At 51.5% G+C, this 115,343-nt stretch carries 93 protein-coding genes and 1 other annotated feature (2 of these 94 running past the window's edge); of the genes, 46 read left to right on the plus strand and 47 right to left on the minus strand.

The features are described from left to right. A protein-coding gene (locus M2371_RS16710; protein WP_259268216.1) for an alkyl/aryl-sulfatase crosses the window boundary here: on the minus strand, nt 1-1,367 show its 5' portion. It extends 610 nt beyond the left edge of the window; 1,367 of the gene's 1,977 nt are visible here — the first part of the coding sequence; the start codon lies at nt 1,365-1,367; the stop codon falls past the left edge of the window. A 260-nt stretch (nt 1,368-1,627) separates the two neighbouring features. Between M2371_RS16710 and M2371_RS16715 the strand changes: the two genes are divergently transcribed. Next, nucleotides 1,628-2,266 (plus strand): helix-turn-helix domain-containing protein, encoded by a 639-nt coding sequence (locus M2371_RS16715; RefSeq protein ID WP_259268217.1) that lies wholly within the window; start codon nt 1,628-1,630, stop codon nt 2,264-2,266. 42 nt (nt 2,267-2,308) lie between these two features. Here the strand turns inward: M2371_RS16715 and M2371_RS16720 are convergent, their stop codons facing one another. Next, a complete protein-coding gene (locus M2371_RS16720) occupies nt 2,309-3,739 on the minus strand; it encodes a PLP-dependent aminotransferase family protein (protein WP_259268218.1) in 1,431 nt (476 codons plus the stop codon). Nucleotides 3,740-3,829: 90 nt separating this feature from the next. Between M2371_RS16720 and M2371_RS16725 the strand changes: the two genes are divergently transcribed. The 3 genes from M2371_RS16725 (at nt 3,830) to M2371_RS16735 (ending at nt 5,763) form a co-directional block, all read left to right on the plus strand. Then, on the plus strand, nt 3,830-4,444 hold the full coding sequence (locus M2371_RS16725) for a YitT family protein (RefSeq protein ID WP_259268293.1): 615 nt from the start codon (nt 3,830-3,832) through the stop codon (nt 4,442-4,444). A gap of 35 nt (nt 4,445-4,479) precedes the next feature. Next, nucleotides 4,480-5,301 (plus strand): GNAT family N-acetyltransferase, encoded by an 822-nt coding sequence (locus tag M2371_RS16730; RefSeq protein ID WP_259268219.1) that lies wholly within the window; start codon nt 4,480-4,482, stop codon nt 5,299-5,301. A gap of 108 nt (nt 5,302-5,409) precedes the next feature. Then, on the plus strand, nt 5,410-5,763 hold the full coding sequence (locus M2371_RS16735) for a DUF1428 domain-containing protein (RefSeq protein WP_115630498.1): 354 nt from the start codon (nt 5,410-5,412) through the stop codon (nt 5,761-5,763). Nucleotides 5,764-5,845: 82 nt separating this feature from the next. Here the strand turns inward: M2371_RS16735 and norW are convergent, their stop codons facing one another. Together norW and norV are read right to left on the minus strand one after the other, a co-directional pair. Next, nucleotides 5,846-6,979, minus strand: a complete 1,134-nt coding sequence (gene norW / locus M2371_RS16740; protein WP_259268220.1) for an NADH:flavorubredoxin reductase NorW — start codon at nt 6,977-6,979, stop codon at nt 5,846-5,848. Beyond that, nucleotides 6,976-8,415, minus strand: coding sequence for an anaerobic nitric oxide reductase flavorubredoxin (norV, locus tag M2371_RS16745; RefSeq protein ID WP_259268221.1), 1,440 nt, complete (start codon nt 8,413-8,415; stop codon nt 6,976-6,978). The genes norW and norV overlap by 4 nt, the downstream gene beginning before the upstream one ends. A 218-nt stretch (nt 8,416-8,633) precedes the next feature. Here norV and norR point away from each other — a divergent pair, with 218 nt between their 5' ends. Continuing rightward, nucleotides 8,634-10,148 (plus strand): nitric oxide reductase transcriptional regulator NorR, encoded by a 1,515-nt coding sequence (gene norR / locus M2371_RS16750; protein ID WP_259268222.1) that lies wholly within the window; start codon nt 8,634-8,636, stop codon nt 10,146-10,148. A 5-nt stretch (nt 10,149-10,153) separates the two neighbouring features. Here norR and M2371_RS16755 read toward each other — a convergent pair whose 3' ends face one another. Next, nucleotides 10,154-11,719, minus strand: a complete 1,566-nt coding sequence (locus M2371_RS16755; RefSeq protein ID WP_259268223.1) for an EAL domain-containing protein — start codon at nt 11,717-11,719, stop codon at nt 10,154-10,156. Between the two features lie 143 nt (nt 11,720-11,862). Between M2371_RS16755 and M2371_RS16760 the strand changes: the two genes are divergently transcribed. Further along, on the plus strand, nt 11,863-12,585 hold the full coding sequence (locus tag M2371_RS16760; RefSeq protein ID WP_034493736.1) for a GntR family transcriptional regulator: 723 nt from the start codon (nt 11,863-11,865) through the stop codon (nt 12,583-12,585). Here the strand turns inward: M2371_RS16760 and M2371_RS16765 are convergent. Then, nucleotides 12,573-13,772: an enolase C-terminal domain-like protein gene (locus tag M2371_RS16765; protein WP_259268224.1), complete on the minus strand. Its 1,200-nt coding sequence runs from the start codon at nt 13,770-13,772 to the stop codon at nt 12,573-12,575. The genes M2371_RS16760 and M2371_RS16765 overlap by 13 nt on opposite strands. 304 nt (nt 13,773-14,076) lie before the next feature. On the opposite strand from M2371_RS16765, the gene M2371_RS16770 reads away from it, so the two are divergent. Continuing rightward, the gene (locus M2371_RS16770; protein WP_259268225.1) at nt 14,077-15,447 is read left to right on the plus strand and encodes a PTS transporter subunit EIIC; all 1,371 of its coding nucleotides are present in this window, start codon (nt 14,077-14,079) and stop codon (nt 15,445-15,447) included. A 68-nt stretch (nt 15,448-15,515) separates the two neighbouring features. Here M2371_RS16770 and M2371_RS16775 read toward each other — a convergent pair whose 3' ends face one another. The 4 genes from M2371_RS16775 to M2371_RS16790 are packed head-to-tail and all read right to left on the minus strand — an operon-like array spanning nt 15,516 to nt 18,825. Then, entirely contained in the window at nt 15,516-16,187 is a 672-nt protein-coding gene (locus M2371_RS16775) for a methionine ABC transporter permease (RefSeq protein WP_172895373.1), read from the minus strand. Further along, nucleotides 16,172-16,963 (minus strand): methionine ABC transporter ATP-binding protein, encoded by a 792-nt coding sequence (locus M2371_RS16780; protein WP_172895372.1) that lies wholly within the window; start codon nt 16,961-16,963, stop codon nt 16,172-16,174. The genes M2371_RS16775 and M2371_RS16780 overlap by 16 nt, the downstream gene beginning before the upstream one ends. After that, the gene (locus tag M2371_RS16785) at nt 16,960-17,769 is read right to left on the minus strand and encodes a MetQ/NlpA family ABC transporter substrate-binding protein (RefSeq protein ID WP_259268226.1); all 810 of its coding nucleotides are present in this window, start codon (nt 17,767-17,769) and stop codon (nt 16,960-16,962) included. The genes M2371_RS16780 and M2371_RS16785 overlap by 4 nt, the downstream gene beginning before the upstream one ends. An 18-nt stretch (nt 17,770-17,787) precedes the next feature. Further along, a complete protein-coding gene (locus M2371_RS16790; RefSeq protein ID WP_259268227.1) occupies nt 17,788-18,825 on the minus strand; it encodes an isopenicillin N synthase family oxygenase in 1,038 nt (345 codons plus the stop codon). Between the two features lie 297 nt (nt 18,826-19,122). On the opposite strand from M2371_RS16790, the gene ykgO reads away from it, so the two are divergent. Beyond that, nucleotides 19,123-19,263 (plus strand): type B 50S ribosomal protein L36, encoded by a 141-nt coding sequence (ykgO, locus tag M2371_RS16795; RefSeq protein WP_072011136.1) that lies wholly within the window; start codon nt 19,123-19,125, stop codon nt 19,261-19,263. A gap of 25 nt (nt 19,264-19,288) precedes the next feature. On the opposite strand, the gene M2371_RS16800 is transcribed toward ykgO, so the two are convergent. The 6 genes from M2371_RS16800 to acrA all read right to left on the minus strand — a co-directional run bounded on the left by M2371_RS16800 (nt 19,289) and on the right by acrA (nt 26,280). Further along, complete coding sequence (locus M2371_RS16800) at nt 19,289-19,747, minus strand: YlaC family protein (RefSeq protein WP_172895370.1); 459 nt, start codon at nt 19,745-19,747, stop codon at nt 19,289-19,291. 102 nt (nt 19,748-19,849) lie between these two features. Continuing rightward, on the minus strand, nt 19,850-20,404 hold the full coding sequence (gene maa / locus M2371_RS16805; RefSeq protein WP_259268228.1) for a maltose O-acetyltransferase: 555 nt from the start codon (nt 20,402-20,404) through the stop codon (nt 19,850-19,852). Nucleotides 20,405-20,733: 329 nt separating this feature from the next. Further along, nucleotides 20,734-20,952 (minus strand): HHA domain-containing protein, encoded by a 219-nt coding sequence (locus tag M2371_RS16810; RefSeq protein WP_034493744.1) that lies wholly within the window; start codon nt 20,950-20,952, stop codon nt 20,734-20,736. 28 nt (nt 20,953-20,980) lie between these two features. Then, on the minus strand, nt 20,981-21,355 hold the full coding sequence (gene tomB, locus M2371_RS16815; protein ID WP_034493745.1) for an Hha toxicity modulator TomB: 375 nt from the start codon (nt 21,353-21,355) through the stop codon (nt 20,981-20,983). Between the two features lie 553 nt (nt 21,356-21,908). Next, entirely contained in the window at nt 21,909-25,058 is a 3,150-nt protein-coding gene (gene acrB, locus M2371_RS16820) for a multidrug efflux RND transporter permease subunit AcrB (protein ID WP_259268229.1), read from the minus strand. A 22-nt stretch (nt 25,059-25,080) separates the two neighbouring features. Further along, nucleotides 25,081-26,280: a multidrug efflux RND transporter periplasmic adaptor subunit AcrA gene (acrA, locus tag M2371_RS16825; protein WP_034493747.1), complete on the minus strand. Its 1,200-nt coding sequence runs from the start codon at nt 26,278-26,280 to the stop codon at nt 25,081-25,083. Nucleotides 26,281-26,423: 143 nt separating this feature from the next. Here acrA and acrR point away from each other — a divergent pair, with 143 nt between their 5' ends. Both acrR and mscK read left to right on the plus strand, forming a co-directional pair. Continuing rightward, entirely contained in the window at nt 26,424-27,065 is a 642-nt protein-coding gene (acrR, locus tag M2371_RS16830; RefSeq protein WP_259268230.1) for a multidrug efflux transporter transcriptional repressor AcrR, read from the plus strand. A gap of 143 nt (nt 27,066-27,208) precedes the next feature. Next, nucleotides 27,209-30,577, plus strand: coding sequence for a mechanosensitive channel MscK (gene mscK, locus M2371_RS16835; protein ID WP_259268231.1), 3,369 nt, complete (start codon nt 27,209-27,211; stop codon nt 30,575-30,577). 3 nt (nt 30,578-30,580) lie between these two features. On the opposite strand, the gene rsmS is transcribed toward mscK, so the two are convergent. Together rsmS and M2371_RS16845 are read right to left on the minus strand one after the other, a co-directional pair. After that, entirely contained in the window at nt 30,581-30,736 is a 156-nt protein-coding gene (gene rsmS / locus M2371_RS16840) for a pleiotropic regulatory protein RsmS (RefSeq protein WP_120063965.1), read from the minus strand. Between the two features lie 32 nt (nt 30,737-30,768). Beyond that, nucleotides 30,769-31,305, minus strand: coding sequence for a primosomal replication protein (locus tag M2371_RS16845; protein WP_259268232.1), 537 nt, complete (start codon nt 31,303-31,305; stop codon nt 30,769-30,771). A 57-nt stretch (nt 31,306-31,362) separates the two neighbouring features. On the opposite strand from M2371_RS16845, the gene M2371_RS16850 reads away from it, so the two are divergent. The 4 genes from M2371_RS16850 (at nt 31,363) to M2371_RS16865 (ending at nt 34,852) form a co-directional block, all read left to right on the plus strand. Then, nucleotides 31,363-31,740, plus strand: a complete 378-nt coding sequence (locus tag M2371_RS16850) for a DUF454 family protein (RefSeq protein ID WP_034493752.1) — start codon at nt 31,363-31,365, stop codon at nt 31,738-31,740. A 126-nt stretch (nt 31,741-31,866) separates the two neighbouring features. Then, complete coding sequence (gene apt, locus M2371_RS16855; protein WP_259268233.1) at nt 31,867-32,418, plus strand: adenine phosphoribosyltransferase; 552 nt, start codon at nt 31,867-31,869, stop codon at nt 32,416-32,418. Between the two features lie 100 nt (nt 32,419-32,518). Next, nucleotides 32,519-34,435: a DNA polymerase III subunit gamma/tau gene (gene dnaX, locus M2371_RS16860; protein WP_259268234.1), complete on the plus strand. Its 1,917-nt coding sequence runs from the start codon at nt 32,519-32,521 to the stop codon at nt 34,433-34,435. Beyond that, nucleotides 33,771-33,835, plus strand: a sequence feature (DnaX frameshifting element). It overlaps the preceding gene by 65 nt. A gap of 87 nt (nt 34,436-34,522) precedes the next feature. Next, the gene (locus M2371_RS16865) at nt 34,523-34,852 is read left to right on the plus strand and encodes a YbaB/EbfC family nucleoid-associated protein (protein ID WP_034458087.1); all 330 of its coding nucleotides are present in this window, start codon (nt 34,523-34,525) and stop codon (nt 34,850-34,852) included. A gap of 185 nt (nt 34,853-35,037) precedes the next feature. Here M2371_RS16865 and M2371_RS16870 read toward each other — a convergent pair whose 3' ends face one another. Further along, nucleotides 35,038-35,943, minus strand: a complete 906-nt coding sequence (locus tag M2371_RS16870; protein ID WP_259268235.1) for a LysR family transcriptional regulator — start codon at nt 35,941-35,943, stop codon at nt 35,038-35,040. 110 nt (nt 35,944-36,053) lie between these two features. On the opposite strand from M2371_RS16870, the gene M2371_RS16875 reads away from it, so the two are divergent. The 7 genes from M2371_RS16875 (at nt 36,054) to M2371_RS16905 (ending at nt 43,663) form a co-directional block, all read left to right on the plus strand. Next, entirely contained in the window at nt 36,054-36,920 is an 867-nt protein-coding gene (locus tag M2371_RS16875) for a pirin family protein (RefSeq protein WP_172895364.1), read from the plus strand. Nucleotides 36,921-36,991: 71 nt separating this feature from the next. Further along, entirely contained in the window at nt 36,992-37,669 is a 678-nt protein-coding gene (locus M2371_RS16880; protein WP_115630456.1) for an isochorismatase family protein, read from the plus strand. A 108-nt stretch (nt 37,670-37,777) separates the two neighbouring features. After that, entirely contained in the window at nt 37,778-38,383 is a 606-nt protein-coding gene (gene recR, locus M2371_RS16885) for a recombination mediator RecR (RefSeq protein ID WP_259268236.1), read from the plus strand. A gap of 115 nt (nt 38,384-38,498) precedes the next feature. Next, entirely contained in the window at nt 38,499-40,373 is a 1,875-nt protein-coding gene (htpG, locus tag M2371_RS16890) for a molecular chaperone HtpG (RefSeq protein WP_259268237.1), read from the plus strand. Nucleotides 40,374-40,553: 180 nt separating this feature from the next. Continuing rightward, entirely contained in the window at nt 40,554-41,198 is a 645-nt protein-coding gene (gene adk, locus M2371_RS16895; protein ID WP_034458097.1) for an adenylate kinase, read from the plus strand. A 134-nt stretch (nt 41,199-41,332) separates the two neighbouring features. After that, nucleotides 41,333-42,295 carry a ferrochelatase gene (hemH, locus tag M2371_RS16900; RefSeq protein ID WP_259268238.1) on the plus strand — a complete coding sequence of 321 codons (963 nt, stop codon included), beginning with the start codon at nt 41,333-41,335 and terminating at the stop codon, nt 42,293-42,295. Between the two features lie 63 nt (nt 42,296-42,358). Then, complete coding sequence (locus M2371_RS16905) at nt 42,359-43,663, plus strand: inosine/guanosine kinase (RefSeq protein WP_172895361.1); 1,305 nt, start codon at nt 42,359-42,361, stop codon at nt 43,661-43,663. Nucleotides 43,664-43,792: 129 nt separating this feature from the next. Here the strand turns inward: M2371_RS16905 and ybaL are convergent, their stop codons facing one another. Both ybaL and M2371_RS16915 read right to left on the minus strand, forming a co-directional pair. Then, nucleotides 43,793-45,451: a YbaL family putative K(+) efflux transporter gene (ybaL, locus tag M2371_RS16910; RefSeq protein WP_259268239.1), complete on the minus strand. Its 1,659-nt coding sequence runs from the start codon at nt 45,449-45,451 to the stop codon at nt 43,793-43,795. A gap of 223 nt (nt 45,452-45,674) precedes the next feature. Continuing rightward, on the minus strand, nt 45,675-46,883 hold the full coding sequence (locus M2371_RS16915; RefSeq protein ID WP_034493762.1) for an MFS transporter: 1,209 nt from the start codon (nt 46,881-46,883) through the stop codon (nt 45,675-45,677). Between the two features lie 189 nt (nt 46,884-47,072). Between M2371_RS16915 and ushA the strand changes: the two genes are divergently transcribed. Further along, nucleotides 47,073-48,725 (plus strand): bifunctional UDP-sugar hydrolase/5'-nucleotidase UshA, encoded by a 1,653-nt coding sequence (ushA, locus tag M2371_RS16920; protein WP_259268240.1) that lies wholly within the window; start codon nt 47,073-47,075, stop codon nt 48,723-48,725. 81 nt (nt 48,726-48,806) lie between these two features. Here ushA and M2371_RS16925 read toward each other — a convergent pair whose 3' ends face one another. The 4 genes from M2371_RS16925 to copA all read right to left on the minus strand — a co-directional run bounded on the left by M2371_RS16925 (nt 48,807) and on the right by copA (nt 54,030). Then, nucleotides 48,807-49,694: a GyrI-like domain-containing protein gene (locus M2371_RS16925; protein WP_259268241.1), complete on the minus strand. Its 888-nt coding sequence runs from the start codon at nt 49,692-49,694 to the stop codon at nt 48,807-48,809. A 208-nt stretch (nt 49,695-49,902) separates the two neighbouring features. Beyond that, on the minus strand, nt 49,903-50,382 hold the full coding sequence (gene ybaK / locus M2371_RS16930) for a Cys-tRNA(Pro)/Cys-tRNA(Cys) deacylase YbaK (protein WP_034493765.1): 480 nt from the start codon (nt 50,380-50,382) through the stop codon (nt 49,903-49,905). 208 nt (nt 50,383-50,590) lie between these two features. Beyond that, nucleotides 50,591-51,391 carry a TraB/GumN family protein gene (locus M2371_RS16935; RefSeq protein WP_034493766.1) on the minus strand — a complete coding sequence of 267 codons (801 nt, stop codon included), beginning with the start codon at nt 51,389-51,391 and terminating at the stop codon, nt 50,591-50,593. Nucleotides 51,392-51,522: 131 nt separating this feature from the next. Further along, complete coding sequence (gene copA / locus M2371_RS16940) at nt 51,523-54,030, minus strand: copper-exporting P-type ATPase CopA (RefSeq protein ID WP_172895355.1); 2,508 nt, start codon at nt 54,028-54,030, stop codon at nt 51,523-51,525. Between the two features lie 316 nt (nt 54,031-54,346). Between copA and M2371_RS16945 the strand changes: the two genes are divergently transcribed. Together M2371_RS16945 and cueR are read left to right on the plus strand one after the other, a co-directional pair. Then, complete coding sequence (locus M2371_RS16945) at nt 54,347-63,835, plus strand: autotransporter outer membrane beta-barrel domain-containing protein (protein WP_259268242.1); 9,489 nt, start codon at nt 54,347-54,349, stop codon at nt 63,833-63,835. Between the two features lie 66 nt (nt 63,836-63,901). After that, nucleotides 63,902-64,303 carry a Cu(I)-responsive transcriptional regulator gene (cueR, locus tag M2371_RS16950; RefSeq protein ID WP_034493769.1) on the plus strand — a complete coding sequence of 134 codons (402 nt, stop codon included), beginning with the start codon at nt 63,902-63,904 and terminating at the stop codon, nt 64,301-64,303. A gap of 79 nt (nt 64,304-64,382) precedes the next feature. Here the strand turns inward: cueR and M2371_RS16955 are convergent, their stop codons facing one another. The 8 genes from M2371_RS16955 to tesA form a co-directional block, all read right to left on the minus strand. Continuing rightward, on the minus strand, nt 64,383-64,916 hold the full coding sequence (locus tag M2371_RS16955; protein WP_259268243.1) for a hypothetical protein: 534 nt from the start codon (nt 64,914-64,916) through the stop codon (nt 64,383-64,385). A 13-nt stretch (nt 64,917-64,929) separates the two neighbouring features. Then, nucleotides 64,930-66,561, minus strand: coding sequence for a LysM domain-containing protein (locus M2371_RS16960; protein WP_259268244.1), 1,632 nt, complete (start codon nt 66,559-66,561; stop codon nt 64,930-64,932). After that, a complete protein-coding gene (gene tssI / locus M2371_RS16965) occupies nt 66,558-68,807 on the minus strand; it encodes a type VI secretion system tip protein TssI/VgrG (RefSeq protein ID WP_259268245.1) in 2,250 nt (749 codons plus the stop codon). Before tssI ends, M2371_RS16960 begins: the two co-directional genes overlap by 4 nt. A 260-nt stretch (nt 68,808-69,067) precedes the next feature. After that, nucleotides 69,068-69,514: an NfeD family protein gene (locus tag M2371_RS16970; protein WP_259268246.1), complete on the minus strand. Its 447-nt coding sequence runs from the start codon at nt 69,512-69,514 to the stop codon at nt 69,068-69,070. Continuing rightward, on the minus strand, nt 69,511-70,425 hold the full coding sequence (locus M2371_RS16975) for an SPFH domain-containing protein (protein ID WP_034493771.1): 915 nt from the start codon (nt 70,423-70,425) through the stop codon (nt 69,511-69,513). Before M2371_RS16975 ends, M2371_RS16970 begins: the two co-directional genes overlap by 4 nt. Nucleotides 70,426-70,536: 111 nt before the next feature. After that, nucleotides 70,537-71,385 carry a co-chaperone YbbN gene (locus M2371_RS16980; RefSeq protein ID WP_115630419.1) on the minus strand — a complete coding sequence of 283 codons (849 nt, stop codon included), beginning with the start codon at nt 71,383-71,385 and terminating at the stop codon, nt 70,537-70,539. A gap of 57 nt (nt 71,386-71,442) precedes the next feature. Next, nucleotides 71,443-72,213, minus strand: a complete 771-nt coding sequence (locus M2371_RS16985) for an SDR family oxidoreductase (protein ID WP_034493773.1) — start codon at nt 72,211-72,213, stop codon at nt 71,443-71,445. A gap of 28 nt (nt 72,214-72,241) precedes the next feature. After that, nucleotides 72,242-72,871 carry a multifunctional acyl-CoA thioesterase I/protease I/lysophospholipase L1 gene (gene tesA / locus M2371_RS16990; protein WP_259268247.1) on the minus strand — a complete coding sequence of 210 codons (630 nt, stop codon included), beginning with the start codon at nt 72,869-72,871 and terminating at the stop codon, nt 72,242-72,244. On the opposite strand from tesA, the gene ybbA reads away from it, so the two are divergent. Together ybbA and ybbP are read left to right on the plus strand one after the other, a co-directional pair. Further along, nucleotides 72,839-73,525 carry a putative ABC transporter ATP-binding protein YbbA gene (gene ybbA / locus M2371_RS16995; RefSeq protein WP_115630415.1) on the plus strand — a complete coding sequence of 229 codons (687 nt, stop codon included), beginning with the start codon at nt 72,839-72,841 and terminating at the stop codon, nt 73,523-73,525. The two genes, tesA and ybbA, sit on opposite strands and share 33 nt — an antisense overlap. After that, nucleotides 73,522-75,936: a putative ABC transporter permease subunit YbbP gene (gene ybbP / locus M2371_RS17000; protein WP_259268248.1), complete on the plus strand. Its 2,415-nt coding sequence runs from the start codon at nt 73,522-73,524 to the stop codon at nt 75,934-75,936. Before ybbA ends, ybbP begins: the two co-directional genes overlap by 4 nt. On the opposite strand, the gene allS is transcribed toward ybbP, so the two are convergent. After that, the gene (gene allS / locus M2371_RS17005) at nt 75,913-76,848 is read right to left on the minus strand and encodes an HTH-type transcriptional activator AllS (protein WP_259268249.1); all 936 of its coding nucleotides are present in this window, start codon (nt 76,846-76,848) and stop codon (nt 75,913-75,915) included. The genes ybbP and allS overlap by 24 nt on opposite strands. Nucleotides 76,849-77,045: 197 nt before the next feature. Here allS and allA point away from each other — a divergent pair, with 197 nt between their 5' ends. The 9 genes from allA to glxK all read left to right on the plus strand — a co-directional run bounded on the left by allA (nt 77,046) and on the right by glxK (nt 87,663). Further along, a complete protein-coding gene (allA, locus tag M2371_RS17010) occupies nt 77,046-77,528 on the plus strand; it encodes an ureidoglycolate lyase (protein ID WP_172895345.1) in 483 nt (160 codons plus the stop codon). 125 nt (nt 77,529-77,653) lie between these two features. Further along, nucleotides 77,654-78,472: an HTH-type transcriptional repressor AllR gene (gene allR, locus M2371_RS17015; RefSeq protein ID WP_034493779.1), complete on the plus strand. Its 819-nt coding sequence runs from the start codon at nt 77,654-77,656 to the stop codon at nt 78,470-78,472. A 96-nt stretch (nt 78,473-78,568) separates the two neighbouring features. Beyond that, a complete protein-coding gene (gene gcl / locus M2371_RS17020) occupies nt 78,569-80,350 on the plus strand; it encodes a glyoxylate carboligase (protein ID WP_034493780.1) in 1,782 nt (593 codons plus the stop codon). A gap of 11 nt (nt 80,351-80,361) precedes the next feature. After that, a complete protein-coding gene (gene hyi, locus M2371_RS17025; protein WP_259268250.1) occupies nt 80,362-81,138 on the plus strand; it encodes a hydroxypyruvate isomerase in 777 nt (258 codons plus the stop codon). An 88-nt stretch (nt 81,139-81,226) separates the two neighbouring features. Continuing rightward, on the plus strand, nt 81,227-82,105 hold the full coding sequence (gene glxR / locus M2371_RS17030; protein WP_259268251.1) for a 2-hydroxy-3-oxopropionate reductase: 879 nt from the start codon (nt 81,227-81,229) through the stop codon (nt 82,103-82,105). Nucleotides 82,106-82,236: 131 nt separating this feature from the next. Next, on the plus strand, nt 82,237-83,700 hold the full coding sequence (locus tag M2371_RS17035; RefSeq protein WP_172895341.1) for an allantoin transporter: 1,464 nt from the start codon (nt 82,237-82,239) through the stop codon (nt 83,698-83,700). 61 nt (nt 83,701-83,761) lie between these two features. Beyond that, nucleotides 83,762-85,123 carry an allantoinase AllB gene (allB, locus tag M2371_RS17040; RefSeq protein ID WP_172895340.1) on the plus strand — a complete coding sequence of 454 codons (1,362 nt, stop codon included), beginning with the start codon at nt 83,762-83,764 and terminating at the stop codon, nt 85,121-85,123. A 66-nt stretch (nt 85,124-85,189) separates the two neighbouring features. Beyond that, nucleotides 85,190-86,491 (plus strand): uracil/xanthine transporter, encoded by a 1,302-nt coding sequence (locus M2371_RS17045; protein WP_259268252.1) that lies wholly within the window; start codon nt 85,190-85,192, stop codon nt 86,489-86,491. 26 nt (nt 86,492-86,517) lie between these two features. Continuing rightward, the gene (glxK, locus tag M2371_RS17050; RefSeq protein ID WP_259268253.1) at nt 86,518-87,663 is read left to right on the plus strand and encodes a glycerate 3-kinase; all 1,146 of its coding nucleotides are present in this window, start codon (nt 86,518-86,520) and stop codon (nt 87,661-87,663) included. 119 nt (nt 87,664-87,782) lie between these two features. On the opposite strand, the gene allE is transcribed toward glxK, so the two are convergent. The 3 genes from allE to allD are packed head-to-tail and all read right to left on the minus strand — an operon-like array spanning nt 87,783 to nt 90,879. After that, nucleotides 87,783-88,568, minus strand: coding sequence for a (S)-ureidoglycine aminohydrolase (gene allE / locus M2371_RS17055; protein WP_259268254.1), 786 nt, complete (start codon nt 88,566-88,568; stop codon nt 87,783-87,785). A 13-nt stretch (nt 88,569-88,581) separates the two neighbouring features. Further along, nucleotides 88,582-89,814, minus strand: a complete 1,233-nt coding sequence (gene allC / locus M2371_RS17060; RefSeq protein ID WP_404979403.1) for an allantoate deiminase — start codon at nt 89,812-89,814, stop codon at nt 88,582-88,584. 15 nt (nt 89,815-89,829) lie between these two features. Then, a complete protein-coding gene (gene allD, locus M2371_RS17065; RefSeq protein WP_172895336.1) occupies nt 89,830-90,879 on the minus strand; it encodes an ureidoglycolate dehydrogenase in 1,050 nt (349 codons plus the stop codon). Between the two features lie 296 nt (nt 90,880-91,175). On the opposite strand from allD, the gene M2371_RS17070 reads away from it, so the two are divergent. From M2371_RS17070 to M2371_RS17085, 4 genes are read left to right on the plus strand one after another with little or no spacing between them, the layout of a single operon-like run. Then, a complete protein-coding gene (locus tag M2371_RS17070; protein WP_259268255.1) occupies nt 91,176-92,837 on the plus strand; it encodes an acyl-CoA synthetase FdrA in 1,662 nt (553 codons plus the stop codon). Between the two features lie 9 nt (nt 92,838-92,846). Beyond that, nucleotides 92,847-94,106 carry a DUF1116 domain-containing protein gene (locus M2371_RS17075; protein ID WP_259268256.1) on the plus strand — a complete coding sequence of 420 codons (1,260 nt, stop codon included), beginning with the start codon at nt 92,847-92,849 and terminating at the stop codon, nt 94,104-94,106. A gap of 2 nt (nt 94,107-94,108) precedes the next feature. After that, nucleotides 94,109-94,918 (plus strand): DUF2877 domain-containing protein, encoded by an 810-nt coding sequence (locus M2371_RS17080; protein ID WP_259268257.1) that lies wholly within the window; start codon nt 94,109-94,111, stop codon nt 94,916-94,918. Nucleotides 94,919-94,936: 18 nt separating this feature from the next. After that, a complete protein-coding gene (locus tag M2371_RS17085) occupies nt 94,937-95,839 on the plus strand; it encodes a carbamate kinase (protein WP_259268258.1) in 903 nt (300 codons plus the stop codon). Between the two features lie 31 nt (nt 95,840-95,870). On the opposite strand, the gene mnmH is transcribed toward M2371_RS17085, so the two are convergent. The 5 genes from mnmH to ppiB all read right to left on the minus strand — a co-directional run bounded on the left by mnmH (nt 95,871) and on the right by ppiB (nt 100,029). Then, nucleotides 95,871-96,968, minus strand: coding sequence for a tRNA 2-selenouridine(34) synthase MnmH (gene mnmH, locus M2371_RS17090; protein WP_259268259.1), 1,098 nt, complete (start codon nt 96,966-96,968; stop codon nt 95,871-95,873). Between the two features lie 123 nt (nt 96,969-97,091). Further along, complete coding sequence (gene purK / locus M2371_RS17095) at nt 97,092-98,156, minus strand: 5-(carboxyamino)imidazole ribonucleotide synthase (protein WP_259268260.1); 1,065 nt, start codon at nt 98,154-98,156, stop codon at nt 97,092-97,094. Continuing rightward, nucleotides 98,153-98,662: a 5-(carboxyamino)imidazole ribonucleotide mutase gene (gene purE / locus M2371_RS17100; protein WP_172895329.1), complete on the minus strand. Its 510-nt coding sequence runs from the start codon at nt 98,660-98,662 to the stop codon at nt 98,153-98,155. Before purE ends, purK begins: the two co-directional genes overlap by 4 nt. Nucleotides 98,663-98,800: 138 nt before the next feature. Beyond that, nucleotides 98,801-99,520: a UDP-2,3-diacylglucosamine diphosphatase gene (gene lpxH / locus M2371_RS17105; protein ID WP_172896167.1), complete on the minus strand. Its 720-nt coding sequence runs from the start codon at nt 99,518-99,520 to the stop codon at nt 98,801-98,803. Nucleotides 99,521-99,534: 14 nt separating this feature from the next. After that, nucleotides 99,535-100,029, minus strand: coding sequence for a peptidylprolyl isomerase B (ppiB, locus tag M2371_RS17110; RefSeq protein ID WP_034493843.1), 495 nt, complete (start codon nt 100,027-100,029; stop codon nt 99,535-99,537). Nucleotides 100,030-100,218: 189 nt separating this feature from the next. Between ppiB and cysS the strand changes: the two genes are divergently transcribed. The 3 genes from cysS to M2371_RS17125 all read left to right on the plus strand — a co-directional run bounded on the left by cysS (nt 100,219) and on the right by M2371_RS17125 (nt 103,929). Further along, complete coding sequence (gene cysS / locus M2371_RS17115; protein WP_259268261.1) at nt 100,219-101,607, plus strand: cysteine--tRNA ligase; 1,389 nt, start codon at nt 100,219-100,221, stop codon at nt 101,605-101,607. Nucleotides 101,608-101,697: 90 nt separating this feature from the next. After that, entirely contained in the window at nt 101,698-102,360 is a 663-nt protein-coding gene (locus tag M2371_RS17120; protein WP_259268262.1) for a helix-turn-helix domain-containing protein, read from the plus strand. A 291-nt stretch (nt 102,361-102,651) separates the two neighbouring features. Then, the gene (locus M2371_RS17125) at nt 102,652-103,929 is read left to right on the plus strand and encodes a PTS ascorbate transporter subunit IIC (protein WP_259268263.1); all 1,278 of its coding nucleotides are present in this window, start codon (nt 102,652-102,654) and stop codon (nt 103,927-103,929) included. Between the two features lie 77 nt (nt 103,930-104,006). Here the strand turns inward: M2371_RS17125 and ahpF are convergent, their stop codons facing one another. Both ahpF and ahpC read right to left on the minus strand, forming a co-directional pair. Beyond that, complete coding sequence (ahpF, locus tag M2371_RS17130) at nt 104,007-105,566, minus strand: alkyl hydroperoxide reductase subunit F (RefSeq protein WP_259268264.1); 1,560 nt, start codon at nt 105,564-105,566, stop codon at nt 104,007-104,009. A 103-nt stretch (nt 105,567-105,669) separates the two neighbouring features. Then, complete coding sequence (ahpC, locus tag M2371_RS17135; RefSeq protein ID WP_034493804.1) at nt 105,670-106,233, minus strand: alkyl hydroperoxide reductase subunit C; 564 nt, start codon at nt 106,231-106,233, stop codon at nt 105,670-105,672. A gap of 435 nt (nt 106,234-106,668) precedes the next feature. Between ahpC and opgB the strand changes: the two genes are divergently transcribed. Further along, complete coding sequence (gene opgB, locus M2371_RS17140; protein ID WP_172895324.1) at nt 106,669-108,957, plus strand: phosphatidylglycerol--membrane-oligosaccharide glycerophosphotransferase; 2,289 nt, start codon at nt 106,669-106,671, stop codon at nt 108,955-108,957. An 87-nt stretch (nt 108,958-109,044) separates the two neighbouring features. Here opgB and gdhA read toward each other — a convergent pair whose 3' ends face one another. From gdhA to M2371_RS17155, 3 genes are all read right to left on the minus strand, one after another. Continuing rightward, entirely contained in the window at nt 109,045-110,379 is a 1,335-nt protein-coding gene (gdhA, locus tag M2371_RS17145; protein ID WP_172895323.1) for an NADP-specific glutamate dehydrogenase, read from the minus strand. Nucleotides 110,380-110,473: 94 nt separating this feature from the next. Next, nucleotides 110,474-111,157: an enterobactin synthase subunit EntD gene (entD, locus tag M2371_RS17150; protein ID WP_259268265.1), complete on the minus strand. Its 684-nt coding sequence runs from the start codon at nt 111,155-111,157 to the stop codon at nt 110,474-110,476. Nucleotides 111,158-111,219: 62 nt separating this feature from the next. Next, nucleotides 111,220-113,496: a TonB-dependent siderophore receptor gene (locus tag M2371_RS17155; protein WP_259268266.1), complete on the minus strand. Its 2,277-nt coding sequence runs from the start codon at nt 113,494-113,496 to the stop codon at nt 111,220-111,222. A gap of 280 nt (nt 113,497-113,776) precedes the next feature. On the opposite strand from M2371_RS17155, the gene fes reads away from it, so the two are divergent. The 3 genes in view from fes to M2371_RS17170 are tightly spaced (at most 17 nt apart) and all read left to right on the plus strand, a layout consistent with a single transcriptional unit that may run on beyond the window. Next, a complete protein-coding gene (fes, locus tag M2371_RS17160) occupies nt 113,777-114,994 on the plus strand; it encodes an enterochelin esterase (RefSeq protein WP_259268267.1) in 1,218 nt (405 codons plus the stop codon). Between the two features lie 17 nt (nt 114,995-115,011). Further along, nucleotides 115,012-115,233: an MbtH family NRPS accessory protein gene (locus tag M2371_RS17165; protein WP_115630361.1), complete on the plus strand. Its 222-nt coding sequence runs from the start codon at nt 115,012-115,014 to the stop codon at nt 115,231-115,233. A gap of 7 nt (nt 115,234-115,240) precedes the next feature. Then, nucleotides 115,241-115,343 carry the 5' end (the start) of an enterobactin synthase subunit F gene (locus tag M2371_RS17170; protein WP_259268295.1) on the plus strand. It continues 3,827 nt past the right edge of the window, so only the first 103 of its 3,930 coding nucleotides appear in the window; it begins with the start codon at nt 115,241-115,243; its stop codon lies off the right edge, out of view.

Consider the following 115,343-nt stretch of genomic DNA (forward strand, 5'->3'; position numbering starts at 1 on the left):
GCTCCGCCCATATATTCCACGAATTTCTTCGCTGATTGCTCTGGCGGCAGTTCATCAAGTGTTGCCGGGTTGCCATCGAACCAGCCGAGGTAGAACACATAGGTGGCTTTCACATCGTGGCTGACGGAACCGTAATAGCCACGGCTAGCCCAGGTTTTCTCGAGGCTCGGTGGGAGTTTGAAGTTGGCTGCAATTTCATCGCGGGTCAGGCCTTCGTTCGCCATACGCAACGTCTGGTCATTGATGTAGCGATACATATCGCGCTGGCCTTTCATCAGGTTGACGACATTTTCCTGACCCCAGGTTGGCCAGTGGTGCTGAGCGATAATGATTTCAGCATCGCTGCCCCAACGATCTATCGCTGCATTAATATATTTAGACCATGCCAGCGGATCGCGGATTTTCGCCCCGCGCAGAGAATACGTGTTGTGCAGCGTATGGGTGACATCTTCCGCTGCTTCTATCATCTTCTTCTCTTTGACATACCACAGCATTTCTGACGGCGCTTCCGAACCAGGCGCCATCATAAAGTCGTAGGTCAAACCATCGATCACTTCTTCCTGACCGGTGTGAGTGATGTAGTTTGTTGGCGCCAGTAACGTCACAGTACCGGCAGAAGTGGTGGTACCCAGGCCCGCACCGACCTGGCCTTTTGCATCGGCAGGCAAAAGATTGCCATACATATAGCTCGCACGGCGGCTCATGGCATTACCCGCCATAATGTTCTCGTCAACTGCGGCACCCATAAAGCCTTGCGGAGCATAAAGTTTCACTTTACCCGCTTTGACATCAGCTTCATCTACCACACCCCGCACGCCACCGTAGTGGTCAACGTGGCTGTGGGTGAAAATAACCGCGACAACGGGTTTTTTGCCGCGATTTTTATAATACAGATCCATTGCCGTTTTAGCGGTTTCGGCAGAAACCAGCGGGTCGATAACGGTAATCCCGGTTTTACCTTCAATAATGGTCATATTGGAAAGGTCGAGGTTACGGATCTGGTAAACACCATCGGTCACTTGAAATAGACCGCTAATATTAATTAGCTGGGACTGACGCCACAGGCTCGGGTTAACCGTCGCTGGTGCTTTATCGCCCTCTTTAATAAAAGCGTACTGCTGCGGGTTCCAGATAACATTGCCTTTCTCGCCCTTTATAGCCTCTTGCGGGAGGGCGGCGATAAAGCCTTTATGAGCATTGGCAAAATCAGTTTTATCAGCAAAAGGCAGCTGATTGTAAAGTGCTTCATTCGCTTGCTGAGTTGCAGCTGTTGCATCTTTTGTTGGCGCTGGCGTTGCAGCGCTGACTGACAGTGATGTCAGTAAACCTGCAGCAATCAGGCTTGTGGCTATTAGATTCAGTCTCATTAATTCAACCTCTAAACTTAATAAAGTCTAAAAGATAAGAAATATTTTTTAGACTTCACTTTATTTTGAATAAACTGGTTTGAAAAACCTGTATGTTTACCACTTCGTCAACTTTAATCGATTACATAATGATGAAGTAGTACCATATGGGACTACAGTTTATTTTGCTATTTAGATGGAATTACGTCTTTCATTTTGTACAGACATTTTGATTTGATGGCGCTATACTATAATTACTGATGATATATATTGGATATGTTATGGCGGCTAGCTTCGAAAATATTCATCGTTATTATAAATCGCTGGACATGGAGCGTCAGGTTAATGATATCTGCAAAAGTGGAGAGCCATTGACTTTTGCCGTAACTAAAAAATTAGATCTGACGCCAGGTTTTATTTATGTTCCGGTTGAAGGTTCTGTTGCTATTCTACATGCAGAAAGTGAACTCACTATTGGCAATGCGATTGACTTTATGCCCATTGGTTTGATGGAGCGCTATTGTCCGCTACTGAGTTTTGAATATAAATGCATGACACCAGTGAAAATCGTTAAAATTTCTTATGAGAACTTTGATAATATTTTCTTTCAAAGCACTGAAAATATGCAGGTATTATCAAATATTTTGATTTTTATGACCATTTTCTCACTTGAATTACACGCTGAGAGAAAGCAACTCACCAGCTATCAAACAATCAAACCCATGTTGTACCGTTATCTCTACAGAGCTAAAACCTACCCCAAAGAAAGTGAAGGTCTGGCGAATTTTATTATACGTCGCACCAAATTATCTCGTACTCATGTATTCAGAGTGCTGGCTGATTTAAAAGAGGGTGGATATATTACGATGAAGAATGGAAAGCTGGTATCAATAAACAAAGTTTTGCCGGATGGATACTAATGATTGTAATAAATCACATGAGTATCGGTATTATCTGGACGCTCAAACCACCACTCTTCTTATATATTCATTCCCAGTTTGCGCCAGGTTATCCCAAAGCGGTTTTAATCGTTCCAGGGCTGCACGCATTTGCGTCGGTTCAAGCGTAAACGGCAAACGTAAATATCGCTCAAATGCGCCGTCAGTTCCAAAGCGAGGCCCTGCGCCAATGCGTATCCCGATTGACTCTGCACTTGCCGCGAATACCGTTGCCAGCGGTTTGGGTAATTCAATCCACCAGGACAGACCGCCTTGCGGCACGACGGTAATTTTCCACTCCGGGAACAGCTCTTTGATGGTTTGCGCGCAGGCATCTCGGCGCTCTCGCAATAATGCGCGGCGTTGAGGCAGGAAGGTTTCGGCTTCACTGAACAAGTGAATGGCGGCAAGTTGCTCAAGAACCGGTGAGCCTAAATCTAATGAATCGCGGATTTGAATCAGAGACGCAATGGTTCGCGTGCTGGCGCGTATCCAGCCCAGGCGCAAACCGCCCCAGAAACTTTTACCGGCAGAACCCAACGTGATCACCCGGTCTGCATCGTCGAAAGCGGCGAGCGGTGGCGGCGGAGGGGCGTCGTACCACAGATCGACCATGGTTTCATCGGCCACAATGGTGGTGCGCGTTCGGGCGGCAATCTCAGCGATAGCGGCACGCGTGGCAGCATCCATACAACGCCCGCTCGGGTTATGGAAATCGGCCAGCAAATAGGCCAGGCGCGGCGATGTTTGTGCGATGGTTGCCGCCAGCCCATCCGTATCCCAACCGTCTTCGGTCAGGCTAACGGGAACGGCCCGGCACGATGCGCCCTTAATGGCTGAAAGCGCCATCGGGTATGTGGGATTATCGATCACTACACGGTCACCAGGCCCGGTCAGCAAGCGCAGAATCAGGCCAAAACCACTTAGCGCACCGTTGACGATCATAATCTGATCGGCATTTGTCGGTAGCCCGCGTGCAGCGTAGCGTTGCGCGATAACTTCGCGTAGTTCAGGCAGGCCTTGCTGATTGTAACCGGTGCTGCCGAGATGTTCTGGCAGTGCAATCAGGGCATTAGCATAGGCCTGATGAATCTCCGGCCCGGCGCTGAGTGCGGCGGTCGATAAATCCAGTGTGGCGGCCCGTCCTGGCAGCGGTGAAACAGTTTGCCCGCTTTCTGGCAGCATCGTGATCGAACCCGAACCCTGGCGGCTTGCCAGATAACCTTCATCACGCAGTTGCGCCAGAGCCGTTGCTACCGTCGTGCGGCTAATCCCCAGCGCTGTAGCCAGCTCGCGCTCCCCTGGCAGGCGGCTATCCAACGGCAGGCGACCATCCAGAATCAACAGCCGTAGCCCGTCCGCCAGTTGCCGATAAACGGGCGTACGCGGTAAATCCTGATGCCAGTTCCCCAGCAATTTTACCAGTGATGACGATCCCGTTCTGCGCTGTGCCATAGCAATCCACTTTTTGATAACTGGACCTTAATTTCATATCCATTTTGTATAAAAGTAAAGCCATAACAGATTTCTGAGGTAAAGATCATGATCGCTCGTCGCTTGCTGCAACTGTATACCGGACTGGTGTTGTACGGAGTTTCCACGGCTATGTTCGTGCGGGCAAATTTGGGGGCCGATCCCTGGAACGTATTCCACCTTGGCGTGGCGCGGATCTTTTCTTTAAATATTGGCATGGTGATGATTCTGGTTGGGGCGCTGGTGTTGCTGCTGTGGATCCCGCTGCGCCAGAAACCGGGCCTGGGGACAGTCAGCAACGTGATCGTTCTCGGTCTTGCTGCGGATGCAGCGTTAGCACTGATGCCACCGGTTGAATCGTTAATGGCACGCAGTGTTTTGCTGCTGGCGGCCATTTTGGTCAATGCGATAGCGACCGGTATGTACATTGGCGCCGGGTTTGGTTCCGGCCCACGTGATGGCTTGATGACCGGGATTAACGCCCGTACCGGCTGGTCGGTGCGCAGTGTGCGAACGGCGATTGAGTTAACGGTTTTACTGGCGGGATGGCTGATGGGTGGCACATTTGGCGTCGGCACCGTGTTATATGCGCTGGCCATTGGCCCGCTTATTCAACTCTGTTTGCCGTGGTTTCGCATTCATATTCAAAGGGAAAAAAGCCTGGTCGAACCGACTGTTGTGCCCTAATGTGGATGAAAAACACACCATCGGATGAGGTAGCAATGCACAACAAGGTCATGAGTAACGCGGCGGCGAACTGGAATAGCTATCAATTGGCTGAAATTCTTTCTCATTGTTTTGAAGGATATTTAGTCCCTTTTACCATCGATGGTGAAACCTTCGCGTCGCGTTTTAGTGCCGAAGATATCAGTTTTAACGACAGCAGAGTCTGGACACAAGACGGTGAACCGAAAGCGCTGGCAATCATCACTCGCCGTGGGCAAACCAGCCGCCTGGCGGCATTTGCACTTCGCCCTGAATTACGCGGTCAGGGCTTTGGCAAACAGTTCATGCAGCAATTAATCGATGAAGCGCGTGCGCGTGGCGATAAAAAGATGTGGCTGGAGGTGATTGTCGGTAACGACAGCGGGCTGGCGCTGTATGAACGCATGGGGTTTGTGCGCCAGCAGACACTCGTGGGGTTCAATGCGGTGAATTCGACGCTGTTTACCGAAACGGGCGAGCTACAAGAAATCGACCCGATGGTCATGGCGAGAAAAATGATGACGGATTCCGGTCAGCGTTTGCCGTGGCTGACCGCACCCGAGACGCTCTATAAATTACCCGGCAAGGCCTATGTGCTGAACGACGTGGCTTACGCGATGGTCGCGACTTCTCCCCAGCCGCCGCGAGTGCGTATGCTTTATGTTGAGCCAACAGCACGTGGTCAGGGGCAGGCCAAAAAATTGCTGACGCTTTTACGTGAGCGTTTCCCGGGGATTTTTACCGCCACGGCCATCCCGGAATCTTTCGCCCCACTTTTCGAAAGCAGCGGTTTCCGTCAGGATCCCTGTACGCAATATGAAATGCTGCTCAATCTTTAAGCAGGAAGCATTCATTCTTAACGACTAAACTTATCAATCGTAATCATCACGGGTAGAAATTATCTACCCGTATGGTCTGCCGTACTTCCCACACCGTGGAGGTTCACAATGAGTTATGTTGATGGTTTCGTAGTTGCTGTACCCGCAGCAAAGAAGGATGAATACAAGCAGTTAGCCGCAAAAGCCGCACCGTTATTTAAAGAATTTGGTGCATTACGCGTTGTTGAATGCTGGGCGGACGATGTGCCCGATGGCAAGCTCACTGATTTTCGTATGGCAGTGAAAGCCGAAGAGAGCGAAGAAGTGGTGTTTAGCTGGATTGAGTACCCTTCCAAAGAAGTACGTGATGCCGCGAATGCGAAAATGATGTCTGACCCACGGATGAAAGAGTTTGGTGAGTCGATGCCGTTTGATGGCAAGCGTATGATTTATGGTGGCTTTGCGCCAATTCTTGACGAGTAGACTTTTCAATAAGTCAGGCAAGGGGTGACGCAGATATTATCCGCTTCACGCAGGAAGCCTGCGTCACCCGTATGATTACCCGCTAAATCTGTAATTCCCGCAATAATCCAAACGCCAGTTTCATATGCGCTTCGCTGACAATAAACGCCCGTAATTGCTGTGCCTCATCGTAACCTTTGGCGATAAGTCCCTGTGGCTCGGCGGTGATTTGCCAGGTCAAATCATTGCGTTGCGTTTCCCCTGCCAGATGTAAAGGTAGCTCAGGCGTTTTCACCTTCACCAGCATTGCAGGAAGGGCCAGACCGTCTGCGGCTCCCAGTAGATTTTTGGCAAGGGTCATCGAACTAAACTGAATCGGTTGCAGGAATGGCAGCACTTTGCCATCAATTTCCGCGCAATCACCCAGAGCGTAAATATTCTCATCTGACGTCTGCAACTGGCGGTTTACCTCAATCCCCCGGTTCACCGCCAGTCCGGCGTGCTGCGCCAGCCCAACGTTTGGACGCAGGCCGATCGCGGCCACAACGGCATCCACGCAGATAGTCCGCCCGTTGCTCAATGCCGCATTGATTCCCTGTGATGTTTGATTCAGCGACTCAAGGCGCTGATTTAACAGCAGTTCGACGCCCATCTGGTTCAGTCGCTGCTGCAAACGGCTACTGACTTCCGCAGGTATCAGCGAGGCGAGCAGGTTGGAGGCGTTATCCAGCAAAATAACCTGCTTCCCGGCGCGGCAAAAATCCATCGCCAGTTCTGTGCCAATCAAACCGCCGCCCAGAATCATCACGCGCTTCGCCTCGCGTAATGACGATTCGCAGGCCAGATATTCTTGTTGGCTATTGAGCGTGAGCATCAGCTCTTTGCCTACAATCGGCGGGAGCAGGGCGCTCGAGCCAGTTGCCAGCACCAGTTTGTCGTACGGCCATTGGTGGTCGCCACATTTTACCAGGCGCTCGCGAGTATTAATTTCGGACACCCAACTGTTGGCATTGAGCGTTAAATTAAACTGCTCGGCAAACTCCCCGGCACGCTGCCGGGTGAGGTCGTCTGCACGTTGATTCAGGCTGATGACATGGCTGAGGTCGGGTTTGTTGTACTCGTCCATGCTGTCGGCGGCAATCATGCGCACAGGAATCTGCGCGTCATGCTTACGGATATTTTTGACCAGTTGACGGGCTGCAAAGCCCGAACCGACGATCACGATGCCATGTTTCATTTTGCCTCCGTTGCCAGCACATCAAAGACGTCTTTCCCCAATGAACATTCCGGGCACAGGAAGCTGTCTGGTACATCGGTCCACGGCGTTCCCGGTGCTACATCCTGCATCGGCTCGCCGGTTTGCGGACAGTAAATCCACTGGCAGACACTGCATTGCATTCGTGGGCCTGAATCAGCGCAGGTGGTCGCTTCAACCACGCTTTCTTGCGGTACAGAAGCGGGGGCAGAAACAAGCGGAGTTAACGCCCACTGACGGGCGATTTCACGGCCATGCTCGCGGCAGATTTCCAGCGCATCAATATCCGGACGCCATTTCGCTTTCAAACTGAGCGACATTTCAAAACCGGCATCCTGCAAACGGGTGGAAAGACGGTCTACCGCGCCGCCGCTCCAGCCGTGGGAGCCGAAGGCGCTGCCGCGTTTATTGCGAAAACGCAGCCCGGTCATCTCCTCTACCAGACCGGCAATTTTTGGCATCATCACGTTATTCATCGTGGATGTTCCGGCCAGCACGCCTTTGGAGCGGAACACGTTCGTCAGAACTTCGTTTTTATCATGGCGGGCGACATTGAAAATTTTCACCGCTACACGTGGGTCAACTTCAGTAATGCCTTGCGCAATCGCATCAGCCATCATGCGGGTGTTGTTGGACATGGTGTCATAGAAAATCGTGATGCGATCTTCCTGATAATCGGCCGCCCACTTCAAATAGAGTTCCACAATTTGCGTTGGGTTGTCGCGCCACACCACGCCATGGGATGTCGCAATCATATCCACAGGCAGATTGAAGCCGAGGATTTCAGTGATTTTCGGCGTCACCAGGCGGCTGAACGGGGTAAGAATGTTGGCGTAATAACGTTGGCATTGTTCGAACAATTCACCCTGATCAACTTCATCATTAAACAGATGTTCATCACAGTAATGCTGACCAAAGGCATCGTTACTGAATAGCACCGCATCGCCCGTCATGTAGGTCATCATGCTGTCTGGCCAATGCAACATGGGGGTTTCAACGAAGATGAGTTGCTTGCCGTTGCCGATATCCAGACTGTCACCGGTTTTTACCACATTGAAATTCCATTCAGGATGATGGTGATGCCCGTTGATAGAGTCCACGCCGTTAGCAGTACAGTAAATTGGCGTGTTCGGTATCCGCGACATCAGCTCAGTCAGTGCGCCTGCGTGGTCTTCTTCCGCATGGTTAATGATGATGTAATCAAGCGTATTCAGGTCAATTTCAGCCGCCAGATTTTGCACAAATTCGCGGCTGAACTTGTGGTCAACGGTATCAATCAGCACGGTTTTTTCTTCACGAATCAGGTAGCTGTTATAGCTGCTGCCTTTCAGTGTTTTATATTCGGTACCATGAAAATCACGCACTTCCCAGTCACGTTGACCTACCCATTGGATGTTGTTTTTAACCTGAATCGCCATTGAAAATACCCTCAAAAAGAATTAAAAAATGATGCTCGTATTTGATGTATTACAATCGGCGTGCCAACTTTTTAATTGTTTGATTTTTATTATTATTTATAAACACCTTTAAAATTTCATTGTCATAAAGACAGTCATTAAAATTGTCTTTATGACAATAGCTTTGTCATTTTGACCATTACGCGGTAACTTTAATCTTTCCCAATCTGGAGCCGCTAATGAGCTTGTCTATTACTTCCCTTGCCAATATCGCCATCGACCTGCAAAGCGGCATTTCTCACCAGGATCGTTTTGCCCGTTTGATTCGCACTTTGCGCCAGCTTTTAGAGGGTGATGCCACGGCATTATTGCGTTACGAAGCGCGGCAGTTTCGCCCGCTGGCGATTGATGGACTGGCGCAGGATGTGCTCGGCCGGCGTTTTGATTTGGACGCACATCCGCGCCTTGAGGCGATTGCTCGCGCGGGTGATGTGGTGCGTTTTCCGGCGGATAGCGAATTACCTGACCCTTACGATGGGCTGATTCCCGACCATACAGATTTAAAAGTGCATGCTTGCCTTGGGCTGCCGCTGTTTGCCGATCAAAATTTGATTGGTGCGTTAACGGTTGACGGTATGGACCCGCTGCAATTCGACCATTTCAGTGATGAAGAGTTACGGTTAATTAGCGTGCTCGCTGCGGGAGCACTGAATAACGCGTTGCTGATGGAACAACTTGAAAATCAAACTCCTGCTGCGACGAGCGCCCCCATCAGCACGAAAAGCAGCAGCGCTGAAATGGTTGGTTTATCTGCGGGAATGTTGCAACTCAAGAAAGAGATCGAAATCGTTGCTGGCTCTGATTTGAATGTGCTGATCACCGGGGAAACTGGCGTTGGGAAAGAGCTGGTGGCGCGTGCTATTCACAGTGGCTCGGCGCGTGCGGCGAATCCACTGGTGTATCTCAACTGTGCGGCACTACCGGAAAGCGTGGCGGAAAGTGAATTATTCGGTCATGTAAAAGGGGCGTTTACCGGAGCCATTCATCATCGAACCGGCAAGTTTGAAATGGCAGACAACGGCACGCTGTTCCTGGATGAAATCGGCGAGTTGCCATTAACGCTACAGGCGAAATTGCTGCGGGTATTACAATATGGCGATATTCAGCGCGTGGGCGATGACAGCAGCCAAAGAGTGAACGTGCGAGTGTTGGCGGCGACCAATCGTGACCTTAAACAGCATGTTCTGGCAGGAGCATTTCGGGCCGATTTATTCCACCGTTTAAGTGTGTTTCCGCTGCATGTGCCGCCACTGCGCGAGCGTGGCGATGACATCACTTTGCTGGCGGGGTTTTTCTGCGAGCAAAGCCGCGTGAAAATGGGACTCAAGCAGGTGGCTTTGAGCGATGCTGCCCGTGAACTGCTCCGTCGATATGACTGGCCGGGGAATATTCGCGAACTGGAACATGCGCTTTATCGAGCAACGGTACTGGCGCGTTCAGGTAAGCCGGACGGTGAAATTTGGCTGCAACCGCAGCATTTCCAGTTAGCCGATAGTGAACCCAAATCCGTGAGTCAGCCTGCTGTTTCAGCGCCGTTGGTGGATAATTTGCGCACCGCAATGGATGATTTCCAGCGTCAGATTATTATCAGCACTCTGGCGTCCTGCGCGGGGAATTGGGCGGCATGTGCCCGCCAGTTACAGTTGGACGTGGCGAATTTACACCGACTGGCTAAACGCCTGGGGGTTAAATAATCGGCTTATTTCGCCACTTTGGCACGATAACTCTCAACCCATTGGATAAATTCATCTTTTGCCAGGGCTTTACTGAACAGCCAGCCCTGGCCGTACTGCACGCCTTGCTCGCGTAACCAGGTGGCCTGGCGCGGGGTTTCAATCCCTTCGGCTACCATCAAAATACCCAATGCATTGGCCATTTCAATAATATGCGGTGTGACGTTTTTATATTCGAGGGCATCAACAAATGACTTGTCGATTTTAAGAATATCGACGTCAAGATCCTGCAAGTAACTCAGGCTTGAGTATCCCGTCCCGAAATCATCAATGTAGATGGCGTGTCCGGCTTGACGATATTGCGCAACGATCGGGGCAGTTATTTTGGGATCAGAAAAACCACGCTCGGTAATTTCAAATGCGATTTGTCCCGGCTTGACCGAATATCGAACCAAATAAGGCTGAATAACCTCCAGAATATGCAGGCTACGAATATCGCGTACACCTAAATTAACCGAAATATGGTGGTCAGGATGCTGGCAAAGCCACTCCCCCAGCTCGATAAATATTAACTCAATGACTTGTTCGGTTAATTGCGTCACTAACCCAGTCTGCTCTGCCAGGGGAATAAACGCATCCGGATTAAGCATCGAACCATCTTGTTGCTGCCAGCGAATCAGCGCTTCAGCGCCAACACTTTCACCACTTTGCAGGTGGACAATAGGCTGATACACCACACTGATTTCATGATTTTTAATGGCATCCATCAGGCGATTGCGCGGCGATAATAAACGCCGCAGGATGCTAATCAGGAATATCCCCGCAGCAAGACTAATGACCAGACCAATAGGGAGCCAGATGAAAAGCTGTTCATACCAGACGCCGTTCATCGGCTCTCGCGATGCCCAGGTAATCATTGCCAGCCCCAGATCGTTATCCCGGCGGATAATGTAAAAATCGTCGTCAGTCTGAAACTCATCGAGGCCCTGGGCAAGCGGAATGCGCCATTCATCAGGCACATAGTGGCTATTGCTGGCAATAAGTAGGTTTTGACCCAAACCCACCATGGCGATATTTAAGGTATATTTTCCGAACGGCAGGATATCAATAAACGACATCGGATCGATAAGCGCCAGATGTGGCAGTTTCCCGATATACACCATTTTCCGTTTAAAACCCGGAGCGGGTGGGGTGGTGTACCAGGCATTAAAACCATTGGGGCCAATACGATCCGGTTTGCCAATTAAAGTGCTATCACCGTAAGGCACCAGCGACGTGCAGAGAATATGGTTATTATCCTGAAACATGACTTCTTGCACGTAGCGATATTTCAGCGCGATGCGATGCATGGCATCTGTATGGGCTTTTGAACACGTATTATCATTGACCTGGTTGATTTCATCTACGGCGGCAACTGCCTGATCGATGACTTTGCCGGTGCGATACATGGCGTGATCGGAAAATTCGGCTAATTCCTCGTGGAAAACCTCTTCAGCATTACGATGTGCGAAATAGACGCTGAGAAGAATAGGGGACAGAACTGTCAGAATCAGTACACCGCTTACCAGGCTTATGAGCTTGCGAGATGTCATTCTTTTAGATCCGTTAAGAGGTTAGTTTTTATAATGGTTTCCATAGACGAGGTTAGTCTATCTCAGCTCAATACGGGATGTTATGTTTTACTTCAAACTGGGCTATTTAAACATCATGCAAATCAGTGGCTGGTGAATCGGACATGAAGAAAAAAGAGTTTGTTATCCAGGATCTGTTAAGCAAAATTTACCAGCACAACGACAATCAGCGACGCAAATTACCACCCGAGCGCCAGCTTGCCGCGGAATATGATGTTTCGCGTTTCACTATTCGCAAAGCGCTGGAAAAACTGGTCAGCATTGGCGTCGTCGAAATTATTCAGGGTTCCGGTATCTGGATTAATCCACAGGCACGTAATAATCCGCTGGTTTATAACTCTATCACTGAAAAGCGTTTCGACCAGATGGCTTTTCGGATGGTGAATCTGCATAAAAAATTACCCGGTCTTGAGGAGCAGCAGGTATTTGGCCTGGGTGCCGATGAGTATATCTGGCAGTTTTGCCGTCTGCGCTATGTCGATAACCAGAAAGTACAAATTGAAATATCCCGCATGCCGGTCAAGGATTTTCCTGATTTGAATCAGAAAGTTATTGAACGGTCGATTCAACAATATGTGCTGAGTAAAGGTTTTCGGATCTCTCATTTATTAACCAGTTATCAGGCTGTGGCAATTAACAAAGAACAGTCAGCATTACTGGAGTGTAAAAAGGGCAGCCCGGCGATGCGTATCATCAACCGGGGAATTCTTGAAGGGGGACGCGTGTTCGAAATTAGCGATATCGTTGATATCAATTATTCTTGCACCTACGTCACCCCCTATAACCACGATAATTTAGCTTATCGCCAGGGAACTCAAGGCGTGTGAATCGCGCCATTGGGTAAGCGGCTTTGCGTCCACTCGTGCGGGCGATATTCCACCGGGAAGGCTTCTGCTTTTTGCTGGTCGAATCCGACACCAATACCCGGTTTTTCCAACGGATAAATATACCCTTGCTCCACAACGGGGGCGCCCGGGAACACGGATTCAGTATTTGGCTTGTTCGGAATGAATTCCTGAATAGCGGCATTATGCAGATGAATATTTAAATGGGTATTCACGGCAACCCCAATCGGCGTCATGTCTGACGGACCATGCCAGGCGAGGCGCACGCCAAATGCCTGGCAAAGAACCGCCAGCTTCAGCGCAGGCGTAATCCCACCAATTTGCGAAACGTGGCAGCGAATAAAATCGATGCGTCGATTCACAATCAAATCATGCCATTCAGCCGGGTTATTGAATAACTCGCCCATCGCCAGCGGAACAGAGGAATGCGCACGAACCTGTTCTAACCAGGCACTTTGCTGAGGCGGCAGAATATCTTCGATAAACCACGGCTGATAGGGTTCCAGCGCTTTTGCCAGTTGCACCGCTTGTTGTGGGAACAGGCGTTCATGCACATCATGAAGAATATGGAATTGGTTGCCGTATTTCTCACGCAGCGCTTTAAACATCGCCACCGTGTTGGCCATGTATTCATCCTGGTCATAATAGGCGCCCGGCGTCGGGGATTTCGTGGCATGTAAACCCTGCGGTGTGCCGCCATAAAACCCAAGCTGGCAGCGGATGTAGCGATAACCTTGCGCCAGCAGTTTGTCCACTTCGAGATATAAACCTTCCAGCGTTTCACTCGCGGCGTGGCTATAAACTGCAATAGCGTCCTTCGATTTTCCACCAAATAGCTGATACAGCGGCATATTGGCAAGCTGGCCCTTGATATCCCACAGGGCCATATCAACACCTGCCATTGCGTTGTTGATGACCGGGCCATTGCGCCAGTAGGCGTTGACCGCCATCATTTGCCACAGGTCTTCGATGTTATTGGCATCGCGGCCGATGAGCAGCGGTTTGAGGTACTCATCAACCATGGTTTTTACCGCAAGTGGGCGCTGCTGGAAGGTGGCGCAACCCAGGCCGGTGACGCCTTTATTGGTCGTCACGCGCACAGTCACCAGGTTATGACGATCGGGGCGGGTAATAAAGCATTCGATATTTTCAATAATGGTTGGTAGCACGAGATTACTCCAAACGCGTTTTAATAACGGTCAATTGCTTATCAGATTTAAGGTTTCTGTTTATTACTATCACCTTATTTTTGAGTGCCGGTAAATCATTTTTTTTGCTTATTTTTATTGGTCAGGAAAAGGGGCGTGATGTGTGATAAAACCATACCAATTTGTTCCTCAATGCCATTTTATGTCTTTCGTAACGGCTAAGTGTGACAGTGGTCAAAGTTTATTGGTTTGTTTTCATGGTTGTGATTCCCTAACATCAATGGCATTCAACACATAACAATAAGCAATTCTTTGGGAGTGACAGATGGGGACTCGTGATGCCATTAATAATATTATTCACCTGATTGGCGGTGCGGATAATATTAGTAAGGCCTGGCACTGTATGACGCGCTTGCGCTTCTCTCTGGTCGATGAAAATAAAATTGATCAGTCAGCAATTAAAAAAATACCGGGTGTTCTGGGAGCGCAAATCCAGAGCGACCAATTTCAGATAATCATTGGCCCGCAGGTCAATACCTGGTACGAACAACTGACCACGGCGCTCGGTTCATCGCCTGAACAAACCGTTCAGGCGGGCGAGAAGAGAACGCGCAAAAGCCTGGTGTCGATGTTTATGGATACCGTGTCGGGCGTGTTTGGCCCGATTGTCCCCGCTATCGCTGGCGCCGGGATGATCAAAGGCCTGCTGGCAGGATTGATAGCGCTTAAAATGGTTTCGGCAAAAAGCGATACGGTTATCGTCATCGATTTGATTGCCAGCGGGGTGTTCTATTTTTTACCGTTCTTCCTCGCCATTTCCGCCGCGCGTATTTTCAAAACCAACGAGTACCTGGCCGCTGCGGTAGCCGCCTGTTTGATGTATCCGTCGCTGATTGAAGCGGCCAAATCGCTGGCAAGCCATGCGCCAAATGCCGTTGATGCGTTCTACTTTTTGAACGTGGTGCCTATTTCGGTCTTTAACTACGCATCGAGTGTGATTCCGGTAATTTTCTCAGTGCTGGCATTGAGTTACATCCACCGTTGGGTGGATAAATTTATGCCGGACGTGCTAAAAACCGTCTTTACGCCAACGCTCACGTTGTTCCTGGCCGCCTTGGTTGCGCTGGTGGTGATCGGGCCGATGGGGATTTATCTGGGTAAAGCACTCGCGTGGTTTATTGAAGGGCTGTTTGGGGTTTCGGCAAGTTTCGCCGGACTGGTGGTGGGGGCTATTCGCCCGGTGGCGATTTTAACCGGTATGCATCACGCGATGACGCCTATTGCGCTGCAAAACTTCACCGACCGTGGTTATGACATGCTGATGCCGATGATGTTTATGGCAAATATGGCGATTGCCGGGTCGACGTTTGCTATCTGGATGCAAAGTAAATCACGTGAAGAGCGGGCCGTTGTGTTACCTGCGGCGATTTCTGCCCTGCTGGGGATTACCGAACCGGCGTTATTTGGCGTGCTGACACGCTATAAGAAAGCGTTTATTGCCGCCACTGTGGCAAGCTCCATCGCCTCGGCATTCATTGCTTTCTTCGGTGTTCGTTTGTACGGCTATATTTTATCGAGCATTTTTAGTCTGCCCGCGTATATCGGCCCCTATTTTATCTTTGCTTTAATGGGCGTGGCGCTGGCATTGGGATTATCGTTTACGTTGACCACCTTGCTGGTGCGCGAGAAAGCCTGAAAAACTGGCGGATGACGCTTGCGCTTATCCGCCCTACGAAACATTGCTCATCCATCCTACTGGACGCTTTAACGCCGGTGCGCGAGTTGGCGCACCAGGCGGTCACCAATACTTTGCACAAGCTGAACCATTATCACCAGAATCACCACGGTGCCAATCATCACCTGGTCATTAAAGCGCTGATAACCGTAACGAATCGCAAGGTCGCCCAGGCCGCCCCCGCCAATAACGCCCGCCATAGAAGAAAAACCAATCAGCATCACAACGGTGAGTGTGATACCGGCCAACAATGCGGGCAATGCTTCGGGCAACAGCACTTTGCCGATGATATGCCACACATTGCCACCCATCGATAAAATGGCTTCGATGCGGCCTTTATCGACTTCATCTAAGGCGTTTTCAACCACACGCGCAAAGAAAGGGAATGCGCCAATGGTAATCGGAACCACCGCTGCGGTGCTGCCCAGAGTGGTGCCGACTATTAATCGCGTGAAGGGGATCAGGGCAATCAGCAGCACAATAAAGGGCAGCGAACGCCCGACGTTCACCACGCTACCGATAACCTGATTCAGTTTTGGTGCGGGTAATACGCCATCGCGACGAGTGAGAAATAACAGTACGCCCAACGGCAAACCGATAATCACCGTAAACAGAGCCGCTAGTCCCACCATGTAAAGCGTGTCGAGTGTGCCGTCGAGCAGCAATGGCCATAAATCTTCCCAGGCTAGGCGACTTCGCATAACACTCTCCCTGAAACGCCGAGTCGGCGTAAAAATGCTTTTTCTGCCGCGTCGCCAGGGAGCAATGCCTGGCGCAGGCGGGAATAGGGGCTAACCAGTAAATCAGACAGCGAGCCGCTTTCGACTAGCTTGCCGTTCTCAAGTAATGCCGCGTGATCGCAAATTGCCTTCACCACCTCAAGTTGATGGGTAATCAGCACGATGGTGACGCCCAGTTTGCGATTAATGTCCATCAGCAGCGCCAGTACAGACGCGGTAGTTTCGCTATCTAACGCGCTGGTTGCCTCATCGCAAAGCAGCACGTCGGGGTGAGCGGCAAGGGCACGGGCAATTCCCACGCGCTGTTTTTGCCCGCCAGACAGTTGCGACGGGAAAGCGTGGGCTTTATCACTCAGACCCACTAATTCGAGCAACTCATGAACCCGTTGCTGGCGTATTTCACGCGGCTGCCCGGCGATTTCCAGCGGAACGGAAATATTGTCCGCCACGTTTCGGGCATGAATTAAATTAAAATGCTGGAACACCATTCCTGTGCGTTGGCGATGAGCGCGCAGTTCGCGATTATTCAGCGTAGTGATATCCACATCGTGCATCAGAATGCGGCCCGACGTGGGCCGCTCCAGCAAGTTCAAACAGCGAATCAAGGTGCTTTTCCCGGCGCCACTACGCCCGAGAATGCCGTAGATTGCGCCATCTGGCACAGTCAGTGAGACATCATCCAGTGCCGGTTGGCCTCCTCCGGCATACACTTTGCTCAGCCGTTCAAGCGTAATCATGACTGTGGCGTGGCAACCGGAATAACAGAACCGTTGAACTGCGTACGAATAAATTCAGCAACCTGCGGTGATTGCAGATCTTTCGCCAGTTCTTTGATGCGCGGATCGTTGGCCAAATTCGGGTTCGTCACCAGGATATTGGCATACGGATTATGCGTCGCACTTTCCAGCCCCAACGCTTCTTTTGACGGTGTTAAACCGGCTTCCAGCGCGTAGTTACCATTGATCACCGCCAGATCCACATCATCAAGTGAACGTGGTAATTGCGGCGCTTCGATTTCAACAATCTTCAGGTGTTTTGGGTTACTGGCGATGTCACGCGGCGTGGCCTGGTTTTGCGCAGCATCTTTAAATTCCGGCTTCAGGGTGATTAACCCTTTGTCTTGCAACAAATAAAGAGCGCGGCTCAGGTTGGTGACATTATTAGGCAGCGCGAGGGTGGCGTTATCCGGCACGGATTTCAGGTCTTTGTATTTGTGCGAATAAATCCCCAGCGGTTCAATATGAACGGTAGCGGCAACGGCGAATTTTTTACCCAGCGCTTTTTCCTGGTCGCGTAAGTACGGAACATGCTGGAAGTAGTTAGCATCGACATCGCCATTCGCCAGCAATTCGTTGGCATTCACGCCATTACTCAGCTCCACCACTTTGAGCTTTAAATTAGGATCGAGTTTTTGCACGAAGGCCAGAATTTCTGCATGTGGCACAGCATCTGCGGCAATGCGTAAGGTTTCTGCGGCGTGAGCGCTGAAAGCCAGAGTCAAAGACAGCGCGACCCCTGCCAGTTTAAAAGCGGCATTTTTCATGGTGTTTTCCTTTATTGTTTAAGCGATGAGTTCAGTGCTGTTACGCAAGACATCCGGGTAATAACGTTCTGCCACGTCAGGGTGCGAACGCAGGCGGCCTTTTAAATAATTCCAGCCGACGTCACGGAGCAATGGATTATGTGGATCGCTCTCCGGCCCTAAAGCCTGTTGCGCCAGTTCAGGCGGCAGGGCGTAAACCGGCACGACGGCGTCGAGTTGAGCGCCGAGGAAAAAGGCAATGGACTGGCGTTCTTGTCCCGGTGGTGGCGAAATCACACGGTGAACCGTGGCACGTAAATAGCCGTTGGTCGCAAGTTCCAACAACTCACCAATATTCACCACAAAACTACCGGGCAGTGGCGCGGCATCTACCCAGTTATCAGGCGTGACTTCTACCTGCAAACCTTGCTGTTGGTCTTGCAGTAAAAAGCTCAGGAAACCAGAATCTTTATGCGCCCCCACACCCTGATTGCTATCGGTTGCGGATTTGCCTGGATAGCGAATCAGCTTGATGTGTTCGTTGGGCTTGTTGCCATAGAGGTTATCGAAGCTGTCAGCCGGTAACTTCAGCGCCAGGGCAAAAGTGCGCAACAGTTTGAGCGCGACGGCAGTCATCTCGCGTTGAAACTGCAGAAGGGTAGGTTTCAGGCTTGGTTGCGATTCCGGCCACAGGTTTGGCCCTTGTAGCCGCAGCCAGCCGGGTTGAGATTCATTGATGGAAAGTGCCGGGCGCTCAGCGCCGATATCAAACTGTTCGCGCCAGTCAGGTTTGCCACGTGTTAATTCACTGGCGGCGCGGTTATAACCGCGAAAGTGAGGAGAGTGGATCATCGCCACTTTCTGCTTTTCAGCTTCTGGCAAAGTGAAAAACTGTTGTGCTTCATCCTGAACGGCCTGTTGCAGTTCGGGGCTAATGCCGTGGTTAATTAAATAGAAGAAACCGATATCACGAGCCGCCAGGCGCAGTTGTTCAAGAAAAGCAGCGCGGTCAGTGGCTGTACCCTCAAGGGCTAAGAGATCGAGTATTGGCAATGCCTGGATCGTTGTTTTGCTCATCATGGACTCCGCTTATTTCAGATGTTTTCTTGATACGTTCTGATTTTCTCGCCCGACAACAACAATACTGATTCATGATTTATCCCTTCTGAAACGATGTGGTGTTCATGGAAGTTACATTGCCGCAAGCGTGTCACGCCGCCCAATATTGTTATCTTCTAAGATATTGTCGCGCGGGGTTCTAAGCATTTGCGGGATTTAGCTATGGCGGGTTTTGCAGACAAACTGGCTTGCGTTTTGGTCGCTCATCTTTTATCTTATTGTTATGTTATAAAGTAACAATAAAAAGGTGTAGACATGAAGGTTTTAAATTCGTTACGCAGTGCTAAGCAGCGCCATCCGGATTGCCAGATAGTGAAGCGCAAAGGGCGGTTGTATGTGATTTGCAAAAGTAATCCGCGTTTTAAAGCGGTGCAGGGCAGGAAGAAACGGCGTTAAGAGAAGGGGCTTTGGCCCCTTGTTTTCAGGAACGGGCGAGCGAAAAGATATCGTAAAAAGAGAGTTCGCCTTTGGTGGAAACCATTTTATGCAGCAGCGATTTTTTCTGTTCGTCAACACCAGGGGATTGCAGGATTTTATCAATCAACGTTGGCGGCACATTGCGCGTGTTATACCACTCGCCGTTGTAGCAAACGCGAAGGTCCAGCACATCAATATCGTCGTACCGATAGCGCGGATTCACATCAAAAAAGAAAAAGCCGTTTAGCAGCGCAAACAACGCCACCAATAACCAGACCGATCCCGCCAGAGTGTCCGATTCCAGCATCACCCAAAGTGTGGCAAACCAACCTATCCACATGCCGATAAACAAACCTGGATGTTTGCGAATAAAGCTAATGCTAAAACGTGGGCGATTATCGCGTTTTTCATCGGTATTGAGTTGCTCAATGGTGTCGGTGAGCAGGCGCTGAATTTCAGTCATGATGGGCCTTTTGAACAGAAACGCTACAGGCAGAGAACTGTTATTCTAAGAATCCCACCAGGGGTAAAAAAGTAACAGTTCTGCCAAAAAAAAGCATAACAGTTAGTCGACCATTTTAATTACCCGCGCTGGGTTCCCGGCGACGACTGCGTTTGCTGGAATATCTTTCGTTACCACGGAGCCTGAGCCAACCACCACGTTATCGCCAATGGTCACGCCAGGGTTGATCACTGCGCGTCCGCCAATCCAGACATTATGCCCAATGGTGACGGGTTTACCGAATTCAACACCGCTGTTGCGGGTTTCGGCATCCAGTGGATGCGTGGCGGTGTATATATGGACGCCAGGGGCCAGCATGCAATTGTCGCCAATGTGAACCGGACAAACGTCGAGGATTACGCAGTCGAAATTAGCGTAGAAGTTTTTGCCGAGGAAAATATTGTAACCATAATCACATCGAAACGACGGTTCAATATAAGCATCGAGGCTTTGACCAAGCAATTGACCCAGTAATTCGGCGCGAACAGCTTGCTCATCAGGGGCAGTATGATTAAAGCGGTAAATCAAGTGACGAGCATTAACACGATCGGCACGAAGTTGCGTGTCAGCAGGGCGATAAAGCTCGCCTGCTATCATTTTCTGTTTTTCTTCACTCACGGAGATGCCTTTAATAAATAGTTGGGACACCGGTTAACGTAAGCGATTAGTTTGTTAATTATGAGAGCGCTCTTTCATTTTGTGACTGTAATCACACAGTTAAATGTGAATCGTAACAATCAAAGATAAAGGAAAGCTGCAGACGCATTGCTCCAGCAGGCCTTACAGGTAAAGCGAGGAATATCGAGCCTCGAGCATAACGATACTGTCCAGAATAATATTGCTACTTAGCCACGCCAGGCGTTGCTAACCAGGATATAACTTCTGCTGGCCGATGGTGTAACAGCATGTCAATCTAAATGCCTAAACGTAATAACGATTCAGAAGTATTAACGAATAAATGACCATACAGAAGGCGGTATTTTATCGTACAGCTTATTCATGGTCAGCTCTGCCAGACGGTGGTCTGCGGCTGAATAAAATACTGCCAATTCATTATCTGATAATTCGTATTTATTCTTTTCAATCACTCGTTCTAATGTATCAATTGTTTGGCAGCGTCGCAGGCGCATCAAATAATCGGTCTTTGTTAATGGTTTTGTAGTCATGAAGTCACCTTGTACATCTTGTAATAGTTTAAAAGGAGAGGCTTACAGGGTTTGCGCGGCTCTCAGTAACGAAGCATCGGAATAATCGATTTCCAGACTTTCTCCATTTCTGAAGATCCTGGGCATTGATACCGTAGTTACTGAACAGCATAAATGTATCGTCCAAATATTCGTCAATTTGTTCAATCAATTTACTCTCATCATCGTACTTAATTTTGTAATTAAGTGCGAATGCCGCAATGTGCTCAATCAATTCATTCAACTGCAAGTTAATGGCCGAAGTAGGATCATTAACCCAACCATGATTACTCTCGCCAAGGTTGGTAAGGCAGTCATGATACATGTTTTCGCAGAGAAACTTAAGCTGCGCGATATCATGCCGTTTTGGTGAGTATTCGTCCATAATGCAGCCCCTTTTATCGAACAAAAATTTGATAAACATAACGCGTTGGGGTGGACACACCTGGATGAGGTGGGGATCAATTACAACGATTATTCCATATACTTTTACTATAAATCAATCTGTACCAGATTTCCTTTCGGTATTACGAAAAATTACATTTGCTGAAAAGCCGTTTACCCTAACGCAATGTTTATTAAGACTTTCACGTTTTTTAAAAGCTTTTCCCTATAAATTAACCAAAAAGACCACTTCAAGAAATAGTTTATTTTCAAGAGGTTAATTTTATGTTGCTCGATGTGAATCTTAAGCGATGTATATTAGCCATCGCTTAAGATTTATCCTAATAAATAAGTATGATTCGATTTTGCGGGTTTTGCAGAAAAATTAAGTAATATCTTGCCACAGACTCAGGATTTGCAGGGTTTATATTGCAACATTTTGAAACTTATCGTCGGAAAAACCGACGACGCTAATTATTAATTAATATGACAAATAAGACTCAAGATAAATAAAAAAGGCCGCTTGCGCGGCCTTTGAGATGCAGAACTTAGTCTTACTTGTGATGCTCAACTGCGTGAGTGTGTTCAACATCTTCAGACTTGCTGCTGAAGCGGCGGCGTACCACCACGAAGAACACCGGCACGAAGAAGATAGCCAGGACAGTTGCTGTCACCATCCCGCCCATTACACCCGTACCTACCGCGTTCTGTGCGCCGGAGCCAGCACCGGAGCTGATTACCAGCGGCATTACACCGAGGATAAACGCCAGTGAGGTCATCAGAATCGGACGCAGACGCATACGTACAGCTTCGAGTGTCGCTTCAATCAGGCCTTTACCTTCTTTTTCCATCAAGTCTTTGGCGAATTCCACGATAAGTATCGCGTTCTTCGCCGACAAGCCAATGGTTGTCAGCAGGCCTACCTGGAAGTACACGTCGTTAGTCAGACCACGTAAGGTTGCGGCAAGTAATGCCCCCACAACACCCAGCGGAACAACCAGCATAACCGAGAATGGAATCGACCAACTCTCGTACAATGCAGCCAGACACAGGAATACCACAATCAGGGAAATCGCATACAGGGCAGGGGCCTGGTTACCAGACAAACGCTCCTGATAAGACATACCCGTCCAGTCGTAGCCGATACCGGTTGGCAACTTGCTCGCCAGTTCCTGCATCAGATCCATCGCTTCACCGGTACTTTTACCCGGTGCTGCCTGACCCAGGATTTCCATGGATGGCAAACCGTTGTAACGTTCCAGACGCGGTGAACCGTATTCCCAGTGCGCGGTTGAGAACGCAGAGAATGGCACCATCTGGCCGGTAGAACCGCGAACATACCAGCTGTTGATATCGCTTGGCAGCATACGGAATGGCGCATCAGCCATCAGATAAACTTTCTTCACACGACCACGGTCGATGAAGTCGTTCACGTAGCTACCACCCCATGCTGCACCCAGCGTGGTGTTGATATCACTGATAGAAACGCCCAATGCCTGTGCCTTTTCCTGGTCGATATCGACTTTGAACTGCGGCGTATCTTCCAGACCGTTTGGACGCACGCCCACTAACAGGTCAGGATGTTTTGCCACTTCGCCAAACAACTGGTTACGCGCCTGAGTCAGTTTTTCGTGTCCAAGGTTTGCCTGGTCAATCAACTGGAAGTCGAAGCCCGTTGCAGTACCCAGTTCTACGATAGCTGGCAGGTTAAATGCGAACACGATGGCATCTTTGATTTTCGAGAATTCGGCGCTTGCGCGACCAGCAATCGCTGGAACCTTATTCTCTTCACCTGGACGCTCATCCCAGTCTTTCAAGGATACGAATGCCAGTCCGGTGTTCTGCCCTTGTCCTGAGAAGCCAAAGCCGTTAACGGTAAATACAGAGTTAACGTTGTCTTTCTCTTTTTCAAGGTAGTACTTGGACACTTCATCAAGAACGGCCTGAGTACGTTCTTGCGTTGCACCCGCAGGCAACTGCGCCATGGTCAGGAACACGCCCTGGTCTTCGTCTGGCAAGAAGGAACTTGGCAGGCGAATAAACAGGAAGGCCATGCCAACCACAATCAGCAGATACAACACCAGGTAACGACCGGTGCTACGCAAGATGTTACCGACGCTGTCGGTATAGTGATGCGTGCTCTTGTCGAACATGTTGTTAAACCAGCCGAAGAAGCCTTTCTTCTCGTGGTGTTCGCCTTTCGCAATCGGCTTGAGCAGAGTGGCGCAAAGTGCTGGTGTCAGGATCATTGCTACCAGTACAGAAAGCACCATTGCCGATACGATGGTAATAGAGAACTGACGATAGATTGCACCAGTGGAACCGCCGAAGAACGCCATCGGTATAAATACCGCTGACAGAACCATCGCGATGCCGACCAGAGCGCCCTGAATCTGTTCCATTGATTTGCGCGTGGCTTCTTTTGGTGGCAATCCTTCTTCCACCATCACACGCTCAACGTTTTCTACTACGACGATGGCGTCATCTACCAACAGGCCTATCGCAAGCACCATCCCGAACATCGTTAGGGTGTTTATCGAATAGCCAAAGACCGCAAGGATAGCGAACGTCCCCAGCAGTACCACCGGCACTGCAATCGTTGGAATCAATGTGGCGCGGAAGTTCTGCAAGAACAGATACATTACCAGGAACACCAGCACGATTGCTTCAACGAGGGTTTTGACTACCTCTTTGATGGAGATTTTAACGAATGGCGTGGTGTCGTATGGATAGACGACTTTCAAGCCTGCCGGGAAGAACGGTTGCAGTTTTTCTACGGTGGCACGTACCGCATTGGCAGTATCCAGGGCGTTAGCACCGGTTGCCAGTTTGATACCTAAACCAGACGCAGGTTGACCGTTGAAACGCGCGACAACGTTATAGTTCTCGCCGCCCAACTCAACTTTTGCCACATCTCTGAGCAGAACACGTGAGCCATCTTGATTCACTTTCAGCAAAATTTTGCTGAACTCATCGGCAGATTTCAAACGGGTCTGAGCAATGATTGAGGCGTTAAGTTGCTGGCCTTTAACCGGCGGAGTACCGCCTAACTGACCTGCTGCTACCTGGGCGTTCTGCGCTTTGATAGCGTTAATAATATCTACCGGCGTGAGCTGGTAATTGTTCAGTTTGTTCGGGTCCATCCAGATACGCATCGCGTACTGTGCACCAAACAGCTGAACGTCACCCACACCACGAGTACGGCTGATTGGGTCTTTAATGGTTGCGCCAACGTAGTCCGAAATATCTTCCTGTGTCATGGAACCGTCGGTATTGATCATACCCAGAACCATCAGGAAGCTACTTGAGGACTTCTCAACGCTTACACCTTGCTGCTGTACTTCTTGTGGAAGCAGTGGCATTGCCAGTTGCAATTTGTTCTGCACCTGAACCTGCGCGATATCGGCATCAGTGCCGGAATCGAAGGTAATAGTGATGGTGACAGAACCCGAGGAATCACTGGAAGAGGACATGTACAACAGGTTATCGATACCGTTCATGTTCTGTTCGATAACCTGAGTGACAGTATCCTGTACCGTTTTCGCATCAGCACCTGGATAGTTTGCAGAGATAGAAATTGCCGGTGGCGCAATGGTTGGATATTGCGCGATAGGCAATTTCATGATCGCAAGCCCACCCGCCAACATAATAATGATGGCGATTACCCAGGCGAAAATAGGGCGATCGATAAAAAACTTAGCCATGTCTTAACGGCTCCTGTTTAAGTTAAGACTTCGTTTGTTCAGACTGTGCGCCAGCGGCTGCTTGATCCTGGCCTTTATTCTCTGCCGCCACTTCCTGCGCCTTCACCTGAACACCGGGTTTCACTTTTTGCAAACCGGTTACAATAACGCGATCGCCATCCTTCAACCCTTCAGTAACCAGCCATTTGTCGCCGATAGCCTGAGATGCAGTGATATTGCGCACTTCCACTTTGTCATCTTTACCAATAACCATTGCTGAAGCATCGCCACGCGGTGTACGAGTCACACCTTGTTGCGGAACTAACAGTGCATTTGGATTGGTACCTTCTTCCAGTTGCGCGCGAACAAACATGCCCGGCAGTAACGTTTTATCTGGATTCGGGAAGATGGCGCGCAAAGTGATAGAACCGGTGGTTTGGTCAACCGTCACGTCAGAAAACTCTAAAGAGCCTTCCTGCGGGAAAGTGATACCGTCGTTGGTGACTAATTTGACTTTAGCTTTACCGTTTTCTTGTTTCAGTTTGCCGTCAGCTAACTCTTGCTTAAGGCGCAAGAAATCGTTGCTGGATTGGGTCACATCAACATAGATAGGGTCGAGCTGTTGTACGGTTGCTAACGCAGCAGATTGTCCGCTGGTAACCAGTGCGCCTTCTGTTACAGAAGATTTGCCAATGCGACCACTAATAGGTGAAGTCACTTTGGTGTAAGCAAGGTTGATACGAGCAGATTCAACGGCGGCTTTAGCCGCAACGACGGATGCATTTGCCTGTTGAGAATCGGCAAGCGCGGTGTCGTAATCTTGTTGACTGATGTATTTAGTACCCAAAAGTTTCTGATAACGTTTAAGCGTCAGCTGAGCAATGTTTGCACTTGCCTGTGCTTTCGCGAGGTCGCCTTTTGCACTGTCATACGCAGCTTGATATGTTGCAGGGTCAATCTGATACAGCGAAACTCCAGCCTTGATTTCACTTCCTTCTTCGAAGTTACGTTTCAGGATGATGCCACTGACCTGTGGACGGACTTCTGCAATACGGTAAGCGCTGGTACGGCCCGGTAGCTCTGTTGTTATCTGCAAAGGAGCACTTTTCAAAGTCACCACACCCACTTCTGGGGTATGCGGGGCACTCTGTTGTGTCTCTTTGTCATTACATCCTGTAAGCACTAAGCTGCCTGAGAGCATCAGAACGGCCGCCAGAGGCGTAAACCCTCTGTTTTTGTTCATATGTAAACCTCGAGTGTCCGATTTCAAAGTTGTTCAATGGATCAAGTGTCCACAAACCCATTGCTGCGTTTATATTATCGTCGTGCTATGGTACATACATTCACAAATGTATGTAAATCTAACTACCTTAATTTCACCCACTTATGGCACGAAAAACCAAACAACAAGCACTAGAGACCCGCCAACATCTTCTGGATGTTGCAATCCGCTTGTTTTCCCAACACGGTGTTTCCGCAACTTCGCTGGCGGATATCGCAAAGGCAGCTGGTGTCACCCGTGGTGCAATTTACTGGCATTTCAAAAATAAGTCGGATTTGTTTAATGAAATCTGGGAGCTAACGGAATCCAGTATTGGTGACTTAGAAACTGAGTATCAGGCAAAATTTCCTGACGATCCACTTTCTGTTGTCAGAGAGTTACTTATTTACATATTACAAGCAACTGTCACCGATGAACGCCGTCGCCTGATGACTGAAATCATCTTCCATAAATGTGAATTTGTCGGGGAACTGGCTGTTTTACAACAGGCCAGGCGCGAACTTTATATGGAAGGTAATGAAAGAATCGAAAGCAGTTTACAGCGTTGCATTGATGCAGAAATGTTACCAAAAAACCTGCGCCTATCCCACGCTGTTATCCTTCTTCGTAGTTACATCACCGGGCTGATTGAAAACTGGCTAGTTGCGCCCGACAGCTTCGATCTTCACGGTCAGGCGGAAGACTACGTGACTATATTATTGGAAATGTTCCAAAACTGCCCAACCCTGCGATCAAGTCCACACTGAAAATAGGATTAATAGGGTAATTCTGAACATAGTTGCCCAAGGTTTTTCCGAAAAGACGTGCTAATCTTGCGGCTCGTATTTCGTCTCTAACTCGCCAACCTTTTCGGCCTGTTTTTAAACACTGTCAAACTATGCCGCAACTCATGAGTTCACTGTATTCACGTCGTGTTTCCGCGCGGTTTTTACTCATCGCTTTGGTTAGCCTGTTTTGTATGTTGGCGCAGCCAGTCTGGGCGAAAAGTAATTCCAGCGATCTCCCAAGCCGCGAAGAAATTCAAAACCAGCTCAACGCGCTGAATAAGCAAAAAACGCTGTCGCCAAATGACAAACTCACCCAGCAAGATCTCAATGAAACGCTTGAAGCGTTGGACAAAATTGATCGGGTCAAGGATGAAACAGCAAAACTTCATCAGCAGGTAACCGAAGCGCCAAAAGCGCTGCGCAAAGCCACTGAGGCGTTGAACGAACTCAAAAACCAGCGTGAAAATCAGGCTGCGGAAGAGGCCGAAATTGAATCGTTGAATTTGCGTCAGCTTGAATCGCGCCTGAATGATTTGATGACGGATTTACAGAATTCACAAAGCGATTTAGCCACCTGGAACAGCCAGCTTATATCCCTGCAAACGCAGCCCGAGCGTGTGCAAAATGCGATGATGACGGTGTCGGCCCAGCTTGAAACCATCCGTAACCGTCTGAACGGCGTCACGCCAGGTGCGGTAGAGCTGCGCCCGAGCCAGCAAACCTTGTTACTGACTCAACAGGCGTTGCTTAATGCGCAACTCGATCAACAGCGCGACAGCCTGAAAGGCAACACCATCCTGCAGGATGCGCTGCAAAAACAACGTGACTACACCAACGCCCATATCAATCAGCTGGAGCACACGCTGCAACTGTTGCAAAAAGCGGTCAGCAGCAAGCGTTTAACGCTGACACAGCAGACAGCGCAGGAAGCGATAGATTCTGAAGATACGGTTAAAATTCAGCAAAACCCGTTGGTGAAACAAGAGCTGGATATCAACCACCAGTTAAGCCAGCGTTTGATTGATGCCACTCAGCACGCCAATGAAATGGTGCCGCCGAGCATCCGCATCAAAAATACCCTCGACCGGGCGCTGCAATCTGAACGTAACCTCAAAGAGCAAATTGCCGTCCTGAAAGGCAGCCTGCTGTTGTCACGTATCCTTTACCAACAACAGCAGCAAAACTTGCCGTCAGCGGAAGACACCGAAGACCTGACCAACCGTATTGCGGATATTCGTCTCGAACAGTTTGATGTCAACCAGCAGCGTGATGCCCTTTTTCAACCAGACGAACTGGTGCAGAAAATTGAAGACGGGCACACCGATGAAGTGACGCCTGACGTTCATGAAGCGTTATTACAAGTTTTGGATACGCGTCGTGAATTGCTAGACCAACTGAACAAACAGCTCGGCATGCAACTCATGCTGGCTATCAATTTGCAGAACAATAAGCAGCAACTGCAAAACGTCACGAAATCGCTCGATCAAATTCTGACCGAGCAGATTTTCTGGGTGACCAGTAATAAGCCAATGGATTGGGACTGGCTGAAATCATTGCCTTCATCAATACGCGATCAGTTTAAAAGCGCCCGCATTAATCTGAAAGGGCCAGAAAGCTCGTTAAAAATCATCGCCATCTTGTTGCTGATGATTCCGGCATTATTGTTGGCAGGTATCATTCGCTGGAAATTTAAAGCGATTGATCGCTACCTGGAAAAACAGGCGAGTCGGGTAGGGCAACTACGCAACGACAGCCAGATGCTGACGCCAAAAGCTATTGCACTCACCTTGGTGAAAGTCCTGCCCGGTGCGCTGGTTATTTACTCCATCGGGCTGGTATTTGCTGGTATGGAGATGAATATCAGTGAATCCATGCTGGCGTTCTGCAAACAGCTTTCTCTGTCCTGGTTAGTGTTCGGCTTAACGTATCAAGTGCTTTCCACCAACGGTGTGGCCGTTAGCCACTTTAATATGGCGCCGCAATTGTGCAGCCACTATCGTCGCCAGCTAGTGCGTATTGGTTGTGCGTTACTACCGTTATTATTCTGGTCGGTATTGGGTGAGCGTTCGCCGCTGCACCTGGTAGAAGATGCGCTTGGGCAGTTAATTATCTTCTTCAACCTGCTGCTCATTGCCGCCCTGGTGTTCCCAATGTGCCGTGAAAACTGGCGCAACAAAAACAACCACACCATTCAATTATTTACCGTCACGATGATGGGCGTGGTACCCGTGGTGTTAATGGTGCTGACGGCGATGGGGTATTTCTATACCACCTTACGGCTGGCGGGCCGCTGGATTGAAACCATCTACCTGATCCTTATCTGGAACCTGGTGTACCAGACCGTACTGCGCGGGCTGAGCGTTGCGGCACGTCGCATGGCCTATCGCCGCGCGGTATTACGCCGGGAAAATCTGGTGAAGGAAGGCGCAGAAGGCGGTGAGCCGGTAGAAGAGCCTCCGTTGGCACTCGACCAAATCAACCAGCAAACCATGCGTCTGGCCATCATTGCGCTGTTCGCACTGTTTGCCATCGTGTTCTACACCATTTGGTCAGATTTGTTCGGGGTATTCGGTTATCTCGATAGCATCCAGCTCTGGAGCTACAACGGGACTGAAGCCGGTGCCGCCATCGTCAAGCACGTCACCATGGGCAGTCTGTTATTTGCGGTGATTGCCTTTGCCATTGCGTGGGTGCTGATTCGCAACTTACCCGGCCTGTTGGAAGTGCTGGTGCTCTCGCGTCTGCAAATGCGCCAGGGCGCGTCGTACGCCATTACCACGATTCTGAACTATGTGATTACTGCCGTTGGGGCGATGACCATCTTTGGTTCTCTCGGTGTGTCGTGGGATAAATTGCAATGGCTGGCGGCGGCATTATCGGTCGGTCTCGGCTTTGGCTTGCAGGAGATATTCGGTAACTTCGTTTCCGGTCTGATTATTCTCTTCGAGCGCCCGGTGCGTATCGGCGATACCGTCACCATCGGCACCTTCTCCGGTAGCGTCAGCAAAATCCGTATTCGCGCCACAACGATTACCGATTTCGACCGTAAAGAAGTGATCATCCCGAATAAAGCCTTTGTCACCGAGCGCCTGATCAACTGGTCGCTGACTGATACCATCACGCGCGTGGTGATTCGCCTGGGCGTTGCGTACGGATCCGATCTGGATAAAGTGCGCGAGATCTTACTCAAAGCGGCTCATGATCATCCAAAGGTCATGCACGATCCTGAGCCAACCGTGTTCTTCACCACCTTTGGTGCCAGCACGCTCGATCATGAATTACGTCTGTATGTGCGTGAACTGCGCGACCGCAGTTACACCGTCGATGAGCTGAACCGAAGCATTGATCGTCTGTGCCGTGAGAACGGAATTAACATCGCCTTCAACCAGTTGGAAGTGCATCTGCGTAATGATAAAGGCGATGAACTGACTGAGGTGAAGCGCGATAACAACGGGAAATCAAACGGCGGCGACATCGTCCCGGCGCAGTAAAAACTAGCGGGGAGTGTTCTCTTCCCGCTTACGCAAAAAATCCTGACGGACAATCTCAAGTGCTGCGAGCGCGGTTTCCGTCGGGATTTCATGTTGTTCCAGCAGCATAATCAAATCGACCGCAAGTTTGACTTCTTCTGGTGCGTTATCCAGCGACATATCGTTAATCTCGTTAATGTGTATTTTGGGTATTAGCTTAGCCCACGCTCTCGCCTTTCGATGGCACGCTCTATACGAGTCAGTGCCTGACGGCAGCGCTGCAAACGCCCCTCGAGCGCGGCCAATTCCTTCTGGAGTTTTTGCTGTCCGGCAAGCGTTACCTGCAACGAAAGCTGGCTTTCGCGATCGCTAATCATAATCTGGATACGACGTTCGTAATCCTGATGCGTCGAGAGCTTTTCATATAAATTCTCGGCAACCACGGGTTGTGGATCGTTTTTCCGCATTTTGACGGTCGCCAGCTCACGCTGTAACGCAGCGATTTGCGCCACCAGTTTTTCAGCAAGATAGGCAACTTGCTCCGTTCGGCCCACTTTCACGCTAAGCTGTAACTGTTCAAGATTTGCCTGAACTTCGCTGAGATAATCTTTAAGTTGCGTGCTGTGGGTCGAAAACAGCTTACTATCGAAACGGGCTTGTGAGGCGCGTTGTAATGAGACGGGCGCTATGGCTTGCGCGAGTTCCGCGACGCGAGTATTCAAAGCTTGTAACAGCGAAGCGGTTTTCACAAAATGACTCTCCAGTGGTGTACGTGTTTAAGCGCCAGGTTATCGATGGAATACTGAATGAAACGGACAATATTAATCATCATTGGTTGGCTGGCGGTAGTCCTTGCGACGTTGGGTGTTGTCTTGCCTTTACTTCCCACAACCCCATTTCTACTGCTGGCGGCCTGGTGCTTCGCTCGTTCATCGCCGCGTTTCCACCACTGGCTATTGTATCGCTCATGGTTTGGCAGTTATATCCGCCATTGGCAAAATCATCGTGCACTGCCGCCGGGAGCAAAACCCAGAGCATTGATTTTCATCGTGTTAACTTTTGCGGTATCCCTTTACCTGGTCAACATTCTTTGGGTCAGGCTACTATTATTGTTGATGATGTGTGCGCTGCTGTTCTTTATGTGGCGCATGCCGGTAATTGACGAAAAGCAACAAAAGCCATAAACCGCATGTGCGGTGGTTGCAATTGTTGATGCCAGCCAGTAAATTCGACCGTTTTCGAGCACGGTATGACTGATTAATAAGCAGTCTCGTGCTTTGTTAGAATCATGTTTTTAGCAGGCATTAATTATGACCGCGACTGCGCAGCAGCTTGAATATCTGAAAAACAGCATCAAAAGCATTCCAGACTATCCAAAACCTGGGATCTTATTCCGTGACGTTACCAGCTTGCTTGAAGATCCGAAAGCCTACGCCACCAGCATTGAATTATTAGTTTCACGCTTTAAAGACGCCGGTATCACCAAAGTGGTGGGTACTGAAGCGCGTGGCTTCTTGTTTGGTGCACCGGTTGCGCTGGAATTAGGTGTCGGCTTCGTGCCGGTTCGTAAGCCTGGTAAACTGCCACGCGAAACTATCGCTGAAAACTACGAGCTGGAATACGGCACCGATCAACTGGAAATCCACGTTGATGCCATCGTGCCTGGCGACAAAGTTCTGGTGGTGGATGATCTGCTGGCAACCGGCGGCACCATTGAAGCAACCGTCAAACTTATCCGCCGTTTGGGTGGGGAAGTGACTGACGCGGCGTTTATCATCAATCTGTTTGATATTGGTGGTGAGCAGCGCCTGGAAAAAATGGGCGTGAAAAGTTACAGCCTCGTGCTTTTCCCTGGTCACTGAGTTCAGCCCCACCTCTTCAGTCTAAAGCCTCGCCCGATGGGTGAGGCTTATGTTAGCATTACTCCCTGAATTCACACCCGCGATGTAGAGCCTATCTCGTATGAGCTACCAGGTCTTAGCCCGCAAATGGCGGCCACAAACTTTTGCTGATGTTGTCGGCCAGCAACACGTTCTGACTGCGCTGGCTAATGGCTTATCCATGGGCCGAATCCACCACGCTTATCTCTTTTCTGGGACGCGCGGCGTGGGGAAAACCTCCATCGCTCGCTTGCTGGCGAAAGGGTTAAATTGCGAAACCGGCATTACTGCCACTCCTTGCGGCGTGTGCGATAACTGCCGTGAAATAGAACAAGGTCGCTTTGTTGACCTGATAGAAATTGACGCCGCCTCGCGCACCAAAGTCGAAGACACCCGTGATTTGCTGGACAACGTTCAGTACGCCCCGGCGCGTGGCCGCTTTAAAGTCTATCTCATCGATGAAGTGCACATGCTCTCCCGCCACAGTTTCAACGCCTTGTTGAAGACGCTGGAAGAGCCGCCATCACACGTTAAATTCTTGCTGGCGACTACCGATCCACAAAAGCTGCCGGTCACTATTCTTTCTCGCTGCCTGCAATTCCACCTGAAAGCGCTGGATGTCGAACAAATCCGCCATCAGTTGGAACATATTCTTGGCGAAGAGAAAATCCCATGTGAAACGCGTGCGCTACAATTGCTCTCCCGTGCCGCAGATGGCAGCCTGCGTGATGCGTTAAGCCTCACCGATCAAGCCATTGCCAGCGGTGACGGGCATGTGACGACCGCTGCGGTAAGCGCGATGCTCGGCACGCTCGACGATGACCAGGCGCTGTCATTAATTGAAGCGATGATTCATGCCGATGGCGAGCGCGTCATGAGCTTGCTGAATGATGCCGCCGGGCGGGGTGTTGAGTGGGAAGCACTGCTGGTGGAAATGCTGAGTCTGCTGCATCGCGTGGCGATGGTTCAGCTTTCACCTGCCGCGTTAGGCACAGACATGGCTGCCATCGAGCAGCGTATGCGTGAGCTGGCTCGCGTTGTGCCGCCTGCCGAAGTGCAGCTGTATTACCAGACTTTGCTGATTGGGCGCAAAGAGTTGTCCTGGGCACCTGACCGCCGTATGGGCGTTGAAATGACGTTGCTGCGTGCGCTGGCGTTCCATCCGCGCAAACCTTTACCCGAACCTGAACAACCGCGACAGGCACCGAGTATTCCGGTGATAAACCCTGTTCCGGTACGCCAACAAACATCGGCCCCGCCGCCACGGCAAAGTGAAACGACGCTGCCAGACACCACAAGTCAGGTGCTGCAAGCGCGAACACAGCTCATGCGCCAGCAGGGAGCCAACAAAGCAAAAAAGAATGAGCCGGCGGCGCAAAATGTAGCGCGGCCGGCAAAAAACAGCGCTCTGGATCGTTTAGCCTCGGTCACCGAGCGCATTCAGTCCCGGCCCGCAACCGTAGAAGAAAAACCAGCGCCGAAGCCAGAGGCTTATCGCTGGGTATCGCAGAACGTGTCTGATGTCGTCGAAGAACCGGTCGCGACACCAAAAGCATTGAAGCGGGCGCTCGAGCATGAGAAAACCCCGGAACTTGCGCAGAAACTGGCACTCGAAGCCATAGAACGCGACGGTTGGGCGGCTGAAATTAGCCAACTCGTGTTACCGAAGTTAGTGCAACAACTGGCGCTAAATGCCTGGAAAGAACAGGACGGCAACCGCGTTTGTCTGCATCTGCGCCCGGCGTTACGTCACCTCAATTCGCCGTCGGCTATGAAAACGCTGGCTGATGCGATGAGTGATTTTAGTGGCGAAACAGTTGAGCTGACTATTATTGAAGATGATAATCTCGCACAACGCACCCCGCTGGAGTGGCGTCAGGCCATCTACGAAGAGAAGCTGGCGCAGGCACGGGAATCAATGAGTGCTGACAACAACATCCAGACGCTGCGTCGTTTCTTTGATGCGGAACTGGATGAAGACAGTATTCGACCAATTTGACAAACCGGCTCACCCGGTTTGTTGTAAACCCTGATAGCCGATAATCGTACTCTGCGGTTAGTCGGCCCGAGCAAAAGAGAGAAGACTATGTTTGGAAAAGGCGGTCTGGGCAACATCATGAAGCAAGCCCAGCAGATGCAGGAAAAAATGGCCCAGGTTCAGGAAGAAATCGCCCAAATGGAAGTCACAGGCGAATCTGGCGCGGGTCTGGTTAAAGTCACCATCAACGGTGCTCACAACTGCCGTCGTGTCGAAATCGATCCAAGCCTGATGGAAGACGACAAAGAAATGGTTGAAGACCTGGTTGCTGCGGCTTTCAACGATGCAGCTCGTCGTATCGGCGAAGCGCAGAAAGAGAAAATGGCTGGCGTTTCCAGCGGGATGCAGTTGCCACCAGGCTTCAAAATGCCATTCTGATTTGCCGTCATTCTTCGCGTTGTGGGGGCGTTGGCTGCGCTCACAAACCCCAGTCACTTACTGATGTAAGCTCCTGGGGGGTTGCTCACTTGTCGCCTTCCCACAACGCGAATTATTTAGGGAAATCTGGAGATTTCGTAGCTTTTTTAGGTCGGGTAAGCGCAGCGTCACCCGACATGACATTCTCACTCCTCCTCGAATGCCGCGTAACTCTCCACCAGAAAATCAATCAGCGCCCTGACCGCCGGTAACTGACCGCGCCGGGAAGGAAACACCAGATGAATCACCTCTCGCCTTGCTCGCCACTCCGGTAACAGTCGCACCAGACTCCCTTCGGCAATCTGTTTGTTAAGCATCAACATCGGCAACTGAACAATCCCCACACCCGCCAGAGCCGCCGCTCGCAGCGCAATCATATCGGTGGTCACAAAGCGCGGTTTATGGTGCAGCGTCACTTCCTGATTATCCGGGCCAAACAGGCACCAGCGGTAAACTTGCTGCGGTTTTGACAGCGCAAGGCTCGGCCAGTGCTGAAGATCGGCAGGGGACTGAGGTTTTGAAAAACGCGCTACCAGTTCAGGGCTGGCAACCAGGCACATCCCGCGATCCGCCAGTTTACGCATCACCAGATCGCTATCGTCGAGTGGCAATGGGCGCACCCGCACCGCTAAATCGACGTTTTCATTCAGCACATCAACCTGGCGGTTAGTTTCTTCGAGTTGCACGGTGACCTGCGGATACAACGTCATAAATCGCGCCAGCATGTCGCCGATATGCACATGCAGCAGCGTAATCGGGCAGGTCAGGCGAATCAGCCCGCGAGGTTCGGCACGCAGCGTGTTAATCGCTTCCTGCGCGGCCTCGGCTTCAATAATCATCGCCTTGCAATGACGATAAAAAATTTGCCCGGCCTCCGTCACGGTAAAACTGCGCGTTGAACGCTGAATCAGTCGTGTCTCCAGACTTTCTTCCAGCAGCGCGATACGGCGACTCAAGCGTGATTTCGGAATACCGATAACGCGGCTTGCCGGAGAAAACCCTCCGTTATCCACCACTTGCACGAAATACCACAGGTCGTTGAGATCTTGCATTGCCATTATCCTGTATATGGAACACTGAGTTCATTTTCAGAGTCTACCGGGGAATTCGTCTTATGAGTAAGCTTTATCTCAACAGAAATCGACACTCAATGGAGATAACGATGAAATCAATTCTTGGCGTTTATTCAGCACCAGCGTCCCACTGGGTGGGCGATGGATTCCCGGTTCGCTCACTGTTTTCTTATTCAAAATTTGAAAAACAGCTCAGTCCGTTCTTGCTGCTGGACTACGCAGGCCCGGCTGATTTTAAACCGAGCAACAAAGGCCAGCGCGGTGTTGATGTCCACCCGCATCGCGGTTTTGAAACCGTCACCATCGTCTACAAAGGCGAAGTGGCTCACCGCGATTCCACCGGTAGTGGTGGGGTGATTGGCCCCGGCGACGTGCAGTGGATGACCGCCGGTAGTGGCATTTTGCATGAGGAGTTCCACTCACCGGCTTTCAGCGAGAAGGGCGGTCGGCTTGAAATGGTTCAGCTGTGGGTCAATTTGCCAGCCAAAGACAAGTCAACGCCACCGAACTATCAGTCGATTACCGACGCGGATATTCCGGTCGTGGATTTGCCAGACAACGCAGGCCAGGTGCGTGTTATCGCCGGTGAAATGGATGGCGCAAAAGGGCCGGCACACACATTTTCTCCACTGCGTGTGCTGGATATGCGCCTGAATGCACAAAGTACCACGCATTTAACGCTGCCAGACGGCTGGAACACCGCACTGGTGGTGCTCAAAGGCACCGTGCTGGTCAACGGACTGGAAGTGGCTCGTGAGGCGCAATTGGTGGTGCTGGATGCCAAAGGCGAAACCGTCACGCTTGAAGCCAATACCGATGCGGTTGTGCTGGTGTTGAGCGGTGAGCCGCTGAATGAGCCAGTGGTGGGATACGGGCCGTTTGTCATGAACACCCGTGAAGAAATCAAAGAGGCCATTGATGACTTTAACCAGGGCAAATTTGGCCAGAAAGTTTAACTAACCCAAGCGGCTACCGTTTTGGTAGCCGTTTTTTCAACACGATGATTGAACCCTAAGAGGATCTGAACATGACACCTGCAAACTTTAACGGACAAATCCCTACAATTGATGCAAACGACGCGGTAATGCTGCTTATCGACCACCAGAGCGGTCTTTTCCAACTGGTGCACGACATGCCGATGCCAACTTTACGCACCCATGCAACCGTGTTGGCTAAAATCGCCACGCTGGCCAATATTCCGGTTATCACCACCGCTTCTGTGCCGCAAGGCCCGAACGGCCCGCTGATTCCTGAGATTCACCAGTACGCTCCACACGCTCAGTACGTCCCGCGTAAAGGCGAAATTAACGCCTGGGACAACCCTGATTTCGTGGCAGCAGTCAAAGCCACAGGGCGCAAAACCTTGATTATTGCCGGTACGGTGACCAGCGTATGCATGGCTTTCCCGGCGATAAGTGCGGTGGCAGAAGGCTTCAAAGTCTTCGCGGTGATTGATGCCTCAGGCACCTACTCCAAAATGGCGCAGGAAGTGACGTTGGCGCGTGTCGTTCAGGCCGGTGTCGTGCCAATGGATACCGCAGCCGTCGTGGCTGAAATCCAGCACACCTGGAATCGGGATGATGCAATGGAATGGGCAAACCTGTGGGGCGGCGTATTTATTGAGTACGGTTTGCTGATGGAAAGCTACCAGAAAGCGCAAGATGTGGTGACGAATCAAGAGCAACTGGACTCGCAGCGCGGTTAAATAACTTCCCCCTTTGCGAGACATCGCGCAGGGGGAATATCTTTTCCTATACCCTCGCGCAGGGCTAATGTTAGGCTATGGTCCACTCTTTTTTCAGAAGTCTGAGCGATGCAAACCAGTCCTTTACTTACCACCCTTATGGAATCCCTGCGCTGCCTGCCAGGCGTCGGCCCAAAGTCTGCCCAACGTATGGCGTTCGCGCTTTTGCAACGTGACCGCAGTGGTGGCATGCGCCTTGCTCAAGCATTAACTCGTGCGATGTCAGAAATTGGCCATTGTGCTGATTGCCGTACTTTTACCGAACAAGAAGTTTGCGCCATTTGCACCAACCCTCGCCGCCAGGAAAATGGCCAAATTTGCGTGGTAGAAACGCCCGCGGATATTCACGCCATTGAAGCGACAGGCCAGTTTTCCGGCCGCTATTTTGTGCTGATGGGCCACCTTTCTCCGCTTGACGGAATTGGCCCGCAGGATATTGGCCTGGACAGGCTCGAACAGCGCCTGGAAACCGAAACCATCAAAGAGCTGATCCTCGCCACCAACCCGACGGTAGAAGGCGAAGCCACTGCAAACTATATCGCCGAACTTTGCGGACAATATGGTGTTGATGCCAGCCGTATTGCGCACGGTGTGCCGGTGGGCGGTGAGCTGGAAATGGTCGATGGCACCACGCTTTCACATTCTTTAGCAGGGCGTCACAAGATTAATTTCTAACCACTTGCGGGGAGTTTCTTATACTTCCCGCTTGAAAACCTTCGTTTCTATCCTCATATCACCCTCAACGTTTTAAACCCCTACGTATTTTGATTTTGTTGAGGTATCAATGACCATGAAAGGACAAGAGACTCGTGGCTTCCAGTCTGAAGTGAAACAACTTCTGCACCTGATGATCCACTCCCTCTACTCAAATAAAGAAATTTTCCTGCGTGAGCTGATCTCCAACGCCTCTGATGCGGCAGACAAATTGCGCTTCCGCGCATTGTCTCAGGCAGACCTGTATGAAGGTGACGGCGAGCTGCGCGTGCGTGTCTCTTTTGATAAAGAAAAACGCACTTTGACCATTGCCGACAACGGCATCGGTATGACGCGCGACGAAGCGATTGATCACCTCGGGACGATTGCAAAATCGGGTACCAAAGCGTTCCTCGAATCCATGGGTTCTGACCAGGCGAAAGATAGCCAGCTTATCGGCCAGTTCGGTGTTGGTTTCTACTCGGCCTTCATCGTGGCGGATAAAGTCACTGTGCGCACCCGTGCGGCAGGCGTTCCTGCTGATCAAGCGGTGTTCTGGGAATCTGAAGGCGCGGGCGAATATACCGTTGCAGACATCACCAAAGCCGATCGCGGGACTGAAATTACCCTGCATCTGCGCGAAGGTGAAGATGAGTTCTTAGACGACTGGCGCGTGCGTTCCACCATCAGTAAGTATTCTGACCACATCGCCTTGCCGGTTGAGATCGAAACCCGCGAAGAAAAAGACGGCGAAACCATCATCGGTTGGGAAAAAATCAACAAAGCCCAGGCGCTGTGGACCCGTAGCAAGTCTGAAATTAAAGACGAAGAATACAACGAGTTCTACAAACATGTGGCGCATGACTTCACCGACCCGCTGACTTATAGCCATAACCGCGTGGAAGGGAAGCAAGAGTACACCAGCCTGTTGTACATCCCGTCTCAGGCGCCGTGGGATATGTGGAACCGTGACCATAAACACGGCCTGAAGCTGTACGTCCAGCGCGTGTTCATCATGGACGACGCTGAACAGTTTATGCCGAACTACCTGCGTTTTGTGCGCGGTCTGATAGATTCCAACGATCTGCCGCTGAACGTGTCGCGTGAAATTCTGCAAGACAGCCGTGTGACGCAAAACCTGCGTAGCGCGCTGACCAAACGCGTATTGCAGATGCTGGAAAAACTGGCGAAAGACGACAGCGAAAAATACCAGACCTTCTGGAAAAACTTCGGCCTGGTGCTGAAAGAAGGCCCTGCTGAAGACAACGCAAATCAGGAAGCTATCGCTAAACTGCTGCGCTTTGCTTCAACTCACACGGACACTTCCGCGCAAACCGTGTCGCTGGAAGAGTATGTGTCGCGCATGAAAGAAGGGCAGGAGAAGATTTACTACATCACTGCCGACAGCTACGCCGCCGCGAAGAGCAGCCCGCATCTGGAATTGCTGCGTAAGAAAGGCATCGAAGTGTTGCTGCTTTCTGACCGCATCGACGAGTGGATGATGAGCTATCTGACCGAATTCGACGGCAAAATGTTCCAGTCAGTCAGCAAAACTGACGAGTCGCTGGAAAAAATGGCCGACGAAGAAACACCAGAAGCGAAAGAAGCTGAAAAAGCGCTTGAGCCGTTTGTTGACCGTGTGAAGACCTTGCTGGGTGAGCGCGTGAAAGAAGTGCGTCTGACGCACCGTCTGACCGACACACCAGCCATCGTCACCACCGACAGCAACGACATGAGCACGCAAATGGCGAAACTGTTTGCCGCTGCGGGCCAGGAAGTGCCGGAAGTGAAGTACATTTTTGAGCTGAACCCGGATCACGGGCTGGTGAAACGCGTCGCGGATACCCAGGACGAAGCGCAGTTCGGCGAGTGGGTCGAATTACTGCTCGACCAGGCACTGTTAGCTGAACGCGGTACGCTGGAAGATCCAAACCAGTTTATCCGTCGAATGAATCAGTTGCTGGCTTCCTAAGTTTTACCCCTCACTCTGGTTTCCCCCCTCTTCTGAGGGAGAGGGCCGGGGTGAGGGCATTTCCTATCAACTAACAGCGCTCACAAGCCCCGCTATTCTTGAGGTGAATACGCCTTTAATGGTAAGGTCATCGCCTCTGCTTTAAATAATCAAAAATCCAAACGAATGGGGAATTACGCAATGCGTATTATTCTGCTTGGCGCTCCGGGCGCAGGTAAAGGAACTCAGGCTCAGTTCATCATGGAGAAATATGGCATTCCGCAAATCTCCACTGGTGACATGCTGCGTGCTGCAGTGAAATCTGGCTCAGAGCTGGGCAAACAAGCAAAAGACATCATGGATGCCGGTAAACTGGTTACAGATGAACTGGTTATCGCTCTGGTTAAAGAACGTATTACCCAGGAAGATTGCCGCAACGGTTTCCTGCTTGATGGTTTCCCACGCACTATTCCACAAGCTGATGCCATGAAAGAAGCGGGCATCAATGTAGATGTGGTTCTGGAGTTCGCAGTACCTGACGAACTGATTGTTGAGCGTATCGTTGGTCGTCGCGTACACGCGCCATCTGGCCGCGTTTATCACGTCACCTTCAATCCACCAAAAGTGGAAGGTAAAGACGACGCAACAGGCGAAGAGCTGACTACCCGTAAAGACGATCAGGAAGAGACCGTGCGTAAGCGCCTGGTGGAATACCATCAGATGACCGCTCCGCTGATCTCCTACTACAGCAAAGAAGCTGAAGCCGGTAACACCAAATACGTGAAAATCGACGGCACCCGTAAAGTGACCGAAGTTAGCGCAGAGCTGGCAAAAATCCTCGGCTAATTCGTTGCTGAGATAAAAATACCAGGACTTGTTCCTGGTATTTTTTTACCCAAATTTTGCCCTTTCGCTGTAATCGGTTCTCCTGCGCCGCTTTTACGTTACAATTATCAGTAATTTGTTGATAAGGAGCGGAAATGAATCAGGAAAAAGTGGGTATTTTACTGGCAAACCTGGGTACGCCTGATGCACCGACTCCCGCTGCGGTGAAGCGCTATTTACGCCAGTTTCTCAGCGATAAGCGCGTTGTCGATACTCCACGTTTACTCTGGTGGCCGCTGCTGCGCGGCGTGATTTTACCGCTGCGTTCTTCACGTGTTGCCAAACTTTATCAGTCAGTATGGATGGATGAAGGCTCGCCGCTGCTGGTTTATAGCCGTCGTCAGCAGGTTGCACTTGCCGCGCAATTGCCAGATGTCCCCGTCGCACTCGGCATGAGTTATGGCACGCCGTCGCTGAAAAGTGCGGTGGAAGAGTTGATGTCGCATCACGTCGATCACATTGTGGTGCTGCCGCTGTATCCGCAATTTTCTTGCTCGACGGTCGCCGCGGTTTGGGATGAATTAGGGCGCATTTTTGCCAACTATCGCTCGCTGCCGTCGATTTCCCTGATTCGCGATTATGCTGATAATGAATCTTATATCAACGCGCTGGTGGCATCGGTCAGGGAATCTTTTGCCAAACACGGCGAGCCGGATGTTTTGCTGCTTTCCTACCACGGTATTCCACAACGTTATGCCAACGAAGGCGATGATTACCCGCAGCGTTGCCGCGACACCACGCGCGAATTGCTTTCAGCCCTCGAACTGCCGCCAGAAAAAGTGATGATGACTTACCAGTCGCGTTTTGGTCGCGAGCCGTGGTTGATGCCTTATACCGACGAAACCCTGAAAATGTTGCCTGAGAAAGGGATAAAACATATTCAGGTTATGTGTCCAGGTTTCTCTGCTGACTGCCTTGAAACGCTTGAAGAAATGGCGGTACAAAACCGCGAAGTGTTCCTCGAAGCAGGCGGTACTAAATATGAATATATTCCTGCTCTGAATGACGACCCGGCCCACATTGCAATGATGATGAACCTGGTGCAGAAATATCGCTGATCTCGCTTAGGGCCGTTAATGTGCTACCATTTCCGGCCTGATTAGCGACTTTTGAACAACATCATGAAATTTCCCGGCAAACGTAAATCCAAACACTACTTCCCTGTCAGCGCACGCGATCCTTTATTGCAACAGGCTCAACCTGAACATGAAACTGGCACTTCCTGGATTGTTGGGATTGACCAAACGTTGGTGGATATCGAAGCCAAAGTTGACGACGAATTTGTTCATCGTTACGGTTTGAGTTTCGGTCACTCGCTGGTGATTGAAGACGAAATTGCAGAAGCGCTGTATCAGGAACTGGTGCAAAAAGATCTGATTACTCATCAGTTTGCCGGTGGCACCATCGGTAACACCATGCACAACTATTCGGTATTAGCCGACGACCGCTCCGTTTTACTGGGCGTGATGTGCAGCAATATCGAAATTGGTAGCTATGCCTACCGCTATCTATGCAACACCTCCAGTCGAACCGATCTCAACTATCTGCAAGGCGTGAATGGCGCGATTGGTCGTTGCTTCACGTTGATTGGCGAGCAGGGCGAACGGACATTTGCGATAAGTCCTGGCCACATGAACCAACTTCGCGCTGAGAGCATTCCGGAAGAGGTGATTGCGGGCGCATCTGCCCTGGTTCTGACTTCCTACCTGGTGCGCTGCAAAGATGGCGAGCCGATGCCGGAAGCCACCATGCAGGCCATTGCGTATGCGAAAAAGTACAACGTTCCGGTGGTGCTGACGCTCGGCACAAAATACGTTATCGCGGAAAACCCGGAGTGGTGGCAGGCGTTCCTCAAAGAACACGTCTCCATTCTGGCGATGAACGAAGAAGAAGGGCTGGCGCTTACGGGCGAAAACGACCCGCTGCTGGCGGCTGATAAAGCACTGGATTGGGTTGATTTAGTGCTCTGTACCGCCGGGCCAGTAGGTTTGTATATGGCGGCCTTTACTGAAGAATCAGCAAAACGCACCACCCAGCATCCATTGCTGCCGGGCGCGATTGCTGAGTTTAACCAGTACGAATTTAGCCGTGCGATGCGCCATAAAGATTGCCAGAACCCGATGCGTATTTTCTCGCACATCGCGCCATACATGGGCGGGCCTGAGAAAATCATGAACACCAATGGTGCGGGCGATGGCGCACTGGCGGCACTGCTGCATGATATTACGGCGAACAACTATCACCGCTCCAACGTGCCGAATTCCAGCAAACACCAGTTTACGTGGCTGACGTATTCGTCTTTGGCTCAGGTGTGTAAATACGCGAATCGCGTGAGTTATCAGGTGTTGAATCAGCACTCTCCGCGCCTGACGCGTGGTTTGCCAGAGCGCGAAGATAGCTTAGAAGAGTCTTACTGGGAGCGTTAATTAAACGCCCCTCACCCTAACCCTCTCCCCCAGGAGAGGGAACTGTACGGTTTTCCCCTTCTCCCACGCGACAGGGGAAGTACGGTTTTCCCCTTCTCCCTCAGGGAGAAGGTCGGGATGAGGGGGAACTCACGCCACCGGCTTATCCAACAACCCTATCATCGTATTCGCGATTTCACGCTCACCCATAACCACCCGATTGGCGCCGCGTTCGGTAATGTAATCTACCTCGTCGTCATAATGCGCGCGGGCAATAATCTCGATGTCCGGGCATTTGGTGCGTGCGGTCGCGACGATTTCACCGGCTTCGTAGCCGTTGGGGATCGTCAGCAATAACCAGCGAGCGCAATCAAGATGCGCAAGATTCATGATCTCTTCGTTGGCCGCATTTCCCAGCACCGCCCGAATCCCGCGCTCACGCAGTTCATCAACGCGGCTGCGGGAGGTTTCAATCACCACCAGAGGAATGCCCTGTGCCATTAATTTCTCACCCAACAAACTCCCCACGCGCCCAAACCCAACCAGCAGGGCATGATTGCAAATATCGACCGGAATTTGCTTCTCGTCTTCGATAGCTTCTTCCAGCGTCTGCTCTTCCAGCGTTTCGGTTTTAGCCAGGTAGCGCTCAAGAATCACAAACAAAATCGGGTTGAGCATAATCGACAGAATCGCCCCGGCCAGCACCAGATTTTGCCCGGTTTGCGGCAGCAGGTTCAGCGCCATGCCCAGCCCTGCAAGAATAAAGGCGAATTCACCAATCTGCGCAAGGCTAGTAGCGATGGTTAATGCAGTCCGTTGTGAGTGGCCGAACAGGCGCACCAGGAAGAATGCGGCGAGGGATTTACCAAATACGATAATCGCCACGGTGCCCAGCACGGCGAGCGGTTCCTGAATCAAAATCATCGGGTCGAATAACATCCCGACCGAAACAAAGAACAGCACCGCAAACGCGTCGCGCAGGGGCAGCGTGTCGTGGGCCGCGCGGTGGCTGAGTTCAGACTCGTTAAGCACCATACCGGCGAAGAACGCGCCGAGTGCGAAGGAAACATCAAACAGTTCAACAGCGCCAAAAGCGATACCCAGCGCCAGCGCCAGAACCGCCAGCGTGAACAGCTCGCGCGAACCGGTTGCCGCACTTCGCGCCAGAATCCACGGCACCAGGCGGCGGCCAACAATCAACATAATCGCAATAAACGCCACGACTTTGCCGATGGTTAAACCCATATCGAGCGATAAGGTCGCGAGGCCCACGTCGCCTTTTTCCATCATTCCGGCAACGGCTGGAAGCAGAACCAGTGTCAGCACCATCACCAGATCTTCAACAATCAGCCAGCCAATAGCGATTTGACCGCGCTGGCTGTCGATTAATTGCCGTTCTTCAAGTGCGCGTAGCAGCACCACGGTACTGGCGGTGGAAAGACACAGGCCAAACACGATGCCGGTCATCAGCGACCAGCCCATCAGCGATGAAAGCGCCATACCCAGTAGCGTCGCCACCGCAATTTGGGCGATAGCTCCGGGAATGGCGATGGCCTTTACCGCCATCAAATCCTTTAGAGAGAAATGCAAACCGACGCCAAACATCAGCAAGATAACGCCCAGTTCAGCTAATTCGGGCGCCAGTTTAGTATCTGCGACAAAGCCTGGCGTAAAAGGGCCGGCCAGTACCCCAGCTAATAAATAGCCCACCAAGGGTGATATGCGAAGTTTGTTGGCGAGCATACCGAGCAAAAAGGCCAGTACAAGGCCGCCGACAATGGTGGTGATAAGCGGGGTGGCGTGATGCATTCCGTCTCCTTTCGTAGTTAATCAGGTCCAGTAAGTCCAAAATCCTGTTTTTAGTTTATGACAAATTTTTAAACGATGTGTGTGTTAAATATGTGTTTTTTTAGAAAAAGGCGCATTTAGACAAAAATGGGCGTCTGAGGGGTGTTTTATACGCTTAATTTAGGAAAGGTCTGGCGGAATATGGAAGTGGTGCAGGGCCAGAGAGTTTCTCTGGCCCTTATAACTATGACTTATGGCGATAGTCAGGCAGGAATATGGTCAATATGCCAAGAAGTGGCAGGAAAGCACATATTTTATAGACTAATTCGATACTTGTATGGTCGGCAACCAGACCCAGCACCGCGGCCCCCAGGCCACCCATACCAAACGCAAAGCCGAAGAATAGCCCGGAAACCATGCCGATTCGTCCAGGCATCAGCTCTTGCGCATAAACCAGAATGGCCGAAAATGCAGAGGCAAGAATAAAGCCGATGATCACCGTCAGAATCCCCGTCCATTCCAGGGAGACATACGGCAAGAACAGGGTGAATGGCGCGACGCCAAGAATCGAACCCCAAATCACGTATTTACGGCCAATCTTATCCCCAACCGGCCCGCCAATGACCGTCCCCGCCGCTACCGCAAACAGGAAGGCAAACAGATGAAATTGGGCATTTTGCACCGACAAACCAAATTTGTGCATCAGGTAGAAGGTGTAATAACTGCTGATACTCGCCATGTAAAAATACTTAGAGAAAATCAGCACCAGCAAAACAGACACCGCCTGAATCACTTTCTTGCGTGGTAGCGGGTTCGCCACCGGAGCGGCAGTTTTGCCCTTCGTCATACGATGCTGCGCGGCGTACCAACGGCTGATTTGCAACAACACGATTATCGCCAGCAGGGCCGCGAGCACGAACCAGCCGACGTTGCCTTTACCGTATGGCGCGATAATCAGCGCAGCCAGCAATGGCCCTAACGAGCTACCAAAGTTGCCGCCCACCTGGAAGAGTGACTGCGCAAGACCATGGCGGCCACCGGATGCCATACGAGCCACGCGTGAAGATTCCGGGTGGAATACTGATGAGCCTGTGCCAACAAGACCCGCCGCCAGCAGCACCATCGGGAAACTGCCCGCCATGGCGAGGATAACCAGGCCGCAAAGTGTGAAGCACATACCAATCGGCAACGACCACGGCATCGGGTATTTGTCGGTGTAGTATCCTACCACCGGCTGGAGTAGCGATGAGGTCACCTGGAAGGTGAGCGTGATCATCCCAATTTGCACAAAGCTTAGCGAAAACTCGCTTTGTAGCAGCGGGTAGAGCGCCAGAATCAGCGACTGAATCATATCGTTGAGCAAATGGGAGAGGCTAATTGCCCCCAGAATGCCAAACGCGGTGCGAGCCTTTTGCGGCTCCGTTGACGCGAGAGTTTGTTCCGAGATTGCCATAAATACCTGTAATTATTGAATTGATTGTTTTTTAACCCAGTTCACTGATGGAACCGTAGGAAATCATTACCCAGCTAACATACCTGCAGGAAAGGGACGAAGAAAGTCACAAGAGTGAAAAGTTATTTGTCTATGCTAGTAGGGTTCTGCTATTGGTGCGAAAGCATTTATTAAATATGGAGATTTGCGATGAAGTTCGTAGTGAAAGGGGTGACCACCGCGCTGCTAATGGCAGTCAGCTTAACCAGCGCATCTGCACTGGCCTGGGAAAAAGATAAAACTTATAACATCACCATTTTGCACACCAACGATCACCACGGTCATTTCTGGCGTAATGAACACGCTGAATATGGCCTGGCAGCACAAAAAACTCTGGTGGATAGCATTCGTAAAGAGGTGGCGGAACAGGGCGGCAGCGTGCTGTTGCTGTCCGGCGGTGATATTAATACCGGCGTTCCTGAGTCCGATTTGCAAGATGCAGAACCTGATTTCCGTGGCATGAACCTGATTGGTTACGATGCGATGGCTATTGGCAACCACGAGTTCGACAAGCCGCTGACGGTATTACGCCAGCAGGAAAAATGGGCAAAATTCCCGCTGCTTTCGGCCAACATTTACCAGAAAAGCACCGGCGAGCGTCTGTTTAAACCGTGGGCTATTTTCAAGCCGCAGGGCATTAAAATCGCGGTTATCGGTTTAACCACCGACGACACGGCAAAAATTGGTAACCCGGAAAACTTCACCGATATCGAATTCCGTAAACCGGCTGACGAAGCAAAACTGGTGATTCAGGAACTGCAAACCACTGAAAAACCGGACGTGCTGATCGCCGCAACGCACATGGGTCACTACGATAATGGCGATCATGGTTCAAACGCGCCAGGCGATGTCGAGATGGCTCGTAGCCTGCCTGCGGGTGCGCTGACGATGATTGTCGGCGGGCATTCGCAAAACCCGGTCTGTATGGCAGCGGAAAACAAAAAGCAGGTTGATTACGTGCCGGGTACGCCATGTGCACCAGACCAGCAAAACGGCATCTGGATTGTCCAGGCGCATGAGTGGGGCAAATACGTGGGCCGCGCGGATTTTGAATTCCGTAACGGCGAGATGAAACTGGTGCATTACCAGCTGATCCCTATCAACCTGAAAAAGAAAATCACCTACGATAACGGGGAAAGTGAGCGCGTGCTCTACACGCCACAAATCCCGGAAAACCAGCAAATGCTCTCCTTGCTGACGCCATTCCAGAACAAAGGTCAGGCGCAACTGAACGTAAAAGTGGGTAGCGTAAACGGCCACCTGGAAGGGGATCGCAGCAAAGTGCGTTTCGTGCAAACGAACCTGGCGCGTCTGCTGCTGGCGGCACAAATGGACCGTACCGGTGCTGATTTCGCGGTAATGAGCGGCGGTGGTATTCGCGATTCGATTGAAGCGGGCGACATCACTTATAAAGATGTGCTCAAGGTTCAACCGTTTGGTAACACTGTAGTTTATACCGATATGACCGGTAAAGAAGCGACGGATTATTTGAGTGCGGTTGCGCAGAAAAAACCTGATTCTGGCGCCTATCCTCAGTTCGCAAATGTCAGCTTTGTGGCAACTGCTACGGGTCTGCAAGATTTGAAAATCAAAGGTGAACCGATCGACCCGGCAAAAACCTACCGTATGGCGACGCTAAACTTTAACGCCTCCGGCGGTGATGGTTATCCGGCTATTGATAAAAAACCAGGTTACGTAAACACCGGCTTTGTGGATGCAGAAGTGCTGAAACAGTACATCGAGAAGAGTTCTCCGCTCGATGTTAATGCTTTCGAGCCGAAAGGCGAGGTGAGCTGGAAGTAATTTTTCCCCTCACCCTCTCTCCCAGGAGAAGGGATCACTTCTTTACTCCCTCTCCTGGGGGAGAGGGCCGGGGTGAGGGCGCTATTTCAACGGCAATAAAATATCGGTCTGCTGCGCATGTTCCGGGTGGTTTTTATCCAGCTCCAGGTAGCGGAAATAGACCGGAAAATCACGTAACTCCTCACCGCTATTGGGCAACCACTGGCGATAAAGATAGTAAACGCTATCGCTGATTCGCTCATAAGCGCCAACATGCCGAACCACCGCGCAACGCCCGCCGGGCAGCTTTTTGCTGATAACGCCCTGCGGATTTTCAGGCACCAGGCCGTTCGCCTCCGGGATTAGCTCGCCACACACATCAAAACGAAACTCCTCACCTGGCGTGGTGGCAGGATCGCTGTAAGGCACACCGTACGTTCCTTGCGTGATGTAGTCCGAAAGCCCTGATTCTTTGCGCCATTCGATAAAACTTGCGACCGTATTATTGACGCGCATCGGGTCGCCAAGATGTTCCAGCACCGCGACATCCATCGGTTCGACAGTAATAATTTTCACGTCCATATTTTCTAACCTCTGCTGATTTTCCCGTCCGGGAAATTGAAAATGTATTTGCCAGTCAACCCACACGGGATCTTTGCGAAACTCGCCGGGGGTCAGGCCGAAGGTATTTTTGAAGGCACGGGAAAATGATTCAGGATTTTCAAATCCGGCATCCAGGGCAATATTAATCACTTTTTCCTGCGGATGGCTCACCAACCGGAAAGAGGCCCGTTTCAGCCGCATTAATGTGATGTAACGGCTAATACTGATGCCACAGAATTGACTGAATTGCCGATGGAAATGAAAACGCGAAAAACAGGCCACTTCGCTTAGTTGCTCGACGGTTAACGGGCTATCAAGATGCTGTTCAATATAGGCAAATACTTGCTCAAAACGTCGGGCGTAAAGCTGGTGTCTGGATTTTTTCATTATTCCTCCCTCAAGGCATTCACTTTGCCAGCAACAGAAAATAGAGTCCTGACTGAAATTGCTCTTTTAGGAGGAATATACCCGTCATACTTCAAGTTGCATGTGCGTTGGCTTTCCTCGCTCACCCCAGTCACTTACTTAAGTAAGCTCCCGGGGATTCACTGCGTCGCCGCCTTCCTGCAACTCGAATTATTTTGGGTATAAACCGTTAATCGCGGCGGGCTATTTCGGCAAAAGTAGCCTTCAGCAGTTTTGCCAGATCGGCCGCGGCCAGTTCGATATCCAGCCCACGTTTGCCGCCTGAAACATAGATAGACGAAAACTCCTGAGCTGCGGCGTCAATAACCGTAGGCAGCAGTTTTTTCTGCCCCAGCGGGCTGATGCCGCCAACCAGATAGCCGGTAATTCGCTGTGCGACCATGGGGTCAGCCATATCTACTTTTTTTGCGCCCAACGCTTTAGCAACTTTTTTTAAGTCGAGCTGCCCGGAAACCGGGGTTACAGCGACCGCCAGATGCTTCATATCACCGTTAATAGCCACGAGCAGCGTTTTGTACACTTGCTCTGCATTGAGGCTGAGTTTACGCACCACCTCATCGCCAAAATTGGTTTCGCTCGGGTCATGATCGTAAGCATGTAACTGAAATGGAACACGGTTTTTTTCGAGAAGTTTTACTGCGGGTGTCATGTCACCTTCTTAGTGCTTTTGTCTGAAAAGCGCACGAATTATTAAGCTGCGTGATATATGTTTTAATTACTATAATCTCACTCAATAGTGATAGCGTTAATGGTCACATTGAGCGACAATTATTCATCTGGTCGTTTATTCGACCAGCATAATTACAACAATATAGAAATTCCTCTTTGACGGGCCGATAGCGATATTGGCCGTTTTTTTATCTGGTTTTCAAGAGCTCAGGCAGATTTCCCTTCCCATAAAGATGTAGCGCACCGACGGCGACGACGTAGCGTCCGGCAGGTAACTGCTGCAAAAAATGTTGCCACTCAAGATTACGCCGATGCATAAGAACATCGTATAGCTCATCGCCAAACGTATTGGGCAGTGCCACATTCCCACGCTGCGGCGGAGTTTCCAGCCACCAGCTAATCATCATTTGCAGCAGCCGGGCATTGGTGTGCCAGTGGGTCAACGTATCGGTTAGCAGCGGCATTCCGCCATTGGGTAAACGGGTGAGAATATCAATCTGATGTTCAGCGCCCTCAAGCTCGATAACTGGGATCGCCATGGTTTTTGCCGCTTCCAGCATCTGAAAATCTATCCCGTAATTCGCTCGTAACCCCAGACGCTGTGCCTGATGAGCTTGCAGCACCAGCGCAATTTGCCAGGCGGGCTGAGTTTCAATCTGGCTCAGTGGGATATCCAGTTCCTGAATTAACGACACGACTTGCGCCCAGTTTTCGGCAGACAAGCGCTGTTCAAGAGGAAGCTCGTTGGATTGTTGCGGGAAAGGAGAACCACTTTGGGTGATATCTGCTTCGACAATCAGCGCATCCGCGTCCCTGAGCTTGTCGATGAGCTTTTCGGACAGCGGCGACATATCGCGCGTGCCCATGTGAATACTGCCAACCAGATGCAGGTGACGATCTCCGGGCAGAACAATATCCAGAGCAGGCCAGGGATAGTGGGGAGTTGAAAGGCTTGAAAACAATGCGGTAATTCGCGATAGCAGACCCATTTGCAGATTCCCTGGCTAAAAAGTCATGCTACCGCTGCGATGAGTCGGGTGCAAATTTCCCCACGGTTTTTACACCGTGGGGAAGGTCATTGCGTTTTCGTCGCTCGGATAGGCGTAGCGCCATCCGACATTCAGTCCTTCGGCTTAAAGCGCAGCAGGCGGTTGGCGTTGCTGACTACCGTAATCGACGACAGTGCCATCGCCGCGCCTGCCACTACCGGGTTGAGCAACGTTCCGGTCAGCGGATACAAAATCCCGGCGGCAATTGGGATCCCCAGCGTGTTGTAGATAAACGCGCCCACCAGGTTCTGCTTCATGTTGCGCAGCGTGGCTTTGGAAATCGCCAGCGCATCGGCGACACCCACCAGGCTGTGGCGCATCAGCGTGATTGCAGCGGTTTCGATAGCCACATCGCTGCCGCCGCCCATAGCAATCCCCACTTCGGCTTGTGCAAGCGCAGGCGCATCGTTTATCCCGTCACCGACCATCGCGACCTGGCGGCCCTGTTGTTGCAGTTTTTTAATCGCTTCGGCTTTGCCATCCGGCAATACGCCTGCGATCACTTCGTCAATGCCTGCTTCTTTAGCGATGGCGTTAGCGGTGGTTGGGTTATCGCCGGTCAACATCACCAGGCGATAACCGTTACGATGTAAGCGTTGCAGCGCGCTGACGCTATCGGCACGAAGCGGGTCACGAATCGCAAACAGTGCCGCGAGTTTGCCGTCGACTGCCAACAGAACCGGTGTGGCGCCACGGCTTGCCTGGGCTTCAATCTCTGCGTCCAAAGCTGTGGTATCGACGTTTTGTTCAACCAACAGCGCTTTGTTACCGAGTAATAACTGACGCCCTTCGGTTTCACCGCTAACACCCAGCCCACGCAAAGTGCGGAACGCATTCACCTGCGGCAATTCCACGCCTACGGTTTTATCGAGAATCGCACGTGCCAGCGGGTGGCTTGAGCCTTGCTCCAGTGCGCCTGCCAGTCTTAATGCATCACTCTCTGACCAGCCGTTGTCAGTGCTAATCGCGACAACCTGCGGCTTGCCTTCGGTCAGCGTGCCGGTTTTATCAAACACAATGGTATCGAGCGTGCTGGCGCGTTGCAGGGCATCGGCATCACGCACCAACACGCCAAACTCCGCGGCACGACCCACACCAGAAATAATCGACATCGGCGTTGCCAGGCCGAGCGCACAAGGACAGGCAATAATCAGCACCGTCGTGGCAATCACCAGCGTATACACGATTTGTGGTGCCGGGCCGAAGAAGTACCAGATAGCGGCGCTAAACAGCGCAATCAGCACCACAACCGGAACAAATACCGCTGAGATTTTATCCGCCAGTTGGCCGATTTCCGGCTTGCTGCTTTGCGCCTGGCGCACCATACGAATGATGCGTGAAAGCGTTGTATGGTTGCCGGTGGCGGTGGCGCGGAACAATACGCTGCCGTCTTGCACCACCGTGCCTGCATGAATCGGTTCGTCGTTCGATTTTTGCTGCGGCACCGGTTCGCCGGTCAGCATCGCTTCATCAAACCACGCCTCGCCCTGGGTGATTTCTCCATCAACCGGCACGCGATCACCAGTGGTTAAACGCAAAATCATGCCTGCGGTCACTTCTGCCAGTGGCAGCGTCTTTTCACCTTCTTCGGTGACGACACGCGCCGTCGGCGGGGTTAAATCCAGCAGGCGTTCCAGCGCTTTAGATGAGCGTTGGCGTGCGCGTTGCTCCAGCATATGCCCGAGGTTTATCAGGCCGATAATCATGGCGCTGGCTTCGTAATAAAGGTGGCGAGCTTCCATCGGGAAGTGCTGCGGCCAGATATTCACGGTAATGGAATAAATCCATGCCGCGCCGGTTCCCAGCGCTACCAGCGTGTCCATGGTGGCGGTTTTATTGAGCAAGCTGCGCCATGCGCTGCGGTAGAAGTGCCCACCGGCGAAGACCATCACGCCTAAAGTGACCAGGCCGATTGCCAACCATATTGAACGGTTGTCATCGGTGACCATCATATTGTCGCCAAACATTCCCCAAATCATGACCGGGATGCCGACGGCCAGCGCCAGAATTGCCTGCCAGCGGAAGCGCTTCACGGCGGCGTTGGCGGTTTCTTGCTGGCGTTCGCGGCGTTTCGCATCGTCTTCGATGGCTTCCGCACCATAGCCAACACTTTCTACCGCTTTAACTAAAGATTCAGCGGAGGCAGTGCCCATAATCAGGGCGCTGCGCTCGGCAAGGTTTACCCGCGCAAGACTGACACCAGGGACGTTTTGCAACGCACTTTGTACCCGGGTCACGCAACTTGCACAGCTCATCCCGTTGATCAACAACTGTTGGCTATCGTCGTTATCTTCGGTGGCTGCCGGAAGCGAGAGATTAGCCGCTGTCAGTGCTTCCGACGGAATTGATGACTCTGTCAGCGGATCAGACTTTGGGTGGCTGGCCGCTGTCGCTTCGTACCCGGCTTGTTTCACGGTGTTGATAAGCTCATCAACGGATGCCGTTCCGGTTACGCTGGCGTGAGTTTGTGTGACATCAGCCTGCTCAACGTCAGGGCGCTGCTCCAGGCTTTCTTTAACGCGTTTGACGCAGTGGCCACAGGTCAAACCATCAAGGTTTAGATCGATAACATGAGACATTTTCAGACTCCTTTTTTGAAAGTAAGGTAAGCGTAAACCTTCCCCTGAGGGGAAGGTCAAGGGATGCAGTTTAATATTTCTCGTTATTTCCCGTGTCATGCCTTGATAAATAACCGTTACCCGCTTTCGGGCATCTATTTGCATCATATTTTCAAAGCATTATGTGAGGCAGTATTAGTTAAGTAATACTTTTTCTCCTGCCAGCTTTTCATTGCACCGCCATGTACTACTGTTACTTAAAGTATTTCGACACGTGTTTGTCGTTGTCTTTATGTTTCAGCGCGTTATTACTTTTGTGGCCATGCAGAGATTGCTTATGAATAATATATATCGATTAGTCTGGAGCCATGTTGCCAACAGCTATATTGCTGTTGCAGAAATATCCCGGGGTGGGAAAAAAGGGAGCAAAACGGGGCGGGGTGGGAAAAAGTTATTAGCAGCAGCGCTCGTGCTAACCGGGAGTTATACAAGCTACGCCATTGCGGACGATGTGACATGGATAACCGCGTATCCCACTTATTTATTCCCGGAAAATCAGGGGATTAATTACGATACCGTTCGTGATACCGGATTTGCCTTCACGATTGATAATCAAGGTCAGCCAAACCACTATATTCCAGGCACCGTCCTGAATATCAATGGCCCAATACCGTTTATTGCCGCCGGTTCTAACGGTGCGAGCACGGGCGTCACCGTGCTCAATGCGCTTCCGGGCGGCACAGGGACTGACCCTGACCGCATCACCGTTATTGAGGCAACAGATTCGACAGGTGCCGCCACCACGATAACTGAAGCCAATATTAGCCAGTACACCTATTCCCCATCTCCGGCTGTTCCACAAGAAAGCCTGGAGCTGAATGTTGAAGTTCCGGGCCTGGACGGCAGCTACCAGGTGGTCAGTGTTTATGATTCATCGACTTTTATTTCCGCCGATGACACCGCCGTAAGCGCAATGGTTTTACCCGTTTATGATCATAATTCTATTCGTATCTTTAATAATTTTGGTATTGCCTCAGTAGCGTCAACGGGTGGGCAGGCCAATATCAATGTCGGTTCGAGCGATACCACCACGCCTATTTCAGCCGCTGCCAATACCATTAATTTACTGACCAAAAACTCCGTGCTGGCGAAAGCAGATGGTAGCGCGGGTGTTGCCAGCAGCACGCAGTGGCTTTCGGATAACTATATTGTTTTCCGTCCCGCGATTGTGCTTCAGAGCGATACACAACAGCTTGGTGCGCAAAGTGCAAAATACGATTTCACTATCACGCTGCCCCACTACGAGCAAATTGGGCCGCGAGTAGTTTTGCTGGGAAATAAAACATTCACCATTAACTCATCGGCTGATATCGCAGAGGTTAACGATTTCCTGGTAGGCGACGGGGATTATGCCGGCAAGCCGCAAATCCAGTACTGGCTGACGGCGGGGGCTTCGGTCAACGGCGAAGTCATTGACTCAACGGTTGAAGCGCAAAATACCTACGACGCGATTATTACCGGAATGCTGGCGCAAGAGGAAAACACCAGCATTAATCTGACCTATCACGTTTGGGATGACAAAAGCGGGCACACCAATAACGCAACGCTTGGCACCGGGGATTTAAACGTAATTTATGCCACCGGCGGCAATGCTTCAGGGCTGGTCACGGCTGATGGCAGCCTCGCCGTGGATGGTGCCTCGGCGGTCATGCGCGCCGATACTAACGCGCTCATCACCAACGACGGTGCGATAAACGCATGGCGTAGCAGCGGCAGCAGCCCAACGTCAGTCGGCATGTTGACCACTAATGCCCGCGCGATCAACAACGGCACATTGAACGCCGGGTTGTTTATTGAAAAAAACGGCAACAATCAAAATGTCTCTAACGCGGGCAGCGTGGGGATGCAGGGCAGCGGTACCAGTACATTAACCAACAATGGTCATATTAATGTCGCGATAACAGACACCACCACCAACAATGCGCGCGGGATCAGCGCATCGGGTACGACGGCTGTCACCAACACCGCCGACGCCACCATTGCGCTGGTGGGTAACAGCAAGAATGCAGGCGGGAGAGCGGGCGGGTACGGTATCTTCCTGCAAGATGGCGCGACATTGACGAACGCGGGGAATATCTACCTCGGCGTGACGCCTGTTTTCGATGCCACCGCGCCAACGCCAGTTCCGATGACGGGCGGCGATCTTTCTGCGGGAATTCACACGCAAAGTTCCGGGGCGGTAAATAACACCGGCACTATCACGCTGGAAGAAAATATCCGTAACGCTGCCGGGATTTCCGTGCAGGGTGCGACCGGGGCGATAACCAACAACGGCACAATTAATGTTTTAGGGAAACTGACTAACGGTTCGGCGGCGGCAAACTATGGCCTGAATGTTGCCGATAACACCGGCACCGTGACGCACAACGGCGATATTAACGTTGATGGTGATAACAACATCGCCATTAACGTGCTGGCGCAAAAAGCAGGGGCGACAGTCAGTTCGACGGATGGCAGCACTATTACTGTAGGGACCGCCGGGGATACCGGGGGTAGCGACGGGCAACCGTATACTTATCGCAATTATGCGGTTTACGCCGAAGGGCTGAATACACAACATGCCCAGGTTAACCTGAACTCCACCATTCGTTTGTTATCGGCCGGGGCAATCGGGGTTCACGCGCGCGGAGATGCGCAAATTGATATTAATGCTGACTCAACGCTCACCTTTGAAAACACCCAACAGATGGGCTACTACGCCTGGGGCAATGAAGCGAAAATTAATATCGGCAGCGCGGCTATCAATGATAACGGCCAGAAAGATTCGATATTATTCGCGGTAGACCATGGCGCGACGTTTGCGGGCAGCGGGTCGGCGGCGGGTTATCAACTGACCGTCTCCGGCGAAAATGCGACCGGGATATTCGCCAACGGTCTGGATGAAAACAGCGGGACTAAAACGACACTCGATACCGGTACGGCGAAAATTAACGTCAACGGTAATGGTGCCATCGGGGTAAAAGTCACCGGTGGCGCGCAAGGGACAATTAGTGATGGCGGCATTGTATTAGGTGGGAATAACACCACAGCCGTTGTGCTTGATGGGCGTAATTACAATATCGACAGTACCATCGACCCCGAAGAATTAATTACGCTCGTTACATCGAATGCGGCGACGACAACGCTTTCTTCGCAAAGCGGTATTACCGGTTACAACGTTTCGCACCTCGGGCAATTAACTCTCAATGGTACGGGGATTGCGTTAAACGGAACGAACAGTACCGGGATCCTTCTGCACGATAATGGCTCGGCGATTGTGAATGCGCCGGTCAGCGTTTTGGGTACCAATAATATTGGCGTCAATATCCAGAATAATGGCGTGTTGACCAATAACAACACGATTAGCGTGAGCGGCGCGACCGGAAGCGGCAACGTAGGGCTGCGCGTCGGTGGGGCGAATGCGGTGGTGAATCGTCTTGGCACCGTGAATGCAACTGGCGGGTTGGCGGCAGTACAGTTAATTGGTACGGGTGCGAATCTGACGGTCAACGGAACGGGCAATCATATCACCGCCTCCGGTGGTGCTGATGGCGTGAGAATGGACTCCGGCGCGTCATCATTTACCGCGACCAACACGGTTATCGACATTTCGGGCAGCGGTGCCGGGATTAATAACAACGCTGACACCTCGAACATCAACCTTAACGGCGTAACGATTAACGCCTCGAATGGCCCGGCGATCCGCACGGCGGTCACGTTTAGCGCGGCGGGTGCCGGTAACACGCTGAACGTTTCCGGAAATGGCCAGGGCTTTGCCTTTATGAATGCGAACGGCGACCCAACGACCGGGAATCTCACCATTGATAACGGCTACACCATTAACGGTGATGGCGCGGGCAGCGTCGGGATTCTGGCAAGAACATCAGATAACGTGACGTCTGGCGCGACCATCAATATGGCGGCGGGCGCAGGGTCGGCAATTGTCGCAACCGATGGTGTGGCGGGCGCCAGCCGTACCATCACGAACACCGGTAATATTACCAGTCTGGGGGCGGGCGCCCCTGTCATTGATGCGTCAGGCAGCGGCAATACCACCGTGAATAACAGCGGGTCTTTGTTGGCAGCTGATGCCACGGCGCAGGCGATTTTGACCGGGGATGGCAACGACGTAGTGGCATTGAGCGGTGCGGGTGCGAATACCCGTGGCGAAATTGTGTTAGGCAGCGGTAACGACCAGTTTAGCTGGACGGCGGGTGCGTACACCGGCGGCGTCACCTTTACCGGTGGGGATGGTAACGACAGCGCCACGCTTGGCGATGTGTCGCTGGCAAACGTCACGCACATTCTCAGCGAAGGCGGCACCAATAATACGTTGACGCTCAACGGTACGCATCAGGGAACCGCCCCTGCGTTATTGGGAAGTTTTACCGCGGACGACCTGGTAAAAGGCACCAATATTGGCACCGGCTGGAGCACCTTGACCCTGGATGGCGATGCCACCGATGCGCGTATTGTTGACGACCTGACGCTCTCGGGCGCTCAGGCAATCAACATCAACAACGGCGCAACGCTGCGCTCGGGCGACAGTGCGTCGACACCCGGTGACGCTACCCTTCATAATTACAATGTTTCTACTTCCGGCGCGACAAGCCTGCTCTCTTTTGATGGTGCTGGTGACCAGATTTACAGCGGAATTATCAGCGGCAGCGGCGGAATGGAACGCATCGGCGCGGGTAAAACCACGCTGCTTGGCGAGAACACTTACACCGGAAATACCTGGATCGGCGCAGGGGCAGAATTGGCGCTCGGTGACGGCGGAACGGTGGGGAGTTTGTCCCAAACGACTAACATCACCGACGACGGTATTCTGACTATTGATCGTTCTGACGATATTCTTCTTAACGGTGTGATTTCGGGTAGTGGTGCGTTCCATCAGGATGGAGCAGGCACGACGCGTCTTGGTGGAGCCAATGCCTGGACGGGAGCTACTGAAGTAAACCAGGGCACGTTGTTGGTTAAGGGCAATCAAAGCCAGGCAACTGGCCTGACAACCGTTCATACCAACGCGGCATTAGGCGGGACGGGAACTATCGGCGGCGATGTCGTCTTTGATGCGCTTACCCGGCTGACTCCGGGGGATGGCGGCGTCGGCACCTTAACCATCAATAAAAATCTCACATTATCAAACACGACGAACAGCCAGTTTGAACTTGGCCAGCCTTACGTGCCCGGCGGTTCGCTCAATGACCTGGTGAATGTCGGCGGCAGCCTGGTTCTGGATGGTGTCGTCAACGTCACACTGGCAGCGGGAGGTGCATTCATTCCGGGTGTTTATCGCTTGTTTAACTACCAGACCGGTGGCTTAACCGATAACACCATGGAGTTGGGGACGTTACCTACCACCGATCGGGCAAACTATTACATCCAGACCGCCTTGCCGGGCCAGGTCAACCTCGTCTTAAACTTCCCGAATGCAGCCTCTGAATTGCAGTTCTGGGATGGTGATGACCCTGCGAACCATGGCGATGGCTCAAGTGGCGATGGGAACATTGAAGGGGGAAATGGGACCTGGCGTAATAATCTGTTGGGGCAAACTAACAACTGGACCGAAGAAGATGGCGTAGGTAATGCGCCGTGGGCGCAAACGGCCTTTGCGGTATTCGCAGGGCAGGAAGGACTTGTCACTATTAGCGATATCAATGGGCGTGTCATCACTTCGGGTATGCAATTCCTGACCGATGGCTATGTTCTGCAACAGCTCAACCCAGCCTCACAATTGCACTACATCAGCACCGTCACCAGTTCATTTGATATCCCGGTTCCCGTACCGACTAACCGCTTCCAGACTGAAGGTGAAACTGACGCAGATTCGTTCTTTGTGATTCGTGTGGGAGCGGATAGCACGCCAGTCACTACGACCATTAACGCTGATCTGGTGCAGGATGAATTAGACAGCAACGTAGTGCGTTTGCTGAAAACCGATCCGGGCCGCCTGATCCTCAACGGCAACAACGATTTCAGCGGCGGCGTGGAAGTCTGGGGCGGCACGCTGCAGGTTTCCAAAGACCAAAGTCTTGGCGATGCCGGAACTTCACTGACGCTGCGAAACGGCTCTGCGTTGCAGGCTGGAGCAAGTTTTACCACCGATCGCAATATCTTCCTCGATGGTGCAACCGGCGGTGCATTCGATCTCTACGGCAACACCTTCACCCCATCAGGCCTGATTGGCGGCGATGGGCAACTGAACATTTATGATACTTCTGCCAGCGGCAATAGCAGTTTCCTTGAGCTGAATCGGCAGAATATTTATCTCGGTGACACCAATATTGTGGGCAATGCCGGTAACGGGCTGTTGACGGTTAATGCCAACGCAACTGGCGTATTTGGCAAGGCTGACAGCCAGGTTTCTCTTTCAAACCTGGCACGCTTAAATCTCAACAACTCTGCCTCCGGACAGACGCACTCCTTTGCCGTCAACAACTCCACGCTGGCGTTTAACAACGCAGCCGGAGCTGGGCAAAGCACCATTAATCTGACCAACAGCGGTAACGCGGAATTTAACGGCAACAGCCAGGGTAACAATTCCAACGTCACGGTCGACGCCACTTCGCGCCTGGCGCTGAACGAAAACGCAGATGCAGGTTCCGCGACGGTCACCAATAGCGGACAAGTCACGTTTGCTGACAGCGCCCAGGGCGCAGGGGCGGTGATCTCCAACCTTGCTGGCGGGCTGGTGGACATCAGCGCGGCGCTGGCAAGCACCTCGGTCGGTTCGTTATCGGGCGCGGGTAACGTGGTTCTTGGCGCGGCAACACTGGTCGAAGGGGCGTTAAGTCGTAACGACACCATCAGTGGCATTATCAGCGGCAGCGGAAATCTGGTGAAAACCGGCAGCGGCACGCTAAATCTCACCGCCGACAATACCTGGACTGGCACCGCCACAGCGCAACAGGGCGTGCTGCTGATAAACGGTAATCAAGCCGCAGCAACCGGAAAAACCACCGTCAACAGTGGCGCAACTCTCGGCGGTGCGGGCGTGCTGGGTGGCCGCGTAGAAGTTGATAATGGCGGCCATCTGGCGGCGGGCCAGGATCTTGCAAGTGTTGGTGTACTGGAGATGGGCGCATTAACACTCAACCAGGATTCGCAGGTCGACTTCCAGTTCGGCAGGCCGTTTACCGTCGGCGGCTCACTTAACGATCTGATTAATATCAATGGCGATCTTAACCTTAACGGCAAACTGAATATTACCCAGACACCGGGCGGATCCTTTGATGTCGGCGTTTATCGCGTCTTCAACTACACCGGCGCGCTGACCGACAACATCCTGGATATTGGCACAGCGCCTGCAGCGGCAGACGATCTCTACGTGCAAACGTCCATTGATGGCCAGGTTAACCTGGTGAACCGTACGGGAGCGGTCATGCGCTTCTGGGACGGGGCGGGTGGCACGGGAGGATCGCTTAAAAACAACGGCGTGATTAACGGCGGCGATGGCATCTGGCAAAACAACACCGGCAACGACAACTGGACCACCGATGTCACCACGCCAGATGGTCGCTTTAATACGCCATACAGCAACGGATCGTTTGCCGTGTTTGGCGGCGAGGCGGGGAATGTCACGGTTGACACCAGCCTTGGTGAAGTGGCCATCAGCGGGGCGCAATTTACCACCAACGGCTATGTGATTGGTGGCGATAACATCACCACGCATACCGCCGACACGGTGATTCGCGTTGGCGACGGTACGCTTCTGGGTGCGCGTTACACCGCGACCATTAACTCCGTTATTGATGGCGAAGGCGGTATCAATAAAGCCGATCTCGGTACGTTAATCCTGGGCGGCAACAACCAATACCAGGGCGGAACACAAGTCAGCGGCGGGGTACTGCAAGTTTCTGCCGACAATAATCTGGGTGCCGCGGGAACGGGAATTGGCCTGAGCGGCGGGACATTACGCTACGGCGCGGCGTTCGATACCGCGCGGGTGGTCACGCTTTCAAACGGTGGAGGGGCGGTTGATACCAACGGTAATTCAGTTTCGCTGCTCAGTGCAGTCACCGGCAGCGGCACCTTAACCAAACTGGGCGACGGCAAACTGACGCTGACGCAAGACAGTACATTTGACGGGCAAACGACTATCCGCAATGGCACATTGCAATTGGGCAACGGCGGAACCGGGGGCAGCGTCGGCGGTGATATCGTCGATGACGCGACTTTGGCGATTAACCGCTCTGATAACGTAACCCTGAACGGCAATATTTCTGGCAGCGGGCAAGTCTTGCAGCAAGGCAGCGGCACCACTTTCCTCAATGGCAGAAATACCTGGAGCGGCATTACACTTGTGGAGAAAGGCACCCTGGCGGCAGCGAGCCGCAATAGCTTCAGCCGTCAATCAACACATATTGTCAGCAGCGGGGCGACGCTCGATACCGGCGGCCACAACCAGACCGTGGCGAATCTGGTGAACCAGGGTACGGTAAATCTGCGAGGCGGTGATGTCGGTTCAACATTGACCGTCAACGGCGATTACGTTGGGCTGAACGGGACGTTGAAAATTGCCGCCCAGCAACACAGCCCTGGTGTTGCCGACCATCTGGTGATCAACGGCGGTACGGCTACAGGCAGCACGCTGCTGGATATTGACGTCAGCCAGCTCGGCGAACCGACAACTGGCGACGGTATCCTGGTGGTCGAAGCGGTGAATGGTGCGACGACGACGGCACAAACCACCAAAGATGCCTTTAATATCGGCGGCGATGTGCTCACCGCCGGAGCCTGGGAATACCAACTGTTTGCCGGAAACCAACAAGGCGCAGGTGAAGACTGGTTCTTACGCGCCGGTTATCGCCCGGATGTTCCTGGATTCGACACGCTCGGGGCGATTATCCGCCAGGCTGATTTGGCCGTACTTGGCACACTCCACCAGCGAGTTGGCGACGAGCAACCATGGCAGGCAGGAGTCCCTGAAGATCAGGACGGCCGATTCTGGGCGCGTTACATCGTGAAATCGGTCGATCAGAAGCATGACGATCCGACCCAATCCCAGAGCAGCACTAACTACAACGGTATGCAAATGGGGCTGGATCTTTATCAGGACGATAAATGGCGTGCCGGTTTGTACACCACCTTTATGGATATCGACAGCTCCATCAATGGCATTACCGGGATGAGCGGCGGTGCGGCGTACAACTCGACCTTCTCCTCTTATTTGGGGGGTTACGGTACCTGGACGGACACCAACGGTTTCTATGTCGATAACGTCTTGCAGTATGGTTATCACTCTGTTGACCTGAAAAATATGAACGACCGGGAGACTTACAACCCTGACGGCAACTCGTTTGTGGCGTCAGTCGAGGTCGGCAAACCGTGGCAGCTTTGGAACAGTAACTGGCTGATTGAACCGCAGGCGCAGCTCATCTATCAATACAGCGATTTTGATGACGTGACGCTAAAAGACCCAGCAAGAACCAAAGTGTCGGTTGATGCTGACGGTGCGGTGATCGGCCGTCTCGGCGTGCGTCTGGCGGCGGATTACGACACCGATTATGGCAAAGTGAAACCGTATATTCGCGTCAACTACTGGCAGGAGTTGTCGGACGGACAAGATACCGTGACGTATCGCAATACGGCAAACAGCGCGGGTGCCACGAAAATTGATGCCAATCAGCGCTTCCAGACCACCGAAGCCGCAGTGGGAGCGACGTGGGCCGTGACCACGGAAGTGCAGACTTATACTGAAGTGGGTAAAACCTGGGATAACGGCGGTGATACTCAAGTGGACTCTGATATTTCCGCATCGGTCGGTATAAAAATTCGCTTCTGATAAAACCCCCTGCGCCCAACCGGGGGCAGGGGTTATACTTCTGTCGACGGAAATTCAGGAGGAAACATGAACATCAGTGATGTTGCGAAAAAAACCGGCTTAACCAGTAAAGCGATTCGTTTTTACGAAGAGAAAGGGCTGGTCACAGCGCCGCTGCGTTCTGACAACGGATACCGGAGCTATACGCAAAAGCATCTGGATGAGCTGACGTTACTGCGCCAGGCCCGCCAGGTGGGCTTTAATCTGGAAGAATGTCGCGAGCTGGTGAATTTGTTCAACGATCCGGCGCGTCATAGTGCCGACGTAAAAGCGCGTACTTTGCAGAAAGTCGCGGACATCGAAAAGGTGATTTCGGAGCTACAGGGAATGCGCCAACAGTTGATGGCGCTGGCGGATTCATGCCCTGGCGACGACAGCGCGGATTGCCCGATTATTAATAATCTTGCGGGCTGCTGTCATAAACAGTAGATCTTCGTATCCGGTGTTGGGCAATTATCTATAAGTGATGGTTGCCCATATTTTAGCTGAAATCAACCTGGTACAGGTTCTATTTACCACCGTCACTACCAGTACTGGAATTTTTATCTTTAGTAATACGCTCAACATGACCGTTGGCATATTTAAATCGTAATTCATCATCAATAACAATAATCGAATTAGCTTTTCCCCAAGAGACCCAGGTAATCTGTGACTCCCCATTCTCGGAGAAAAAAGCATTGGAAATTACTGGTTTTCCACTTGTTAGATCAAGCACCATATTAATGCCACAACGTGATGCTGGTTTTTCTGGGAAACAAGGATCCTCTGACACATATGAAATTGTGGCTTTGGTTATTAAGTATTTCTTGTTTTTAAAGATACCTTCATCATTACTTACAACCATGTAACTCGTTTTTGCCTTGTATATTTCTTTACCATTAAGTAATAGGTGTGAGGATTCATCGCCTGAGTTAACCATTTCTACTTGATTGAGAAGGCCAAGAGTGGTGTTCTTACAAAGTGTTGCAATGGGATTGCATTCAGCCAAACTTGTCATCGGATACAAAAAAGACATGGCTATGATTAATGAATATTTGTTCATGGTTATTCTCAATTTATATTGATTTTAACACTTCTAAAAGTGAAGCATCTTTAAGCATTGGTGGGTTTGTTAACTCTGAGCAGAAATATTTTTCAAGGTTAATGTTATTGTTTATATATTCCGTAAGCCATGTTCTGTGCGCTTGGATGTAGCTACCATGCGTAATAAATTTTTCTACAGCAGACTTTACCCCAACCTGAGCTTTCAATAAGTGACCTGCTTCATCTTCTGAAATGTCATTTTTAATAAATAGTTTAGCATCGCCTAATCCCAGGTGATGGGCCAGATAGATTAATTTTGCTTTTTCTGCATCATTGAGTCCGTCAATGTTATAACCTGCATTTTTAAGCGAGGCTAAATTTTCCACTCCGTAATCTACCGCTGCCATAATCGCATACTCTGGCTTAAATCTGAGATCCAACCATTTTTGAACAGCATGCGTAGCTTTGCGCGGATACGGCGTTACACCAGTTATAAGGTGTTGTTTTCTTAGTTCCTTTAAGTTTCTCCATTCATCTGGAGATACCTCAAATTTCTTCTCATATTTAACTTCACCATTTTTATTTTTTACTTCTTTCCCATTTTTGTCTAGTGCAGGTTTATCTGCAAGAAGTCCCTGCTGAGTTGCTTTTTCATATAAATACGTTCCCTCTCTGAAAGTTTCCGACATCCATGACCCATTTAAAAACTGAGTCATACCGGCAGCAGAACTTTTATAACTGGTTATATTTGTCTTTGGATCGGTTCCGGATTTACAAACTGATGTCGGTTTCCAGATACCACCGGCATACTTTGCCGCTTCAGCACTGATCACCGCTGCTATGCATTGTGGAATAATACCGCTCCGTTCAGATGCCGCAATTATTTGATTCCAGTAAATAACATTCTTTCTTAATGTCAGGTCATAAGAGTTCGGACAGACGTGGCTGATATGAGTTCTGGGGCCACCCTGAGAGTCGCGCCCCACGCTGACTGTATTAATATCTCCAGAGGTATTCTCAACATCACCAGTTGACCCTTTTAAAGCAGTGCTTTTACCTTTTACCCTGACTTTGGGGCTGGATAAGATGACTGCTACCTTCCCTGGCAATGGTGTGAAACTGGCCACCTCTTTTATCTTCCCTGCAGCGCTGGAAACAAAAACCTTCAGCTCAGTTTCTGCTTTTGTAGCAAAATTTTTTATTTGCCCCATTCCATCAGTCATGGATTCATATACATCGCCCAGTGCTGACACAATCTTAACTTTAAGTCCCGATATAGGTTTCTCAATGAGATCTTCAAATGAGAATGATACGGTACATTGATCCTCGCTTTGTTCATCCTTTGTATCCGGGTAAGAATACTGTTCAGTCGGTATCTTGATTATTTGTCCTGGATAAATTAATGACGGATTTTTTAACCCATTAAATGAAACCAGTTCTTCGACTGAGCAATAATGTTCTTTAGCAATTTTTCCGAGGGTGTCTCCTTGACGAACAATTACATTCTGTTCTTCTGGTGACAATGACCATATATCGTCAAGTGGAACAGGTTTATTTTCTTGATCGATATCGAATTTCCAGTCTGCTGACCATCCCAGTAAGCCATCATAGGGTTTCGGTTTATCATGTGCTTTATCAAAAATTGGAGTTAATTGAGAAGTCATTCCATTTCCCCTTCAATAAATGTTTTAAATATAAGTTCCTTACTCTGAATACCATCCATTCCTTTGAGGGAAGCAAACATATGATTCAACTCTGGCTCATCCCGCTCTCCTGAGTTATCGCCACCACTTCCGTCCTCATTCTCCGACTGCTCTGATCCTGAATCCCCCTCATCACCCAGACGGCTCAACACCGCCGCCTGCCGGGTCTTAACCGCTGTTCCCGGACTTCCCCCACCATTAAGGTTGATTTTCAGCCCGGTGATGTCGATACCGCCGGGATGAATGACAATGAATGAGCTGCCCATTTTCAGCGTGATTTTGCTCCCGCTCTGCAGCACAATATCGCCCTGCGCATCCACACCCAGTGCACCCGCCACTTTCTGCGCCAGGTCGCCTTTCACTTCCAGGCTGTGATGGCCCTTCACCAGGCTGATATGGTCTTTTGTCGTGCTGTGCTGCTGGCTGCCTTTTACCGTGACTTTGCGGTCGCGCTCCACGTACAGGTTGTCATCGCGGCCGCTGTTTACCGTCCGGTTGCGGGTGACTTTTAGCGTCTGGTCATTGCGTACGGTGATAGTACGGTCATGCGCCACGGTGATGTACTGGTCGTGTCCGGCAGCATTCTCCTTGCCGATTTTCACCGTCTGCCCCAGCCCGACCGTGACCTGCTGGTTATTGCCGATGGTTTCGCTATGGTCGACTTTCACATTCGTATCGCGGTTATTCAGCACCATCGTCTTCATGTCCTTCTGGGCATGCATCGACAGCAGCTCCTGGCCGGTCTGGTCCTCAAGCATTAATTCGTTGTACCCGACACCCTTATACGTCTGCGAGCGTATCGCCATCCGGGTTTTCGTCCCCGGCAGGTCGCCCGGTGCGCGGTTGGCGGCGTGATAGGTGCGCCCGGTGATAATCGGCTGGTCCGGGTCGCCATTGAGGAAATCGACAATCACTTCCTGGCCGACGCGCGGGATGGCGATGTTGCCGAATCCGGTGCCCGCCCACGCCTGCGAGACGCGTACCCAGCACGAGCTCTCCTCATTAGTTTTGTTGTAGCGGTCCCAGGCAAATTTCACCGTCACGCGCCCGTGTTCGTCGCAGTAGATTTCTTCCCCGGCAGGGCCGGTAACAATGCCGATTTGCGGCCCGTCCACCAGCGGTTTCGGTAACGGCACCGGGCGCCAGGTTTGTGTGGCAGGGATAACATAAAAGCGGTTGGTGAGCGTGGTGCCCTGGCCGGAGCTGACGATATGCGCCTGCGGCTGGCTGCCGGAAAGCTCACACGACACCACCTGCCACGGGCTGTTTAAATCTTCACGCGGATGGTCGGTGAGCGTAAACCAGCGCCCCGGCTGCAATTGCGGGCAGTTACTGGTGCCGCGGGCAAAATCGACGTTATTGCGCCAGCCTTCCATCTGATATTTCGCAAAAGCGGCCCCGTGCTGTTCATCCTTAAAACGCCCCGGATAGTCAAAAATTTCATAGTCCGGACGCTGATACGACAGGTCTGCGCCTTCTTCCTGGTACTGCGCCTGCCAGCCGGGGGCGGTGAAGGTGTAATCTTGGGTAGTGACTTTTGCCGGGCGGATTTGCGCGCTGCGGCAGAAGGTGTTGATGCAGTACGTGGACGATTCAGAGGCGGCATTCGGGTTATAGGGGAACGCCCCGAGGCCGCGCAGGTTGCTGCGGTCATCGGTGAAAGTCAGCTTCTGGTCACGGTCGTCGAGATATTCATCCTCGAAGAAAAAAATGCCTTCTTCGGCGGCAAGGCGGGCGATGAAATCGTAATCCGACTCCATAAACTGCACGCAGAATTCGCGCGCCGGATGCGGACGACGGAACAGGGCGTCATGCGTGCGGATACGCATTTCTTTGAGCAGCTTGGCAAAAATATACTGGATGTCGTAATTCTGAAAACTGCGGCAGTTCTGCCGTTGCGAACTGCGCCAGAACTCCGGGCGCACCGTCATGCGGTAGAGCGTCTGGTGTTTTCCGGAGTCGCCCTGCTCGCAGAAGGTGACGATGCCGCGCACCCGGCGCTTAATCACCTCGCCCTGCCAGATGGTGAGCAACGCGTATTCGTCGAGAATGGCTTTAAAGCCAATCGCCGGGTCATTACAGGACACGGTGACATCCAGGCTGAACAGGGAGGAGAGGGACTGCATGAGTTTAAAATTCACCACCGCAAAGGTATTCGCCGGAGTGCGCCCCGCGGTGAAGGTAAAGCGGGTGCCGTCAGTGGCCATGAGGGAAGTCCTTTCCTGTCAGTGAATATATTTACCAGAACCTATTAATGAAATTGAGTTATTAGTTTGATAAATATAATTAAATCAATAACGTAGTGAGTGTGAAAGATAGTTTGCGGACAAGAGTATGACTGTGATGAAAATCACATAAGGAAGAATATGAAATCTAACAAAATGAATCACCTGTTCAACAGGTGCCTGGCATGTGAAGTATCTTTTGTTGATGGCAGCACGGAATGCTGCCATCAACAGAAACAGACCTAAAGCGCCTGTATTTTCAACGTAATACCTTCAACGGCGGTCACAATCACTTCTGTGCCTGCCGTTAAATCACTGTCTGCCATGACTGGCCATGAGCTATCTGCAACGCGGATATGGCCGCGGCCATTCACCAACGTAGTTTCCAGCCGCAAACGGCGGCCAACCAACTGATGGCCGCGCTGATTGAGCACTTCGCCGGGTTCTTGCTGTTTACGCGTCGAGAGCCAGCGCCACCACAGAAAGGCCGCAACCAGTGTGAGAATCGCAAAGCACACGCCTTGCCATTCCCAACCGAGCGGCACAATCCACACCAGTAAACCGGTGAGTACCGCTGCCACTCCGCTCCACAGCAAATAACCGCTGGCACCGAGCATTTCAGCCGCCAGCAGCAAACCGCCCAGCGTGAGCCAGAAGATATGCGCGTGGGTAAACAGCAGGGCTATCATTTTTTACGCTCGGTACCGCTTTGTGCGATAAGTTCGCTGATACCGGCAATTGAGCCCATCAGGCTGGTGGCGTCGAGCGGCATCAACACCACTTTGCTGTTATTGGCCGAACCAATCTGTTGCAGCGCGTCGGTATATTTCTGTGCGACGAAGTAGTTAATCGCCTGAATATCACCAGCAGCAATAGCTTCAGAAACCATTTTCGTCGCCGCTGCTTCTGCTTCAGCACTACGCTCACGGGCTTCCGCCTGCAAGAACGCGGATTGACGTTCACCTTCAGCTTTCAGGATCTTCGACTGCTTATCACCTTCGGCCTTCACGATTTCAGCCTGACGGATCCCTTCGGCTTCCAGAATATAAGCACGCTTGGTTCGTTCGGCTTTCATCTGCGCATTCATCGCATCAATCAATTCAGCCGGTGGGCGAACATCGCGAATCTCGATACGGGTGATTTTGATGCCCCATGGATTGGTCGCTTCATCCACGATATGCAGCAGACGGGTGTTAATGTTGTCGCGCTGCGACAGCATTTCGTCCAGCTCCATCGAACCCAGCACGGTACGAATGTTGGTCATGGTGAGGTTCATGATTGCCAGCTCAAGATTACTGACTTCATACGCGGCACGCGGGGCATCGACAACCTGAATAAAGCACACCGCGTCAATGGCGACGTTGGCGTTATCTTTGGAAATGATTTCCTGAGAAGGGATATCCAGCACTTGCTCCATCATATTGATTTTGCGGCCAATGCGGTCCATAAACGGCACCACAAGGCTTAAGCCTGGCATCAGAGTTTTGGTATAACGGCCAAAGCGTTCTACGGTCCATTGGTAGCCCTGCGGCACGATTTTTACCCCGGCGCCGACGATAATCAGCGCGACGAGGATCAGTACGGGAATGACGATTAACATCAAAAAAACCTCCATTGTTTATTTGATGTAAGTCTACCCCCTAACGCAGAAACATTCAGCGACTTCCTGGTCTGAATTAACCCAACGGTCTTTTCAGCGTCTTCCGACTAATTAATACAGCAGCGAATACATCTGACGGCGGTATTTAGATGCCAGCGCATCACCGGTACCCAATGCTGCCAGAATCTCCATCAGCATTTTGCGCACTTGCCCATCGGCCGCACCTAAATCTTTCTTCAAATGGGTATACAACAATTCCAGCGCTTCTTCGTTACGCCCAACCTGATGCAGTTGCAACGCCAGTTGGCTGGCAAGATGTGCGTTTTCAGGATCTTGATCCACTTGCTGCTGCAACAACTGAATTTCCGGCGTGTCAGCCGCTTGTTTCATCAAATCAATCTGCGCGACCAGGCCCTGATAACGCGTGTCTTGATCCTGCAACGGAATAGTTTTCAGCACCGCTTCTGCGTCTTCGCTACGGTTCAGCGCAATCTGTACTTCCGCCAGCATCAGGCCAATTTCGCTGTTCTGATTTGAGAGCTGCCACGCATCTTTCAGCAGCGGCAGCGCTTCGGCGTGTTTGCCTTCTTGCATCAACAACATCGCTTCTTGCGCTTTCAGCTCTTCTTCACGCGGCAGAACCTTTTCCAGCAACGCACGAATCGCTTCTTCTGGCTGTGGTCCCTGGAAACCGTCTACCGGCTGACCATTCTGGAACAGATAAACGGTTGGAATGCTGCGCAAACCAAACTGTGAAGCGACCATTTGCTCGGCATCGCAGTCCACTTTGGCAAGAATAAACTGGCCCTGATACTGCGCGGCAAGTTTATCCAGAACCGGCGTGAGCTGTTCACAATGCTGACTACGAGCAGACCAGAAATAGAAAAGAACAGGCGTAGTAACAGACTGTTCCAGCACCTGGTGCATATTCGCTTCGGTAATGTCGATGTTGTAAGACATAAATCAATTCCTTATAAAGATTTGCTTTTACATGGGGGTTGGCGGCAAACGCTTCAACTAACCACGTAAAATTTTATCTAACATGCGGGCCGGCAACAGGCGGCGCAACCACGTTAAAGCGTGGGCGACCAGCGTTACCGGATAGCGCAATTTCGGCTTCGGGTTTTCAAAAGCATGGCGCACTTTTTCCACTACCGCTTCCGGGCCGAGTGTAAAGCGTGCGGCAATCCCAGGGTTTTCTACCGGGTGGTCAGATTGCGTTTGATTCACATTTTGCGTGAACTGAGTGCGGATAGGGCCAGGTTCAATCAAACTGACTTTAATGCCGCTGTGATGCAGTTCCATTCGCAGCGCGTCAGACCAGGCTTCCAGCGCGTATTTGCTGGCGGCGTAGGCACCACGCCCAGGCGTTGCAACCAGCCCCATCACCGAACTGGTCATCACAATGCGCCCTTCACGGTGCGGCAACATCGCCGGAAGCAGCAGCATGGTGAGCTGATGGGTGCCAAAAAAGTTGGTCGAAAACTGTTGCTCAAGCTGTTCGCGGGAAAGGGTTTGTAGCGGGCCGTAAACGCCGTAACCGCCATTATTAAACAGCCCGTACAGACGATTCCCGGTGAGTTCAATAACCTTAGCCGCCGCTGCTTGCACACTTTCAGGCGAGTCGAGATCGAGCTGCACACCGGTAAACCCGGCCTGGTTCATGCGCTCAACATCTTCGGGTTTTCGGCAGGCGGCCAGAATGCGAAACCCCTGCTTGTGTAATTCATGGGCGCAGGCGAGGCCAATTCCGCTGGAACAACCTGTAATTAAAACTGATTTTTGCATAACTTTACCCGATGAACGTCCCGATTGTTTATGAGTCGTGGTTAACTAAAGGTGCCAGACGAGAAGACATCCAGTCGGCGATAAACGGCTGCGCATCGCTATTCGGGTGAATACCGTCATCCTGCATCCATTGCGGTTTCAGATAGACCTCCTCCATAAAAAATGGCAGCAGAGGAATCGAAAACTCTTTGGCAAGTTGCGGATAAATAGCGCTAAACGACTCATTATAACGACGACCGTAGTTTGCCGGCAGACGTATTTGCATCAGCAATGGTTGAGCGTTCGCCGCTTTTACATCGTTGATAATCTGGCGCAGACTTTTTTCGATGGCTTGCGGTTGAAAACCGCGCAAACCATCGTTGCCGCCCAGTTCGATTAATACCCAGCGAGGCTGATGTTGCTTCAGCAATGCCGGTAATCGTGCCAACCCTTGCGGCGCGGTGTCGCCACTGATACTGGCATTCACGACGTTAGTATTTTGCTGGTTCCATTTCTTATCCAGCAAGGCAGGCCAGGCCGCCGTCGCCGACATCCGGTAACCCGCGCTCAGGCTATCACCTAATATCAACAACGTGTCCGCATGCGCGGCGCGAAAGGCCATCAAAGCCAGAAACAGGAAGGGCAAATGCCAGCGGAAAACATTGTTGAAGTTCATCATCTTAGTAAGTCCGTAGGTCTGGGGGAGCATCAGCTTTCCATCCTTACCGGAGTTGAGCTGGTTGTCAAACCGGCGCAGACCATTGCCTTAATTGGTGAGTCAGGTTCCGGGAAGTCTACACTACTGGCTATTCTCGCCGGGCTTGATGATGGCAGCGAAGGGGAAGTTCACCTGTGCGGCGAGCCGTTACACAGCATGGATGAAGAAGCGCGCGCGGCGCTGCGGGCGAAAAACGTCGGCTTTGTCTTCCAGTCATTCATGTTAGTGCCGACCCTTAACGCGCTGGAAAACGTCGAACTTCCGGCGTTGTTACGCGGTGAAAAAGATTCTTCCAGCCGCGCGCAGGCGAAAGCATTGCTCGAACAACTTGGTCTTGGCAAACGTCTTGATCACCTTCCCGCGCAGCTTTCCGGTGGCGAGCAACAGCGCGTGGCTTTGGCTCGCGCCTTTAACGGGCGGCCTGCGGTGTTGTTTGCCGATGAACCGACCGGCAACCTCGACCGCCAGACCGGCGACAGAATTGCTGATCTACTCTTCTCACTGAATCGAGATTTCGCCACCACGCTGATTCTGGTCACCCACGATGAACAACTCGCTGCCCGTTGCGACCGCCGCTTGCGCCTGCGTGAAGGTAAATTGTGGGAGGAAGCATGATTGCCCGCTGGTTCTGGCGTGAATGGCGTTCGCCATCACTACTGATTGTCTGGCTGGCTTTAAGCCTCGCGGTGGCGTGTGTGCTGGCACTGGGCAATATCAGCGACCGCATGGAACAAGGGCTAAACCAGCAAAGCCGTGACTTTATGGCGGGCGACCGTGCATTGCGCAGCGCACGCGAAGTGCCGCAAGAATGGCTGGAAAGAGCGCAAAAAGAGGGGCTGAAAGTCGGCAAACAGCTGACTTTCGCGACCATGACGTTTGCCAAAGACACGCCGCAACTGGCATCAGTTAAAGCCGTTGATGATGTTTATCCGATGTATGGCGAGCTGGATACCAATCCGCCAGGGCTGAAACCCGAACCGGGAAGCGTACTGCTGGCGCCGCGTCTGATGGCATTGCTCAATCTCAAAGTCGGGGATTCGCTGGAGGTCGGCGACACCACTTTGCGCATCGCGGGCGAAGTGATTCAGGAGCCGGACTCGGGCTTTAACCCGTTCCAGATGGCCCCGCGTTTAATGATGAACCTTGCGGATGTGGAAAAAACCGGCGCGGTTCAGCCAGGAAGCCGCATCACCTGGCGCTATAAATTTGGTGGCACGCCACAGCAGCTCGATAAGTTTGAGAAATTTGTTGTTCCGCTCCTGAAACCGGAACAACGTTGGTACGGCATGGAGCAAGATGACGGAGCGCTGGGCAAATCCCTTGAGCGCTCACAACAATTCTTGCTGCTTTCCGCACTTCTGACGCTGCTACTGGCGGTGGCTGCTGTCGCTGTGGCGATGAACCATTACTGCCGCAGCCGTTACGATTTAGTCGCGATCCTGAAAACGCTTGGGGCAGGGCGTGCGGCACTGCGCAAATTGATTATCGGCCAGTGGTTAATGGTTCTCGCCCTGGCGGCGATGGCCGGAGGTGCTGCCGGGTTGGTGTTTGAAGCGGTGCTGATGCGCCTGCTCAAGCCGGTTTTACCTGCGGCATTACCGCCAGCGAGCCTCTGGCCGTGGGTGTGGGCTATCGGCTCGATGGTGGTAATTTCGTTGCTCGTAGGTTTGCGTCCTTATCGTTTGTTGCTGGCAACACAACCGCTGCGGGTTTTGCGCCGGGATGCCGTGGCAAATGTCTGGCCGCTGAAAATCTACCTGCCGATTATCACTATCGTGGTGGTGGCGTTACTGGCATTGCTGATGGGCGGCAGCACGCTTTTGTGGGCGGTGCTGGCGGGTACGGTCGTTCTGGCGGCGCTATGCGGTATTGTCGGTTGGGGCGTGCTGCGCCTGCTCAAAAAGCTGACGCTAAAAAATCTCGCGCTGCGCCTGGCGGTGAACCGCTTGTTGCGCCAGCCGTGGGCGACACTCAGTCAACTGGCGGCATTCTCGCTGTCGTTTATGTTGCTGGCGTTACTGTTGGTGCTACGAGGCGATCTGCTCGATCGCTGGCAGCAACAACTGCCGCCGGAAAGCCCGAATTATTTCCTGCTCAACATCGCCACCGAACAGGTGCAGCCGGTGAAAGAATTTTTGGCTGAACACCAGATTATCCCCGAGTCGTTCTACCCGATTGTGCGCGTGCGTATGACGGCGATTAACGGTAAATCCACCGAAGGCAACCCTGACGAAGCGCTTAACCGCGAGCTAAACCTGACGTGGCAAAGCCAGAAGCCGACGCATAACCCAATTCTTGCGGGGAGTTGGCCGCCAAAAGCGGGCGAAGTTTCCATGGATGAAGGCGTGGCTAAACGCCTGAAGATCAAACTGGGCGATACTGTCACCTTTATGGGCGATACCCAGGACTTCTCCGCCAAAGTTTCCAGCCTGCGTAAAGTTGACTGGGAAAGCCTGCGGCCTAACTTCTACTTTATCTTCCCGCCGGGTGCGTTAGATAACCAGCCGCAAAGCTGGCTGACCAGCTTCCATCTGGAGGGTAAAAATGGCGTGCTAACCCAGCTTAACCGTGAGTTCCCGACGCTCAGTTTGCTGGATATCGGGGCGATTCTGCGCCAGGTTGGGCAAGTACTGGAACAGGTGAGTCGTGCGCTGGAAGTGATGGTGGTGCTGGTGACGGCTTGTGGCGTGCTGCTGTTGCTCGCGCAAGTGCAGGTGGGCATGCGTCAGCGGCATCAGGAACTGGTGGTTTATCGCACGTTAGGGGCAGGGAAACGCCTGCTGCGCACCACGTTATGGTGTGAATTTGCGGTATTAGGACTGGTTTCCGGGCTGGTGGCCGCCATTGGCGCTGAAACCGCACTCGGCCTGCTGCAAACCCGCGTGTTTGATTTCCCATGGGAACCGGACTGGCGGTTGTGGGTCATTCTGCCTCTGACCGGTGCGCTGTTACTTTCAGTTTGTGGTGGTTGGTTGGGCGTGCGCTTACTGAAAGGCAAAGCGTTATTCCGCCAGTTTGTTGCCTGAGTTTAATGGCGTTAAAAAGCCCTGAATGGTGCTGGCGTTTTCCTCAAACAAACGGACAATTTCCAGCGCCGCTTTCCCGGCCTGCGCATGATGCCAGGCAAGGCTCAGCGGGGAAGGCGGGCGCATCGCCGGAATGGTGCGCGTCACCAGTTCGCCGCTATCCAGATAGCGCTGGCACAATTTTCTGGGCAAAAATCCAATTCCCACTCCCGCCACGTGCGCAGCAATTTTAGTGCTCAAATCTGAAACCTGAATCTCTTTTTGCCCGGTCAGTCGCCATGCCACGCGTTTGGTGATGTGACGGGCACTGTCTTCAATATTAATCGCCGGATACTGGCGCAGTTTAGCCTCGTTTAACGGCCCTGTTTCGTGAGCTAACGAGTGGTGTGCCGCCAGCACAAATACCCAGTCGATCTCCCCAAGCGGCAGCAGGCTGATGGTTTCGGACAGCGTTTCAGTTCCTGACACGCCAATCGCCAGCGAAAAATCTCCATGTAATAACGCATCCCAGACACCCATATAAATCTGGCGTGAAAGGGTGAATTGCGTCAGCGGAAAACGCGCTACTAAATGTGCAAGCAGAGTAGCTATCGCCGCAGGTTCATACAGTAAGTTATTGATAACAATATTGACCTGACGTTCTACGCCATCATTGATTTGCTTAAGCTCACCGGGCATGGCATCGAGCCACGCCAGCCACTCTTTCGAACGCTCCAGCAAGTGAATGCCCGCCGTGGTCAGCAGAACGCTGCGCGTCGTTCGCTGAAACAGCGGCACACCCGTACTTTCCTCAAGCAACTTAATGCGATAGCTGATCGTCGCCGTGGTTTTGTGTAAACGCTCAGCCGCTTTAGAAAAGCTGGCGGTTTCGGCCACGGTGAGAAAGGTGCGGATGGTTTCCTGGTCAAGCATTATCAGACCTTTATATATCAATGATTTTTAATGATATTTGCATATTGACCTTAAAAATGATGTGGCGTAAATCTCATTGTTGGAAAAATATTCCAATTTAATATTGCATCAAGCGAGGTTAGGTTTTAGATTGCTGTCAGCGGTGCCATTTTGATCAACATAAATGGCAAAAGGATCACCAGGAGCAGGAACACGGAATGAAACTCAAGTTGTTACCTCTGACTCAAGAGGCTTTTTCGCCTTATGGCGACGTTATCGGAACCGAAGGAAAGGAATTTTTCCATATCAATAACGGGCAAACCGAGCGCTATCACGATTTGGCGTTGGTTGAGATCCTCCAGCAGGATCGTGCCCTCGTCAGCATCAACCGCGCCCAGCCGCTGGAAATGCCAATAACCGTCACGCAGCTCGAACGCCATCCACTTGGCTCGCAGGCGTTTATTCCCCTTAACGGCGAGCGTTTTATCGTGGTGGTAGCACTGGGGGATGAGCAGCCAGATCCTGAAACTATGCTCGGGTTTATCACCGATGGCCGTCAGGGCGTGAACTATCATCGCAACGTCTGGCATCACCCGTTGTTTGCATGGCAAAAAGTGACTGATTTTTTAACGGTGGATCGCGGTGGTAGCGATAATTGTGATTTAGTGAATGTTGCGCCAAAAGAACTGGTATTGAGCTGATTCTATCCAATTTTATTTAGGATAAATCCCGTGACGCTTCAAAGTATCTTTCATAAGATGGCGCGTTAAATTCATTGACGTAGCACGCTTCCCGTAAAGTTTCTGGGGTGGGAGATAATAGAAGAATGACTGAATTAAGACGTCGCGGACGACCAAGCCAACCGGAGTCCGGCTCGCAGAAAGGCGCGCAGGCACTGGAACGCGGCATCGCCATTTTGCAGTATCTGGCGCAGGCGGGTGGCAGCTCTTCGGTTACTGATATCGCCGAAAACCTCGAATTGCCTCTCTCCACCACTTTTCGCTTACTTAAAGTGCTGGAGAATGCCGATTTTATCTATCAGGACAGCCAGTTAGGCTGGTGGCATATCGGTCTTGGCGTGTTTAACGTCGGTTCGGCCTATATCCACAACCGGGATGTGTTATCCGTTGCGGCACCTTTCATGCGCCGCCTGATGGTGCATTCAGGGGAGACGGTCAACGTTGCGATTCGTAACGGTGGCGAAGCGGTGCTGATTGGCCAACTCGAATGCCAGTCAATGGTGCGCATGTGTGCGCCACTGGGTAGCCGCCTACCGCTTCATGCGTCCGGTGCAGGTAAAGCATTACTCTATCCACTGATGGAAGATGAGCTGATGGACCTGATAGTGAAAACCGGGCTTAAGAGTTTTACGCCGGGAACGCTTGCAGACCTGCATCAGCTGAAGAAGGATTTGCAGCTTTCCAGTGAACGTGGTTATGTCGTTGATAAAGAAGAGCATGTTCTGGGGCTAAATTGCATAGCCTCACCGATATACGACAGTACCGGCAACGTAGTCGCGGCCATTTCCATCTCTGGCCCAAGCTCCAGATTAACGCCGGAAAGATTTTTAAACCTGGGCGAATTAGTTCGCGATACGGCAACTGATATTAGTGCGGCGCTGGGTCTGAATACTCCGGCACGCTAGAAACAAAATTCCCGTCAGTCTGTGTGCGGGATTTTTTTGAACTTACTTCAAGTTGGAAAAAGTTTCCAACAATGAAATCAAAAAAGGAAAAGTACCATGGCCCGAATGAAAGCCGTCGATGCGGCAATGTATGTCCTGGAAAAAGAAGGTGTGAATACCGCATTTGGCGTACCCGGTGCGGCGATTAACCCATTCTATTCGGCAATGCGTCAGCATGGCGGCATTCGCCATGTCCTTGCTCGCCATGTTGAAGGGGCATCCCATATGGCGGAAGGGTATACCCGCGCTAAAGCCGGTAACATCGGCGTATGCCTTGGTACTTCAGGCCCGGCGGGTACGGATATGATTACCGCACTTTATTCCGCTTCTGCTGACTCTATTCCCATTCTTTGCATCACCGGCCAGGCTCCGCGTGCGCGTTTGCACAAAGAGGATTTCCAGGCGGTGGATATCGAATCTATCGCCAAGCCTGTCACCAAAATGGCCGTCACGGTTCTGGAACCTGCGCTGGTGCCACGTGTATTGCAACAGGCGTTCCACTTAATGCGTTCTGGTCGCCCAGGCCCTGTGCTGGTGGACTTACCGTTTGACGTGCAGGTTGCGGAAATCGAATTCGATCCAGATTCCTATGAGCCGCTGCCAGTCTACAAACCTGAAGCTTCGCGCAAGCAAATCGTCAAAGCACTTGAGATGTTGATGCAGGCCGAACGCCCGGTTATCGTTTCTGGTGGTGGCGTTATCAACGCGGATGCGGCGGCATTGTTGCAACGTTTTGCGGAGATTACCCAGGTTCCGGTCATTCCTACGCTGATGGGTTGGGGCACGATTCCGGACGATCACGAACTGATGGCAGGCATGGTCGGGCTGCAAACCGCGCACCGTTATGGCAACGCCACCCTGCTGGCTTCTGACCTGGTGTTTGGTATCGGCAACCGCTTTGCGAACCGTCACACCGGTTCGGTTGAGAAATACACTGCCGGTCGCAAAATCGTGCATATCGACATTGAGCCAACGCAAATTGGCCGCGTGTTATGCCCGGATCTCGGCATTGTTTCTGACGCAAAAGCGGCTCTCACCTTGTTGGTCGACGTCGCAGAAGAGCTGAAAAAAGCAGGGCGCTTACCGGATCGCAAAGCATGGATTGCCGATTGCCAGCAGCGCAAACGTACCCTGCTGCGCAAGACTCACTTCGACAATGTGCCGGTCAAACCGCAGCGCGTTTATGAAGAGATGAACAAAGCATTTGGCCGCGAGGCGTGCTACGTCACCACCATCGGCCTGTCGCAAATTGCCGCGGCGCAGATGCTGCATGTTTTCCACGATCGCCACTGGATTAATGCCGGGCAGGCAGGTCCGCTGGGTTGGACAATTCCGGCAGCGCTTGGTGTTTGTGTCGCCGATCCAAAACGTAGTGTCGTTGCACTTTCCGGCGATTACGACTTCCAGTTCTTAATTGAAGAGTTGGCTGTCGGCGCGCAATTCAATATTCCCTATATCCACGTTGTGGTGAATAACGCTTATTTAGGTCTTATTCGCCAGTCACAGCGCGCCTTCGATATGGATTATTGCGTCCAGTTAGCCTTCGAAAATATTAACTCTGAAGAAGTTAATGGATACGGTGTTGACCACGTCAAAGTCGCTGAAGGTTTAGGTTGTAAAGCGATTCGCGTATTTAAACCGGAAGATATTGCTCCGGCATTTGAGCAAGCAAAAGAGTTAATGGCGAAATACAGCGTGCCGGTTGTGGTGGAAGTTATTCTTGAGCGCGTCACCAATATTTCAATGGGAAGCGAGTTGGATAACGTTAATGAATTTGAAGCCACTGCTGAAAGTGCCGCGGACGCACCGACTGAAACCTGCTTTATGAAATATGAATAACGGAGAATATCATGCTACGTTTTTCGGCTAATTTATCGATGCTGTTTCTGGAATATGATTTTCTTGACCGTTTTGAACGCGCCGCTGCGGCAGGGTTTAAAGCCGTAGAGTTTATGTTCCCGTATGGATACAGCGTTGCGGTGTTGCAGGAAAAGTTAAAATCTAACGGACTTGAACACACGCTACATAACTTACCGGCGGGTGACTGGGATAAAGGCGAGCGTGGTATTGCTTGTATTCCTGGGCGTGAAGAAGAGTTTCGCAGCGGTGTACAAGCTGCAATCTTGTATGCCAAAGCGCTGGGCAATAGCAAAATCAATTGCCTGGTCGGGAAAACGCCAGCAGGGGTAAGTGCTGAAAAAGTCCGCGAGACTCTGGTTGAAAACCTGCGTTACGCCGGAAGTGAACTGGCAAAAGAAGGCATTCTGTTAGTGATTGAACCGCTCAATCATTTCGATATGCCAGGTTTTTACCTCACAGGAACCCAGCAGGCTATCGACCTGATTGATGAAATAGGCTGCGATAACATCCGCGTGCAATATGACATTTATCATATGCAACGTATGGAAGGGGAATTAGCCAATACGTTAACGGGGAAATTAGCCAGAATTGGCCATATCCAGTTAGCGGATAATCCTGGGCGTGGTGAGCCAGGAACCGGTGAAATTAATTATGATTATCTTTTCTCGCTAATCAATAAATTAGAATATGACGGTTGGGTGGGTTGTGAATATAAACCGAAAACCACCGCTGAAGAAGGGATGTCCTGGATTAATCAGTACCGTTAATCCTAATTAAATAAACAGGCAATAAGAATATGCCCACTTTTGTGGCAGGGAAACTTATTGCCTGAAATAACCTGAAAGGAATGAAACAATGAATCTTGGTTTTATTGGTCTGGGTATTATGGGCACGCCGATGGCACAGCTCCTGGCGCAAGTGGGGCATAAGCTTCGTGTCTGCACTATTGGCCCTGTTTCAGACAAACTCTATTCATTAGGGGCTGAAAACTGCGAAACGGCGCGCAACGTAACAGAAAAATCAGACATCATCTTTATCATGGTGCCAGATACACCGCAGGTCGAAGAGGTGCTGTTTGGGCCTGAAGGTTGTGCGCAGGCTTCACTGAAGGGCAAAACCATTGTTGATATGAGTTCAATTTCGCCTATCGAAACCAAACGCTTTGCTCAAAAGGTGATTGAACGCGGCGGCGAATACCTTGATGCACCGGTTTCCGGCGGCGAGGTGGGAGCTAAAGAAGGCACGCTTTCCATCATGGTGGGTGGCAAGCCAGAAGTGTTTGAACGTGTGCAGCCGTTGTTCGAAGTGATGGGCAAAAACATTACGTTGGTGGGTGGGAATGGCGACGGTCAAACCTGCAAAGTGGCAAACCAGATTATCGTGGCGTTAAACATTGAAGCGGTTTCTGAAGCCTTACTGTTTGCCTCTAAAGCCGGAGCTGACCCTGCACGCGTTCGCCAGGCATTAATGGGGGGATTTGCGTCTTCACGTATTCTCGAAGTTCACGGTGAGCGCATGATCAAACGGACGTTTGCGCCTGGTTTTAAAATTGCACTACACCAGAAAGATCTCAATCTGGCGCTACAAAGTGCCAAAGCCCTGGCGATTACATTGCCAAATACAGCCACCTGCCAGGAATTATTTAATACCTGTGCGGCGAATGGCGGTAGCCAGCTAGACCATTCTGCATTAATTCAGTCGTTGGAATTAATGGCGAATCACAAAATTTCCTGATTGTTGAAATATAAGCACTGCGCACAAAGAGGCGCAGTGCCAATAGAGTTAACTTTTTTCTTTTTGTTTTATTTGTGTTTCCGAAAAGCTAAGCCCATAGCGTTTTTATTACGTGATTAGTAGAGGGATATATGGAAAGACAGGAACAGCAGCAAAGAGAGCTTTATCGGGCCAGGGGCTATAGCGACGATCTTCTTCCAAAAGAAAAAGAGAAACAAACCTGGAAAGCATTTAACTATTTCACCCTATGGATGGGGTCAGTTCATAACGTTCCAAACTATGTCATGGTCGGCGGCTTCTTTATATTAGGGTTGTCCACATTAAGTATTATGTTGGCAATTATTCTGAGCGCGTTTTTTATTGCTTTTGTCATGGTAATGAACGGCGCGGCAGGAACCAAATACGGCGTGCCGTTTGCCATGATTTTACGTGCTTCCTATGGCGTGCGCGGTTCACTGTTCCCCGGCATTTTACGTGGTGGGATTGCAGCGATTATGTGGTTCGGCTTGCAATGCTATGCCGGTTCGCTCGCCTTCTTAATTCTGATTGGCAAAATCTGGCCAGGCTTCCTCTCCCTCGGCGGCGATTTCAATATCCTGGGTCTTAATTTGCCGGGCCTGATTGCCTTCCTGTTCTTCTGGGCAATCAACGTCGCCATTGGTTTTGGTGGTGGTGGAGTGCTCAATAAATTCACTGCGGTTCTCAACCCTTGTATTTACATCGTCTTCGGCGGCATGGCTATCTGGGCTATTTCCCTGGTGGGGATTCAACCAATTCTGGACTACGTCCCGGCAGGTGTTCAGAAAGCAGAAAATAGTGGCTTCCTGTTCCTGGTGGTGATTAACGCCGTAGTGGCGGTTTGGGCGGCACCGGCAGTCAGTGCCTCTGACTTTACCCAGAATGCGCAAAGCTTCCGTCAGCAGGCACTAGGGCAAACTTTAGGGTTATTGGTGGCCTACATTCTGTTTGCGGTGGCAGGTGTGTGTATTATCGCTGGGGCCAGTATTCACTACGGCGTAGACACGTGGAACGTGCTGGATATCGTGCAGAAGTGGGACAGCCTGTTTGCTTCATTCTTCGCGGTGTTAGTGATTCTGATGACCACGATTTCAACCAATGCCACGGGTAATATCATCCCTGCGGGATACCAGATTGCGGCTATTGCTCCGACCAAACTGACCTATAAAAACGGCGTACTCATTGCCAGTATTATCAGCCTGCTGATTTGCCCATGGAAATTAATGGAAAACCAAAGCAGCATCTATTTATTCCTCGATATCATCGGTGGAATGTTAGGGCCGGTCATCGGCGTGATGATGGCACATTACTTTATTGTGATGCGTTCGCAAATTGACCTGGATACTTTATATACCAAAGCCGGTGATTATAAGTTTTACGATAATGGTTTTAACGTCACGGCGTTCTCTGTCACTTTAATTGCGGTTGTGCTTTCGTTAGGCGGGAAATTTATTCCGCTACTTGAGCCGCTGTCGCGTGTGTCATGGTTTGTGGGTGTGATTACCGCGTTCGTTTTATATGTTCTGCTTAAAAAACGCGATGCACCAGGAGTCTCTACCGAGCATAAAGCTGCTTGATATAAATATAACGTCTTACCCCTGTACTTAATAAAAATACGTACCCTTACAAGGAGAAGTTATGTCTTACGATCTGATTATTAAAAACGGCACCGTCATTTTAGACAACGAAGCATTAGTGACCGATATTGCCGTTAAAGACGGCAAAATAGCCGCCATCGGCAATGGTCTGAACGGCGCAGCGAAGGTGATGGATGCTACCGGTCTGATAGTTGCACCTGGCATGGTCGATGCTCACACCCACATTTCAGAGCCAGGCCGCAGCCATTGGGAAGGTTACGCCACTGGCACACGTGCTGCGGCTAAAGGCGGCATCACCACGATGATCGAAATGCCGCTCAACCAGCTCCCTGCTACGGTTGACCGCGCCAGCATTGAAATGAAATTCGATGCCGCCGCAGGCAAATTGACCATTGATGCCGCGCAGCTCGGTGGCCTGGTTTCTTACAACATCGACCGTCTGCATGAACTGGACGAAGTCGGCGTGGTTGGCTTCAAATGCTTCGTGGCAACCTGTGGCGATCGCGGTATCGACAACGACTTCCGCGACGTGAACGACTTCCAGTTCTTCAAAGGCGCTCAGAAGCTCGGAAAATTGGGCCAGCCAGTATTAGTGCACTGCGAAAACGCGCTGATTTGTGACGAATTGGGTGACGAAGCAAAACGCGAAGGCCGTGTTACTGCCCATGACTATGTGGCCTCACGCCCGGTCTTCACCGAAGTCGAAGCGATTCGCCGCATTTTGTACCTGGCAAAAGTTGCCGGTTGCCGCCTGCACGTTTGCCACGTCAGCAGCCCGGAAGGTGTGGCTGAAGTCACTCGTGCACGCCAGGAAGGCCAGGATGTTACTTGCGAATCCTGCCCGCATTACTTTGTGCTCGATACCGATCAGTTTGAAGAAATCGGCACCCTGGCAAAATGCTCGCCGCCAATTCGTGATGCTGAAAACCAGAAAGGGATGTGGGAAAAACTGTTCAACGGTGAAATCGACTGCCTGGTTTCTGACCACTCACCATGCCCGCCGGATATGAAAGCAGGCAACATCATGCAGGCGTGGGGCGGCATTGCTGGCCTGCAAAGCTGTATGGATGTGATGTTTGATGAAGCGGTGCAAAAGCGTGGCATGTCGCTGCCAACCTTCGCCAAACTGATGTCCGGCAACGCGGCGGATATTTTCGGCTTGCAACATAAAGGCCATATCGCGCCGGGCAAAGATGCGGATCTGGTGTTCATCCAGCCGAACTCGTCTTACGTGCTGAAAAACGAAGACCTGGAATATCGCCACAAAGTCAGCCCTTACGTCGGTCGCACCATCGGCGCACGGATCCTGAAAACTATTCTGCGTGGCGAGGTGATTTACGATATTGAAAGCGGATTTGGCGCGAAACCAATCGGTAAATTCATTCTGAAACACCAGCAGTAATCGTTTACTTGCAGCTGCGCTCGTTGATCACGGGCGCGGCTTTTTGTCATTTTACAGGGTGGAATTATGGAAGCTGTACGTCTTAGTCGGGATACCTGGCTGTCTGGTTTTCAGTGGTTCTTCTTTATTTTCTGCAATACGGTGGTTATCCCGCCGACGTTGCAATCCGCATTTCATCTGAGTTCCGCCACGACATTTGTGCTGACGCAATATTCATTTTTGACAACCGCTCTGGCTTGTCTGCTTCAGGCTTTTTTTGGCCATCGTCGTGCATTGATGGAAGGGCCGGGCGGACTGTGGTGGGGCACGATTTTAACTCTCACGCTGGCTGAGTCCGCGCAAGGAACGTCGCTGGCCTCGATTGGCGGCAGCCTCGCTTTGGGCATTGCGCTGGCGGGTGTTCTGACGATGGTGATTGGGTTTAGCGGATTAGGGCCATGGCTTGCCAGGCTGTTTCGCCCGGCCGTAATGATTGTGTTTATGTTTTTACTCGGCGCGCAGCTTACCACCATCTTTTTTAAAGGCATGCTTGGGCTGCCGTTTGGTGCGGTGAACGGGCCGGTTGATCTCAACGGAGCGGCATTTTCCCTCGCCGTGGCGGTGGTGATTTTTATCGTCACCTTTATTGTGATTCTCCCGCAGCGCATCGGGAAATTTGCCGTTTTGCTTGGCACCATTCTGGGCTGGGGCATTTACGTTTGCTGGTTTGGGAATACTCACGTCATCACACAAACCCAGAGCTGGCAATGGTTCCCGCTCGGGCATTCGCTGGATATCAAACCCGGCATTGTGATTACCGCGGTGCTGACGGGGCTGGTGAATATCTCCAACACGTTTGGCGCGATCCGTGGCAGCGACACGTTTTATGGCAATTCGCCAGCCATGCCTGCGCTATACCGGCGCAGTTTTGTGGTTTCCGGCGCGATGACATTAATCGGTGCGCCGCTGGGCGTGATTCCTTTCTCGCCGTTTGTCTCCTCAATTGGCCTGATAACTCAGACCCAGGATGCGACGCGCCGCGCATTTGTCGTCGGCAGCCTGCTGTTTTTGTTGATTGGTCTCTTTCCTCCGCTGACGCGCTTTTTCTGCGCGATTCCGCTCACGATTAGCAGTGCCGTGATGTTGGTGGCGTACCTGCCGTTGCTGTGGTCGTCGTTGCTGTTTGTGAACCTCACTGAGCTGAACGCGCGCAACATTTATCGCATTGCTATTCCGCTGTTCTGCGGCGTGTTTTTGATGGGCGTTCCGGGCGCTTATTTGCAGCAGCTTCCGCTATTGGTGCGCCCGTTACTCAGCAACGGCCTGTTGATGGGCGTGCTGCTTGCTGTGGCGCTGGAAAACCTCTTCCCCTGGGATCGCGTGAAATAACGCCCCACATTGTTAAGGAATAAATAATGAAAATTGTGATTGCACCGGATTCATTTAAAGAAAGCCTGAGCGCGGAACGCACGGCGCAGGCCATTAAAAAAGGGTTTGAGGAAATCTTCCCGGAGGCCCAATACGTCTGCCTGCCCATTGCAGACGGCGGGGAGGGGACGGTAGAAGCGATGATTGCAGCCACTCGCGGCAAACTTGTGACGCTGATCGTGACCGGGCCAATGAGCCAACCCGTTAAGGCATTCTATGGCGTCACCGGGGACGGGCGCACGGCGGTGATTGAAATGGCGGCGGCCAGCGGGCTAATGCTGGTGGAGCCAGAACTGCGTGACCCGATGTCTGCCACCAGTTTTGGCACCGGGGAGCTTATCAAACACGCGCTCAATGCGGGTATCCGCCACATTATTCTCGGCATTGGCGGCAGCGCGACCGTTGACGGAGGTATCGGCATGGCGCAGGCGTTGGGCGTGCATTTTTACGATGCTGATGGCAACGAACTGGCCGCGGGCGGCGGTGCATTGAGTTCTCTTTCCCATATCGACCAGCAACAAATCGACCCACGAGTTAAAGAGTGCCATTTCGAAATTGCCTGCGATGTGGATAACCCGCTCACCGGGCCGCGAGGGGCGGCTGCGGTCTTCGGCCCACAAAAAGGCGCGACGCCGGAAATGGTCATCCAGCTTGATAATGGGCTGGCAAATCTGGCTGAAATTCTGGGAGCGCAGACGGGGCGTGATATTAACGCGATTGTCGGCGGCGGAGCGGCTGGCGGCATGGGCGTTGCGGCAGAGATTTACCTCGGCGGCAAATTGAAACCGGGCATCGACATCATTATGAATGCGGTCAACCTTGAACAGGTACTCGAAGGCGCTGATTTAGTGATCACCGGCGAAGGGCGTATCGATAGCCAGACCGTCGGCGGCAAAGCGCCAATCGGTGTTGCGCGAGTGGCTCACCGCCTCGGTGTACCCGTTATCGGCATGGCCGGTGTACTTGGGGAAGGTGTAGAAGTGGTGCATCAGCATGGTATCGACGCAGTATTCAGCATCCTCCCGCGCCTTGCTCCGCTTGCCACCGTGTTATTGCAGGGGGAAATTAACCTGCAACATTGCGCACGGAATATCGCTCAGGCGATGAAGTTGGGGCAGGCGATTCCGGCGTAAAAAAAAGGCCACGGTATTATCCGTGGCCAAACCGACAAGCTAAGAAAAATCATATAAAATCAGTTTTTCGTAGGTCGGATAAGCGCAGCGTCATCCGACATTCAAATCCGACAAAAACCTTAAATCTCTACATCACGATTGCAGTCTTTTGAATAGATATAACTAAATGCTTCACCGCGTCCCACGCCATAACCCGCCTGCAATGAATAAGCGCCCATAAAGATATAATCGCCCTGTTTTACTGGGATCCATTCGTTGTCGAGGTTGTAAACGCCCTGACCGCTGAGGATATAGGCACCGTGCTCCTGAACGTGGGTTTCGATATAGCCGTGGGATGCGCCTGGAGCAAATGACAGAATGTGCATGTTCATATCGAAGCCGAGATCTTTCGGCAGCAGATCCTGCAAAATCACGTCGCTCATGCCTTCATATTCAATACGCTCAAGCTGATTCACATTCCCGCTGACGATATGAGCTTTGTGCCCGTTAGCTGGAATATAGCGGCGTTTATATAAAAACAGGCGACTGTCTTGCGAGTGATTGTTAATAAAAGTCATTGCGGTATCAGGTGGGCAATATAAATACCCCCCTTGTGTGAGTGTGAAACTCTGTTCGCCAGCGCGGGCTTTGATAGCACCGTCGATAACATAAACAAAGGTTTCAATGCCGTTGCCGCCAAAGCCGATATTGTTCCCGCCATCCTGATGTAGCGTCACCAGGTAATCGACAAAGGTCGCACCCAGTTTAGGCGTTGATAAAATGGTTACGTCGCAGTTTTCAAAACCGGGAATAATATTTTTCACCAAACCGTCAGGCGTAATTAACGCGTAGTTGCCACGTTTAATAATGGAGCGCGAAGCCAGTAAATCGCTGATGTAACCCGTGTTGTTATTAAGATAACCCATTTCTTTTTCTTCCTTATTCTTTATAAGCCAGTTCGTAAAGCATTAACGCCAGGGTTTTCACCCCTGCGGCCAAATCTTTTATATGTGTTGCTTCTGCGGGGTTATGGCTAATACCGCCAATGCTCGGCATGAAAATTAAACAGGTCGGTACCTGTGGGGCGAAAATTTGTGAATCGTGCCCGGCTCCGCTGTGCATCAGGCGATAATTCAGCTTTTCGGACTGGCAAATGGTTTCCAGTTTATCCACCAAATGCGTATCCATTGGTACCGGGGCTTCGTCCATCCACAAATCAATATCAATACCGATATTCATCTCATCACAAATACGGCGCATATCGGCCTCAAGCTCCCCGGTAAAGGCTTTGAGCAGGGCGGCATCGGTATGGCGGCAATCAATGGTGAAACAGGTTTTTCCTGGCACTACGTTCACGGTATTGGGCTGCGGTTCCACTTTGCCGAAGGTCAGCACCAGCGGGTCGCCCATCGCTTGTGCTTTTGCAATGCTTTCGTAGCAGATGCGGCTAAAGGCATGAACCGTGTCGCGGCGATAACTCATCGGCGTGCTGCCCGCGTGGTTTGACTCACCGCTCAACATCACGGTGTAGCGACGTTGGCCGACAATCGCGGTAACTACACCAATCTCTTGCTGATGGGTTTCCAGAATACGCCCTTGTTCAATATGCAATTCCACAAAGGTTTTGATATCAGCCCGTGGTTTTAGTGGGGCGGCGGCAAGGGTGAAGCCGCATTCACTCATCGCCTGAGTGAAAGGAATACCTTTGGCGTCTGAAATGTGGCGCACATCTTCAGGATCGGCCTGGCCGAAGATATTTTTACTGCCCCAGAATACGTAAGGGAAACGGCTCCCTTCTTCTTCTGCCAGCGCCACCATTTCTAAGGTGCGTAGCGGTGCGCCGTAGGTTTTATAAAGCCTGCGAATCGCAAGCCAGGCGGCTAAAGCACCAAACTGCCCATCCAGATTGCCGCCGTTAACCACGGAGTCAATATGCGAACCGCTCAGAATCACCTCTTCGGGGTAACGCGTGCCATTGATGCGGCCATATAAATTGCCCACTTCATCAAAGCGAGTTTGCAGACCATCTTGCTGCATGCGCGATTTAAACTGCTGTTGCGCTTCAAGCCACTGCGGGGAATAAAGCAAACGCGTTATTCCGCCGTCAGGTGCGGCACCAAAAGACGAAAGCCAGGGCAATGTTTCTTCTATGTCAGACTGAAACGAAGTCATGATTATTATCCTTAATTATTGCGCGAAAGGATTTTTGGTTTCATAAGAACGGGTATATAACGCATCGGAAATTAAATACTCGTAAATATCGTCAACGATCTCGATGCCTTCGCGCTCTGTCGTTTTCTCGTAAATATCCAGATTTTGACCAGGGTAATAAACTTGCGAGAATCCCGGAGCGGGTTTAACCGCATTTAATTGCTGCATGGTTTGCGTTATTGCTCTGCGGAAATAATCACTGCCGCCAAAATAGTCAGGATTAATCACAATATGTAATTGACCAAGATTACGTCCGGCACTTAAATCGTCATACATTGAGCTGACCTGTTTGCCAAACGGCAGGCCAAGCAAAATGCCGGAAAGCACATCAATCATCATCATCAGCCCGTAGCCCTTCGGCCCGGCGGCGGGCAATAAAGCATGAACGGCAAACGGATCGGTGGTCGGCTGGCCATTTTTATCTACCGCCCAGCTGTCTGGAATTGGCGTATTACGCGCCCGCGAGTCCAGAATTTTGCCCCATGCCTGCACGGTCGTTGCCATATCAAACGTGACAACATCATCGTTTTCACCAGGGGCCGCAAACGCCAGAGGATTCGTCCCGTAATAGATTTCTGCGCCGCCAAACGGCACCACCATCGGGTCGGACTGACAAACTGAAACCCCTACCAGACCGGCTTTTGCAGCCTGTTGCACAAAGTACGAAAGCGCACCGCTGTGACCCATGCTACGGATACCAACCACCGCCACGCCGTTCTCTTTCGCCATGCTGATGGCGTGTTCCATACCCAGTTTTGCCATCACCTGACCGGCGCCGTTGTCACCATGCAAAATGGCGGAGCATGGGCCAGTTTGTTCAAAGCGGATCTGCGGATTACAGTTTGTTCCACCCTGCGAGATGCGCTGTGCGTAGTATTCAACACGTACCGCCCCGTGAGAGTGAATCCCACGAGCATCGGCATAGACCAGCACTTCTGCCACGGTAGCCGCATGGTCTTTCTTGAGTCCGGCCGCGGATAATTTATTTATGATGAGCTGCTGGAGTGTTTCCCGACTGATTTTCATCTGTCTTCCTTTCTGTTACCCATAGAGCTTAATTCCGCCATAACATACCCGCTGGAATGATAAAAATTGTGATCTCAACAGGGTTATTTTTATTGTTAGAATTAATTTGAAGATGGCTGTGTTTTCTGTAATTAATTTTAATTAATAGATATGCAGATAATATTAAACAATTCCTGTGTGACTGTTTGAATAACTTTGCTAATAAATTTGTTGTGATATTTGTCACCTTAATTAATTCATTGAGGAAATAACCTGCAAGCCATTCAACAGGCTTTTTCGGTGATGAGGAATTATCAATGATTCACGCCTTTATTAAGAAAGGATGTTTTCAGGATTCGGTCAGCTTAATGCTTATTTCCCGCAAGCTGAGCGAAACCGAAGGTGTCGATGATGTTTCGGTAATGATGGGCACGCCTGCTAATAAGACGCTGCTCGAAAACACAGGCTTCTGGCATAAAGATTTTACTGGAGCAACGCCTAACGATATTTGTGTGGCCATTCGCAGTGAGAATGAAGATGCCGCGATTGTGCAGCTCATTTGCCAGCAGCTTGATTCTGCTCTGGAAAGCGCCGGACAGGCTAGCGGCAACGGGCAAAAACTGGTGCAGGCAAGGCGTTGGGAAAGTGCCTGCCAGAAGCTGCCTAAAGCCAATCTGGCGCTGATTTCCATCGCCGGGGAATATGCGGCACAACTCGCAAATCAGGCGTTGGACAGCGACAAGAACGTGATGATCTTCTCCGATAACGTCTCGCTTGAAGATGAAATCGCGCTGAAAACCAAAGCCCGCGAGAAAGGTTTGATTGTGATGGGGCCGGACTGTGGCACCACCATTGTCGCGGGTACGCCGTTGGCGTTCGCCAACGTGATGCCACAGGGCAACATCGGCGTGATTGGCGCATCCGGCACCGGTATTCAGGAACTGATATCACAAATCGCCCTCGGCGGCGAAGGGATCACCCACGCCCTGGGACTGGGCGGGCGTGATTTATCGGCGCAGGTGGGTGGCATTAGCGCCTTAACCGCTCTGGAAATGTTGAGCGCCGATGCGCAAAGTCAGGTGCTGGCCTTTGTCTCAAAACCCCCTGCAGAAGCGATTCGTAAAAAGGTCATTGCGGCGATGCAGGCGCAAAGCAAGCCGGTGGTGGCGCTGTTCCTCGGCCATAAATCAGCGCTCAAGCGTGATGGCAATATCTGGTTTGCTGACACCATCGACGAAGCAGCGCGTATCGCATGCTTGCTCGGCAGCGTTGAACGTGCGCGAGCGCTTTCACCCAATGTGGTCGGCGGCAAAATCAGCGGCTTGTTTACCGGCGGCACGCTGGCTGCGGAAACCGCCATGTTGCTGGCAGAACAACTCGGCGTGGAGGCAGACGACACGCATCATCACGGCACTATGCTGGATGCTGACGGCCACCGGGTCATCGATCTGGGGGATGATTTCTACACCGTCGGCAAACCGCATCCGATGATTGACCCGTCAACGCGTAATCAAATGATCAAAGACCTGGCAAACCAGCCGGAAGTCGGCGTGTTATTGCTCGATGTGGTGATCGGTTACGGCGCTCAGGAAAACCCCGCCGCTACGCTTGCCGAAGCGATTTGTGCGCTGAAAGCCAAACGCGCTACGCCACTGGCGATTATCGCCACGGTCACCGGAACGGAACAAGATCCGCAGTGCCGCTCTGGGCAGCGCGCCATATTGCGCGAGGCGGGCGTGATGGTGATGGACACCTTGCCGCAGGCCACGCAGCTTGCGAGTTCGCTTATCGCTTCCGCTCCCGCGCAAGCCGCGCAGTCCGCACCTTCGCTGCTCGATGGCGTGGCGGTCATCAACGCCGGGCTGCGCAGCTTTGCTCAGGATTTACAGGCGACATCTACCGCCGTGGTGCATTTCCAGTGGGCGCCGATTGCCGGTGGCAATCCTCATCTGGCCCGTTTATTAGCTCGTTTACAGTAAGAGGTTGTTATGACGACATCTGTGGCGCAAGCCAACACCGCAGTGATTGAACGTATTCGCAAAGCCCGCCCACACTGGCTGGATGTTAAACCTGCCGCATCGCTGATTAGCGTGCTAAATCGCGGCATGACGCTGTTACACGCCGGGCCGCCCATGGTATGGGAAAACATGACCGGGCCAATGAAAGGCGCCTGCATTGGTGCGTGCCTGTTCGAAGGCTGGGCGAAAGATGAAGCGCAGGCGCTGCAATTGCTGGCGGGGGGAGATGTCACTTTTGTGCCTTGCCACCACGTTAATGCCGTTGGCCCGATGGGCGGGATTACTTCGGCCAATATGCCGATGCTGGTGGTGGAAAATATCACTGACGGTAACCGCGCATACTGCAATCTGAACGAAGGTATCGGCAAAGTGATGCGTTTTGGTGCCTATGGAGAAGATGTACAGGCGCGTCATCGCTGGATGCGTGACGTGCTGGCTCCGGTATTGAGCGCCGCACTTTCGCAAATGGAACGTGGGATTGACCTCACCGCCATGATGGCGCAGGGCATCACCATGGGTGATGAGTTTCACCAGCGCAATATCGCGACCTCCGCATTGCTGATGCGCACGCTGGCACCGCACATTATCCGCCTGAATCACGATAAAGCCGAGCTTGCGCAAGTGATGGATTTCCTGAGCGTCACCGATCAGTTCTTCCTGAATCTGGCGATGGCATATTGCAAAGCGGCAATGGACGCCGGAGCGGAAATTAATGCGGGCAGCATTGTGACGGCGATGACGCGCAACGGGCATGAGTTTGGCATCCGAGTCAGCGGTCTGGGTGACCGTTGGTTCACCGCTCCCGTCAATACGCCGCAGGGGTTGTTCTTCACCGGTTATTCCCAGGAGCAGGCCAACCCGGATATGGGCGATAGCGCCATCACCGAAACCTTCGGCATCGGCGGCGCGGCAATGATTGCAGCACCCGGCGTGACGCGCTTTGTGGGCGCGGGCGGCATGGACGCGGCGCAGACCGTTTCCGAAGAAATGGCGGAGATTTTCCTCGAGCGCAATATGCAGCTCACGATTCCAGGGTGGGATTTCCAGGGCGCGTGCCTGGGGCTGGATATTCGTCGCATCGTCGAAACGGGGATTACGCCGCTCATCAACACCGGGATCGCCCATAAAGACGCGGGCGTTGGGCAGATTGGCGCGGGTACGGTGCGTGCGCCTCTGGCTTGTTTTGAGCAGGCGCTTGAGGCGCTGGCTGAATCTTTGGGTGTGGAATAAAAGTGAGCGAGTGCTTATTACCGTTGCTCGGGAGTCGCCAGGCTCCCGCATTCCGCCAGCTTTGGCGTGTCGCGGGAGTATACCCGCGCACCATCAATTTAGCCGCCAACGACGGCGCTTTGCTCACGCTGCACCGCGCCGGTGAAGGTGTCAGTCCGATGGGATGGGTGCTGCGCCATGACGATCATCAGCGCCTGCGGCTGGCACTTAAGCGTGATACCCCAATCAGCGTTACCGAAAAGGGGCTGAATTTAGCCGGATATCATCTGGTTGCACCGCAACGTGAGTGCTCGCTTCGCTTGCCGGACAACCCGGCAGAACCCAGTTTGCAAACCTCGCTGTTGTATTGCAATGCGGAAACCGGGCTTTATGGCCCGCTTTCTACGATTGCCAGCCAGCCGTTACCCGTGGAGTTACGCCAGTTTCAGCGTAGTTTCCGCGCGTCGCTTGCAGGCAAGGTGGTGAACTGGTGCCGGATGCTCGGGAAAGGGCCAGGTTTGACGCCGACCCACGACGATATTCTGGTCGGCATGCTGCTGGCAGGCTGGTATCACCGCAGATTAAGTGCAGAATGCGGCGCGCATTTTTTTGACGCCTCCGTTGATTTACGCGCGACGACAACGCAAGTGAGCGTTAACTATCTGCGCTTTGCCGCGCAGGGCGTGTTCTCCTCGCCATTGCTGCATTTTGCGCATTCATTAACTTCACCTGCTCGCCTGCCGTTTGCCACCCGGCAGTTGTTATCGCTGGGACACACTTCGGGCGCGGATACTTTGCTGGGTTTTTGGTTAGGGCAGCGGGTCGTGCTGTAACGTTGACAAGGAAATATGATGAAAACTTTAGTCGTAGCTCTTGGCGGGAACGCGCTGCTACAGCGTGGTGAAGCGCTGAGTGTGGAAAATCAGTACCGCAATATTGATAAAGTGGCGAGTGCGCTGGCGCGGCTGGCGAAAGATTTTCGCGTCGCGGTGGTGCATGGCAACGGCCCGCAGGTAGGGCTGCTGGCACTGCAAAACCAGGCGTATAAAGAGGTCGCGGCTTATCCGCTCGATGTTCTGGTGGCCGAAAGCCAGGGCATGATTGGCTATATGCTGGCGCAGCGTATGGCACAGCAACCGCATATGCCACCGGTCACCGCCGTGTTGACGCGTATGCTGGTGGACCGCCATGATCCGGCGTTTACATTCCCCGAAAAGTTCATCGGCCCGGTGTATTCCCCGGAGCAACAACCCGCCCTTGAAGCGCAGCACGGTTGGCTGATGAAAGCCGATGGCCGTTATGTTCGCCGCGTCGTGGCGTCACCAGCGCCGCTTAAAATTATCGACAGCGAAGCCATCGAACTGCTTTTAAAACATAACCATATGGTGGTGTGCAGCGGTGGCGGCGGGGTGGCGATGGTCGAAGGCAAAAATGGGCTGGAAGGTGTGGAAGCGGTGATTGATAAAGATCTGGCGGCGGCGTTACTCGCGCAACAGATTGACGCGGACGGGCTACTGATTCTGACCGATGCCGATGCGGTGTATGAAAGCTGGGGCACGCCACAGCAACGGGCAATTCGCCGGGCGACACCCGACGCGCTGGCACCGTTTGCGAAATCAGATGGTTCAATGGGGCCAAAAGTGGCGGCGGTCAGCAGTTTTGTTCGCCAACACCACAAACCAGCATGGATTGGGGCGTTGGATCAGATTGAACAGATTCTGGCGGGTGAAGCCGGAACCTGCATCGCAATGTAAGTTTTATGGCGGATGACGCAAGTTGTCCGCGTTACGTCCGGCTGCGCAGCCAGGATTCAACCTGGCTGTAGTCGCCACGAAACACAATATTTCCCGCTTTTTTGCTAAGCTGGTAACGATACATCGGGTCGTAATACGCTTCGAGCAGCGGCGCAAGCCACGCCAGATGCCCCTCAACGGAACCGGTTTTACGTTGCAATTCCAGCGCGTTATCCAGATGTTTGCTGAACTGAGCAAAACGCTCCAGCCCCAAACGACGACGGATAGCAAACAGGCCATGATGCAAATATTCGCCATAGTTTTGCCAGGCCGTTTCTTCGTCATGAATCGACAAAAACGCACTGCTCATTTGCTCGAAATATTCGGTTTTCAGGCGCTCTAAACGCTGCTCAAACGGGTCTTCAATCACCACAATCGGCGAGCGTAGCATCTGCTCTCTGAAGCATTCCGGGATATGGCGCGAGCCAATCATGCGGCCTTCATCTTCGATAACCCAGGTGACTTCGCCACCGTCACTTTTCTTCAGCAGGGTGACAGCCAGGTTATTTTCAAAGTTCGTTTGCGAGGGCTGTTCCACAATCGTGCGGCCAAATGAGGAACCACGATGGTGCGCCAACCCTTCAAGGTCAACGCCGGTTGGCAGCGAGCGAATCAGAATGGTTTTACCCCCGCCAGTGTTACCGCTGACCAAAATCATCGGCAAGCGTGAACGGGTTTCAATCACCTCCATTGCGTAATGGCGCAGTGCTTTATAACCGCCCTCGACCAGCGGATAGTCAACACCCGCTTCGCGTAACCATTGCTGAACCAGATGCGAACGCATCCCGCCGCGTGCGCAACACAGATAACCCTGCGGATTTTCGCGGCAGGCAGCAAGCCACTTTTGCAAACGCGCCTCACGGATTTCGCCATGAACCAGACTATGCCCTAATTTCACCGCCGCCTGCTGCCCATGCTGCTTGTAGCAAGTGCCTACGGCTGCACGCTCTTCATCGGTCATCAGCGGTAAATTCAGCGCGCCAGGCATCGCCCCCTGGCTGAATTCAACCGGTGCGCGCACGTCGATAAGCGCCGTACCGTTGCGCAGCAGATGGTCATAATCTTGAGTATCAGGACGAGCGTTTTGCATATAAAACCTTAGAGCGAGTGAGGCCAGAAACGCCGTGGATTGTGCGCTTTCGCGTATAGAAAAGAAAGGCTGGGGAATATGAGGGGCAGAGCGGGTGAGCAAAAATGCCACCCGCCGCTGTGTTTAGAACTTGCTTTGCGCCCAGGCAATGCCGCTGGCGTATTCCGCTGGAAGCAACGGTACCAGTGCCTCGAGAGAAGCGCTCAGTCTGCCGATATCGCTGTCGTTCAGGTTGAGATGGCCCACTTTGCGACCTTCGCGCACTTCTTTATCGTACCAGTGTAAATGAACCAGCGGCAGTTTCAGCCAGTCGTAATTCAGGTCGGTGCCGATAAGATTGACCATCACTGAAGGCGAGTTCACTACCGGTTGCGGCAGTGGCAGTTCCACAATCGCCCGCAGATGCAGTTCAAACTGACTGATGGATGCGCCGTTTTGCGTCCAGTGCCCGCTGTTATGTACGCGCGGCGCAAGCTCGTTAATCAGCAATCCGGCGGGAGTGATAAAGCACTCCATCGCCATCACGCCAACATAATTCAGCTCGTGCAAAATCGCCGAAAGCATGGCTTCAGCCTGTTGCTGCTGCTCAATGTTGGCCTGTGGGAAGACCACGCTGGTGCGCAGAATGCCGTCCTGATGCAGATTGTGCGTCAGCGGATAAAACACGGTTGTGCCATCGTGACCGCGAGCGCCTACTAACGAAACTTCACCCGAGAAGTTAATCCCTTGCTCAACGATGCACTCGCCATAGCAGTCTTCGGGCAACTGATCGGTTTCATGGCTGCGTAAACGCCACTGCCCGCGCCCGTCGTAACCGCCAACGCGGCGTTTCACAATGGCTAACTCACCGAGGTTTTCGAAAACACCCGCCCATTCATCACGGCCAGAGAGCAGTTGCCACGGTGCGGTGGCCAGTTCGAGCTTATCGAATAGCTGCTTTTGTGTCAGACGGTCGGCAATAATCGGGAAAACATCGCGATTCACAAATGCGTTATGACGCGCTAATTCGCGGGTGAGGGCGGTTTCAGGCCAGCGCTCAATTTCTGCGGTGATAACACTTTGTGCAAATGGCACAGCTTCAGGTTCGGCATCAAGGCCAACCGGATACACGGCGATGCCCAGCGGTTCACCCGCCTGGCGCAGCATTCTGCCTAATTGACCATTACCTAATACGCAGACGCGTTTCATGCATCACCCCGTGGATCCGGGTTTTCCAGCACTTCGTCAGTCTGACTTTGACGCCACGCTTGCAGGCGCTGATGCAAGCCGCTGTCATGCAGGGCAAGAATTTGAGCGGCCAGCAGCGCGGCATTCGCAGCACCTGCTTTGCCAATCGCCAGCGTGCCGACGGGAATACCACGCGGCATTTGCACAATAGAATAGAGACTGTCTACGCCGCTTAATGCCGCACTTTGAACGGGCACGCCCAGCACGGGGACCAGAGTTTTCGCCGCAATCATGCCCGGCAAATGTGCCGCTCCGCCTGCACCAGCAATAATCACCTGCAAACCGTTGTCGCTTGCTTGTTCGGCAAAACTGAACAGTTTATCGGGAGTACGGTGTGCGGAAACCACTTCTACATGGTGCGGGACATCAAGGGCGGTGAGGATTTCTGCGGCAAACTGCATGGTAGCCCAGTCACTTTTGGAACCCATGACAATGGCGATACGCGCTGGGGTCTGGTTGGAGGACATGCGTCTCAAAACTCCTGTGGGTATGCAAACATCACCGAACGTGGCTCGGTCGGTCAGAAGGGCTCAGAGAATACCATGAACATAGAGCAAGGAAAACGGTTGCGTGGTTAACAAAACGGCAAAAAGAGGTGATTTTGTTTAAAAGGAGAAAGGAATTAACTCTACGTCTTCGGCAGTGACTTTAATCATCGATCCCTGCGTGTGCCATGCGCCAAGCACGCAGCGAAACGCGGGTTTACCATTGGCTGAAATCGGATGAATTTCCGGGCGATGGGTATGACCGTGGATCATCCATTGCACCTGATGGCGTTCGAGGGCGTCGATAACCGCGTGCGGGTTCACATCCATAATTGCCATGGATTTACTGCTATTTGAGGCTTTGCTGTCAGCACGCATTTTGGCGGCGACGCGTCTGCGGATAAACAGCGGTAGGGCGAGGAATAACCATTGCAGCCAGGGCTGATGGACTTTTTTGCGAAATGCCTGATAACCGTGGTCGTCAGTACACAGCGTGTCGCCGTGCAGCAGCAATATTTTGCGGCCATACAGTTCAACGATTTTTTCTTCTGGCAGCAGCGTCATGCCGCTTAAACGGGCAAAGCGTTTGCCAAGCAGGAAATCCCGGTTGCCATGAATAAAGAAGCAAGGCACGCCAGAATCCACCAGGTCTTTGATCGCTAACGCGATTTGGCGGTGCAGCGGTTCCGGATCGTCGTCGCCAATCCAGGCTTCAAACAGGTCGCCAAGGATATAGAGCGCGTCTGCTTCCCGAGCGCGGCCTGCCAGAAAACGCAGAAAACCGGCGGTGATCGCCGGTTCTTCTGAACACAGATGTAAATCTGCGATAAAAAGCGTCATCGCCATCGGGCGAATTATTCGCTTACGGTTACGCTAGTGATAACCACGTCTTCTTTAGGAACGTCCTGGTGCATACCGCTGCGACCCGTGGACACGCCTTTGATTTTCTCTACTACGTCCATGCCTTCAACCACTTCGGCAAATACGCAATAACCCCAACCTTGCATGCTTTCGCTGCTGAAGTTCAGGAAATCGTTATCCGCTACGTTAATGAAGAACTGGGAGCTTGCAGAATGTGGCGCCTGGGTACGAGCCATTGCCAGCGTGCCCTTGGTATTTTTCAGGCCATTATTCGCTTCGTTTTGAATGGTGTCTTTGGTTTCTTTCTGCTTCATACCCGGTTCAAAACCGCCGCCCTGGATCATAAAACCGTTGATCACACGGTGGAAAATGGTGTTGGCGTAGAAACCTTCGCGGCAGTACTCGAGGAAGTTTTTAACAGTTTCTGGCGCTTTATCATCAAAAGTTTTGATTACGATATCGCCGTGATTAGTATGAAAAGTAACCATGCTGTGCATCCTATATTTAGTCAGACAGTGTTCCGGCAGACGGTGCCGCCACACAAGGTGGTTGTTATAGCATAACTGTACACTGTGAGTCAGTAAGCTATATCCTCGCAAAGCACACTGACTCTGGGTAAAATTATGGTTTAATATAGCCAATTGCACCATTTCGACACACTTACATGGAATCCCCTGATGTTAAAAATCTTCAATACAATGAGTCGCCAAAAAGAGGAATTCAAACCTATTCATGCCGGAGAGGTTGGCATGTACGTGTGTGGTATCACCGTTTACGATTTGTGTCATATCGGACATGGCCGTACTTTTGTTGCTTTCGATGTGGTTGCGCGTTACCTGCGTTTTATCGGCTATAAGCTGAAATACGTGCGCAACATTACTGATATCGACGACAAAATTATCAAACGCGCTAACGAAAACGGCGAAGATTTTGTGGCGCTGGTCGATCGCATGGTGGCTGAAATGCACACCGATTTCGACGCGCTGAACATTTTGCGCCCGGACAGCGAGCCTCGCGCCACCAAACATATCCCAGACATCATCGAAATTGTTGAACAGCTTATCGAGCGTAATCACGCCTATGTTGCCAGCAATGGCGACGTGATGTTCTCCGTGGAAACCGACGCGGATTACGGCAAGCTTTCGCGTCAGGATCTGGATCAACTGCAAGCTGGCGCTCGTGTTGAAGTCGAAGCGAACGTTAAACGTAATCCGATGGATTTCGTGCTGTGGAAGATGTCCAAACCGGGCGAGCCAAGCTGGCAGTCGCCGTGGGGTGAGGGTCGTCCAGGCTGGCACATCGAATGTTCGGCGATGAACTGCAAACAGCTCGGCAACCATTTTGATATTCACGGTGGTGGTTCAGACCTGATGTTCCCGCACCACGAAAACGAAATCGCGCAGTCCACTTGTGCGCACGGCGGCGAATACGTTAACACCTGGATGCACTCAGGCATGGTGATGGTCGATCGCGAGAAAATGTCCAAATCACTGGGCAACTTCTTTACCGTGCGCGACGTGCTGAAATATTACGATGCGGAAACCATTCGCTACTTCCTGATGTCCGGTCACTATCGCAGCCAGTTGAACTACAGCGAAGAAAACCTGAAACAGGCGCGTACTTCTCTGGAACGTTTGTACACTGCACTGCGTGGCACAGATTCAAATGTTCAGCCTGCTGGTGGCGAAGCGTTTGAAGCACGTTTCCGTGAAGCGATGGATGATGACTTTAATACGCCGGAAGCCTATTCCGTACTGTTTGATATGGCGCGTGAAGTGAACCGCCTGAAAACAGAAGATTTGGCTGCGGCAAATGGCCTGGCGGCGGCGTTACGCCAGCTTTCAGGCGTATTGGGCTTACTCGAGCAAGATCCAGAAACGTTCCTGCAAGGCGGTGCGCAGTCCGACGACAACGAAGTGGCTGAAATCGAAGCGCTTATCAAACAGCGTAACGATGCGCGTCAATCTAAAGACTGGGCGCTGGCAGACCAGGCTCGTGACCGCCTCAATGAAATGGGTATCGTGCTGGAAGACGGTGCGCAGGGTACCACCTGGCGTCGCAAGTAATTTTTATTCATTCAATAATACAGAAAGCGGCTTAGGCCGCTTTTTTTATCAGCTATTATATTGGAGATAAGAATTAAAAAAGGTTTATTCATGGATACGGTAAATAATCAAAACAGCGGGCACAGCTATCCTTCGTTCTATCCCCCTCGTCCACTCACTGAAATAGCCTTGCTGCGTCAGGCGCTTAACGCGGTGGGAACCGAGCAGGTTTTTTACCCTCGTGATGAGATTTACGCTATTCGGGAAGATGAAAAATCACTCTATTTATTTGCCGACGGGTATTTCAGCGCTATTCGTAGCGTTGACGGTTTGGTGCTTTCTTCGGGGCGGGGAGAGCTGATTTTTGGCATTGCGGAATGTATGAGACCGCGGGGTGGCTGTTTCTTAAAGGTTGAAGAAACCTGTACGGCGCGCGTTGTGCCAGCCGATCAGGCATTTGCCATTTTTACGCAACAACAGTTATGGGAACCGGTCGCGAGCATTCTTTCATGGTTTTTGCAGATTTACTCCCTGCGTGAAGAGCATTTGGTAGGTGTGTCGGCGTATGTCATGGTGCGCAATAAATTAATTGAACTTCAAACCCTGGCACCTGAGATGCGCTGCAATATTAATGTGGCGGACTTTATTCAGGAACGTACGCAGCTTGCCCGAAGCACCATCATGGCGATTCTGGGTGAACTACGCCGTGGGGATTATGTTGAGATAAAGCGCGGAAGGCTGTTAACGGTAAAATATTTGCCGAAAGAATATTAAAAAAATTATCACATCTCTTGCTACACCCTAAGCTGGCTCGTTGAGAGCTCAGTCGCAGTTCACGCTGACTTATTGGCCAGGAACAAGGTATTTTAACCACTGGTTAACAATAGCAAAATAAACCATTATCAATTGAATGGCACCTTATTTCTCTAAAATCAAAACAATGGTTCATTTGTGATCTGGTTATCGGATTGCCCATCATTTTGGGTGCTAATATCTTTATGTCTTCTATTGTAAGTCAAAATAGATTTAAAAAAATTAATATAAATAGCCTACGGGATAATAAGAATGGACATAATTTTAGGGTTGGTGAAAACACCGGCGGTTATTATCGCTATTGTTGCGTTTCTGGGTTTGTTATTTCAAAAGGCATCTATATCAAGATTAATTACTGGCACATTTCTGTCCTTTATCGGCTTCACTATGATAAAAGTCGGCGGCAGCATTTTAATGAAAGTGCTGACTGCTTTTAGTTCTCTGTTTTCAAAGGCATTTGATATTGTTGGGGTCGTGCCAAGTAACGAAGCTATCATGGCTGCAACCATTGATAAAATTGGTGCCACGGCTGCTTTAATTCTATTGTTTTCTATGATTCTGAATATCTTACTGGCAAGAATGACACGCTTTAAATATATTTACCTGTCATTGCATCTTGTCTTATTTATGGCTTTTGCTTTTACCGCTGTATTGATGCAGTTCGGTTTCAGTAATACTGAAATGATTATTATCGCTTCAATCCTTATTGGGACTTATATGGCGGTTTCCCCCTTCATACTCAGCAAGTTTAGCCGTGAGATAATTGGTTCAAATGAATACGCTATTTCTCATGCGGCGATTACTTCGTATGTTATTGGTTCATACATGGGGAAATGGTTTGGGAATAAAAAAACAGATACTGAACATTTAAATATCAGCAGTAAGTTCGATTTTATTCGCGAACCTAATATTGCCACATTGCTGACGATGCTGGTTCTGCTGCTCATCTCCTGTATTTTCGCTTCTCAACCGCAAATCAAAGATGCCATGACCCTGGTTTACGGTGCCGGGGCAGGGGATAAGAATGTTGTTATCTTTGTCCTTGAACAATCAGCTATTTTTGCCTGTGGCCTTTATCTGGCAAAAGCAGGGGTCAATCTTTTCACGGCAGAAATTGTTCCGGCATTTAAAGGCTTTGCCCGTGTATTCGCACCGGGTGCGGTACCAGCCGTTGATGTGATGGTGCTATTCACTAAAGCCCCTAACGCGACATTAATTGGTTTTTTAATCAGCTTTGCCGTTGAACTGGTCTGTATCATCATTTTCCCGTTCATTGGCTTGCCTATTATCGTACCAGGGATCATGGCCAGCTTTATTACCGGTGGCGCGGCAGCGATTTTTGGTAATGCTACAGGGGGCTTACGTGGTGCGGTTATTGCCAGCAGTATTAATGGCCTGCTGTTGTGTGTGCTTCCTGCACTTACGCTGCCTATTTTCTCCCAACTGGGTGCGAGCGGTGTCACGTTTGCCGACCCTGACTTTACGCTTCCGTCATTGATTCTGGATTATATTTTGCGCTTGTTTAATTAAAATGACTCCGGAGAAACGCGATGTTTCTCCGGATCTTTTGCGTTAACGTATGATGTTTATTGCCTTTCAGACCGCTTTTAAGAATTGCGAATCAGATAATCAAACGCGCTTAGAGAGGCTTTGGCACCTTCTCCGGTGGCGATAATAATCTGTTTGTACGGCACGGTGGTGCAGTCACCCGCGGCAAATACGCCTTTCACCGTGGTTTCGCATTTCGCATCAATGATGATTTCACCCATGCGGTTACGCTCAACGCTGCCTTCCAGCCAGTTTGTGTTTGGCAGCAGACCAATTTGCACGAAAATACCAGCCAGTTCAATATCATGCACTTTTTGAGTCACACGATCCTGATACTGCAATCCGGTCACTTTGCTGCCGTCGCCTTTCACTTCCAGCGTTTGGGCATTCAAAATAATATCGACGTTTTTCAGGCTGCGAAGTTTCTTCTGCAGGACCTGGTCGGCCTTCATTTCCGGGGCAAATTCCAGCAGAGTAACGTGTTCAACAAGACCCGCCAGGTCAATCGCCGCTTCCACGCCGGAGTTGCCGCCGCCAATCACCGCCACGCGTTTGCCTTTAAACAGCGGGCCGTCGCAGTGCGGGCAGTACGTCACGCCTTTAGTACGGTACTGTTCTTCGCCCGGCACATTCATGTTGCGCCATTTTGCACCCGTCGCAATGATGATGCTGCGCGCACTGAGCGTTGCGCCCGAGGCCGTTTGAATCTGGTGTAATCCGCCTTCGGTTTGCGACGGGATCAGTTTACTGGCGCTTTGCGTGTCGATAACGTCAACGTCGTAATCATCAACGTGCGCTTTCAGTGCGCCAGCCAGTTTCTGGCCTTCAGTTTTTGGCACTGAAATGTAGTTTTCAATATCAACGGTATCTAAAACCTGGCCGCCGAAACGCTCGCCCATCAGACCGGTGCGAATGCCTTTACGCGCGGAGTATACCGCCGCCGCCGCACCAGCCGGGCCACTGCCGACGATCAGCACATCGTAGGCCTCGCGTTTATTCAACGCTTCGGCTGCGCGTTTTTCAGCCCCGGTATCAATTTTGCTGACGATTTCAGCCAGCGTCATGCGCCCCTGGCCGAACTCTTTACCGTTCAGGAATACCGCGGGTACGCCCATGACATTGCGATCCGTAATCTCATTCTGGTAAACGCCGCCATCTATCGCCGTGTGGCTGATACGTGGGTTCAACACGCTCATCAGGTTCAACGCCTGCACCACGTCAGGGCAGTTGTGGCAGGAGAGCGAGTAATAGGTTTCAAAATGGAAATCGCCGTCGATTTCACGAATTTGCTCCAGCAAATCCTGCGACTCTTTCGACGGGTGTCCCCCGGTTTGCAGCAAAGCTAAAACCAGAGAAGTAAATTCGTGGCCGAGTGGGGAACCGGCAAAACGCGGGCCTTTATCGGAGCCTGGATTGGTAATCAAAAACGACGGTTTGCGCACCGGCAAATCGTTATTAATGGTGAACGTAATCTTGTCGGACAATCCCGCAATATCCGCCAACAGAGCGCCTAATTCAGAAGACTTGACGCTGTTATCAAGTGTTGCAATCAACTCAACAGGTTTGGTGAGCTTCTCAAGATAAGTTTTGAGTTGAGTTTTCATATTAATATCGAGCATGTGTGTCTCCCTGTTGTATTGGCGAGAAAAAGCAGGGTGGACAGGCTTGCGCGCTGCCCACCACTAAGTTGCTTATTGCAGGTGTTTATTGTCTTATTATTTTTTAGATCTTACCGACCAGATCTAAGGACGGAGACAGAGTCGCTTCGCCTTCTTTCCATTTAGCCGGGCAAACTTCACCTGGGTGAGAAGCCACATACTGAGCGGCTTTCACTTTGCGCAGCAGGTCAGATGCGTCACGGCCAATGCCTTCCGCAGTCACTTCGATAGCCTGAATGATGCCCTGTGGGTCAACAATAAAGGTGCCGCGGTCAGCCAGGCCCTGGTCTTCACGCATGATTTCGAAGTTACGAGTCAGTGCGCCAGTTGGGTCGCCGATCATCGCGTATTTGATTTTCGCGATAGTGTCAGAGCTGCTGTGCCATGCTTTGTGAGTGAAATGGGTGTCGGTGGAAACAGAGTAGATATCCACGCCCAGTTTCTGGAATTCTTCGTAGTGGTCAGCAACATCACCCAATTCAGTTGGGCATACAAAAGTAAAGTCAGCTGGATAGAAGAAGAAAACGCTCCAGCGACCTTCTACATCCTGCTCGGTAACTTCAACGAATTCACCGTTTTTAAAAGCGCTGTTTTTGAATGGTTTGATTTTTGTATTAATTAAAGACATCTGTACTTCCTCCGTTTTGCGATGGGAGAAAGGTACCGAATATAAGCATTTGGTTCTAATGGGTAGGCTGTATCGAATCAAAAGGTATAACCTAACAACCTGAGCGACAGGCAAAAAAAAACCACCCGTTGCCGGGTGGTCTATATTTGTTGCGCGTTACAATTCCACTTTAAAAAATCATAACAGCGGCGGGATTAAATCATTGATGCCGCGCATCGGTCAATCTGCCCAACCGTTGTATTAACGATGATTGTGATAGCTATTGGCTATTGATCATCGGCTCATCTCAGCAACAGAACGCGTACAATTCTGAAATGCAGCACACTTTCATGTCATGGAAATTGCAGGAACGTGACAACAACGTTAGATTTAGCCTTCAGAAATGACTGAGTACAGCTTTGCGCCAGTGAGCGCGTTTATTTCGAGGGTCAGGCGTTGTCGGAAATGCTTTCAATTGTGTTGTTTGTTGCAGCCATCGCCGTGTATGCCGCTAAAGCTGGACGCAATATCTGGTGGTTTAGCGTCATCCTTCTTATTTTGGGTCTTTATATTGTCCTGAACGTCACTTTTGTTGCCAGTAATTACTTTACCGGTGAAGGGATTAACGACGCGGTACTGTACACGCTGACCAGCAGCATGACCGGAGCCGGAATTGGTAAATACATCCTGCCGGGCGTGGGGGTATTTGTTGCGCTGGTGGCGGTTTTTGGCGCGTTGACCTGGGTTTTACGCCGCCGAAAAGGTTATCCGCATCATTTTGGCTACAGCTTGCTGGCGCTGGTTTTGGCGCTGGCCTCGGTGGATGCTTCACCGGCTTTTCGTCAGGTGACTGAGCTGGTGAAATCACAAACGCGTTCGGGTGATTCCGACTTCGCTGTGTATTATCAGGTTCCGCAGGGAGTGATTAAAAATCCAAAACTCAACCTGGTTTATATTTATGGCGAAAGTCTTGAACGCACCTATTTCGAACCTGAATTATTCCCTGATTTAGCACCGGAATTAACCGGACTTAAAAATGAAGGAATAGATTTCAGCCATACCGTGCAATTACCGGGCACCGATTACACGATTGCCGGGATGGTCGCTTCGCAATGCGGCATTCCATTATTTGCGCCATTCGAAGGGAATTCATCCGCTTCGTTATCGAGTTTCTTCCCGAAGAATATTTGCCTGGGCGATATCCTGAAAGCGTCTGGTTATGAAAACTATTTTATGCAGGGCGCAGATTTACGCTTTGCAGGCAAAGACGTCTTTTTACAATCTCACGGCTTTGACCACATGTACGGTGCGCAAGAGCTGAAAACCATGGTTGCTGACCCGCAGTACCGCAACAACTGGGGTTTTTATGACGATACGGTACTGGATGAAGTCTTTGAGAAATATGTGGAATTGTCGAAAGCGAATAAGCGTTTCTCGCTGTTTACGCTCACGGTTGATACTCATCACCCGGACGGTTTTATCTCAAAAACCTGTAAACGCCGCAGCTATAATTTTGACGGCAAAGAAAACCAGTCATTTAGCGCAGTGGCCTGTAGTCAGGAACACATTGCCGCCCTTATCGAAAAAATAAAGGCCTCACCTTATTTTAAAAATACCGTGATTGTGGTGAGTTCTGACCATCTGGCAATGAACAATACTGCATATAAATACCTCAATCAGCACGAGCGTAATAACCTGTTCTTTATTATCCGTGGTGATAAACCGCAGGCTGATTTGGTGCCCGTTAAACGCAGCACTCTGGATAACGGAGCGACGGTGCTGGATGTTCTGGGTGGTGATAATTACCTTGGGTTAGGGCGCAGCAGTTTATCCGGGCAGTCGATTGCATCAGTATTCCTTAACGTCAAAGAAAAAGTGATGGAGTGGAAACCGGACGTTATCGATCTGTGGAATTTCCCGAAAACCATTACTCAGTATGAAATTGACCAGAAGAAAAATACCTTCAGCTACTCTGGCGCACATTTCAAAATGCCATTGCTGCTGCGTATTCTGGATAAAAAAATCGAGCCGTTGCCTGAAAGCGAATATTCCGCGCCGCTGCGTTATCAACTTGCTGACTTTAAAGAAAACGATAAATTCATTTGGGTCGATCGCTGTTTTAAAATGGCGCGTCTGTGGGATTCAAAACTGGCACTTTCCACCGGGCTGTGCGTGGCTCAGGGGCAAATGGGCGGTCAACCCACGGTGCGTTTAATCGAACAGCAGCAGGAACAACATGCGGTTGAATTCGCCAGACAGGATATCGACAAAACACGCTTTAAAAAGAATGTCGCGTTACTCAAAGTGGATGAAAATGCCATTCGCTATCAGGCCGATAGCTTTATTTTCAACGTGCCGGGTGCGCCAGATAACGTCAAAGAATTTAGCGGGATTTCGCGCCCGGAAGAGTGGGGGCGCTGGTCAAATGCTAATCTGGCACCGGAAGTGAAAATTGAATACGCCGAACCGCTGCCAGAGAAATTTGACCTGGTCATTACGGCTAAAGCGTTCGGCCCGAATATTGGCCAGCCAGTGCCGGTGAAAGTCGGAAACCAGCAGCAGACGCTCACGCTTGGCGAAGAATTAAGTACCACTACCTTGCATTTTGATAACCCGGAGCGCAGTCATCTGCTGGAAATTATTCCGCCGCAGCCGAAGTTATCCAATGAAGGCAATATTCTTGGCCATGAACCGCGTAAGCTGGGGATTGGTATGGAAGATATTAAGGTCGTGCCCGCCACGTAGTTGTCGGATGACGCTGCGCTTATCCGACCTACGCAAAGAAACGTAGGGTGGATAAGCGCAGCGTCATCCACCATTTACATCAAATACTTACAGAACGCCCTGGCCTAACATGGCATCGGCCACTTTTACAAAGCCCGCAATATTCGCGCCGCGAACATAATGCGTTTGTTTCTCTTCGCCGCCGTAGTTCACGCAGGCTTCGTGAATATCAAGCATGATGTGGTGCAGGCGAATATCCACTTTCTCCGCTTTCCAGCCCAGGCGTGCCGCATTCTGCGCCATTTCCAGGCCTGATGTCGCCACACCACCGGCGTTGGCTGCTTTACCCGGTGCAAACAATACGCCCGCATCAAGGAACAGATTCGTCGCCTCAATAGTGGTTGGCATATTTGCGCCTTCAGCCACCGCTTTCACGCCGTTGGCGATAAGCGTGCGTGCCGCTTCGGTATCCAGCTCATTTTGCGTCGCACAAGGCAGCGCGATATCAACCGGAACGCTCCACGGTTGCTGGCCTTCGAGATATTTCAGACCAAATTCGCGGGCGTAATCGGCCACGCGTCCGTCGCGGCTGGATTTAATCTCTGTCAAACGCGCCAGTTTTTCGGTGGTAAAGCCCGCTTCATCGACGACGGTACCGTTGGAGTCAGACGCTGTTACGACCCGAGCGCCCAATGACAGCGCTTTTTCGATGGCGTATTGCGCAACGTTGCCGGAGCCGGAAACCGCCACGCGCATGCCTTCAAAGCCCAGCCCGTGGCGTTGCAGCATTGCATCGGTGAAATAAATCAGCCCGTAACCGGTGGCTTCCGGGCGAATCAGGCTGCCGCCGAATGACAAACCTTTGCCGGTAAACACGCAGGCAGTATTGTTGGAGAGCTTTTTCATCATCCCCGCCATAAAGCCCACTTCACGCCCGCCAACGCCGATATCGCCTGCCGGTACGTCAGTGTCTGGCCCAAGATGGCGATATAACTCCATCATCAGTGCCTGGCAAAAACGCATCACCTCGCCTTCGCTTTTGCCTTTCGGGTTAAAGTCGCTGCCGCCTTTACCGCCGCCCATTGGCAGCGTGGTCAGGGCATTTTTGAAGGTTTGCTCAAAGCCTAAGAATTTCAGAATCGAAAGGTTAACGGAGGGATGGAAACGCATTCCTCCTTTAAATGGGCCAATGGCTGAGCTGAACTGCACGCGCCAGGCGCGGTTTACCTGCACTTGATTCTTATCATCAACCCAGGTCACGCGGAACTGAATCACGCGTTCAGGTTCCACAAGGCGCTCTAAAAGTGCCGAATGGCGGTATTGCGGATTTTGCTCCAGGAACGGCCAGAGCGTGGTCATGACTTCGCGTACTGCCTGGGCAAATTCAGGTTGGTTTGGATCACGTTGTTGAACAGAGGAAAGGAATGACTCCAGAGTTTCCATAGATTTTAAAGTCCTTGTAATAATAGATGTTATATATGCGTTGTGTTCTTCGAATATAACATTCACTTATTACTGAACCGCAAGCGATTTCTTTTTATTGCCGCCCGAGCTGTATTAGCGTTATTAATTTCCCTGCGTCATCACTCCATATCACCATGAATGCATTGCCTTTTTTGTATGGCCCAAGTGAATGGTTGAGGATCAGGATTAATCGCGTGTCATCTATTTTACTTATTGATGCATAAGAGAAATCAAAGTAACGACCCACATGGCGGAACATGGCTTTGAATAAACTTTCTTTTGCGCAAAAGGCAATGGTTAACGCGTAATGGAAAGGGTAAGGGGATTGGCGCAACAGTTCTTTTTCTGCACAATCGATAATCCCACCATGAATTTCTTCAGCGATGTTTGGGGCAATAATTTCTTCATAGTCGATACCGATTCCCTCGCGCATATCCGCAGAATCAGCCACCACCGTCGCGAATGCCACATTGCCGCTGTGCGTAATGCTGCCGGTGAATCCGGGCGGCCAGCAGGGTTCACGGTGCAAGCCAATTCCCGGCACATAGTCATTTACGCCATGAAAACGTAGTGCTTCAGATGCTGCAATCCTTCCTGCCAGATGCTCGGCTTTGCGCTTAATAACGGCGTTGGATAAGCGAGGGTGATGCGGCAGCCATAACAGGTCGTCGGGCTGAAAGGTTGTGGCGTCAAAATCAACGCGGACGATTCGTTGCCCGGTATTGGGGAAGCTGAAATTTGTGAGCTGGGTTTTCATGAGATGTTTCTCCCTCACCCTAACCCTCTCCCTGAGGGAGAGGGGACTCTCAGGAGAGGTTATTAGAAGTGCGTGTTCAAACTGACGTAGTAAGTACGGCCAGACTCGTTATAGGTCGCGGCACCGGCGCCGTACATATAACCATTGTCACCACCCGTCGTCTGGGCATTGCCCGCACGCCAGTGGCGCTCGTCGAACAGGTTGTCGATACCCGCCGTCAGGCTCACATTCTTCGTCGCATCCCAGGTTCCGCTCATGCCAACGATGCTGTAAGGGCTAACTTCGTTAGTTTCTGGGCCCGTTGCTGGCTGGCCTTTGTAGTTGTATTTCTTCGGCTGTTGTTTGCCGTACCACGTAAAGGTGGATTGCACAGAAACGTCCTGGCGAATCTGCCAGCTCAGCGTTGAGTTGAGCGTGTATTCCGGGATAACAGAAAGACGCTCGCCAGTTTCTTTGTTCTTACTTTCCAGCATATAGGTGACGTTGTTCGTCCAGCTTACCGTGGTGGAAACCGGGACGTTTAACGTTCCTTCAAGCCCTTCTACCAGTGCTTTAGGGATGTTTTCCCACTGGTAAATATCGGTCTTGGTTTTGCCGGAAGAGGTCTGGCCGATAGGAGCATAGCCCGCTTCGATTTTGTCTTTGTAATCGTTACGGAACCAGGTCACACCTGCGAGCCAGCCGTCTTTTTTGAACTCAAGGCCAATCTCTTTGTTAACGCTGGTTTCAGCCTTAAGGTCTTCGTTACCCATCATGTAGCAGCCCACGCCAGTGCTGCTTGCGTAGCAACCCTGTCCCTTGCTGTACAGAATGTAGTTCGGGTTAGTTTGATACAGACTCGGCGCTTTATACGCCTGTGCGATACCCATTTTTAGCGTGAAATAATCACCTAAACCTTGCGACAGGTTGAGTGACGGACTCCAGTTGCTGCCAACAATGCTGTGGTGATCAAAACGCACGCCCGGCGTCAGCATGGTGCTGTCCGTCAGCTCCATATTATCTTCAGCAAACAGCGAGAAGATTTCAGCCTGGGAATACGGGCTACGACCGGTGCTGGATGAACCTGGAACCGGCCCGCCCATGAAGGTCTGGTTGTTTGAAGACAAATCTTTCATCTTCTGCTGGTTCCATTCGGTGCCCAGCGTCAGGTTCTGATTCACGATAAAATCAATCGGGATATTCACATCGCTGTGCAGCAGCACGTCGCTCAAATCGATATCGCTGAATTGATCGCTGGAGAAAATCCCTTCGGTGCCACCGGCCAGGCCTTCTTGCATACGCGAGTTGCGCGTGTGTTCGTACTGCACCCAGTTGCTGGTGGTCAGGCCGTTATCCCAACCGCCATTCCAGGTCAAAGAGTAGCTCTGGCGGTACAGACGGTTTGTCTCTTCGCCATAGTTATCTTTAACGATTTTGTTGGTGTTGGTGTTTTGGGTGTCGCCGGAATACAGGTTGCCCTGGCGGCTGTAGCCCGCTTCCAGTTCCAAAGATTGCATTGGCGCAAAGTCCCAACGCACCACGCCGTTGATGTCTTTGTTAATCACACCCTCGCGCCCGGCGGGCAGCGTATCGGCGTAAATACCAGTACGTTCAGACTGGTGACCCTGGTTGATGTCCCACGCGTCTGCCTGGGTTTTATCTAGGTTGCCGTACAGGCGGAAGCTGAAATCCCCGCCCAGCGGGCCATTCAGGCTAAAGTTGGTGCGCTTGGTTGAACCTTCGTCTTTGTGTTCCGGCGCATTCAGATAGGTGTTCCAGGAACCGTGCCATTCGTTGGTGCCTTTTTTGGTGATGATATTCACCACGCCGCCAGCCGCACCGTTGCCGTAACGTGCGGCGGCTGGGCCACGAATAACTTCAATACGCTCAACCATTTCTGGCGGAACCCAGCTTGCATCGCCGCGAGTATCACGCTCGCCACGCCAACCCAGACGCACAGAGTTACGGCTGGTCACGGGTTTTCCATCAATAAGAATCAGCGTGTTTTCCGGGCCCATCCCGCGAATATCAATCTGGCGACCGTTGCCGCGCTGGCCGCTGGTGGAGTTACCGGTCAGGTTAACGCCCGGCATGGTACGAACGATTTCGGAAATATCACGCGCCGGTGGGCGCTTTTTGAGTTCTTCTGCTGTGATGGTCGAAACGCCTGGTGCCTGCAAATTTTGCTCGGCAGCGGTAACAACCAAAGTGTCTTCATGAGTGAGCGAGTCGTCGTTGCTGGGTGCAGCGGCTTGCGCCGTTGCCGGTGCCGCTTGCTCTGCCGCGAAGGCAGGTTGGGCGACCCCGTAAATCCCCAGATTGATAAGCATCGCGAGGGAATAGTTAATTTTATTATTCATTATGGTGGCCTGCTTTTCCGCTTCGCCCGGTGTCATTCCATTCCCATAGGGAGCGGGCGCAGCATGGTTTTCACTTAGACATACCGGGATCTATCCAGCATTCGCCCTGAAATGAGGGAATCGTGCGTTCAAGTTCGGCAATTTATTGTTTTTGCACCCGGAAGCTGGTAGCTCAAAGCGCGGAAATACGCTATTGCAAATGAAAATAATTATCAATAGTATTATCAATATATTTCAGGTTTATTGAACGTTTGCATTGATTTCATAGGGTTGTGTTCAAGTGGCGAATTTACAGACAGGAAGTAAGAGCTGGTGGCAGGAAAAACAGGCGCAGGGGATCCCCGTCGTCGCCTGTGAAAATGATAGCCAGTGCACAGTGACTTTCTTTTGGCGCGACCCGGAAGGTTGCGAGCAAACGTCATCGGTAAAACGGGTGTGGATTTACATCACCGGCGTGACCGACCATCACCAAAAATCTCGCCCGCAAACCCTTGAACGCGTGCCTGGAACGGATGTCTGGCAGTGGCAAACTCGCCTGAGCAGCACATGGCGCGGCAGTTATTGTTTTATCCCGTCGGCCTGCGAAGAGGATTTCCCCGCGCAAGCGTTCGAAGGTATCGAACCGGCACGTATGGCACTGCGTGAAGGCTGGCGCAAACTGCTGCCGCGAGCCATTGCCGATCCGCTGAACCCTGAAAGTTGGCTGGGCGGGCGTGGGCATCCGATGTCCGCACTCCATCTTCCTCACGCGCCACCGCAGCCTGGTTGGGATAAGCCCAACACGGCGCATTGCGCAGTGCAATACATCACTTGGGACAGCCCGCGTCTGAAAAATCAGCGCAAAGTGTGGATTTTTGCGACCGGTGACGCACAACCCGAAGAGCGCCCGCTGGCGATTTTGCTCGACGGCCAATTCTGGGCAGAAAGCATGCCGGTGTGGCCTGCGCTTCAGGCACAAACGGACGCCGGAGTGCTGCCGCCTGCGGTTTACGTGCTGATTGATGTTATCGACAACAACACCCGCAGCAACGAACTGCCGTGCAATGCGCAGTTTTGGCAGGCGTTGCAGGAAGAATTATTACCGCATCTGCGCACCCTCACTCGCTGGAATGAAAACCCCGAAACCACCGTGGTGGCTGGGCAAAGTTTTGGCGGGCTTTCCTCGCTTTATGCGGCACTTCACTGGCCGGAACAATTTGGCTGCGTGTTGAGCCAATCCGGGTCGTACTGGTGGCCTAACCGAGGAAGCAACCCGCAGGGCGGGCAGTTAATTCAGCGACTCGAAGGCGGGCTGGTCTGTGACAAACCGCTACGAATCTATCTTGAGGCAGGGGTCAGAGAACCTCTTATCCATCAGGTTAATCAACGAATTTATCCCTTACTACAACAAACACAGCGAGCAGTTTTCTACCGTCAGGTTGACGGTGGGCACGATGCGCTTTGCTGGCGGGGCGGGCTGATCAACGGCTTAGCCTGGCTCTGGAAAGCGTCTCTTTGACAGGAGTGGAATGAAGTATGGAATTCAGTAACCCCTTCGACTCGCCGCAGAGTCGTTTTTTCATCCTTGAAAATGCCGCGAGCCAGTTCAGCTTATGGCCCGAACATTGTGCCTTGCCCGATGGCTGGCAGGTGGTTTGTGAACCGGCATCAAATGAAGAATGCAATCAGTGGCTGCTCGCTAACTGGACCCAATTACAACCGGCAAACTTTGCGAAAGCAGAGGTGAAAGGTGAGTGAATTAATCATGGCGCCGATACTCGCACCCGTCGAAACCCTGCCGCTGGTGGCGGCGCAACCCGGCATCTGGATGGCCGATCAGCTTTCGCCCCAGGCCAACGCGTGGAGCG

The sequence above is a fragment of the Buttiauxella sp. BIGb0471 genome (genome assembly GCF_024807715.1).
Classification (GTDB): domain Bacteria; phylum Pseudomonadota; class Gammaproteobacteria; order Enterobacterales; family Enterobacteriaceae; genus Buttiauxella; species Buttiauxella agrestis.

Bases quoted from the DNA above. Each gene is read 5' to 3' on its own strand.
- M2371_RS16715 (WP_259268217.1), top strand. From the start codon at position 1,628: ATGGCGGCTAGCTTCGAAAATATTCATCGTTATTATAAATCGCTGGAC.
- M2371_RS16720 (WP_259268218.1), bottom strand. From the start codon at position 3,739: ATGGCACAGCGCAGAACGGGATCGTCATCACTGGTAAAATTGCTGGGG.
- M2371_RS16730 (WP_259268219.1), top strand. From the start codon at position 4,480: ATGCACAACAAGGTCATGAGTAACGCGGCGGCGAACTGGAATAGCTAT.
- M2371_RS16735 (WP_115630498.1), top strand. From the start codon at position 5,410: ATGAGTTATGTTGATGGTTTCGTAGTTGCTGTACCCGCAGCAAAGAAG.
- norW (WP_259268220.1), bottom strand. From the start codon at position 6,979: ATGAAACATGGCATCGTGATCGTCGGTTCGGGCTTTGCAGCCCGTCAA.
- norV (WP_259268221.1), bottom strand. From the start codon at position 8,415: ATGGCGATTCAGGTTAAAAACAACATCCAATGGGTAGGTCAACGTGAC.
- norR (WP_259268222.1), top strand. From the start codon at position 8,634: ATGAGCTTGTCTATTACTTCCCTTGCCAATATCGCCATCGACCTGCAA.
- M2371_RS16755 (WP_259268223.1), bottom strand. From the start codon at position 11,719: ATGACATCTCGCAAGCTCATAAGCCTGGTAAGCGGTGTACTGATTCTG.
- M2371_RS16760 (WP_034493736.1), top strand. From the start codon at position 11,863: ATGAAGAAAAAAGAGTTTGTTATCCAGGATCTGTTAAGCAAAATTTAC.
- M2371_RS16770 (WP_259268225.1), top strand. From the start codon at position 14,077: ATGGGGACTCGTGATGCCATTAATAATATTATTCACCTGATTGGCGGT.
- M2371_RS16775 (WP_172895373.1), bottom strand. From the start codon at position 16,187: ATGCGAAGTCGCCTAGCCTGGGAAGATTTATGGCCATTGCTGCTCGAC.
- M2371_RS16780 (WP_172895372.1), bottom strand. From the start codon at position 16,963: ATGATTACGCTTGAACGGCTGAGCAAAGTGTATGCCGGAGGAGGCCAA.
- M2371_RS16785 (WP_259268226.1), bottom strand. From the start codon at position 17,769: ATGAAAAATGCCGCTTTTAAACTGGCAGGGGTCGCGCTGTCTTTGACT.
- M2371_RS16790 (WP_259268227.1), bottom strand. From the start codon at position 18,825: ATGAGCAAAACAACGATCCAGGCATTGCCAATACTCGATCTCTTAGCC.
- ykgO (WP_072011136.1), top strand. From the start codon at position 19,123: ATGAAGGTTTTAAATTCGTTACGCAGTGCTAAGCAGCGCCATCCGGAT.
- M2371_RS16800 (WP_172895370.1), bottom strand. From the start codon at position 19,747: ATGACTGAAATTCAGCGCCTGCTCACCGACACCATTGAGCAACTCAAT.
- M2371_RS16810 (WP_034493744.1), bottom strand. From the start codon at position 20,952: ATGACTACAAAACCATTAACAAAGACCGATTATTTGATGCGCCTGCGA.
- tomB (WP_034493745.1), bottom strand. From the start codon at position 21,355: ATGGACGAATACTCACCAAAACGGCATGATATCGCGCAGCTTAAGTTT.
- acrB (WP_259268229.1), bottom strand. From the start codon at position 25,058: ATGGCTAAGTTTTTTATCGATCGCCCTATTTTCGCCTGGGTAATCGCC.
- acrA (WP_034493747.1), bottom strand. From the start codon at position 26,280: ATGAACAAAAACAGAGGGTTTACGCCTCTGGCGGCCGTTCTGATGCTC.
- acrR (WP_259268230.1), top strand. From the start codon at position 26,424: ATGGCACGAAAAACCAAACAACAAGCACTAGAGACCCGCCAACATCTT.
- mscK (WP_259268231.1), top strand. From the start codon at position 27,209: ATGAGTTCACTGTATTCACGTCGTGTTTCCGCGCGGTTTTTACTCATC.
- rsmS (WP_120063965.1), bottom strand. From the start codon at position 30,736: ATGTCGCTGGATAACGCACCAGAAGAAGTCAAACTTGCGGTCGATTTG.
- M2371_RS16850 (WP_034493752.1), top strand. From the start codon at position 31,363: ATGAAACGGACAATATTAATCATCATTGGTTGGCTGGCGGTAGTCCTT.
- apt (WP_259268233.1), top strand. From the start codon at position 31,867: ATGACCGCGACTGCGCAGCAGCTTGAATATCTGAAAAACAGCATCAAA.
- dnaX (WP_259268234.1), top strand. From the start codon at position 32,519: ATGAGCTACCAGGTCTTAGCCCGCAAATGGCGGCCACAAACTTTTGCT.
- M2371_RS16865 (WP_034458087.1), top strand. From the start codon at position 34,523: ATGTTTGGAAAAGGCGGTCTGGGCAACATCATGAAGCAAGCCCAGCAG.
- M2371_RS16870 (WP_259268235.1), bottom strand. From the start codon at position 35,943: ATGCAAGATCTCAACGACCTGTGGTATTTCGTGCAAGTGGTGGATAAC.
- M2371_RS16875 (WP_172895364.1), top strand. From the start codon at position 36,054: ATGAAATCAATTCTTGGCGTTTATTCAGCACCAGCGTCCCACTGGGTG.
- M2371_RS16880 (WP_115630456.1), top strand. From the start codon at position 36,992: ATGACACCTGCAAACTTTAACGGACAAATCCCTACAATTGATGCAAAC.
- recR (WP_259268236.1), top strand. From the start codon at position 37,778: ATGCAAACCAGTCCTTTACTTACCACCCTTATGGAATCCCTGCGCTGC.
- htpG (WP_259268237.1), top strand. From the start codon at position 38,499: ATGAAAGGACAAGAGACTCGTGGCTTCCAGTCTGAAGTGAAACAACTT.
- adk (WP_034458097.1), top strand. From the start codon at position 40,554: ATGCGTATTATTCTGCTTGGCGCTCCGGGCGCAGGTAAAGGAACTCAG.
- hemH (WP_259268238.1), top strand. From the start codon at position 41,333: ATGAATCAGGAAAAAGTGGGTATTTTACTGGCAAACCTGGGTACGCCT.
- M2371_RS16905 (WP_172895361.1), top strand. From the start codon at position 42,359: ATGAAATTTCCCGGCAAACGTAAATCCAAACACTACTTCCCTGTCAGC.
- ybaL (WP_259268239.1), bottom strand. From the start codon at position 45,451: ATGCATCACGCCACCCCGCTTATCACCACCATTGTCGGCGGCCTTGTA.
- M2371_RS16915 (WP_034493762.1), bottom strand. From the start codon at position 46,883: ATGGCAATCTCGGAACAAACTCTCGCGTCAACGGAGCCGCAAAAGGCT.
- ushA (WP_259268240.1), top strand. From the start codon at position 47,073: ATGAAGTTCGTAGTGAAAGGGGTGACCACCGCGCTGCTAATGGCAGTC.
- M2371_RS16925 (WP_259268241.1), bottom strand. From the start codon at position 49,694: ATGAAAAAATCCAGACACCAGCTTTACGCCCGACGTTTTGAGCAAGTA.
- ybaK (WP_034493765.1), bottom strand. From the start codon at position 50,382: ATGACACCCGCAGTAAAACTTCTCGAAAAAAACCGTGTTCCATTTCAG.
- M2371_RS16935 (WP_034493766.1), bottom strand. From the start codon at position 51,391: ATGGGTCTGCTATCGCGAATTACCGCATTGTTTTCAAGCCTTTCAACT.
- copA (WP_172895355.1), bottom strand. From the start codon at position 54,030: ATGTCTCATGTTATCGATCTAAACCTTGATGGTTTGACCTGTGGCCAC.
- M2371_RS16945 (WP_259268242.1), top strand. From the start codon at position 54,347: ATGAATAATATATATCGATTAGTCTGGAGCCATGTTGCCAACAGCTAT.
- cueR (WP_034493769.1), top strand. From the start codon at position 63,902: ATGAACATCAGTGATGTTGCGAAAAAAACCGGCTTAACCAGTAAAGCG.
- M2371_RS16955 (WP_259268243.1), bottom strand. From the start codon at position 64,916: ATGAACAAATATTCATTAATCATAGCCATGTCTTTTTTGTATCCGATG.
- M2371_RS16960 (WP_259268244.1), bottom strand. From the start codon at position 66,561: ATGACTTCTCAATTAACTCCAATTTTTGATAAAGCACATGATAAACCG.
- tssI (WP_259268245.1), bottom strand. From the start codon at position 68,807: ATGGCCACTGACGGCACCCGCTTTACCTTCACCGCGGGGCGCACTCCG.
- M2371_RS16970 (WP_259268246.1), bottom strand. From the start codon at position 69,514: ATGATAGCCCTGCTGTTTACCCACGCGCATATCTTCTGGCTCACGCTG.
- M2371_RS16975 (WP_034493771.1), bottom strand. From the start codon at position 70,425: ATGTTAATCGTCATTCCCGTACTGATCCTCGTCGCGCTGATTATCGTC.
- M2371_RS16980 (WP_115630419.1), bottom strand. From the start codon at position 71,385: ATGTCTTACAACATCGACATTACCGAAGCGAATATGCACCAGGTGCTG.
- M2371_RS16985 (WP_034493773.1), bottom strand. From the start codon at position 72,213: ATGCAAAAATCAGTTTTAATTACAGGTTGTTCCAGCGGAATTGGCCTC.
- ybbA (WP_115630415.1), top strand. From the start codon at position 72,839: ATGCCAGCGGAAAACATTGTTGAAGTTCATCATCTTAGTAAGTCCGTA.
- tesA (WP_259268247.1), bottom strand. From the start codon at position 72,871: ATGATGAACTTCAACAATGTTTTCCGCTGGCATTTGCCCTTCCTGTTT.
- ybbP (WP_259268248.1), top strand. From the start codon at position 73,522: ATGATTGCCCGCTGGTTCTGGCGTGAATGGCGTTCGCCATCACTACTG.
- allS (WP_259268249.1), bottom strand. From the start codon at position 76,848: ATGCTTGACCAGGAAACCATCCGCACCTTTCTCACCGTGGCCGAAACC.
- allA (WP_172895345.1), top strand. From the start codon at position 77,046: ATGAAACTCAAGTTGTTACCTCTGACTCAAGAGGCTTTTTCGCCTTAT.
- allR (WP_034493779.1), top strand. From the start codon at position 77,654: ATGACTGAATTAAGACGTCGCGGACGACCAAGCCAACCGGAGTCCGGC.
- gcl (WP_034493780.1), top strand. From the start codon at position 78,569: ATGGCCCGAATGAAAGCCGTCGATGCGGCAATGTATGTCCTGGAAAAA.
- hyi (WP_259268250.1), top strand. From the start codon at position 80,362: ATGCTACGTTTTTCGGCTAATTTATCGATGCTGTTTCTGGAATATGAT.
- glxR (WP_259268251.1), top strand. From the start codon at position 81,227: ATGAATCTTGGTTTTATTGGTCTGGGTATTATGGGCACGCCGATGGCA.
- M2371_RS17035 (WP_172895341.1), top strand. From the start codon at position 82,237: ATGGAAAGACAGGAACAGCAGCAAAGAGAGCTTTATCGGGCCAGGGGC.
- allB (WP_172895340.1), top strand. From the start codon at position 83,762: ATGTCTTACGATCTGATTATTAAAAACGGCACCGTCATTTTAGACAAC.
- M2371_RS17045 (WP_259268252.1), top strand. From the start codon at position 85,190: ATGGAAGCTGTACGTCTTAGTCGGGATACCTGGCTGTCTGGTTTTCAG.
- glxK (WP_259268253.1), top strand. From the start codon at position 86,518: ATGAAAATTGTGATTGCACCGGATTCATTTAAAGAAAGCCTGAGCGCG.
- allE (WP_259268254.1), bottom strand. From the start codon at position 88,568: ATGGGTTATCTTAATAACAACACGGGTTACATCAGCGATTTACTGGCT.
- allC (WP_404979403.1), bottom strand. From the start codon at position 89,814: ATGACTTCGTTTCAGTCTGACATAGAAGAAACATTGCCCTGGCTTTCG.
- allD (WP_172895336.1), bottom strand. From the start codon at position 90,879: ATGAAAATCAGTCGGGAAACACTCCAGCAGCTCATCATAAATAAATTA.
- M2371_RS17070 (WP_259268255.1), top strand. From the start codon at position 91,176: ATGATTCACGCCTTTATTAAGAAAGGATGTTTTCAGGATTCGGTCAGC.
- M2371_RS17075 (WP_259268256.1), top strand. From the start codon at position 92,847: ATGACGACATCTGTGGCGCAAGCCAACACCGCAGTGATTGAACGTATT.
- M2371_RS17085 (WP_259268258.1), top strand. From the start codon at position 94,937: ATGAAAACTTTAGTCGTAGCTCTTGGCGGGAACGCGCTGCTACAGCGT.
- mnmH (WP_259268259.1), bottom strand. From the start codon at position 96,968: ATGCAAAACGCTCGTCCTGATACTCAAGATTATGACCATCTGCTGCGC.
- purK (WP_259268260.1), bottom strand. From the start codon at position 98,156: ATGAAACGCGTCTGCGTATTAGGTAATGGTCAATTAGGCAGAATGCTG.
- purE (WP_172895329.1), bottom strand. From the start codon at position 98,662: ATGTCCTCCAACCAGACCCCAGCGCGTATCGCCATTGTCATGGGTTCC.
- lpxH (WP_172896167.1), bottom strand. From the start codon at position 99,520: ATGACGCTTTTTATCGCAGATTTACATCTGTGTTCAGAAGAACCGGCG.
- ppiB (WP_034493843.1), bottom strand. From the start codon at position 100,029: ATGGTTACTTTTCATACTAATCACGGCGATATCGTAATCAAAACTTTT.
- cysS (WP_259268261.1), top strand. From the start codon at position 100,219: ATGTTAAAAATCTTCAATACAATGAGTCGCCAAAAAGAGGAATTCAAA.
- M2371_RS17120 (WP_259268262.1), top strand. From the start codon at position 101,698: ATGGATACGGTAAATAATCAAAACAGCGGGCACAGCTATCCTTCGTTC.
- M2371_RS17125 (WP_259268263.1), top strand. From the start codon at position 102,652: ATGGACATAATTTTAGGGTTGGTGAAAACACCGGCGGTTATTATCGCT.
- ahpF (WP_259268264.1), bottom strand. From the start codon at position 105,566: ATGCTCGATATTAATATGAAAACTCAACTCAAAACTTATCTTGAGAAG.
- ahpC (WP_034493804.1), bottom strand. From the start codon at position 106,233: ATGTCTTTAATTAATACAAAAATCAAACCATTCAAAAACAGCGCTTTT.
- gdhA (WP_172895323.1), bottom strand. From the start codon at position 110,379: ATGGAAACTCTGGAGTCATTCCTTTCCTCTGTTCAACAACGTGATCCA.
- entD (WP_259268265.1), bottom strand. From the start codon at position 111,157: ATGAAAACCCAGCTCACAAATTTCAGCTTCCCCAATACCGGGCAACGA.
- M2371_RS17155 (WP_259268266.1), bottom strand. From the start codon at position 113,496: ATGAATAATAAAATTAACTATTCCCTCGCGATGCTTATCAATCTGGGG.
- M2371_RS17165 (WP_115630361.1), top strand. From the start codon at position 115,012: ATGGAATTCAGTAACCCCTTCGACTCGCCGCAGAGTCGTTTTTTCATC.